Origin of the sequence: Kiloniella laminariae (assembly GCF_027214005.1) — a bacterium.
Lineage (GTDB): Bacteria > Pseudomonadota > Alphaproteobacteria > Kiloniellales > Kiloniellaceae > Kiloniella > Kiloniella laminariae_A.
The window spans coordinates 574,030-687,654 of sequence record NZ_JAPWGY010000003.1; the positions used below are offsets into that span (position 1 = coordinate 574,030).

At 51.9% G+C, this 113,625-nt stretch carries 108 protein-coding genes, 1 tRNA gene and 1 riboswitch (2 of these 110 cut by a window edge); of the genes, 61 read left to right on the forward strand and 48 right to left on the reverse strand.

The window, feature by feature from the left end; genetic code table 11:
• Together O4H49_RS11725 and O4H49_RS11730 are read left to right on the forward strand one after the other, a co-directional pair.
• A protein-coding gene (locus O4H49_RS11725; RefSeq protein ID WP_269423604.1) for a helicase-related protein crosses the window boundary here: on the forward strand, positions 1 to 313 show its end. It extends 2,456 nt beyond the left edge of the window; 313 of the gene's 2,769 nt are visible here — the last part of the coding sequence; its start codon lies off the left edge, out of view; it ends in the stop codon at positions 311 to 313.
• 11 nt (positions 314 to 324) lie between these two features.
• Positions 325 to 723: an RNA-binding S4 domain-containing protein gene (locus O4H49_RS11730; RefSeq protein WP_269423605.1), complete on the forward strand. Its 399-nt coding sequence runs from the start codon at positions 325 to 327 to the stop codon at positions 721 to 723.
• 23 nt (positions 724 to 746) lie between these two features.
• Here the strand turns inward: O4H49_RS11730 and O4H49_RS11735 are convergent, their stop codons facing one another.
• On the reverse strand, positions 747 to 1,589 hold the full coding sequence (locus O4H49_RS11735) for an EamA family transporter (RefSeq protein ID WP_269423606.1): 843 nt from the start codon (positions 1,587 to 1,589) through the stop codon (positions 747 to 749).
• Positions 1,590 to 1,702: 113 nt separating this feature from the next.
• Between O4H49_RS11735 and O4H49_RS11740 the strand changes: the two genes are divergently transcribed.
• Positions 1,703 to 2,641: a LysR substrate-binding domain-containing protein gene (locus O4H49_RS11740; protein WP_269423607.1), complete on the forward strand. Its 939-nt coding sequence runs from the start codon at positions 1,703 to 1,705 to the stop codon at positions 2,639 to 2,641.
• Here O4H49_RS11740 and O4H49_RS11745 read toward each other — a convergent pair.
• Positions 2,597 to 3,265, reverse strand: coding sequence for a DUF938 domain-containing protein (locus O4H49_RS11745; protein ID WP_269423608.1), 669 nt, complete (start codon positions 3,263 to 3,265; stop codon positions 2,597 to 2,599). The genes O4H49_RS11740 and O4H49_RS11745 overlap by 45 nt on opposite strands.
• A gap of 91 nt (positions 3,266 to 3,356) precedes the next feature.
• Here O4H49_RS11745 and O4H49_RS11750 point away from each other — a divergent pair, with 91 nt between their 5' ends.
• From O4H49_RS11750 to O4H49_RS11765, 4 genes are all read left to right on the forward strand, one after another.
• Positions 3,357 to 3,821, forward strand: a complete 465-nt coding sequence (locus O4H49_RS11750; RefSeq protein WP_269423609.1) for a TerB family tellurite resistance protein — start codon at positions 3,357 to 3,359, stop codon at positions 3,819 to 3,821.
• A 113-nt stretch (positions 3,822 to 3,934) separates the two neighbouring features.
• Entirely contained in the window at positions 3,935 to 4,276 is a 342-nt protein-coding gene (fdxA, locus tag O4H49_RS11755; RefSeq protein WP_269423610.1) for a ferredoxin FdxA, read from the forward strand.
• Between the two features lie 438 nt (positions 4,277 to 4,714).
• A complete protein-coding gene (locus tag O4H49_RS11760; RefSeq protein ID WP_020590721.1) occupies positions 4,715 to 5,212 on the forward strand; it encodes a CarD family transcriptional regulator in 498 nt (165 codons plus the stop codon).
• A gap of 298 nt (positions 5,213 to 5,510) precedes the next feature.
• Entirely contained in the window at positions 5,511 to 6,326 is an 816-nt protein-coding gene (locus tag O4H49_RS11765) for a hypothetical protein (RefSeq protein WP_269423611.1), read from the forward strand.
• A gap of 155 nt (positions 6,327 to 6,481) precedes the next feature.
• On the opposite strand, the gene O4H49_RS11770 is transcribed toward O4H49_RS11765, so the two are convergent.
• From O4H49_RS11770 to O4H49_RS11785, 4 genes are all read right to left on the reverse strand, one after another.
• Positions 6,482 to 8,422, reverse strand: coding sequence for an adenylate/guanylate cyclase domain-containing protein (locus O4H49_RS11770; RefSeq protein ID WP_269423612.1), 1,941 nt, complete (start codon positions 8,420 to 8,422; stop codon positions 6,482 to 6,484).
• Between the two features lie 17 nt (positions 8,423 to 8,439).
• Positions 8,440 to 9,924, reverse strand: a complete 1,485-nt coding sequence (locus O4H49_RS11775) for a M48 family metalloprotease (RefSeq protein ID WP_269423613.1) — start codon at positions 9,922 to 9,924, stop codon at positions 8,440 to 8,442.
• 75 nt (positions 9,925 to 9,999) lie between these two features.
• Positions 10,000 to 10,410, reverse strand: coding sequence for a rhodanese-like domain-containing protein (locus O4H49_RS11780; RefSeq protein ID WP_269423614.1), 411 nt, complete (start codon positions 10,408 to 10,410; stop codon positions 10,000 to 10,002).
• Between the two features lie 25 nt (positions 10,411 to 10,435).
• Positions 10,436 to 11,341, reverse strand: a complete 906-nt coding sequence (locus O4H49_RS11785) for a thermonuclease family protein (RefSeq protein ID WP_269423615.1) — start codon at positions 11,339 to 11,341, stop codon at positions 10,436 to 10,438.
• Between O4H49_RS11785 and pip the strand changes: the two genes are divergently transcribed.
• The 3 genes from pip to O4H49_RS11800 all read left to right on the forward strand — a co-directional run bounded on the left by pip (position 11,340) and on the right by O4H49_RS11800 (position 14,147).
• On the forward strand, positions 11,340 to 12,296 hold the full coding sequence (pip, locus tag O4H49_RS11790) for a prolyl aminopeptidase (protein WP_269423616.1): 957 nt from the start codon (positions 11,340 to 11,342) through the stop codon (positions 12,294 to 12,296). The genes O4H49_RS11785 and pip overlap by 2 nt on opposite strands.
• A gap of 116 nt (positions 12,297 to 12,412) precedes the next feature.
• Positions 12,413 to 12,489 (forward strand) — tRNA-Arg (locus O4H49_RS11795).
• A 329-nt stretch (positions 12,490 to 12,818) separates the two neighbouring features.
• Complete coding sequence (locus O4H49_RS11800; protein WP_269423617.1) at positions 12,819 to 14,147, forward strand: MBL fold metallo-hydrolase; 1,329 nt, start codon at positions 12,819 to 12,821, stop codon at positions 14,145 to 14,147.
• 60 nt (positions 14,148 to 14,207) lie between these two features.
• Here the strand turns inward: O4H49_RS11800 and O4H49_RS11805 are convergent, their stop codons facing one another.
• From O4H49_RS11805 to O4H49_RS11815, 3 genes are all read right to left on the reverse strand, one after another.
• Positions 14,208 to 14,903, reverse strand: coding sequence for a YczE/YyaS/YitT family protein (locus tag O4H49_RS11805; protein ID WP_269423618.1), 696 nt, complete (start codon positions 14,901 to 14,903; stop codon positions 14,208 to 14,210).
• 13 nt (positions 14,904 to 14,916) lie between these two features.
• Positions 14,917 to 15,780, reverse strand: a complete 864-nt coding sequence (locus O4H49_RS11810; protein ID WP_269423619.1) for a radical SAM protein — start codon at positions 15,778 to 15,780, stop codon at positions 14,917 to 14,919.
• Positions 15,781 to 15,941: 161 nt separating this feature from the next.
• Entirely contained in the window at positions 15,942 to 16,430 is a 489-nt protein-coding gene (locus O4H49_RS11815; RefSeq protein ID WP_269423620.1) for a PAS domain-containing protein, read from the reverse strand.
• A 184-nt stretch (positions 16,431 to 16,614) separates the two neighbouring features.
• Here O4H49_RS11815 and O4H49_RS11820 point away from each other — a divergent pair, with 184 nt between their 5' ends.
• Complete coding sequence (locus O4H49_RS11820) at positions 16,615 to 17,463, forward strand: mechanosensitive ion channel family protein (RefSeq protein WP_269423622.1); 849 nt, start codon at positions 16,615 to 16,617, stop codon at positions 17,461 to 17,463.
• A gap of 43 nt (positions 17,464 to 17,506) precedes the next feature.
• On the opposite strand, the gene O4H49_RS11825 is transcribed toward O4H49_RS11820, so the two are convergent.
• The 4 genes from O4H49_RS11825 to otnK form a co-directional block, all read right to left on the reverse strand.
• On the reverse strand, positions 17,507 to 18,361 hold the full coding sequence (locus tag O4H49_RS11825; protein WP_269423623.1) for an ion transporter: 855 nt from the start codon (positions 18,359 to 18,361) through the stop codon (positions 17,507 to 17,509).
• A 504-nt stretch (positions 18,362 to 18,865) separates the two neighbouring features.
• Positions 18,866 to 19,150, reverse strand: coding sequence for a putative quinol monooxygenase (locus O4H49_RS11830; RefSeq protein WP_269423624.1), 285 nt, complete (start codon positions 19,148 to 19,150; stop codon positions 18,866 to 18,868).
• 79 nt (positions 19,151 to 19,229) lie between these two features.
• A complete protein-coding gene (locus tag O4H49_RS11835; RefSeq protein ID WP_269423625.1) occupies positions 19,230 to 19,910 on the reverse strand; it encodes a class II aldolase/adducin family protein in 681 nt (226 codons plus the stop codon).
• A gap of 14 nt (positions 19,911 to 19,924) precedes the next feature.
• Positions 19,925 to 21,205 (reverse strand): 3-oxo-tetronate kinase, encoded by a 1,281-nt coding sequence (gene otnK / locus O4H49_RS11840; protein WP_269423626.1) that lies wholly within the window; start codon positions 21,203 to 21,205, stop codon positions 19,925 to 19,927.
• Positions 21,206 to 21,515: 310 nt separating this feature from the next.
• Between otnK and O4H49_RS11845 the strand changes: the two genes are divergently transcribed.
• From O4H49_RS11845 to O4H49_RS11855, 3 genes are all read left to right on the forward strand, one after another.
• Positions 21,516 to 22,541 carry an SMP-30/gluconolactonase/LRE family protein gene (locus tag O4H49_RS11845; RefSeq protein WP_269423627.1) on the forward strand — a complete coding sequence of 342 codons (1,026 nt, stop codon included), beginning with the start codon at positions 21,516 to 21,518 and terminating at the stop codon, positions 22,539 to 22,541.
• The gene (locus O4H49_RS11850; RefSeq protein ID WP_269423628.1) at positions 22,531 to 23,571 is read left to right on the forward strand and encodes a Gfo/Idh/MocA family protein; all 1,041 of its coding nucleotides are present in this window, start codon (positions 22,531 to 22,533) and stop codon (positions 23,569 to 23,571) included. The genes O4H49_RS11845 and O4H49_RS11850 overlap by 11 nt, the downstream gene beginning before the upstream one ends.
• 64 nt (positions 23,572 to 23,635) lie before the next feature.
• Positions 23,636 to 24,331, forward strand: coding sequence for a GntR family transcriptional regulator (locus O4H49_RS11855; protein ID WP_269423629.1), 696 nt, complete (start codon positions 23,636 to 23,638; stop codon positions 24,329 to 24,331).
• A 71-nt stretch (positions 24,332 to 24,402) separates the two neighbouring features.
• Here O4H49_RS11855 and O4H49_RS11860 read toward each other — a convergent pair whose 3' ends face one another.
• From O4H49_RS11860 to O4H49_RS11870, 3 genes are all read right to left on the reverse strand, one after another.
• Positions 24,403 to 25,686: a TRAP transporter large permease gene (locus O4H49_RS11860; RefSeq protein ID WP_269423630.1), complete on the reverse strand. Its 1,284-nt coding sequence runs from the start codon at positions 25,684 to 25,686 to the stop codon at positions 24,403 to 24,405.
• The gene (locus tag O4H49_RS11865) at positions 25,683 to 26,222 is read right to left on the reverse strand and encodes a TRAP transporter small permease (RefSeq protein ID WP_269423631.1); all 540 of its coding nucleotides are present in this window, start codon (positions 26,220 to 26,222) and stop codon (positions 25,683 to 25,685) included. The genes O4H49_RS11860 and O4H49_RS11865 overlap by 4 nt, the downstream gene beginning before the upstream one ends.
• A gap of 80 nt (positions 26,223 to 26,302) precedes the next feature.
• A complete protein-coding gene (locus tag O4H49_RS11870; RefSeq protein WP_269423632.1) occupies positions 26,303 to 27,325 on the reverse strand; it encodes a TRAP transporter substrate-binding protein in 1,023 nt (340 codons plus the stop codon).
• 389 nt (positions 27,326 to 27,714) lie between these two features.
• On the opposite strand from O4H49_RS11870, the gene O4H49_RS11875 reads away from it, so the two are divergent.
• Complete coding sequence (locus O4H49_RS11875; RefSeq protein ID WP_269423633.1) at positions 27,715 to 28,815, forward strand: isocitrate/isopropylmalate dehydrogenase family protein; 1,101 nt, start codon at positions 27,715 to 27,717, stop codon at positions 28,813 to 28,815.
• 121 nt (positions 28,816 to 28,936) lie between these two features.
• On the opposite strand, the gene O4H49_RS11880 is transcribed toward O4H49_RS11875, so the two are convergent.
• Together O4H49_RS11880 and O4H49_RS11885 are read right to left on the reverse strand one after the other, a co-directional pair.
• Positions 28,937 to 30,880 (reverse strand): methyl-accepting chemotaxis protein, encoded by a 1,944-nt coding sequence (locus tag O4H49_RS11880; RefSeq protein ID WP_269423634.1) that lies wholly within the window; start codon positions 30,878 to 30,880, stop codon positions 28,937 to 28,939.
• A 296-nt stretch (positions 30,881 to 31,176) separates the two neighbouring features.
• Positions 31,177 to 31,644: a PAS domain-containing protein gene (locus O4H49_RS11885; RefSeq protein ID WP_269423635.1), complete on the reverse strand. Its 468-nt coding sequence runs from the start codon at positions 31,642 to 31,644 to the stop codon at positions 31,177 to 31,179.
• A gap of 305 nt (positions 31,645 to 31,949) precedes the next feature.
• Between O4H49_RS11885 and O4H49_RS11890 the strand changes: the two genes are divergently transcribed.
• The gene (locus tag O4H49_RS11890; RefSeq protein ID WP_269423636.1) at positions 31,950 to 32,555 is read left to right on the forward strand and encodes a glutathione S-transferase family protein; all 606 of its coding nucleotides are present in this window, start codon (positions 31,950 to 31,952) and stop codon (positions 32,553 to 32,555) included.
• A gap of 17 nt (positions 32,556 to 32,572) precedes the next feature.
• Positions 32,573 to 33,301: a helix-turn-helix transcriptional regulator gene (locus O4H49_RS11895; protein ID WP_269423637.1), complete on the forward strand. Its 729-nt coding sequence runs from the start codon at positions 32,573 to 32,575 to the stop codon at positions 33,299 to 33,301.
• 27 nt (positions 33,302 to 33,328) lie between these two features.
• Here the strand turns inward: O4H49_RS11895 and O4H49_RS11900 are convergent, their stop codons facing one another.
• Positions 33,329 to 34,252 carry a LysR substrate-binding domain-containing protein gene (locus tag O4H49_RS11900; RefSeq protein ID WP_269423638.1) on the reverse strand — a complete coding sequence of 308 codons (924 nt, stop codon included), beginning with the start codon at positions 34,250 to 34,252 and terminating at the stop codon, positions 33,329 to 33,331.
• Positions 34,253 to 34,442: 190 nt separating this feature from the next.
• Here O4H49_RS11900 and O4H49_RS11905 point away from each other — a divergent pair, with 190 nt between their 5' ends.
• Complete coding sequence (locus tag O4H49_RS11905; protein ID WP_269423639.1) at positions 34,443 to 35,435, forward strand: MDR family oxidoreductase; 993 nt, start codon at positions 34,443 to 34,445, stop codon at positions 35,433 to 35,435.
• A 101-nt stretch (positions 35,436 to 35,536) separates the two neighbouring features.
• On the opposite strand, the gene O4H49_RS11910 is transcribed toward O4H49_RS11905, so the two are convergent.
• Positions 35,537 to 35,995, reverse strand: a complete 459-nt coding sequence (locus tag O4H49_RS11910) for a hypothetical protein (RefSeq protein WP_269423640.1) — start codon at positions 35,993 to 35,995, stop codon at positions 35,537 to 35,539.
• Between the two features lie 250 nt (positions 35,996 to 36,245).
• On the opposite strand from O4H49_RS11910, the gene O4H49_RS11915 reads away from it, so the two are divergent.
• The 5 genes from O4H49_RS11915 to O4H49_RS11935 all read left to right on the forward strand — a co-directional run bounded on the left by O4H49_RS11915 (position 36,246) and on the right by O4H49_RS11935 (position 40,760).
• The gene (locus tag O4H49_RS11915) at positions 36,246 to 37,184 is read left to right on the forward strand and encodes a carbohydrate kinase family protein (protein WP_269423641.1); all 939 of its coding nucleotides are present in this window, start codon (positions 36,246 to 36,248) and stop codon (positions 37,182 to 37,184) included.
• Positions 37,185 to 37,208: 24 nt separating this feature from the next.
• Positions 37,209 to 38,123: a pseudouridine-5'-phosphate glycosidase gene (locus tag O4H49_RS11920; RefSeq protein ID WP_419715223.1), complete on the forward strand. Its 915-nt coding sequence runs from the start codon at positions 37,209 to 37,211 to the stop codon at positions 38,121 to 38,123.
• Positions 38,124 to 38,283: 160 nt separating this feature from the next.
• Positions 38,284 to 38,904, forward strand: a complete 621-nt coding sequence (locus O4H49_RS11925; protein ID WP_269423643.1) for a TetR/AcrR family transcriptional regulator — start codon at positions 38,284 to 38,286, stop codon at positions 38,902 to 38,904.
• A 42-nt stretch (positions 38,905 to 38,946) separates the two neighbouring features.
• Positions 38,947 to 39,972, forward strand: a complete 1,026-nt coding sequence (locus O4H49_RS11930) for an esterase/lipase family protein (RefSeq protein ID WP_269423644.1) — start codon at positions 38,947 to 38,949, stop codon at positions 39,970 to 39,972.
• Positions 39,969 to 40,760, forward strand: coding sequence for a hypothetical protein (locus O4H49_RS11935; RefSeq protein ID WP_269423645.1), 792 nt, complete (start codon positions 39,969 to 39,971; stop codon positions 40,758 to 40,760). The genes O4H49_RS11930 and O4H49_RS11935 overlap by 4 nt, the downstream gene beginning before the upstream one ends.
• Positions 40,761 to 40,850: 90 nt before the next feature.
• On the opposite strand, the gene O4H49_RS11940 is transcribed toward O4H49_RS11935, so the two are convergent.
• Positions 40,851 to 42,302, reverse strand: coding sequence for an NAD-dependent succinate-semialdehyde dehydrogenase (locus O4H49_RS11940; RefSeq protein ID WP_269423646.1), 1,452 nt, complete (start codon positions 42,300 to 42,302; stop codon positions 40,851 to 40,853).
• A gap of 286 nt (positions 42,303 to 42,588) precedes the next feature.
• On the opposite strand from O4H49_RS11940, the gene queC reads away from it, so the two are divergent.
• From queC to queF, 4 genes are all read left to right on the forward strand, one after another.
• Complete coding sequence (gene queC, locus O4H49_RS11945; RefSeq protein ID WP_269423647.1) at positions 42,589 to 43,308, forward strand: 7-cyano-7-deazaguanine synthase QueC; 720 nt, start codon at positions 42,589 to 42,591, stop codon at positions 43,306 to 43,308.
• Positions 43,308 to 43,664, forward strand: a complete 357-nt coding sequence (locus tag O4H49_RS11950) for a 6-pyruvoyl trahydropterin synthase family protein (protein ID WP_269423648.1) — start codon at positions 43,308 to 43,310, stop codon at positions 43,662 to 43,664. Before queC ends, O4H49_RS11950 begins: the two co-directional genes overlap by 1 nt.
• Complete coding sequence (gene queE / locus O4H49_RS11955) at positions 43,661 to 44,449, forward strand: 7-carboxy-7-deazaguanine synthase QueE (RefSeq protein ID WP_269423649.1); 789 nt, start codon at positions 43,661 to 43,663, stop codon at positions 44,447 to 44,449. The genes O4H49_RS11950 and queE overlap by 4 nt, the downstream gene beginning before the upstream one ends.
• A 75-nt stretch (positions 44,450 to 44,524) precedes the next feature.
• A complete protein-coding gene (queF, locus tag O4H49_RS11960) occupies positions 44,525 to 44,992 on the forward strand; it encodes a preQ(1) synthase (protein WP_269423650.1) in 468 nt (155 codons plus the stop codon).
• Between the two features lie 116 nt (positions 44,993 to 45,108).
• Here the strand turns inward: queF and O4H49_RS11965 are convergent, their stop codons facing one another.
• Positions 45,109 to 45,771, reverse strand: a complete 663-nt coding sequence (locus O4H49_RS11965) for a DUF1028 domain-containing protein (protein WP_269423651.1) — start codon at positions 45,769 to 45,771, stop codon at positions 45,109 to 45,111.
• 88 nt (positions 45,772 to 45,859) lie between these two features.
• Between O4H49_RS11965 and O4H49_RS11970 the strand changes: the two genes are divergently transcribed.
• The 5 genes from O4H49_RS11970 to O4H49_RS11990 are packed head-to-tail and all read left to right on the forward strand — an operon-like array spanning position 45,860 to position 51,997.
• The gene (locus O4H49_RS11970) at positions 45,860 to 47,437 is read left to right on the forward strand and encodes an ABC transporter substrate-binding protein (protein WP_269423653.1); all 1,578 of its coding nucleotides are present in this window, start codon (positions 45,860 to 45,862) and stop codon (positions 47,435 to 47,437) included.
• 55 nt (positions 47,438 to 47,492) lie between these two features.
• Positions 47,493 to 48,440, forward strand: coding sequence for an ABC transporter permease (locus O4H49_RS11975; protein ID WP_269423654.1), 948 nt, complete (start codon positions 47,493 to 47,495; stop codon positions 48,438 to 48,440).
• Positions 48,437 to 50,320, forward strand: a complete 1,884-nt coding sequence (locus O4H49_RS11980; RefSeq protein WP_269423655.1) for a dipeptide/oligopeptide/nickel ABC transporter permease/ATP-binding protein — start codon at positions 48,437 to 48,439, stop codon at positions 50,318 to 50,320. Before O4H49_RS11975 ends, O4H49_RS11980 begins: the two co-directional genes overlap by 4 nt.
• A complete protein-coding gene (locus O4H49_RS11985; protein ID WP_269423656.1) occupies positions 50,317 to 51,270 on the forward strand; it encodes an ABC transporter ATP-binding protein in 954 nt (317 codons plus the stop codon). Before O4H49_RS11980 ends, O4H49_RS11985 begins: the two co-directional genes overlap by 4 nt.
• The gene (locus O4H49_RS11990; RefSeq protein WP_269423657.1) at positions 51,239 to 51,997 is read left to right on the forward strand and encodes a FadR/GntR family transcriptional regulator; all 759 of its coding nucleotides are present in this window, start codon (positions 51,239 to 51,241) and stop codon (positions 51,995 to 51,997) included. The genes O4H49_RS11985 and O4H49_RS11990 overlap by 32 nt, the downstream gene beginning before the upstream one ends.
• 67 nt (positions 51,998 to 52,064) lie before the next feature.
• Here O4H49_RS11990 and O4H49_RS11995 read toward each other — a convergent pair whose 3' ends face one another.
• From O4H49_RS11995 to O4H49_RS12010, 4 genes are all read right to left on the reverse strand, one after another.
• Positions 52,065 to 52,649, reverse strand: a complete 585-nt coding sequence (locus O4H49_RS11995; protein WP_269423658.1) for a PAS domain-containing protein — start codon at positions 52,647 to 52,649, stop codon at positions 52,065 to 52,067.
• Between the two features lie 216 nt (positions 52,650 to 52,865).
• Complete coding sequence (locus O4H49_RS12000; RefSeq protein ID WP_269423659.1) at positions 52,866 to 53,711, reverse strand: fumarylacetoacetate hydrolase family protein; 846 nt, start codon at positions 53,709 to 53,711, stop codon at positions 52,866 to 52,868.
• Positions 53,712 to 53,897: 186 nt separating this feature from the next.
• Complete coding sequence (locus O4H49_RS12005; RefSeq protein ID WP_269423660.1) at positions 53,898 to 54,986, reverse strand: hybrid-cluster NAD(P)-dependent oxidoreductase; 1,089 nt, start codon at positions 54,984 to 54,986, stop codon at positions 53,898 to 53,900.
• A 91-nt stretch (positions 54,987 to 55,077) separates the two neighbouring features.
• A complete protein-coding gene (locus O4H49_RS12010) occupies positions 55,078 to 56,337 on the reverse strand; it encodes an aromatic ring-hydroxylating oxygenase subunit alpha (protein WP_269423661.1) in 1,260 nt (419 codons plus the stop codon).
• Between the two features lie 108 nt (positions 56,338 to 56,445).
• A riboswitch (cobalamin riboswitch) is annotated at positions 56,446 to 56,678 on the reverse strand.
• A 156-nt stretch (positions 56,679 to 56,834) separates the two neighbouring features.
• Here O4H49_RS12010 and O4H49_RS12015 point away from each other — a divergent pair.
• Positions 56,835 to 57,491 (forward strand): O-methyltransferase, encoded by a 657-nt coding sequence (locus tag O4H49_RS12015; protein ID WP_269423662.1) that lies wholly within the window; start codon positions 56,835 to 56,837, stop codon positions 57,489 to 57,491.
• A gap of 27 nt (positions 57,492 to 57,518) precedes the next feature.
• Here O4H49_RS12015 and O4H49_RS12020 read toward each other — a convergent pair whose 3' ends face one another.
• Both O4H49_RS12020 and O4H49_RS12025 read right to left on the reverse strand, forming a co-directional pair.
• The gene (locus tag O4H49_RS12020; protein ID WP_269423663.1) at positions 57,519 to 58,487 is read right to left on the reverse strand and encodes an alpha/beta hydrolase; all 969 of its coding nucleotides are present in this window, start codon (positions 58,485 to 58,487) and stop codon (positions 57,519 to 57,521) included.
• Between the two features lie 19 nt (positions 58,488 to 58,506).
• Positions 58,507 to 58,671: a DUF3012 domain-containing protein gene (locus O4H49_RS12025; protein WP_269423664.1), complete on the reverse strand. Its 165-nt coding sequence runs from the start codon at positions 58,669 to 58,671 to the stop codon at positions 58,507 to 58,509.
• Positions 58,672 to 58,854: 183 nt separating this feature from the next.
• On the opposite strand from O4H49_RS12025, the gene O4H49_RS12030 reads away from it, so the two are divergent.
• From O4H49_RS12030 to O4H49_RS12060, 7 genes are all read left to right on the forward strand, one after another.
• Positions 58,855 to 61,914 carry an intermembrane phospholipid transport protein YdbH family protein gene (locus tag O4H49_RS12030; protein WP_269423665.1) on the forward strand — a complete coding sequence of 1,020 codons (3,060 nt, stop codon included), beginning with the start codon at positions 58,855 to 58,857 and terminating at the stop codon, positions 61,912 to 61,914.
• Positions 61,915 to 62,082: 168 nt separating this feature from the next.
• Positions 62,083 to 62,241 (forward strand): YnbE family lipoprotein, encoded by a 159-nt coding sequence (locus O4H49_RS12035; protein WP_269423666.1) that lies wholly within the window; start codon positions 62,083 to 62,085, stop codon positions 62,239 to 62,241.
• A gap of 23 nt (positions 62,242 to 62,264) precedes the next feature.
• Entirely contained in the window at positions 62,265 to 62,600 is a 336-nt protein-coding gene (locus O4H49_RS12040; protein ID WP_269423667.1) for a YdbL family protein, read from the forward strand.
• Between the two features lie 546 nt (positions 62,601 to 63,146).
• A complete protein-coding gene (locus O4H49_RS12045) occupies positions 63,147 to 64,331 on the forward strand; it encodes a malate--CoA ligase subunit beta (RefSeq protein ID WP_269423739.1) in 1,185 nt (394 codons plus the stop codon).
• A gap of 4 nt (positions 64,332 to 64,335) precedes the next feature.
• Positions 64,336 to 65,232, forward strand: coding sequence for a succinate--CoA ligase subunit alpha (gene sucD / locus O4H49_RS12050; protein WP_269423668.1), 897 nt, complete (start codon positions 64,336 to 64,338; stop codon positions 65,230 to 65,232).
• Between the two features lie 253 nt (positions 65,233 to 65,485).
• On the forward strand, positions 65,486 to 67,081 hold the full coding sequence (locus O4H49_RS12055) for a CYTH and CHAD domain-containing protein (RefSeq protein WP_269423669.1): 1,596 nt from the start codon (positions 65,486 to 65,488) through the stop codon (positions 67,079 to 67,081).
• Between the two features lie 209 nt (positions 67,082 to 67,290).
• Positions 67,291 to 69,492 carry an RNA degradosome polyphosphate kinase gene (locus tag O4H49_RS12060; RefSeq protein WP_269423670.1) on the forward strand — a complete coding sequence of 734 codons (2,202 nt, stop codon included), beginning with the start codon at positions 67,291 to 67,293 and terminating at the stop codon, positions 69,490 to 69,492.
• A 58-nt stretch (positions 69,493 to 69,550) separates the two neighbouring features.
• On the opposite strand, the gene glpK is transcribed toward O4H49_RS12060, so the two are convergent.
• Entirely contained in the window at positions 69,551 to 71,038 is a 1,488-nt protein-coding gene (glpK, locus tag O4H49_RS12065; protein ID WP_269423671.1) for a glycerol kinase GlpK, read from the reverse strand.
• Between the two features lie 189 nt (positions 71,039 to 71,227).
• On the opposite strand from glpK, the gene O4H49_RS12070 reads away from it, so the two are divergent.
• From O4H49_RS12070 to pyk, 4 genes are all read left to right on the forward strand, one after another.
• Positions 71,228 to 72,019 carry a DeoR/GlpR family DNA-binding transcription regulator gene (locus tag O4H49_RS12070; RefSeq protein WP_269423672.1) on the forward strand — a complete coding sequence of 264 codons (792 nt, stop codon included), beginning with the start codon at positions 71,228 to 71,230 and terminating at the stop codon, positions 72,017 to 72,019.
• Positions 72,020 to 72,419: 400 nt separating this feature from the next.
• Positions 72,420 to 73,427, forward strand: coding sequence for a type I glyceraldehyde-3-phosphate dehydrogenase (gene gap, locus O4H49_RS12075; RefSeq protein ID WP_269423673.1), 1,008 nt, complete (start codon positions 72,420 to 72,422; stop codon positions 73,425 to 73,427).
• 172 nt (positions 73,428 to 73,599) lie between these two features.
• Positions 73,600 to 75,144: a glycerol-3-phosphate dehydrogenase gene (gene glpD / locus O4H49_RS12080; protein ID WP_269423674.1), complete on the forward strand. Its 1,545-nt coding sequence runs from the start codon at positions 73,600 to 73,602 to the stop codon at positions 75,142 to 75,144.
• Between the two features lie 144 nt (positions 75,145 to 75,288).
• A complete protein-coding gene (gene pyk / locus O4H49_RS12085; RefSeq protein ID WP_269423675.1) occupies positions 75,289 to 76,734 on the forward strand; it encodes a pyruvate kinase in 1,446 nt (481 codons plus the stop codon).
• 65 nt (positions 76,735 to 76,799) lie between these two features.
• Here the strand turns inward: pyk and O4H49_RS12090 are convergent, their stop codons facing one another.
• Entirely contained in the window at positions 76,800 to 77,660 is an 861-nt protein-coding gene (locus tag O4H49_RS12090) for an MBL fold metallo-hydrolase (protein WP_269423676.1), read from the reverse strand.
• Positions 77,661 to 77,744: 84 nt separating this feature from the next.
• Here O4H49_RS12090 and O4H49_RS12095 point away from each other — a divergent pair, with 84 nt between their 5' ends.
• The 3 genes from O4H49_RS12095 to O4H49_RS12105 all read left to right on the forward strand — a co-directional run bounded on the left by O4H49_RS12095 (position 77,745) and on the right by O4H49_RS12105 (position 79,979).
• The gene (locus tag O4H49_RS12095; RefSeq protein ID WP_269423677.1) at positions 77,745 to 78,026 is read left to right on the forward strand and encodes an ArsR/SmtB family transcription factor; all 282 of its coding nucleotides are present in this window, start codon (positions 77,745 to 77,747) and stop codon (positions 78,024 to 78,026) included.
• Between the two features lie 41 nt (positions 78,027 to 78,067).
• Positions 78,068 to 78,601, forward strand: coding sequence for a rhodanese-like domain-containing protein (locus O4H49_RS12100; RefSeq protein WP_269423678.1), 534 nt, complete (start codon positions 78,068 to 78,070; stop codon positions 78,599 to 78,601).
• A gap of 145 nt (positions 78,602 to 78,746) precedes the next feature.
• Positions 78,747 to 79,979, forward strand: coding sequence for a sensor histidine kinase (locus O4H49_RS12105; RefSeq protein ID WP_269423679.1), 1,233 nt, complete (start codon positions 78,747 to 78,749; stop codon positions 79,977 to 79,979).
• A gap of 15 nt (positions 79,980 to 79,994) precedes the next feature.
• Here O4H49_RS12105 and O4H49_RS12110 read toward each other — a convergent pair whose 3' ends face one another.
• Positions 79,995 to 80,204: a hypothetical protein gene (locus O4H49_RS12110; protein ID WP_269423680.1), complete on the reverse strand. Its 210-nt coding sequence runs from the start codon at positions 80,202 to 80,204 to the stop codon at positions 79,995 to 79,997.
• Positions 80,205 to 80,497: 293 nt separating this feature from the next.
• Here O4H49_RS12110 and O4H49_RS12115 point away from each other — a divergent pair, with 293 nt between their 5' ends.
• Both O4H49_RS12115 and O4H49_RS12120 read left to right on the forward strand, forming a co-directional pair.
• Positions 80,498 to 80,944 (forward strand): Hsp20 family protein, encoded by a 447-nt coding sequence (locus O4H49_RS12115; RefSeq protein WP_269423681.1) that lies wholly within the window; start codon positions 80,498 to 80,500, stop codon positions 80,942 to 80,944.
• A 112-nt stretch (positions 80,945 to 81,056) separates the two neighbouring features.
• Positions 81,057 to 81,275, forward strand: coding sequence for a DUF1150 family protein (locus O4H49_RS12120; RefSeq protein ID WP_020590780.1), 219 nt, complete (start codon positions 81,057 to 81,059; stop codon positions 81,273 to 81,275).
• A 114-nt stretch (positions 81,276 to 81,389) separates the two neighbouring features.
• Here O4H49_RS12120 and ptsN read toward each other — a convergent pair whose 3' ends face one another.
• The 8 genes from ptsN to O4H49_RS12160 all read right to left on the reverse strand — a co-directional run bounded on the left by ptsN (position 81,390) and on the right by O4H49_RS12160 (position 88,396).
• Positions 81,390 to 81,854, reverse strand: a complete 465-nt coding sequence (gene ptsN / locus O4H49_RS12125; RefSeq protein ID WP_269423682.1) for a PTS IIA-like nitrogen regulatory protein PtsN — start codon at positions 81,852 to 81,854, stop codon at positions 81,390 to 81,392.
• Between the two features lie 22 nt (positions 81,855 to 81,876).
• Positions 81,877 to 82,470 carry a ribosome hibernation-promoting factor, HPF/YfiA family gene (gene hpf / locus O4H49_RS12130; RefSeq protein WP_269423683.1) on the reverse strand — a complete coding sequence of 198 codons (594 nt, stop codon included), beginning with the start codon at positions 82,468 to 82,470 and terminating at the stop codon, positions 81,877 to 81,879.
• 206 nt (positions 82,471 to 82,676) lie between these two features.
• On the reverse strand, positions 82,677 to 84,206 hold the full coding sequence (gene rpoN, locus O4H49_RS12135) for an RNA polymerase factor sigma-54 (RefSeq protein ID WP_269423684.1): 1,530 nt from the start codon (positions 84,204 to 84,206) through the stop codon (positions 82,677 to 82,679).
• A 10-nt stretch (positions 84,207 to 84,216) separates the two neighbouring features.
• On the reverse strand, positions 84,217 to 84,999 hold the full coding sequence (gene lptB / locus O4H49_RS12140; RefSeq protein ID WP_269423685.1) for an LPS export ABC transporter ATP-binding protein: 783 nt from the start codon (positions 84,997 to 84,999) through the stop codon (positions 84,217 to 84,219).
• A 49-nt stretch (positions 85,000 to 85,048) separates the two neighbouring features.
• On the reverse strand, positions 85,049 to 85,876 hold the full coding sequence (locus O4H49_RS12145) for an LptA/OstA family protein (protein ID WP_269423686.1): 828 nt from the start codon (positions 85,874 to 85,876) through the stop codon (positions 85,049 to 85,051).
• Complete coding sequence (gene lptC, locus O4H49_RS12150; RefSeq protein WP_269423687.1) at positions 85,873 to 86,586, reverse strand: LPS export ABC transporter periplasmic protein LptC; 714 nt, start codon at positions 86,584 to 86,586, stop codon at positions 85,873 to 85,875. The genes O4H49_RS12145 and lptC overlap by 4 nt, the downstream gene beginning before the upstream one ends.
• A gap of 6 nt (positions 86,587 to 86,592) precedes the next feature.
• On the reverse strand, positions 86,593 to 87,597 hold the full coding sequence (locus O4H49_RS12155) for a KpsF/GutQ family sugar-phosphate isomerase (RefSeq protein ID WP_269423688.1): 1,005 nt from the start codon (positions 87,595 to 87,597) through the stop codon (positions 86,593 to 86,595).
• Between the two features lie 175 nt (positions 87,598 to 87,772).
• Positions 87,773 to 88,396 carry a ribonuclease D gene (locus O4H49_RS12160; protein WP_269423689.1) on the reverse strand — a complete coding sequence of 208 codons (624 nt, stop codon included), beginning with the start codon at positions 88,394 to 88,396 and terminating at the stop codon, positions 87,773 to 87,775.
• 230 nt (positions 88,397 to 88,626) lie between these two features.
• Between O4H49_RS12160 and O4H49_RS12165 the strand changes: the two genes are divergently transcribed.
• The 3 genes from O4H49_RS12165 (at position 88,627) to gltB (ending at position 95,813) form a co-directional block, all read left to right on the forward strand.
• On the forward strand, positions 88,627 to 89,583 hold the full coding sequence (locus O4H49_RS12165) for a complex I NDUFA9 subunit family protein (protein WP_269423690.1): 957 nt from the start codon (positions 88,627 to 88,629) through the stop codon (positions 89,581 to 89,583).
• A 261-nt stretch (positions 89,584 to 89,844) separates the two neighbouring features.
• The gene (locus O4H49_RS12170) at positions 89,845 to 91,272 is read left to right on the forward strand and encodes an NAD(P)-dependent oxidoreductase (protein ID WP_269423691.1); all 1,428 of its coding nucleotides are present in this window, start codon (positions 89,845 to 89,847) and stop codon (positions 91,270 to 91,272) included.
• 11 nt (positions 91,273 to 91,283) lie between these two features.
• Entirely contained in the window at positions 91,284 to 95,813 is a 4,530-nt protein-coding gene (gene gltB, locus O4H49_RS12175) for a glutamate synthase large subunit (protein ID WP_269423692.1), read from the forward strand.
• A gap of 66 nt (positions 95,814 to 95,879) precedes the next feature.
• Here the strand turns inward: gltB and O4H49_RS12180 are convergent, their stop codons facing one another.
• A complete protein-coding gene (locus tag O4H49_RS12180) occupies positions 95,880 to 96,311 on the reverse strand; it encodes a hypothetical protein (protein ID WP_269423693.1) in 432 nt (143 codons plus the stop codon).
• 105 nt (positions 96,312 to 96,416) lie between these two features.
• Between O4H49_RS12180 and O4H49_RS12185 the strand changes: the two genes are divergently transcribed.
• Positions 96,417 to 97,088: a glutathione S-transferase family protein gene (locus O4H49_RS12185; RefSeq protein WP_269423694.1), complete on the forward strand. Its 672-nt coding sequence runs from the start codon at positions 96,417 to 96,419 to the stop codon at positions 97,086 to 97,088.
• Between the two features lie 65 nt (positions 97,089 to 97,153).
• Here O4H49_RS12185 and O4H49_RS12190 read toward each other — a convergent pair whose 3' ends face one another.
• Positions 97,154 to 97,936 (reverse strand): tetratricopeptide repeat protein, encoded by a 783-nt coding sequence (locus O4H49_RS12190; protein WP_269423695.1) that lies wholly within the window; start codon positions 97,934 to 97,936, stop codon positions 97,154 to 97,156.
• Between the two features lie 93 nt (positions 97,937 to 98,029).
• Between O4H49_RS12190 and O4H49_RS12195 the strand changes: the two genes are divergently transcribed.
• On the forward strand, positions 98,030 to 98,917 hold the full coding sequence (locus tag O4H49_RS12195; RefSeq protein WP_269423696.1) for an SDR family oxidoreductase: 888 nt from the start codon (positions 98,030 to 98,032) through the stop codon (positions 98,915 to 98,917).
• A 38-nt stretch (positions 98,918 to 98,955) separates the two neighbouring features.
• On the opposite strand, the gene O4H49_RS12200 is transcribed toward O4H49_RS12195, so the two are convergent.
• From O4H49_RS12200 to O4H49_RS12220, 5 genes are all read right to left on the reverse strand, one after another.
• Positions 98,956 to 99,327: a cupin domain-containing protein gene (locus O4H49_RS12200; protein ID WP_269423697.1), complete on the reverse strand. Its 372-nt coding sequence runs from the start codon at positions 99,325 to 99,327 to the stop codon at positions 98,956 to 98,958.
• A 41-nt stretch (positions 99,328 to 99,368) separates the two neighbouring features.
• Positions 99,369 to 99,686: an AzlD domain-containing protein gene (locus tag O4H49_RS12205; protein WP_269423698.1), complete on the reverse strand. Its 318-nt coding sequence runs from the start codon at positions 99,684 to 99,686 to the stop codon at positions 99,369 to 99,371.
• Positions 99,683 to 100,525 (reverse strand): AzlC family ABC transporter permease, encoded by an 843-nt coding sequence (locus tag O4H49_RS12210; RefSeq protein WP_269423699.1) that lies wholly within the window; start codon positions 100,523 to 100,525, stop codon positions 99,683 to 99,685. Before O4H49_RS12210 ends, O4H49_RS12205 begins: the two co-directional genes overlap by 4 nt.
• A 35-nt stretch (positions 100,526 to 100,560) precedes the next feature.
• On the reverse strand, positions 100,561 to 101,523 hold the full coding sequence (locus tag O4H49_RS12215; protein WP_269423700.1) for a bifunctional helix-turn-helix transcriptional regulator/GNAT family N-acetyltransferase: 963 nt from the start codon (positions 101,521 to 101,523) through the stop codon (positions 100,561 to 100,563).
• Positions 101,524 to 101,692: 169 nt separating this feature from the next.
• Positions 101,693 to 102,499: an alpha/beta hydrolase gene (locus tag O4H49_RS12220; protein WP_269423701.1), complete on the reverse strand. Its 807-nt coding sequence runs from the start codon at positions 102,497 to 102,499 to the stop codon at positions 101,693 to 101,695.
• Between the two features lie 30 nt (positions 102,500 to 102,529).
• On the opposite strand from O4H49_RS12220, the gene O4H49_RS12225 reads away from it, so the two are divergent.
• From O4H49_RS12225 to O4H49_RS12240, 4 genes are all read left to right on the forward strand, one after another.
• Positions 102,530 to 103,759: a glycosyltransferase family 4 protein gene (locus O4H49_RS12225; RefSeq protein WP_269423702.1), complete on the forward strand. Its 1,230-nt coding sequence runs from the start codon at positions 102,530 to 102,532 to the stop codon at positions 103,757 to 103,759.
• A 179-nt stretch (positions 103,760 to 103,938) separates the two neighbouring features.
• On the forward strand, positions 103,939 to 105,858 hold the full coding sequence (gene thrS, locus O4H49_RS12230; protein ID WP_269423703.1) for a threonine--tRNA ligase: 1,920 nt from the start codon (positions 103,939 to 103,941) through the stop codon (positions 105,856 to 105,858).
• Between the two features lie 172 nt (positions 105,859 to 106,030).
• The gene (gene infC / locus O4H49_RS12235; RefSeq protein ID WP_020590803.1) at positions 106,031 to 106,552 is read left to right on the forward strand and encodes a translation initiation factor IF-3; all 522 of its coding nucleotides are present in this window, start codon (positions 106,031 to 106,033) and stop codon (positions 106,550 to 106,552) included.
• 91 nt (positions 106,553 to 106,643) lie between these two features.
• Complete coding sequence (locus O4H49_RS12240) at positions 106,644 to 107,861, forward strand: NAD(P)/FAD-dependent oxidoreductase (protein ID WP_269423704.1); 1,218 nt, start codon at positions 106,644 to 106,646, stop codon at positions 107,859 to 107,861.
• Between the two features lie 46 nt (positions 107,862 to 107,907).
• Here O4H49_RS12240 and O4H49_RS12245 read toward each other — a convergent pair whose 3' ends face one another.
• Positions 107,908 to 111,036 carry an efflux RND transporter permease subunit gene (locus tag O4H49_RS12245; protein WP_269423705.1) on the reverse strand — a complete coding sequence of 1,043 codons (3,129 nt, stop codon included), beginning with the start codon at positions 111,034 to 111,036 and terminating at the stop codon, positions 107,908 to 107,910.
• Between the two features lie 2 nt (positions 111,037 to 111,038).
• Entirely contained in the window at positions 111,039 to 112,142 is a 1,104-nt protein-coding gene (locus O4H49_RS12250; RefSeq protein WP_269423706.1) for an efflux RND transporter periplasmic adaptor subunit, read from the reverse strand.
• 358 nt (positions 112,143 to 112,500) lie between these two features.
• On the opposite strand from O4H49_RS12250, the gene rpmI reads away from it, so the two are divergent.
• From rpmI to O4H49_RS12265, 3 genes are all read left to right on the forward strand, one after another.
• Positions 112,501 to 112,701, forward strand: coding sequence for a 50S ribosomal protein L35 (gene rpmI, locus O4H49_RS12255; protein ID WP_020590807.1), 201 nt, complete (start codon positions 112,501 to 112,503; stop codon positions 112,699 to 112,701).
• 18 nt (positions 112,702 to 112,719) lie between these two features.
• Positions 112,720 to 113,076, forward strand: coding sequence for a 50S ribosomal protein L20 (gene rplT / locus O4H49_RS12260; RefSeq protein WP_269423707.1), 357 nt, complete (start codon positions 112,720 to 112,722; stop codon positions 113,074 to 113,076).
• 194 nt (positions 113,077 to 113,270) lie between these two features.
• A protein-coding gene (locus O4H49_RS12265; RefSeq protein ID WP_269423708.1) for a hypothetical protein crosses the window boundary here: on the forward strand, positions 113,271 to 113,625 show its 5' portion. 35 nt of this gene lie beyond the right edge of the window; the window shows 355 of its 390 coding nt (coding positions 1–355); its start codon is at positions 113,271 to 113,273; its stop codon lies off the right edge, out of view.

Here is a 113,625-nt window from a genome sequence, read left to right on the forward strand (position 1 = left end):
CGATGAAGTTGTCTCTGTAAAAAAAGAAGGCAAGCCGGATAGTGCTCTGGAACTTCCTGCTGGCTCTTTTGTCATTAGCAGTGAAATGCGCAAGGTTTCAGGTCTTGAGGATCAAACAATTGCGTTCGTTCTGAAAACTCTGCGCTTTCAGCCAAACCGGTTGAAAGGTGGCGTGACAACCTTCAGTCTTCGAGGACCGAAGAAGCAGGATCCCAAGAAGAAAGAGGCCCGCAAGAAACAGGTTGAAGCAGAAAAGGCCCGTATGGCAGATTCTCCTTTTGCTGTTTTGCAGGATCTTTCCTTTAACCGCTAAGGTCTGTAATCGTGCCGGAGACGGGACAGAAAACGGGAGCCGAAACCCTACGGATTGATAAGTGGCTGTGGTACGCCCGCTTTTTCAAATCCCGTAGCCTGGCGAGTGAAGCCTGCAACAGCGGGCGGATTCGTGCGGGTGGGGCCGCGGTTCGCAAATCTAGTCACGCTGTTCGTATCGGCGAAGTTTTGACCTTTAGTCAAGGCCCCCATATCCGGGTGATCAAGATACTGGCGCTTGGCCAGCGCCGTGGGCCTGCCCCCGAGGCTCAGCTACTGTATGAAGACCTTGAGCCGCCGCAAAAGAAAACCACAAACACCTTTCCAGCCGAAGGTGGCGTGCGTGAAGCCGGGAGCGGGCGCCCTACCAAAAAAGATCGCCGAGAGACCGACCGTCTGCGCGGTGAGTGAAACTGTTCACGGCGGTTTGTTCTCTAGATCCGGGTCATGATGATGCCTGTTGCAATTGCACAGGCAGAGAGCCATCGCAGAGGCCCGGTCTTTTCTTTCAGGAAAATTACGGCAATTAACATAGCAAAGAGAACGCTGCTTTCTCTTAACCCTGAAACCAGAGCAATGGGGGCTTTTGTCATGGCCCATATGGCGATCCAGTAAGAGCCCAGTGACAAGCTCCCTGCAATCAACCCGGTTTTCCATTCCGGCAGGGTTTTTGTAATGGCTTGTTTGCCCCGGGTTGCTATAGCAAGGATCAGCATGCACATACCGTCCCCGGCAAATAGAACCAGAGTGAATCCTGAGGCGGTTAGTGCCTCACGTGCGCCGATACCGTCAACCAAAGTGTAGGCCGCGGTAAAAAAGGCAGTACCCAGAGCAAAGAGCAAGGCAATACCGGATAAACGGGTGCTGTTTTTCTGGGGGGCAAAAGCCATCACCATAATGCCAAGGCCAATTGCTACGATCCCGAGGCTTTTGGATAGCGTGAGGATCTCGCCAAGAAAGAGGGCGCTGACGATGGAAACAATCAGAGGTGCTGTGCCACGGGCAAGGGGATAGATCTGGCTGAGATCCCCGAGTTGATAGGCTCTGATCAGAAAGAGTTTGTAACCGACATGCAGAACGATAGAGGCAAGAAGCCAAGGGAGGGATTGAAGAGAAGGCAGGGGGAAAAAAGCCAGCAGCCCCAGTGAAATGACTCCCTGGACGAGGGATAGGAGTAGAATAGAGGAAAAGCGATCAAGGCCGACCTTGATGACGGCGTTCCAGCTGGCATGCATTACGGCTCCCAGCATGACAGCAATAAAGACATGACTTTCCATCAGTACATTTCCATCAGGATTTTTTCTCACATTTTTGAGGCTGTCTAGATTTAACGCCTTTGTGTTAAAAGAGGAAATCGATAATTATTCTTTCGTATAAGCGAAAAACTCACATGAATAGATCCGGATTACCTCCGCTCAATGCTTTGCGGGCATTCGAAGCTACTGCCCGTCGGGGGCGCATGATTGATGCCGCGAATGAATTGAATGTTACCTATGGCGCCATTAGCAAACAGGTTCGGCATCTGGAGAGTGTCTTGGCTGTTCCTTTGTTCGAGGGCCCCCGGAATTGTCTGAAATTGACGACAGCAGGGCAAAAGCTGTTGCCGCAGCTGACAATGGCATTCGATCTGCTTGAACAGGCCGTTGAGAGTGTGTCAGAGCAGAAACCGGAACCCCTTGATATCGCCTGTATCGGAACTTTTATGATGCGCTGGCTTTTGCCACGGCTTCACCGTTTTTCAGTACTGCATCCGGAAACTGAAGTTCGGATGCGAACCTTGAAAGAACCAGCATCTTTTGGTCCGGGCGGGTATGATCTGGCAATCGTCGTTGGGGCGATGGAAGATTCAGCCCGGTTTAACTCAACTCCCCTTTTTGAAGAGACCGTTGGGCCAGTCATGACCGCGGAATTTGCAGAAAGATATTTCGTGGATTGTGCGCGTGTTTTCCCTTCGGAACTTCCGTTGCTCCATACCCTAACCCGCAAATCAGCCTGGCAGGACTGGGCACTGTTTAGTGGTATCCGGGTGTTGCAGGCAGAGGAAGGGACCGAGTTCGAGCATTTTTACTTTATGCTCGAGGGGGTTCTGGGGGGCTTGGGCGCAGCTATCGCCCCCTGGGTATTGGTAAGTGAAGATGTTAAAGCCGGGCGGCTTGTCGCGCCATTTGGTTTTGTCTCAAGTGGGCAGACCTATCGGATATTATCCCGGGCGGGTTCCCGAAGCGAAGAGAAGCAACGGAAAAAACAGGCGTTTGTTTCATGGATAGCTGCAGAAGCAGAGGCCTCACCGCTCTGGAGGGGAGAAGGTGCGCTTAAAGATAACGGATAGATTATTGGCTGGCATCGCGACGACCCGTTCCAGATCAAATCCCTGTTCGTTCGCCACGCGCTGAACATCTTCCAGTGAGCGGATGCCCCATTCTTTATTCTGATTACGTAAACTTGCATCAAAATTGAGGTTGGATGGTGCCGTCGGAACGCCATCCTGAAAGAAGGGGCCATAAAGATAAAGCGGGGAGTCCGGCTTCAGAATGCGGGCCATCCCGGCAAATAGCCCACAGGTGGCGGCCCATGGCGCTATGTGAAGCATATTGATGCAGGCCGCAGCATCCGCCTGTTCAAGCGGCCAGTGGTTACTTGTTGTATCAATATGGACCGGAGGCAAAAGATTGTCAGCCCCAGCCTCCTGCAGGTAGGCTGTAATGTCCGGGAAATTGTCGCGACTGTATTCACTGGTTTGCCAGCGCAGGGGAGCAAGCTGTGGACCAAGCCATGCTGCATGTTCGCCAGTCCCGCTGGCGATTTCAAGCAAGAGACCTTCCTGTGGCAGGATATCACGGAGTACGGCCAGAATAGCCGCGCGGTTACGTGCGGTTGCCGGGGCATGCCGTCGGGGAATACTCTTTGACGGAAAGTTGTCGCTCGAGGTGTTGCTTCTGGGGGTGTCGGTCATTAAGTTTGACTTTAATGGGCTGGTTCGTTTGTGCAAACGAGAGAAGGTCGGGGCGAGAATTTCTGATAAATGATTTTATAAAGGTGACACATTGCTCAACCGTATCAAGGAACTTTTTACAGGCGCTTCAGAGGCCGCGGGAAAAAATGTCGGACGAACAGGAGATGTCAAAGTAGCGGCTGCAGCCCTGATGGTTGAGGCGGCACGAATGGATGAAGATTTTGGCGAAGATGAGCGGAAAAAAATATTCCAGTTGCTGGAAATGCATTTTGGCCTGAGCCGGGAGGAAAGCGAAGATCTTTTGAATCTTGCCGAGGAAAAAGCAGGTGAATCCAGCCAGCTTTTTGGTTTCACACGCTTGCTTAAGGAGAGCTATAGTCTGGAAGAACGGATCGGTGTGATGGAAATGTTGTGGGAGGTGGCCTATGCAGATGGTGAACTTCACCATTTCGAAGCCAGCTTGATGCGACGAATCGCCGGATTGCTCTATGTGCCTGATCACGATAACGGTAACGCCAGAAAAAAAGCACTTGCCCGATTGGGATTGACGGGGTAGGGGCTAACGGAATAATCGGGTGTACCCGGAACAGGTGTGATCCTGCAGTGTGATGTTTCGCAGGAAAAGCGGACCTGGAAGATCTGGTCAGGAGCCAAAGTGGAGATTAGAAGATGACCTATGTCGTCCTCGAAAATTGCATTAAATGCAAATATATGGACTGTGTGGAAGTTTGCCCGGTAGACTGTTTTTACGAGGGCGAAAACATGCTGGTCATTCATCCTGACGAATGCATTGACTGTGGTGTATGTGAACCTGAATGCCCGGCAGAGGCCATTTTGCCCGATACAGACCCTGCTTCTGAAGCCTGGATGGATCTGAACCAGAAGTATGCGGAAATCTGGCCAAACATTACCCGGATGGGTGAAAAACCAACCGATGCTGATGAATGGAATGGTGTTGCCGGCAAGTTTGACAAGAACTTCAGCGAGAAGCCGGGAAATACGGACGGCTAACCTGATGTTCGGGTCGAATCGGGTTTAAGCGAAGCTATCCGGAAGTATTCTGTTTCAATGCGGTGGGTCACTACAGTGGCTCTGGTCACGTCACCTCGCGGCGGGACGGGGCGGCGCATGTGCAAAATGCGCGGCAGGCATGCTCTATGCGAATGTTGAATTTCCCCCCAGAATCGTGTATAACAAAGCTGTAACGAACGGATAACAGCGGTAAAGTTGTGGGAAAATTTTATATTCCCCAATTCGAACGTTTCCAGGTTTTAGGGTAGTTACTCTCCTCGCCATCTCGAAAAAAGATGTCGGCGGGGTTTCTATGCGCGTTTGGCATATTGGTTGCGGTGCGATGCTCCGCAACGACGGGGTCTTGAAGCCGTAATGTGCTGATCTGAACATACACCTGAAAGAATTCAGGCGGTCAAAACGGAGAGAAGAGATCTAATGGGCAAGCAAACAGAATACAGTGCCGGTGATTACGTGGTTTATCCTACACATGGTGTTGGACGTGTTCAGGGCATCGAAACCCAGGAAATTTCTGGTGTTACTCTTGATTTGCTGATTGTAACTTTCGAGCAGGATCGTATGACCTTGCGGGTTCCGCTGATCCGTGCTGAAAGCTCTGGCCTTCGTAAACTTTCCAGCCGTAAGCTCATGGATGACGCCTTGACGACCCTGAAAGGACGTTCGCGCGCCAAACGTACCATGTGGAGCCGCCGGGCCCAGGAATATGAAGCCAAGATCAATTCAGGCGATCCTGTTTCTATCGCCGAAGTTGTTCGTGATCTTCACCGTGGTGCCGACCAGCCGGAGCAATCTTTCAGTGAGCGTCAGATGTATCAGGCTGCTCTTGAGCGTCTTGCACGGGAACTTGCAGCCGTCGAAGAGATCGATGAAGATTCAGCCGCTGTAAAACTTGAAGAATTGCTTGCAGCAGCCTGATTTTCCGGGGAACATAGAGGCGCGGTTTTCGTTTTGCGGAGCCGCGCTTGATTTTTCTTCGCTTTAACCGTCCGCAATGTCGGGCATAAAGCCGGAAAGTCAGTTGGTGGCAATCTTGCTGTTCTGAACAGATGTCCCTATTCCTTTTCGCGTTATGCGTGAAACAGCGCTGGCCGTGGAGTGGCGATAAATCTCAGGGGGATCAAAGCAAGATTGGCAGCTGTCTCTGGAAAGCCAGCCTTTCTGAACAGTTCTGCTTCTATCCAGCCGATTATTCCTGCTTTAGATCAGGACAGGGGTGACCTCCCAGCAAATGGGTGATCTGCAAAAATTCGCAGTTATGACCGCCACTCACCGGATGTGGGCTATCAGTGCCATTCATGGCGAAGTCGGGAAATTGCGGCATATCCATTCAGCCTTGGAAGGCCGTCTCAAACGCGGCGATAGAGTGGTCTATCTCGGAAATTTCATGGGGCGGGGTGCCCATATCAGTGAAACCTTGGATGAACTTGTTTCTTTCAGGCGGTTTTTCCTTGCCCGGTTTCAGAATTTTACCCGTGATATTGTCTATCTGCGCGGGGCGCAGGAAGAGATGTGGCAAAAGCTGCTCCAGCTGCAGTTTGCAACAGATCCCCGGGGGGTTTTGAGCTGGATGATTGATCAGGGGGTCGGAGCTTCGTTGTCTGCCTATGGCTTTGACCCAGACGAAGGTTTTCATGAAGCGGCTGCAGGCGCCATGCAGCTGACCCGCTGGACCAACAAGGTACGCAGGGCCATGCAGGAAAGGCCCGGGCACTATCAGATCATGGGTGAACTCAAACGCGCGGCCTATCCCGACAATGGGACAACACTTTATGTGAACAGCGGCATCAACCCGACGCGTCCACTGGAAACCCAGAAAGATAGCTTTTGGTGGGCCAGTAATGGCTTTCTGAAGCTGAACGAGAATTTTGGCCCCTTCACGCGAGTATTCAGGGGCTATGATCCTGCCCAGGCAGGGGTCACTTATAACAAGCATGCCGTAAGTCTGGATGGAGGGTGCGGTTTTGGCGGAAATCTTGTCGCAGCCTGTATCCATCTTGACGGAGAGGTTGTCGAAATACTAGAGAGCTGATGCCCCGCCTTGACCAAATCTGTTCTGGTCAACGATCAGATTTTCAGGCAACAGCTATCCTTTCAGGCCCGAGGGTTATCGACGCGTCTGGCGTCGGCTGAGTGGCGGGACGGACCCGACCGTCTAGGGGTGTGTTCTCTTGCTTTTTGAAGAAGCTAATCGTTGCGGGGAGAGGGGGGTGAGGTCAGCTCATAAACTTCTGTTGTGTTTTCCCGCCCGCGCAAGGCAAAGGTGCCTTTCAGTGTAGTGATCAGTGTTGTGGTGTTGGCAAGAAGATCCCGTGTTGCCGAGGAAATCAGTATTTTGGCCGAATGTGTGCTGTCCGAGAGAGTCTCTTTTGCCAGTGCTTCCAGGCGTTGGGCCGTATTGACGGTATCACCGATCAGGGTGTAGTTCACCCGCCCCTTTGCGCCGATATTCCCGGCAATAGCGGTTCCACTGTGAATGCCGATCCGGATCTGGATTGGCAAGAGGCCAGCTTTCTCACGCGCAGCATTATCCCTGGCCAGAGCGGACTCGATTTTAATCGCCGCACGACAGGCGAGAGCGGCGTGGTCTTCCTGATTGGAGGGGGCGCCCCAGAAGGCCATGATCGAATCACCAATGTATTTATCGATGGTGCCTGCCTCGCTTTCGATACACTCGCCCAGCAGGCTGAAATGATGATTGAGCAGCTCGGCCAGCTCGGCAGGTGGCATGGATTCACTCAGGCTGGTGAAGCTGACAATGTCGGTGAACATAACGGTGGTGTCCCGTTCCTGGGAAAGGATACCTTCGCCATCAAGTTCCATCAGCTGTTTGACCAGCGTTTTGGGAACATAGTTCTCGAACCACTTGAGGCCACCCAGCATGGAGTTATAGGCATTGGCTGCGATGTCGAGCTCGCGGAACATGCTGCCGGGCAAACGCTCGGCATGTATCAGATCAAGATTGCTGATCTGCTGTGATGCCCGGGACAGGCGCAACAGGGGCTGGGCAATAAAACGTCCGGAGAGAAATATCAGGGCAACGGAAATCAGGGCAATTGCCAATGCAGTGAAGCCGGTGAGGTAGAGGCGCTCATAATAGCCTTCAAGCTCTCCCTCCTTGAAATAGATGCCCAGCGTCAGGTCGTCAAAGCCGTAGTCGGAAAAACTGGTGTGGAGAAAGGTAATCTCGCCGGAGAAAGAGTCGACCAGGTGCCCTTTGATCGTTCCGTCCCCGAGGATCTCGTTAAACTCGACCAGGGGTTCATCCCAGATAAGGCGCAGGTTGCCGTCGATCACCTGGTCCAGGTTGGGCAGGGGATTGGCAGCCGTCAAACCGGAGCGGCTCATATCAATCAGCGATGGATGGGCTAGTACCATACGTTTGTTCAACAACAAATAGGTGTGGTTCCCCGTATCCTTGTCCAATTTGTCCAGATACTCCGAGAGCGAACTGATCGAGATAATGGCCGCAATAACCCCGATGTATTCTTTATTTTGATAAAGCGGATGATAGACAGCGATATGAGGTTCTGCTTTTTCTTCTATCCAGACGATCCCCCCCCACTGAACGCCTTTTGCGGTGCTCATTTCATAAAGTGTCTGGGTGAAAAGGTCGTCGTAGGCTTGCCGATTTTTGTCGTTCTGGCTGAGGAAGGCATTCTTGCTGAGCCACCCGGCCCTGATGGAGGTTCCATCCAGCTTCATGATTGCCATCCCGGTGACCTGGGGCGTTGCTGCCAAAGCCCCCTTGATGGTCTGGATCACGGCGCTGCTGTCATCCGGATCGAGCAACCCCTGTTCGACCAGATTGGCCATATAGGCAACCTGGTTGGCGGCTGTGTTCAGCTTGTTGTCAAGGTGCGAGCGGATAGAACCAAAACTGATTTCCGTAATCTCTTGCGTGAGGGAAAAGGTATTGTCTCTGGCGGTATGCAGTGAAAGCCAGATAACAATTGCCAGTGCCAGCATGGTGATACCACCAAAGCCGAAGGAAAGCGCAACTGCAATTGATGGACGCCATCCCTGACTGCCGATAGCACAGTCTATTTTTGGGGTCGGTTTGTCCTTGCCCGATTGGTCTCTATAGCGGGTGTTTTTATCGGGTGGTGTATCGATGACAGTTGCCAAGAGGATTTCCTGCGTTGTTATTCAGTGACCAGTTTGACTTTCTGACCGATCGTGAGGGGACTTTGTTCGTTCAGGCCGTTGAGAACCAGAAACCGCTCAAGTGGATAGTCGCTAAAGGGCATCTTTCTGGAGAGGCTGTGGACGGTATCACCGGATCGGACCGTGTGTATCCGGAGGCGATAGGGTTTGAGTTTGGCGGCTTCCGCTTTGGACAGGCGGTTGAAGCTGTATGTGGTGCGGCGGAAGTCCTCTGACAAGGCGGTGGTGCGGTCAGGGTTAGAGATAAAGGTCAGGCGGTAGACCTTGTCAGCATCAAAGCGGATCGCGACAAGCCGGATATCCCGGGGACCGCTTTTCCCCTGCACCCGGGCTTGCCCGGTGGCTGCGTCCATCCCGTTGATGGTGATGTTTTCTACGCCATTCAAGGAAATGTTCTTGGCCCAGACGCCGGTCATATAGTTCTTGAGGCTGCCACTGACCTTGCCTTTGGCGCCGTCAAAAATAATCACGGAATCATCCTGTGCCACAGCGGCAACCTGGGTCTTCCCGTTTATCAGACGAAAGCCATCCGGGGCGGTAAAGGTCAGCTCAAGATCGGGATGGGAAAAGCGCTGTCCGCGCACATAACCTTGTGCAGGGCTGTCGCCGTAGAGAATGCCATCAATTTTGCCAAGATAGACATCGCGACCGACAATCGGGTCCTTGACCGTGACGGTGCCGGCCTGTTTGATGGCGCGATCAATCCGGTCGGCGGTTCTGGGGTGTGTCTGCATGATGTTGAACTGGTCGGCCCGATCGGGATCGCCAGCAATTTTTGCATCCAGCCTGCTGCTGGCCTGAAGCTGGGTCAGGAAATCGCCCATGCCGTTGGGATCAAACTGTCCGCGCGAGAGATAACGCACGCCGAGCAAATCAGCCTCGAATTCCTGATCGCGGGAGAAACCCTGCACCGCCAGGGCCCCGGCAGAGCTTGCAGCCTGGGCAACCTCGCCGCTGCCCGTCAGGATACCCAGACCTGCTGCCAAAACGCTTGCTGCGACGGTCGAGCCATAGCGTTCGGCGGAGTGTTTGGCGGTGACATGACCGATCTCGTGAGCCAGAACACCGGCAACCTCTGCCTCATCGTTGGCTAGGGCCAGCAGGCCGCGGGTGGTGTAGACGTATCCACCGGGCAGGGCAAAAGCATTGACAATCGGGCTGTCGAGAACGGTAAAGGTGAATTGCTGATCAGGTGTTTCCGAGGTCTTGGCCAGAAAGTTTCCGATGCTGCTGATATAGCTGGTCAGTGCGGGGTCTTCGTCATAGGCACCGCCAAATTCCTCGAGGATCTTGCCGTGCTGTTCCCGGCCGACCTGCTGTTCCTGTTCGGCAGACATGCCGCCGTTAAAGAAGGTTCGTCCGGTGGCTTCCGAAGTGGAACAAGCGGAAAGCAGCGGTCCGGCTGCCAGTAGGGCAAGGGCGAGAAGGGGGCGTTTGAAACGAGAAAAGCTGTGCTGTGTCATGATCGGCTATATCTGTCAGGCTATGTTATTGTTATCTTTGGTGATATACAGGGTTTGATGCAGTTTATGCAGGGATTATGTCTTTTCTTCGACCTTGTTGCCACTTTCCTTCCAGGCGGTAAAGCCCCCGGCAAGATGGCTGACACGGGGGCAGCCCATATCCTGCAGGGTTTTGGCGGCAAGTGCCGAGCGCCAGCCAGAGGCGCAGTGCAAAATCAGGTGCTTGTCCGGTGAAAGCGCTGGTTTGTGATAGGGGCTGTCCGGGGCAATCCAGAATTCGAGCATGCCGCGCGGGCAATGAAAACTGCCGGGAATCACGCCTTCGCGGGTCAGTTCCCGGATGTCGCGGATATCAATGAGCAAAACATCGTCCTGTCCCAGCAATTGCTGCAGCTCTTGCGGTGTTTTTTCTGTGATTTCAGCGCGGGCGGTTTCAAGCAGCCTTGTCAGGCTGATCAAGCGGGGTTCTGTGGGATTGTTCTTCATCGGCTTCCCTGTTTTGTCCGCCAGCTTATTCCGGCTCGGTTGTTTTGATCTCGGGCGAAAAAAGTATCTCCAGCTGCAGAGGGCTGTAGAGTGATATCATAGGCCCGTTTTCCCAGAACAGCCAGCCTCGCACACGCAATCTGGTGCCGGAAAGTGTCAGCAGGCCAGCGCCCTTGTCAGGAAAACTGTTCCAGGCATCCCGGTTCAGTTTGATGGTGAAGTCCTGGCGCCAGTCATCCCCGAAATTCAGATAGAGGCTATCCCGGACTTTTGCGGTGCGGATCACCAGCCCTTCAACCAGTTGATAGTGATCCAGTCCCTGGCGGGCGTTTTCTGCGGTGAAAGGCTGGAAAGGACGATGGGCCCAGAGGCCACGGTTTTCCTGACGGGCAAGAGCTTCAAGCGACAAAAGATGCCGGATAATTGCCGGGTCGCCCTGCTGGGGCATGACCCGGGCGTAGCCTTTGCTGATCAAATCTTCCTGCAGCCAGAGCCCCCGGGATGTGGCGATCTGGGCCAGGTGGCGGCCATAGCGGTCGCGCTGCGCCCCTGTTTCACTGGTGATCAGTCCGTCGGGGATGAAATTTTCGAGCCTTTGCCTGCTGTCCTGTCGTAACGGGCAGATGTCGGGAACATCCTCGCAGTCGCGCGCGTTCAGCAGGCGGATATCGGCAAGGCCGAGCAAACTTTTGTTGGCCAGCAGATAGTATCCGGACTCTTCCAGCGCCGTTGCGGTTACAGGGGCCGTGAAATCAGGGCGCGGGAAAACGGCGTGGTGTTGCGGAACTTCCTGCGCCCGGACCTGCTGGAGGGAAATCCAGAGAAAATATGACAAAAAGAATATGGCTTTTAATGACTTCATGACAGCGGCATAGTGGGGGCGCGTTTTTGCGAGGTGGCAACCTTTGCGGGTGAAATGGGAAGATATCATGGAACAAACACAACTCTATCCTGAAATAGAACCTCATGAAACCGGGTTCCTGTCTGTCGGGGATGGGCACGAGATCTATTGGGAAGTATCCGGCAACCCGCAGGGCAAGCCGGTGCTGTTTGTCCATGGCGGGCCGGGGGGCGGCACCGGGCCCAACCAGCGCCGCTTTTTTGATCCGGCGCACTATCGCATTGTCCTGTTTGATCAGCGCGGCTGTGGCAAGTCCACCCCGCTGGGCGGGCTGTTCAACAACGACACGCCGCATCTGGTGGCCGATATGGAACAGCTGCGCGATGTCCTGGGCATCGAGCGCTGGATTGTATTCGGCGGCTCCTGGGGTTCGACCCTGTCGCTGGCCTATGCCCAGGCCCACCCCGAGCGGACAGTTGCCCTGGTCTTGCGCGGGATCTTTCTGTCCCGGCCCCAGGAAATCGACTGGTTCATGAGCAAGACGGGCATGGGCGCGATCTTCCCCGAAGCCTACGCCGCTTTCGAAGCCACCCTGCCGGAAGCAGAGCGCGACAATGTCTTTGATGCCTTCTATGCCCGTTTGACCGACCCTGATCCGGCAATCCACCTGCCCGTCGCCAAGGCCTGGAGCGGCTATGAAGGCAGCTGTGTCTCCCTGTTGCCCAACCCGCAGATCGTCGAAGATTCCCGCGAAGACGGCCGCGCGCTCAGCACCGCAAGGATTGAGGCGCATTATTTCAAACACGGCAGTTTCCTGCCCGCCGAAGGCCTGTTGGGCGGGATCGAGCGCATCCGCCATATCCCGGCGGTGATCGTACAGGGGCGCTATGACATCGTCTGCCCCATGACCTCGGCCTACGATTTACATCTGGCCTGGCCGGAAGCCGAATTCTGCGTGATTCCTGCCGCCGGGCATTCGGCATCAGAACCGGATATCGCTGCCGCGCTGGTCGAGGCGACGAATAGATTCAGGGCCCTTGCCTGATTTGTATCTGCCTGATCTGTATCGTGGCGTAAGGGCAGGCTGTCTGACCTGATCAATCAGGAAGGGCATCTGCCCCCTTGGCAGGTCGATAACTGTCAATTATACAGGGAACCAGTGGTCCCGTAGCTCAGCAGGATAGAGCGACAGATTCCTAATCTGTAGGTCACGTGTTCGAATCACGTCGGGATCACCATTTATTATAGGGCGTCAAAGAAGGCGTCGTCGAAATCGATGCTAAGTTATTGATTTTGTGTAAGTGGACGACTCATAAGTTGCCATTTCACTGAAAACGCCAGATTTTCCCTATCTGAATAACTAAGTCGTTTCTCAGGTGTTCTGATCCATTATTCAGCCAATCTGTTCAAGTTTACTTCGTTAGAATTTTTTCTGAGCTTTAGAAACATGAGCACCCCATGGTCAAATTCAATCAAGTAATATGTTTTGTACGCACGATATATTTATTCGCGTAATAGTAGATGGTAAGTTTTGATGCTACCTAATTACGAGCAGCGGGAGTGAAGATTGAAAGACAAATTAACGGCTTTGCCAGTTAGAGGTGATTCATTTGTTCTCCAAAGGGCTGGGCGGACAATAATGGTCGACAGCGGTTGGGAAGGGTTGGAGTTAGCTAAATCGCTGGATAGTTACCTTCCTGAAGTTGATAAAATCAATATTGCTGTCTGCACCCATAATGATATGGATCACGCAGGAGGATTTACTTCGCTACTTGATCATTGGAGCCCTTGTTTTACAGGTACTTCCGACGACCTTATCGAGGAGTTTTGGCTTCCGGGAAAATGGGTGGAAGTCGTTCCTGATTTACTCACAAAAGCTCATGAATTTGCGGATTGTTTGATTCAAGAACTGGATGATTTCATTGAGGATAATCCAAATTTAGCATTGGACATTAAAGGTTCTAATTCAGCAGATGATTTTTTTTATTCTCCTGAGAAGAGTTATCAGGGAAAATATCAGGCAGAAGTTAACTTACAAAAAGGTGCTGATTACTCCAAAAAAGAGGATGCAACTCAACAAGATCTACAAGAGTCTGAGTGGATGGAGGATTTAAGAGCTTTAGCCGAAGACATTATCGCCGAAGAGGCCGCATCTTTACGAGCTTTGGCAAATGCACGTGCTAGAGTTCGATACCGTAAAAGAAAAAATAAAATAAGCCCTGCTTTTTCTGAATTCTGGCTTTCGTTAATAGATGCAGCTGACCGTATCCGCAAAATTGCTCATACAGCTATCAAGTACTCTATAAAAATACGTTGGTTTGATTTTGATGAATTTTTAAATTTAGGAGATTCTTCAGGGGGGGTGCCCAATATTCTCATTCCTGTAAACGCTGTTGAGCAAACACCAATCCCTACAGGATTTTCATTGGGGCATATACTTTTTCTGTCCATGCACAACAGGAAATGTTTATCATTTTTCTCACCTCCAAATACTTCTCAAATTGCTCAATTCTGCCCAGGAGTTCTATTTTGTGGTGATTCGCCTATGGGATCAGGTAGGGATTACAAAAATTCATTTTTATCATCCCTTAAGTCACCACAGTGGCCTTGGTTACCAGTATATGTGACAGCTCCTCACCATGGGTCTGAATCAAATGCTGTAGCTTATGATCATATTTCAAACTGGCTAGGTAACAATGAAATCGTCTGGTTACGTAGTGGAGGAGGAGCAAAGCATCCAGGTACGACCTATCGCACCTTGTCTCAGGGAATTAGACTTTGTACTCACTGTCCCCGTAAAAATTTACCTAAAGCCTTAATTGATATAACATTTAAATACGGTATTACGTGGCCATTTTCCCCAATTTTACAGGTAGGGCACAAATGTAACTGCTAGAAGTTAGCTTGCGCAGAGATGGTAATTGACTAACAGTCGTTGTTTTTAGCGTGTTGTCATTTAGGCGACCTTTTCTGATTTTTCCTTCCCACCAAACACCTTGTTCAGCAGAAACAGACTGCCTGCGACCGAGGGGCCGATCAGCAGGGCGAAGAGCAGGGTGCCGAGGCCGACGACACCGCCGAGGGTCCATCCGGCGATAACCGCGGTCAGCTCTATACCGCTTCTGATCCAGGCAATCGGAAAGTTTGTTTGTTGCTGGAGCCCGGTCATCAGGCCGTCTCTGGGGCCAGGGCCCAGATTGGCGATCAGATAAATACCGCTGCCCAATCCGGTGACAAGAATGCCCGACAGGGTGAGCAGGACCTTAAAAATATAGGCGTCAGGTGTTGGAATCCAGGGCAGGAGGAATTCCAGGACCAGGGCGATAATGATGGCGTTCAGGATTGTCCCGATACCCGGTACCTGTTTAAGCGGCCACCACAGTATCAGCACGGTGATGCTGATCATAAAGGTCGAGAGGCCGATGCTCCAGCCCGCCTGTTGGCTCACCCCCTGCGCCAGGACAGTCCAGGGGCTTACCCCTGTTCCGGCCGCGATAAGCAGCGCTTCACCCAGACCGAATATTGTCAGGCCAAGCACTAGCAGAATCACAGTGATCAGATCAGGCCGCAAATTCAGGGGTTTTGGCGAGCTCCAGGACAGGGAGGGGACGCCCTTGACCGAGAGAAAGGAGAGACTGGATAATATTTTCATCACAGATCTCGTATCAGAGGCCGCGCATGAAAGGGGAGCGGCGCAGGTGGGTCTGGTCTTTTGCCGCCGCAATAACGTCCAATAAACTGTTGCGGTCTTTTGGCAGATTGCCCGCCAGCGGCAAACAGTTCGAGGCGTGGTTGGAGCGGAAAATCACCGGCTTGGGCGGGTCGAGAAGTTTGATCAGCTGTTCCTGTTCCAGCAGGATCGCATCGTCATCCTGAAACTCGAAACCTTCTTCCTGCTCGGCCATGAATTCCTCAAGGGTTGTCTCATCCAGCGTGAGCTGCAGGGTGGAAAGATAGGTCGGCGGATGTTCATTGATCAGCCTGGCTGTGCTGGCAATATGGTCTTGCCAGCCTACTTTTCCAGCCAGCCCGAGGATCACCGTCGCGGATACCTTCAGCCCCGCCGCATTGGCATTGTCCAGTGCCATGCCATGGGTCTTGTGCGAGGCACCTTTGATCACGCGTTTGAGGACCTGGGTCGAGCCTGATTCGATGCCCATATAGACGAGACTGAGTTTCATAGCTTTCAGCTCGCGCAATTCATCAACAGACTTGTCGATCAGGTTCTTGGGTGTGGCATAGGCCGATACACGTGTCAGGGCGGGAAAGGTTTCGTGGAGTTTGTTTAAAATCGCCCGCAGATTGTCCATCGACAGGGTCAGCGCATCGCCATCTGCGAGGAAAACACGGCTTGCTGTGGGCCACTCCTGCGCGGCGCGGTCGATATCGGCGAAGACTTGATCAAGCGGTCTGGCCCGGTAGCTTTTGGTCTTGTACATCGAACAAAAGGTGCAGTAATTCGCCGAGCAGCCAAGCGTTGCCTGTATGATCAGGTTGTTGCCTTCACTGGGAGGGCGATAGAGCGGCATATCGTAATAAATGGTGCTTCCTCCGAAGGGGACGTTTGGCTTCGTGTGTTGAGTGTTGGTTATTGTATCGGCTATAGCCTGGTCAGGGTTCTGCTTCCTTTTCAAGCCAAATTATTATCAGAGGCCGCATGAAATACCCGCGGGATATAAACCTGAAAACCTTATCCGGCTGCCTTCCGCTGAATACTATAGAGCATGACCATATTCACAAATTCTCCGTCCTGGGAGAGCGGAACAAATATTGTCTCGTCGCCGACCATGACACCGTTTGAATTCGGCATGTCAGAATCATCAAAGGCGACGCCTTTGTTTTTGATCACATGACTGTAATTACCCCAGACGTCTTCCCAGTTATTGGCGAGGAAAGTGTCTTTTACCTTTTTCCCTGTTGGGTCATTTCCCCTGACCGCAACTTCGTTTGTACCGACCAGCCTGTAAGTAAGCTCTAGTGTGTCTCTTTCAACATCGACCAGGGTTATGCCCGGCAAAAATTTAACCATATCAAGCGGATCAAAATCGCTACGGGCGGGAATGCGACCTTCTTTGCACTTTGCTTTCCACATCAGATAAAAGGCGGAGATGCGTTCATCGCATTGATCCAGGAAGCTTTCGTCAAAAATCCGGGCATTAAATCGCATGGGGTTGGTCATTGATTAACGCGCTTTCATTGGGGAAGCCGGATTGATGGAACGGATGTCATATGACTGATAATATGCGAGCACTGTAAGCCTAACAACTTTTACGTAGCGTAATTAACAGTTGATGCGGATGGCACTTCCGGTTTTGATGGACAAGGAATTTTTTCTCGTTAACCAGCAACAGTGACCGCCCCCCATGGATGAAGAATTGAGAACTGTACAGGCGCTTGTAGAGAAGCTGATCGAATTTTCTGTGGCCTATGGCTTTCAGATTCTTGGCGGAATTATTGTTCTGCTGATCGGTCTGAAGGTTGCCAGCTGGATGGGACGCAAGGTCAGCGGGCTGTGCCTGAAAAAAGATCTGGACCAGACGCTGGCGTTATTTATCGGCAATATCGTCAAGCTTGTCATCGTCGCCTTTGTCATCATCATCACCCTGGGTAATTTCGGCATCAGCACCGCGCCGCTGATCGCGCTGGCCGGGGCCAGCGCCTTTGGCGCGACGCTGGCGTTGCAGGGGCCGCTGTCCAACTATGGCGCGGGGCTGTCGATCATTCTGGCCCGGCCCTTTACCATCGGCGATACCATCGAGGTAAAAGGCGGCAGCGGTGTGGTGCAGGAGATCAAGCTGGCCCATACCCAGCTGATCGGCGAAGACGGCGAACTGATCACCATTCCGAACAAACGCATTGTCGGCGAGGTCATTGTCAACTCGCACAGCAACCGCATTGTCGAGGCGCGCATCCCGCTGGCCCAGGCAGATGATGCAGACCGCGCGATTGCCCTGTTGCGTGAGGTGCTGGAGGCCGACGAGACTGTGCCGGGCGAGCCGCGTCCGCAGGTCGGGGTGCATGACTTTACCTATGGCGGCGTGATCATCGGCCTGCGCTATTGGGTGCCGAGCCAGCGCTATTTCCAGGAACGCTATCGCCTGAATACCGCGTTGTTGTCGGCACTGAAAAAAGGCGGCGTGGCCTTGCTGGAAGCCAGAGGCGCTGGTCTCCCCGTTGCGCCGACCAGCGCCGATCCCGAAGAAAGGGCCTAGCGTCCCGAGGGGATGAACGCTGTCTCCGTCTCCTCTGCCGGGCCTAGTTCTTTTTTATGGAGCCGGAAAGGGCGTCAATCTTGGTTTCCAGCCGGTCAAAGCGGTGAAGCAGGGCGCGCAGATCGTCATGGGTGACGTTTGCCATCTCGGCAATCTTTTCATCCGTATCGCTTTCGTGCGAGCTCTGCATGGCATCGACAATAATACCGATGAACAGGTTGAGCACGGCAAAGCTGGTGATGATGATAAAGGGGATGAAAAAGATCCATGCGTTGGGAAAAATCTCCATGGTCGGACGCACAATGCCCATGGACCAGCTTTCCAGCGTCATGACCTGGAACAGGGTATAGGCAGAGGCTGAAACCGACCCGAACCATTCCTGCATATCAGGGTTGGGATGTTGTCCAAAAAGTGTGGTGGTAAGAACCGCGGCGACATAAAAGACGATGCTGAGCACACCGATCACAGAGAGCATGCCGGGAATGGAGGTCATGATCGCCCCGATAACCCGACGCATCTGCGGAATAACCGAGATCAGACGCAGGACACGGAGAATTCGCAAGGCCCGGAGAACGGCAAAGGCACCGCTGGCGGGAACCCAGGCGATGGTGACAATCAGCAGATCAAAGATTTTCCAGCCGGATTTGAAGAAATCCAGTCGATAGGCGTAAAACTTTATCGCCAATTCCAGCGAAAAGATAATCAGAACCGTTTTATCGATCCAGAAGAGCAGTCGGGCATTTTCAGGACTCAGGTCCGGATTGGTTTCCATGCCCAGGGTGATGGCATTTATGACGATCAGGGCCGCGATCCCGAAAGTGAATCTGTCACTTTCCAGAAAATTCCTGAGCTTCTCTGTAAAGGGAAGTTGTACATCCAGAGTATGCGTGCTGTTCATCGTGACGACCAAAGCCTGTTCATGGGGTTTAACGCTTTTAACCAAGAACTATATTTGGTCAAGAGCCGTGAATTCAATGGGCAGCGGATTTTAAACCTGCACACGACGAAATCCCCTGAAAAAAGGGCTCTCTGGTTGATGCAAAGAGCCCTGTTTCCGGATTGTGCCGGAACTGATTTTACCTTCCGGAATTTCTTCTGGCAGTTCCGGATTTTACTGAGCAGCAGATTAACTGGCCCGGACTGTCGCAAGGAAACTTTTGACTTCTGAACGCAGGTTTTCAGCCAGAGCCTGCATCTCGCTGGATGAATCCAGTAGATGCTTTGCTTCGGTACTGACCTGGGGCAGGATATCACCCGTTGCAGTGCGGCAGTCCGTGGGGCGGCAAGTTGGACTGGTGTCTGCTTATCTGCCCCCTTGATGCGTCCGGGAGTTTCGTCACCCAGCTTGCCCGGTGTTATATTCTGCGCAGATGATGGTTTGTTGCGCTTTGAGAGAGGGGCGCTAGATCCGCTCTAAAAAACGGACCTTCTTGTCGCTGATCCAGTCGCTGACTAACTGATTAAAAGCAGCAAAGTGATCTGATTTGAGATGAAGGTTAAAGTCCTGGGCTGTGCTGTAGAGTTCATAGAGAAAGAACCTCAGTTTGTCTTGGGGGTCGACACAAACATCAAAGACCTTGCAGTTGTTTTCCTTGTGCAGGGAGGCCTGGGCCTGGATCAGAACTGCGGCGCGAAACTTTTCCTCACAGCCGGGTTTGATCGTGAAGTCGACAAGAACTGTGTACATGATTGTTTTCCCGAGTTGGTTTGGTTTTGGGATATTGCTTCTGATGTTGTGAGAACTGTGAGTTTTTTCTTTGCGGGCTTTAGTCCGGGGAGGAATTGGCAAAGGCCTTTCCACTGCCATAGCCTTTGTTGAATTTTTCCAGGGCTTCATCCATTTCGTTCTTGCCGAGAATAACCGCCCCACCTGCAACCAGGGTGCGCCAGTAAACATCACATAGTGTTTCGACTTCCATAGCCATGGAGAGGGCCTGTTTTAATGTTCCACCCAGGGCGATGAGCCCGTGATTGGCAAGCAGGCAGGCCTTGCGGTCCTGCAGAGCTGTAACGGCAAGATCGGACAGTTCTTTGGTCGCGAAGGTCGCATAGGGTGCACAGCGAATGGTATCTCCGCCGGTAATGCCGATCATGTAGTGAAAGGACGGAACATCCTTTCGCAGGCAGGCGATGGTCATGGCGGCTTTGCCATGGGTATGGACGATGGCATTTATTTCGGGGCGGGCGGTGAAAATATCCTGGTGAAAGCGCCATTCACTGGAGGGCTTTCGCAACCTGTTTGGGCTTTCATGGCTGCCATCAGGGTGTTTGAGAACGATGTCTTCGGGGGTGATGTCCTCATAGGCGATGCCTGAAGGAGTGATGAGAAAACCGTCTTGGACCCGTATACTGGCGTTGCCAGAGGTTCCCTGGTTGATGCCGATCCGGTTCATCTCAAGAACTGTATTGATCAGTTCCTGGCGTTGTTCGTTCGATTGACTGTTCATCTTGTCAGACCTGTTCATTTCACTGAATTGGCAATGGCAAAGGCCTTGAGGAAAAAATTTTCACCACCAAAATTACCGGATTTCAGGGCAAGAGCGAGAGGATCGGGGCCCGTGCTTCTGGTCCAGGGAACACCGGGATCTATTTCTGGTCCGATTTCCATGGATGATATACCCAGAGCATTTATGACGGCCCCGGAAGTCTCCCCTCCGGCAACAACAAAACGTTTGACGCCGCTGTTTCTCAAGCATTTTGCAATCTGCCCTAGGGTTTGTTCAATCATGTCTCCACTTTCCATCCTGCCATGGGTATGTTGGGTTTCGGCCACCTGTGCTGCAGGGGCCGAAGAGTAAATCATGACCGGTGTTCCTGGTTCTATTACTGCCTGTGCCCAGTGCAGGGCTTGCTCCACGACTGGCGCGCCATCAAGAATGGCCCGGGGATCAAGCTGAAAATGGGGCAGGTGGGCTTTGGCAAATTCAATCTGTGCCAAAGTGGCTTCTGAACAACTGCCGGAGAGGATTGCTTCTGTACCTGCTGGGAAAACAAATCGGGGCGCCCTTTGTTGGTGAGGCATCAACCCTGCGGCGCGGTAATTGTCGGGCAGGCCCTGTGCAAGAGCTGAGCCGCCAGTCACCAGAATCATATCCTTGCAGGCCTGTCCGATAGATCTGAGATGATGATCGTCCAGGGCGTCAATAATTGCGATTGTCCGGCCTGTTCCCTGATTTTGTGTGAGAGCATCGACAATCGCGCCGGGACCTCTGCTAACATCTTCAAAGGTAATATTGTTGATGTAAGAGGTTGATTGACTGGAAAGGACCCGGTTGAGGTTTGGATCGGTCATGGGAGTCAGGGGGTGATTGCGCAGAGATGATTCTGATAAGAGGCCTTCATTAACGAAGAGATATCCCTTGTAAACGCTGCGACCGTTTTCCGGAAAAGCAGGACAGGCGATGGTGCTATTGCAGGACAGTTTCTCCATGAGTGCATCGGTTACAGGGCCGATGTTTCCTTCGGAAGTGGAATCAAAGGTCGAGCAATACTTGAAGAAGATCTGCCCTGCCCCTGCTGCGCGGAGCCAAGCGCAGGTTTTGACTGACATCTCGATAGCTTTGGCAGCGGGGATCGTACGTGATTTTAACGCAACAACAACGGCTTCAGCACTAGGAAGTGGTGTGTTTTCATCGGGAACGCCAACAATCTGTACTGTTTTCATGCCTTCACGGACCAGAATCATGGCCAGATCGGTCGCCCCGGTCAGGTCATCAGCAATACAGCCGAGTATAATGCTCATTTTTCACCTTTTGTCGTCATTTTGTGCGTCGGGTTGTGCGTCGGGTTTCTTTTTTCTTTTCTTGCTGCCTTCTGTGGGCATCGCCCTATAGTGTGCCTAAAGAGCTGTATCAAAAGATTGGCAAGGGTAAGGCGTAGCACAGTGTATTGAACGGTAATTATTCACTGTAAATTAATGTATACGTTAATAAATATGTTTTGCAATTTATTTTTGCCGGGTTTAGGCTGCTGTCAAGAAAGAGAATAGAGAAAGTCAGGTGTGCTCTGTTACCTGGAGCCCGCTATAACAGAGGTAGAGAAAGCAGCTGAAAATGATTCCACTTGATTCCATCACTCGAGTTGGCAACGGGTTAAACCGCCCGGAATGTGTCTTGGCAACGGCAAACGGGCGACTGTATACGGCAAGTTGGAAGGGGGGGGTGAATATTATTGAGGCCGATGGCAGTCAATGGGATCTTCTGCCTCGGGACAGGAACCTGGATCTGAAGCCGAACGGTATTTGTCTCATGCCTGACGGAGCAGTCCTGATTGCTCACCTTGGGTCGACAGATGGGGGAGTGTACCGGATTGATGATGCAGGAGAAGTTACGCCCTTTTGTCTGGAGGTTGATGGAGAGCCACTGCCGCCGACGAATTATGTTCATCTTGACGATAAGGGACGGGTGTGGATCACCGTCAGCACACGCCAAATTCCGCGGGCGCTGGGATATCGGCCAGATGTCAGAGACGGTTTTGTGGTGCTGGTGGATAAGGGTATCGCCCGCATTGTGGCAGATGGTCTGGGCTATACCAATGAATGTTTGGTGCATCCGGATGGCAAGCGTCTGCTGGTGAACGAGACTTTTGCCCGCAAGCTGGTCAGTTTTGATATTGATGAGCAGGGTAATTTGTCCGACAAGACTACCCTTGCTGAATTTTCGGCCGGGACCTATCCCGACGGAATGACTTTTGATACCGACGGCGGGATCTGGATTACCTCTATTGTCAGTAACAGGGTGATCCGTATTGCGATAGATGGCACCCAGACAATTGTTATAGAAGATAATGATCCGGAAAAGATCTTGTGGATCGAAGAAGCTTTCCAGAAGGGCGAGATGGGACGCCCCCATCTGGACAATGTCTTCAGCCGGAAACTAAAAAATGTTTCGAGCCTGGCGTTTGGTGGTCAGGACCTTAAAACGGGATACCTCGGGTGCTTGCTGGATAATTGCATCTATAGCTTTGTTTCTGATCACAGCGGCCATACCCCAACGCACTGGAACTTTGTCGGACCAGAACATAAAGGCAATGCCGACATCGACGCCAGCATCAAAGAGGGGGTGAAGCTTGAGGGTTAAGTCGGAAAAGCTTCGTGTTGCAACCGTCGGCACCGGTTATTTCAGTCGCTTCCAGTATGCGGCCTGGGACAGACTTCCGGAAGTAGAACTGGTCGCGATCTGTAACCGCAGTCCTGAAGCCGCCCGGGAACTGGCGGAGAGATACAGTATCGGCAAAACCTATCAGGATTTTGAATTGATGCTGGATGAAGTCTGGCCGGATCTGGTGGATATCATTACACCGCCAACAACCCATACAGCCTATGTTCGTGCTGCCGTTCAGCGGGGGATTCCCGTGATCTGCCAGAAGCCTTTCACACCATCGATTTCCGAAGCGCGCGTGTTGACAGAATTCATTGAAAGCAAACAGGCAAAAGTTATTATTCACGAGAATTTTCGTTTCCAGCCTTGGTATCTCAAGCTGAAAGAGCTATTGAATCGGGATGTTCTGGGGGAACTCTATCAGATCAGCTATTGCCTGAGGCCAGGCGATGGGCAGGGACCTGAGGCTTATCTGGACCGACAGCCATATTTCCAGCAGATGGAACGGTTACTGGTGCATGAAACAGCCGTGCACCTGATTGATGTATTCCGTTTTCTTTTCGGGGAAATCAGCTCGATCTATGCTGATTTGCGTCGAATTAATCCTGTCATCAGGGGGGAGGATGCCGGTATTCTTTTGTTTGAGTTTCAGAACACAACTCGTGGTGTGTTCGATGGAAACCGTTTGAGTGATCATGCGGCGCAGAACCACCGCCTGACCATGGGGGAGATGTGTATTGAGGGGGCGGCAGGCACTCTGTCACTTGATGGCAGCGGCGACCTCTTTTTGCGTAAACATGGTGCAAGGGGGCGTGTTCGTGTTGATTATGACTGGCAGGATCGGGATTTCGGTGGTGATTGTGTTTTTAATCTACAGCGTCACGTGGTCGATCATCTGTTACGGGGCACCGAGGTTATGAACGTGGCCCGTGATTACCTTGTTAATGTGGAAATAGCTGAAGCAGCCTATCTCTCACACGCGCAAGGGAAGAGAATCTCTTTGCCATGATCGGTTGAGGCTCTTGATTTTAGGTATTTACTTGTTAAAACAAAGAAACAGGGAGAGGAAGTGAATGCCAGGAAAAGCTGTCAGAAAAAAAGTCAAGGCACCCAAAGTATCCCTTACAGACAAGGCCTATGCCGATCTCAAGCGACGGATTTTGGATAACGAGATCATGGCTGGCGAACAGCTGCTTGAATCTGAACTGGCTGACCTTTTGAAAATGAGCCGGACACCAACCCGCGAGGCGATGATGCGTCTGGAGGCGGAAGGATTCGTCGAGGTGCGCCCGCGCCATGGTATGAAGGTCAAGCCGATCTCGATCCTGGATATGAAAGAGATCTATGCACTGCTGACCGGGCTTGAATCTACCGCGGCCTGGCAGGCGGCAGAACGTGATCAGACGGATGCAGATATCAAGGCGTTGCGTGATAGTGTTGCAGAGATGGATCTGGCGCTGAAGAACCATGATCTTCGGGCTTGGGCTGTGGCTGATGAAACCTTTCACAAGTTACTGGTCAATATGAGTGGCAACCGGAGACTGATCGAGTTGGTCAGCCGATTCATTGATCAATCACACCGAGTCAGGATGTTAACGCTTAAATTGCGTCCTTTGCCGTCCCAATCGAATGAGGACCATGGGGCTGTTGTCTCGGCAATCGAGAACAAGGATTCTGAGTTGGCCCGTCGGATCCACCGCATTCACCGTGAAAAAGCGGGGCGACTCATGGTAGAACTGCTTGAAAGCCACGGTCTGACCCAACTGTGAAATTGATTTTATTGTAAAAAGGCCCTGCAAGCTTCATCTTGCAGGGCCTTTTTACGTGGCTTTTTTACGGGTTATCTAAAAAAGTGGACTAATGTCATCGAGACTGCAGGAACATATGTCACCAGCAGCAATGCAGAGATGGCAACAAGATAAAGTGGTGCCATTGCGCGGGCAATGGAGAGCACACCGACACCTGAAATCCGGGAGGCAACATAGAGGGTTGCGCCAACGGGTGGTGTAAAGAGGCCAACAGCGACATTACAGGTCATGATGACGCCGAGATGAACCGGATCAACCCCGAACGTTAGTGCCGTGGGGATGAATAGCGGTGCTGTCAAAAGGATGGCAGGTACGGGATCCAACACCAGCCCGAGAACCAGTAAAACGAGGTTTACAAGGAGAAGAAAGGTAAAGGGACTGGACGAGACAGCTTGAACAAATTCCACAAGGATCTGCGGCAGTTGTTCGAGTGTGATCAACCAGCCCAGAACACTTGTTGCGCCGATCACTACCATGACAATGGCACTGGTGACAAAGGAATCAATCATTAGCTTGGGAAGGTCACGCAGACTAAAATCCCGATAGATAACGACTGTCACGATGAAACCATAGACCACGGCAACGGCTGCGGCTTCAGTCGGGGTGACGAGACCACCGAAAATGCCGCCAAGGATAAGAACCGGCATAAAAAGCGCGGGCGCCGAGCCAGTGAAGGCGTGCCAAAGTTCTTTCTGGCTTGTTTTTAATCCGCCGGGGTCGCAGCCGGTTTTCTTACCCACATGATAACAAACGCCCATAAAAAACAGGCCAAAAATTAAACCCGGGATAATACCGGCAATAAAAAGATCTGCGACCGAGACATTACCGACAAAACCATAAATCAGCATGGGGATTGAAGGTGGAATAATGATTCCGATCGTGCCGGCTGCGGCAACCAGTCCGCCCGCGAAAGCCTTTGAATAGCCCTGCTTTGCCATGTTGGGGATCATTACCGAGCCGATAGCTGCAGAATCGGCGATTGCAGAGCCTGAAATTCCGCCAAAAAGCATGGAAGCGCCAACAACAACAAAACCAAGGCCACCGGGGAGGAAACCAAAGGCGGCTTTGGCGAAGTCGATAATTCTTTGTCCGACCCCGCCACGTCCCATGAGTTCCCCGGCGACAATGAATAGGGGAATGGCGATAAAGTGGTTTGGTTCAACGCCGCCGATGAGGTTTAGAAATACTGCCTGCAAGGGATATCCCAGATCAAAGACAAAAATGGGCAAGATGGCTGTGACGATGATGGCCCAAACCAGAGGTACGCCTAAAAAGATCGTGCCAAGGAAAACCAGGCAAATAAATAGTAAGATCACTCGTAATCCTCCCAATCCCGGGTGCCGGTGTTTTTTACACAGACCGGGCCTGCGCCATGACGTATATCGAGGTAAAAATTGTAGAGGTGAAAAATCAGGGTGAACAAAATACCGACAGGCAAGGCTGCATACAGAAAGCCGACAGGCCAGTAGAGAACCGTGGTTTTTTGCGCCCAGGTATGCAGCGAGATATTGTACCCGTGATAAATGAGGCTGATCAGCAACAAGGTGATGAACAGATTGATTGCAATTTCCAGCAAATGCTTAAATTTTGGAGAGAAGAGGTTGTCAACAATTTCGGTGACACGCATATGCGCACCGCGTGCCGTTGCCGCTGCGCATCCCATGAAGGTCAGCCACAGTAGTAGAAAAGCAGTAATTTCCAGCGACCAGGCCAGGTCGAAACCTGCCGCACCACGCAAGACCACATTTGTGAAAATGAGGATGAGGACAGCCAACCCGCCGATGGCGAGAAACAGGTCAATAAATGTACTGAGATTTTTCAGTACCAATGGGTATCTGTCTCGATAGTCCACAGTGATAGCTCCCGACGACTTTTCTGGGTGAAAAAATGCGCGCCCGTTTTCCGAATAACAGGCGCGCATTGTTCATTGTGCTATTGAGTAGGGAATTTGGTGCGAATGGCTTCTGCATCGGCAAGAATCTTGGCAACATCATCGCCGTAGATGTCTTTGGCTTTTGCGTAGACGGACTTGACGGCTTCACGGAAAGGGCCAATTTCTGGGGCGACGACAGTAGCGCCTGCAGCTTTCATTTCCTCTATCTGGCTATCGACAGAATCACGTACCAGCTTACGGCTGAACTCAGAAGATTCTTTCGCGGCTTTTTTGATGGCTTTCCGGTCTTCTTCGGAAAGTTTCTGCCAGGTCTGTTCGGAAATCGTTAACGGGAGCGGACTGTATACATGGCGAGTTAGCGTGATGTATGGAGCTACTTCATAAAATCTCAGGGATTTGATGGTGTCTACCGGGTTTTCCTGTCCATTTACTACACCTTGTTGGATCGAGAGATAGACGTCAGTGATTGGCATGACAACAGTTTGGAAGCCGATTGCTTCCATGGTCCAGCGGATCATGTCGTTTGGATAGACACGCATCTTCTGACCTTCTGCATCTTTGGGTGAATTCAGAGGTGATGTAGTGGTGAAGCTTCTGAAGCCAGCTTCCCAAGTTGAAAGTACGCGAAAACCTTTTTCCGGCAGCTTGTCAAACTCGCCTTTTAACCAGGCCGAATTATCATAAAGCTCCCAACCTTGCTCGTAACTATCAACGAGAAATGGCATAGCTGTCAGATTGAGCGTTGGCATGTGAGTTGCGTAACTGCCTGTTGCGGAAACTGTAAAATCGACACCGCCGAGTTGAAGTTGTTCGATTGCTTTGGGATCATTTGCCAATTGACCTGCAGGATAGATCCGAACTTTATACCGTCCTTCGGTATACTCGCTGACCTTTGCAGCAAAGACCTCTGCTGCGGCCTGTCTGGACCCTCCGGGGTTGTCAGTATGGCTGAAGCGCAGGATTGTTTCTGCAGATGCAGTCCCCGACATCAGCAAGGCAGATCCGAGGATCGTTGCGGCAGTAACTGTCCCGATCGTGATTTTCTTCCAGTCTTTAAACATGTGTTTCCTCCCTTGGTAACGGCTTTTTGCCGCCTGTTTTGAATCGTGAATTGGGGTGTTGAATTGAGCCCGGCGTCTTTATGACTTCATAATTACAGTATATTTGATAAAAAATATGTCAATGAATATGTTGACGTATACATTAATTGTTTTATTAATAGTATACAGACAGAGCAACAGCGGAAATCAGGTTTGAAACAGCCGCGTTGTGTTTTTGTGGAAATCTTGGCCGGAGCCGGGGGAATACAGTTATAGAACAGGCTTTATTATCGCCATTAATCAAAAAGGCCGTACAAGAAACCAGATGGCCTGTTCTGTAAGGTTTCAAAGTCAGAATTGTATTACGTGGATTTCCATTCTTTATTTATACAACAAGCAGGATACCGACTATGAGCTCATCTGTTTTTCAAGTAGCTGTCATTAAAGGCGATGGAATAGGAATAGATGTTACAGATGCTGCACTTCACATCGTGGAAGTTGCCCTTGAAAAAGCAGGAAACACTGCTCTGGAGTTTCTTCCGATTCAAGCGGGGGCAGGATATTTCAAAGAAACGGGACAAGATATAGAGCCAGGAGGGGAAGAGGCTGCGGGGCGAGCAGATGCGATTTTCCTAGGTGCGATAGGTCTTCCTTCTGTTCGTCAGAAAGATGGAACAGAGATATCACCACATCTGAGATTACGTGAAAAATTCAATCTGTATGCTGGTGTCCGCCCGGCAAGAGCTTATCCCAATGCGCCACAACGGCTTGCAGATCCGCGTGCTGCAGAAATAGACATGGTGATCTTAAGGGAGTCTACGGAAGGATTGTTCTATTCTGCAGCTGTTCATAACCGTTGTCCGGTAGATACAGGCGATGAGGTTCAGGAGCTTCTGCGTATTACGCGTACAACGACGGAAAAGTTGCATGATTTTGCCTTCAAACTGGCGCAAAAACGTCAGGAGCGCAGAGGTAAGAGTAAAGTTACCTGTGTGGATAAGGCTAATGTTTTCAGGTCGATGGCATTTTTTAGGAAAATTTTTGACGAACGAAGTGTCCGATTCCCAGAGATAGAAAAGGGATATAACTATGTCGATGCACAAGCTCTGGATTTTATCCGCAAACCCTGGGAGTTCGATGTGCTGGTCATGGAAAACATGTTCGGGGATATTCTATCAGATCTGGCTGGGGGATTGGTGGGTGGCATGGGGATGGCGGCCTGTGGAGAGATAGGTGATAATCACGGACTGTTCCAACCCGCGCATGGCTCTGCCCCGGACATTATGGGACAGGACAAAGCCAATCCGCTTGCCGCGATCCTTAGCGGTGCCTTGATGCTGGATTATCTTGCTGATAAGGCTTCAAACGATACTCTGGCGCTGGCAGCAAAGATAATTGACGATGCGATTTATCATGGCTTTGCCACAAAGCGTATCCGTCCGCAGGAATTTGGCGGGGATATGGGAACCAAGGCAATCACACGAGAAGTGATCAATCTTATTCGAGGATAAGTTCGGGTTGAGAGACCTGTTTAATCAATCTCTGAGCACACTGTAATCAGAAGGCCTGTGAAAATGTTTCCACAGGCCTTCTGATTACTTGAATAGTGTAAACGGCTTGAATCCTTGCGTTTTAACTGGCTCGAACCGTCGCAAGGAAGTCTTTGACTTCGCTCCGCAGGTTTTCAGCCAGAGCCTGCATCTCGCTGGATGAATCCAGCAGATGTTTAGCTTCGGTACTGACCTGGGTCGAGGTATCGGTAACCGCTGCGACGTTGCTGGAAACCTCCTGGGTACCGGCAGCAGCTTTCTGGACACTGCTGGCGATTTCCTGGGTGGCGGCGCTCTGTTCCTCAATCGCAGCAGCGATGGCATTGGCAAACTCGTTAATCCGGCCAATGGTCTTGCTGATCTGGGTGATTTCCTGAACCGAGAGGCTGCTTGAACTCTGGATCCCTTCAACCTGGGTCTGGATGTCACCTGTTGCCTTGTCGGTCTGGTTGGCCAGAGCCTTGACCTCCGAGGCAACAACAGCAAAGCCCTTGCCCGCATCTCCGGCCCGTGCGGCCTCGATGGTGGCGTTCAGGGCCAGGAGATTGGTTTGTCCAGCGACATCCTGAATCATATTGACCACTTCGCCAATGCGTTGCGCGGCCTCTGCCAGATTGGTCACGGTGGTATTGGTTCGTCCGACACCCTCCACGGCTTCACTGGCAACCTGAATTGACTGGGTCACCTGCATGCCGATTTCACGGATGGCCGCGGAAAGTTCTTCGGTTGCGGCTGCAACCGTCTGGACGTTGGCTGTTGTTTCAGTCGCGGCGTTGGAAACGGCAATGGCGCGGGCGTTTGATTCCTCGGCACTGGCAGAGAGTTTCTTGGCGACGGTCTGGGTCTGTTGCGATGCCTGGGCCACTGTTTCGACAATGGACAGCACAGTCTGCTCAAAAGAAGAAGCCATCTGGTGCAAGGCATTGCGCCTTTCTGTCGCCATGCGTTCGGCGGTCTGTTCGTTCTCGCGGGCGAGGCGTTCAATTTCGACAGCGTTATTCTTAAAAACCAGAACTGCCGCGGCCATCTGGCCGATCTCGTCAGTCTTGTCGCTGCCAGGTATCGGGACATCAAGATTGCCGTCTGCCAGACTGGTCATGGCGCCGGTCATGGTCAGGACAGGCTGGGAAACCCAGAGGCGAACCAGCACACCCAGAAGCCCCATAATTGCAAGGACGGAGATCAGGGCGGTTATGGAGGCGGTCAGACGGAATTTTGTCAGATTTGCGAAAGCCGCATCCCGGTCGATGGCAAAGCCCAGATACCATTTCACGCTGGGGAGGCCTTCAATCGGGAAAAAGGCAAACATCTGATCCCCGGAACCTGCATCAATGTTTGCCAGATCCGTGTTGATGGTCGGCGTTGACTCAGGAAAGACCTCACTCATGGGGCGGAGAGTAAACTCCTTGTCGCGGTGGATCAGAACGGTGCCCTGGTCGTTGACCAGAAATCCATAGCCAATGCCACCAAGATCAACACTGCGGACAATATCGCCCAGCACAGTAATTTCAATATCGCCACCGGCGGTACCGACAATCTGGCTGCCGTTGAGGACAGGTGTGGCAAGGGTAACAATCAGGTTTCCGGTAGAAGCGTCTTCATAAGGTTCTGTCAGCGTGCTGGCTTTTGCCGCGATGGCGTCTATATACCAGGGACGTTTCCGGGGATCGTACCCGTCAGGGAGTTCGTCGGGGGGGGACATGATCATTTCCCCGGTGGCACTGCCGAAATAGGTGAACATGAAGTTTTTTTGCAGCACAGAGCGATCAACAATGCTTTTGACTGACTCGGTCTCGCTGTTTATGGCAATGTTCTGCCCGACATTCTCAATCAGAATCTGACGACCGACGACCCAGTTGGAGATAGAAGCCGTCGCAAGATTGCCAGTCTCCGATAGTTTTGACTTTAGCGAGGCTTGAATGGAATCGCTCTGATTGAAGTCGAAGTAAATAATAAAAGCGGAAAAGGTCACAACCACAATCAATGCTGCGGCAGCCAGAATGCGGCTTCCGATGTTTAGTGTCATCGCTCAAGCTCCTTAGGTCGCCCTGTCCCAGCCACAGATGCCAGATCAGGGGCCAGATCGGGATAAAAACCGGAGAGGTGACCGCAATACGCTCTCCTTAGTGAAGAACCAGAGCCCATTATTCTATTAATTAATAAACAAAATTATAATAATTCTGTCATTTTGCTGATTAGATTACTTGGGCTGCCGCGAATTAAACAAAACAACGATGTTCTGATCTTGATCTTGTGCGAAGATCAGGAGATTTCCGCCCTGTTGTTCTGAAATCATTTATCTGTGCCTTGCAGAGACAGGGTTTAACTGTAGACCGAAATTCCCAACAGGATCTGACAACGGTTCTCTGCATCGACCAGTGGCATCAAAAGGCGTTCGATCTTTTTATGTTCAGGGACAAAGTATTGTGGTTTGCCGAGGCGATAGAGAACCTTGTTGGTTTCCGCGACGTAGCTGTAGTCTTCATAGACACCGCTTGAGACCAGGTCAGGGAAAGCTTCGTCGAGCCACTGTCCTCCGGCATCTTTTCCGACAATGGTTGCGATTTCTGTTCCCATCAGACGGAACTTAAAGCGGGTTGGGTTGTGATGGACGTCAAACATCCAGACGATTGGCAACAGTCGTGGGATATCCATGGGGTCAAAGTGCTGACGGGAGGGCAACTGACCTTTTGCAGGATGAATCGACAGCCAGTAGTTATACATCTGCTGGATTTTCCTGTCCCAGTTGTCTGGGCGAAGCGGGAGGTTGAAATCGGTTCTTCCTGTCATGGGCGATTAATCTTCTGTATTCTGTCTTGTGACAACCAGTCCTCTGGTTATCTTGTGGGAGCGGCCAGCGGTATAGCATAACATGAGCTTCTTAACAGCGCATGAAATCAGGCAAAGTAGCGAATAGCGGTCTACTTCATCCTGAGAATGGGGCAAGCAATTCTGACGGGATGGAAAGACTGCTGACAAAACGCTGTCAGTAACCCTCTGGTATCAAGACTGACAGAATTTTTCTGTGGCGGAATTTTAGCGCTTCTTGTGTCTGCTCCGGCCTTCTTTATTGCGACGAACCGAGGAACACCAATATGTACATTCTTTATCACTACCCCTATTCCCAGCATGCCCGCCGCGTGGTTTCTCTTTTGGAAGCAGCGGAACTTCCTTATGAAATACGCCACATAGACATGGAAAAGCAGGAATATCTCTCCCCGGAATATCTGGCGATTAATCCCAATCACCAGCTGCCAACACTGCTGGATGGCGACATCAAGATCCATGAATCCAATGCAATTCTCCGGTATCTTTGTTTTAAACATGAACTGAACGACTGGTATCCTGCTGATCTGGCGGCGCGCGCAGGCGTAGAGCAGTGGCTGGACTGGAACCAGTGCCGTTTGGGCCCTGCCATCGTCGATGTTGTGCTGAACAAGGTTTTTATGGGCGAGCATGGAGATAAGGCAGCAGTTGCCCGGGGCGAAGCCAAGCTGAAAGAACTGTTGCCAATCTTGGCCAGTGGCTTGAAGGGGAAAGCTTTCCTGGCCAGTGACAAGCCTAGTATCGCTGATCTGTCTGTGGCCTCAAACATATTCCATCTCGGTTTTGCCGAGGCCTCGCCACAGGAGCCCGAGATCGTCAGCTGGTTTGGCAGAGTATCTGCGTTAAAAGGCTTTGTCGCGTCCTTGCCGCAATAGCTGAAGCAGGATCCGCTATGCGCAGAACCGACCGCCTGTTCCAGATTATCCAGATCCTGCGGGGAGCACGCCAGCCAGTGACCGGAGCCTGGCTGGCTGAGGAACTGGAGGTCTCGCCCCGGACAGTTTACCGGGATATTGCCGAGCTGATGGCCCAGAACGTCCCGATCCGGGGAGAGGCCGGAATCGGGTATGTTCTGGATCAGGGCTATGACATGCCGCCTTTGATGCTGACATCTTCCGAGATCGAGGCGGCGGTATTGGGCGCCCAGTGGGTCGCGACCAGAGGGGATCCCGAACTGGCACGTAGCGCCCGGGATCTGATTTCGAAAATCAATGCTGTGATGCCCGAAGAACTTCGTCCGACCGTCCTGGAATCCTCTGTCATGGCACCAGATCTGCTGACGTTATCGCAGCATATCATCAACATGGAAGCTGTCCGGGACTGGGTCCGTCAGGGTCGGAAGCTGAAACTGGGTTATCGTGATCCGCAAGGCCGGGACAGCTCACGTGTGATCTGGCCAGTCGCCGTGGCCTATTTTGAGGCAGTGCGGGTTATTGCCAGCTGGTGCGAACTGCGCCAGGGTTTTCGGCATTTCCGGGTTGATCGTATCCAGTCACTGGACTTCTTGCCGGAAAAGTTTCCTGGTGATCGACGGCAGCTTTTTGTCACCTGGAAGAAGGGGGAAGAAGCAAAGACAGCCCCTTGCAAAGACCTGTCGGCCTCACCGGTTCGACCCGATTGAAACGGGATGAAGTCGCACAGGACAGGATCAGGTCTCTTGTGAGCCAATATCCGGCTCTGACGCAGAGAATGCCTTCACCAGAGCAATGCCAATGTCGCTTTGTAAAAAATCTGGAGGGGTAACGAGCCAGTATCCTCTGTCGGACAGGAGTGGCTTGTGGTGCAGGGGCACCAGAGCCTGACTTTCCAGCAGATCCTGAACAACGCCAAGCCATCCGAGGGTCACACCCTGTCCCATTATAGCCTGATGAATGGCCAGTCCGTGATTTGTAACCCGGATACCCTCAGCTTCAGCTGACAAGGTGGAATCCCTGTCCGGGATGAAGTATTGCGCCCAGTCTGACCAGTCAAACCAGCGATGCTCCGGATCTTCCTGATGTATAAGGGGGGCTTTTTTCAAAAGCTGAGCCGGGGTCAGGCCTTTTAGTTTGCCGGCAAGTCCGGGGGCAGCAAGGGGGACAACTTCTTCGGAAATAAGTTTGATGCAATCCCGCCCGGGCCAGTTGCCACGGCCAAAGAGGATGGCGCAGTCAGTCTGGTTCAGTTCGATATCCGCATCCCGTTCGGCCGTTATCACCCGGACCGGGAGTTTTTTACCCTTGTGTATGAGGTTCCCCAATCGGGGCAGAGCCCAGTAAGCGGCAATGCCGGGATAGGTCGCGAGAGTGAGCAGGGGAGCGGTGGATTTCTGACGCAGGTTTCTGCTGGCATCAGCTATAATCCCGAGAGCGGGGGCAATTTTCTCATAATAGAGGTCAGCCGTGACCGTCGGAAATATCAAGGAACCTTTTTTGGTGAAAAAGCTGAAACCGAGATCCCGTTCCAACTGGCGTATCTGGTGGCTGATTGCCGGTTGTCCGACATTCAGCTGTGCTGCTGCGCGGGTGAAGCTGCGCAATCGGTAACAGGCTTCGAAAGCCCGGAGAGCTTTCAGGGGTGGGAGGTCACGCATTGTTATCAATTTATTTGATGATGATATGAGTTTTATAGACCTTTCTGGCGCTTATGGCATCTGCTTTATTTTTCGGGTCGGCCAAGAGTTTTCTGGGCTGGATCTATTTGTCCTGCCTTGCCACAATACTGGTAGAAGCGATCTCAGACTTAAAAAACAGCCATATCAAAATCATTAATTGGGAGCAGCCATGTTTAAGGCCTTAATTGTCGAAAAATCAGAAGATGGAGCCATTTCATCCGGCGTGCAGCAACTGGATGACAGCCAGCTTCCCAAAGAGGGCGATGTCACTGTTGCGGTCGACTATTCTACGGTAAATTACAAGGATGGTCTGTGTCTGACCGGGGGCGGTGGTCTTGTTCGCGCCTATCCTCATGTGCCGGGAATTGATTTTGCAGGGACAGTCGAACAATCGGATGATGCCCGTTATAAAGCAGGTGACAAGGTTGTTCTGACCGGTTGGCGTGTCGGCGAGGCCTGGTGGGGCGGCTACGCTCAAAAGGCCAGAGTCAAAGGGGACTGGCTGGTGCCGCTTCCTGCCGGAATGACGACCCGTCAGGCGATGGCGGTCGGAACGGCAGGCTTTACAGCAATGTTGGCCGTAATGGCCCTGGAAGATCACGGTCTGACGCCAAAACAGGGGGAGATCCTGGTGACCGGTGCGGCAGGAGGTGTTGGGTCGGTTGCGACAGCTATACTGGCAAAGCGAGGTTATTCTGTTGCCGCTGTCACAGGGCGCCCGGAAACAGCTGATTATCTCCGGAGCCTCGGGGCGAGCCGGATTGTCGCGCGCGAGGAGCTGAATGAAACTGTGAAGCGACCGCTTGAGAGTGAAAACTGGGCCGGCTGTGTCGATGCTGTTGGCGGCGCAATGCTGGCACGGGTTCTCGGGCAGATGAAATACGGAGCATCAGTTGCAGCTGTTGGGCTGGCAGGGGGGGCAGCTCTGCCAGCGACGGTCATTCCTTTTCTGCTGCGCGGTGTGAATTTGCTGGGTATTGATTCCGTGATGCAGCCCTTTGCCAACCGGGAGCGTGCCTGGAAAAGGATACTTTCCGATTTGCCGATGGATAAACTCGAAGCTATAAGCAAGACAGTCGCTCTTGGCGATTTACCGGATCTTGGATCTGCGATCCTAAAGGGAGCGGTTCAGGGGCGGATTGTCGTTGATGTTAATAAGTAAACAGAAAACGAGTGCCTGATCACGCAAGAATTTTTCCACAGCCATAAAATGGCAATAAAAAATCAGGAGCAACGGGATTGTGGTCCTGTGCCCCTGATCTGTCAGGATATATGAACGGGAGAGGGGAAGTTTGGCGGGCCTCTGACCGGAGGTAAAGGCGCAAGGACAGTGAAAGCCGGGGTCGAGTGATCAGGTGCAGAAATACAGCGGACAATAATTTGCCGACATGGTAGGGGATCACTGACTGGTTGAGGAGCCTGTGTTACCGAAGTCAGAGAACAGGCCGGACAAGAAAGGTCCGTGATGTTTTCGTACGGTTGACCATCATCGCCTGTTACCAGAGAGATGATTTTTAATCCGGAAGCTGTACAGATGACATAACGGTCTTTGAAATCTGTTTCAAATTCCTGGATGGACAAGGCCCAGCTTTGTCCAAGCGGCAAAAGCGCCTGAAGCAACAGGGAAAGAACTGCGAGATACGAGAGAACCGGACGCAGCAGTCTAAAGCGGGGTGAGAGGCCGCCTTTGCTGTCTTGTCTCGGTGTTGTCGTTACCAGCACCCACTATTCCTGTTTAAGAGTGTTAAAGGCCAGAGCATGTTTTGCGTCAACCCGACCCATCAAGCAATGAGACAGGGCAGGATTGAAACGCGGACGCAATGATGCGTCTGAGGACGCTAAGTCAGGGAGGTTCCGGTTTCATTGATTTCGATCAATCCCGAGGATATTAAAAGCTGTTTCTTCAAGGCATATAAATCGCTATTGCTGTGTGTCGTTATAAATATTCCTTTCCAGATCAGAGACAAATTCCTTGCAAGACCATAATCATTCTCCTGTCTTATGTATTGGTGCAGCCCATTGGGATGTCCGCTCGCAGTGCAGCGCCCCGGTGCGCAGAGGGACCTCCAATCCTGTGAGTGTGTCCCGGTTTCCGGGAGGGGTGGCACATAATGTGGCTATGAACCTCTGCCGTTTAGGGGGGAAGGTTGGGCTGGCCAGTCGTTGGGGGGATGATCCTGCGGGCGATGCCATAGCCAGACATCTTTCTGCCAGTGGGCTCAACCTACTGGCTTTACCCCGATCAGCGAACGCCCCGACAGCGACCTATACCGCTGTATTGGAGCCGGACGGAGAGTTGGCTGTCGGGTTGGCCGATATGGCAATATATGACGAATTAACGCCCGATCTTCTGGAGCCCTTGCACAGAGACCTGTCCTCTTTCCCAATCTGGTTTGTCGATACAAATATTCCGGCAAAAACACTAGAATCCCTTGCGGACTGGCAGCAGGGGCACGGATTGTTGACGGCAGATGCGGTATCCGTTGCCAAGTCAACCCGGCTGCTCAATCTGCTGGATCGTCTCGGGCTGCTTTTCTGTAACTGCGACGAAGCTGCCGAATTGAGCGGTGTAACCATCCGTGACGTTGGCGATATCCAGAACGCAGGTGCAGCCCTGGTTGCCAGGGGTGTTGGAGCGGTGATGATTTCGGCTGGCAAGGAAGGGGCATTTCTGTTCCAGAAAGGAATACAGGAGCATTTCCCCGCCCGAAAAGTCGAGGTTGTGGATGTGACCGGGGCAGGAGACGCCCTGATTGCAGGAACACTACACGGGATTGCCAGAGGATTTGACTTTGCCAAAGCCGTTCAGCGTGGTGTGGCGGCAGCGGCTTTGACCCTGGAAAAACACGGTGCGACATTTGAGGGCTTGCATGAAAAGGACCTTGATGCTTTTGTCGCGGGCTTGAAATAAGTTGGTGAGATAATGAATTCTGATTTGAAAAAATATATTGATATCGCTCCTGAAGTTGCCAAGGCACTTGCTACGGGAGAGGCTGTTGTGGCACTTGAATCGACAATCATTGCACATGGTATGCCTTATCCGCAGAACGTTGAAACCGCACGGGAAGTTGAAAATATTATCCGGGCTGAAGGCGCGGTGCCTGCAACCATTGCTGTTCTTGATGGACGCATCTGTATCGGACTGGATGACGCAGCTCTCGAACGTCTGGGGCAAGCCAGGGATGTGGCAAAGCTAAGTCGTCGGGATCTGCCGATGATTGTGGCACGCAAGGGCGATGGGGCAACGACTGTTGCCGCAACGATGATTTGTGCAGCTATGGCAGGGATTGCCGTTTTTGCCACAGGTGGCATCGGTGGTGTACATCGCGGTGCGGAAGATGATTTTGATATTTCTGCTGACCTGGACGAACTGGCAAAAACCCCGGTTTCTGTCATCTGTGCCGGTGCGAAGTCGATTCTCGATCTTCCCAAAACCCTCGAATATCTTGAAACGCGTGGCGTGCCTGTTGTTGGTTATCAAACCGACCAGTTTCCGGCATTCTATTGTCGGGAAAGTGGTCTTGCTGCACCGTTGCGGGCTGATGACCCCCAGACAATAGCTGCAATGATTCGTGTCCAGCGTGAACTTGGTTATGCAAGCGGATCGGTCATTGCCAATCCGATTCCGGCCGAATTTGCCATGGAAGCAGCAGAGATGGACCGGGTTATCGCGTCCGCCCTTTCTGCTGCTGGTCAACAGGGTATCAAGGGCAAGGCTGTCACGCCGTTTCTACTTTCGAAAATCGTTGAGATGACAGAGGGGCGCAGTCTGGAGGCAAATATTGCATTGGTGAAGAACAATGCTGTTCTTGCTGCCCGGATTGCCAAGGGGTTAAGTGCAGGAGCTTGATAACAAGCTGTTAATCTCGACCAAACAGGCATGAGCCCGATACAATCTTGAAAGATCCCCCCGGCGAGTATTTTTTAAATCTTGTCCGGGGGGATTTTTTTCTTGAATTTTGAACAGTGTTCATTATTTTATACCTGGTTCTTATCAGATTGGAGTTTTCATGGCCCGGCGGGTTGATCACAGTCATGAAGAGTTGTTCAAGATGACGATAGATGCTGCAAAAAGTCTTGTTGTCGAACAGGGGTATCGAGCGATTTCCATTCGCAAAATTGCCGATGTGATCGGTTATGCGCCGGGGACGATCTATAACGTCTTCAAGAATTTTGATGACTTGATGCTGAGGGTGAACGGGCAAACACTGGACGCCTTGCATGGAGAGCTTCCCAAGAGATCTGCAACGCGCACGGTTGAGGAAAATATTGATGCCCTGGTGGAGAGCTATCTGGGATTTGTCAGCAACAACAGCACACTCTGGCAGGCTTTGTTCGAACATAGTCTGCCCCGGGAACAGGAACTTCCGGGGTGGTATCAGGATAAAATTGAGAGACTTCTTTTGTGTATTGACGAGTGTCTCGAACCGCTTTTTAGCGAAACACCCAAGCGTGAACAGCGATTGGTGTCTGCAACACTTTGGGCCAGTCTGCATGGGATCAGCTCTCTGGCGTATGCAGGGAAACTAGGCATCGTTTCCCGGGTATCCATGGAAGAAATGTCCCGTCTTCTGGTGAAGAATTTTATCCGAGGGCTGGAGCACCCGCATCAGCCCAACCGACATTCGTAATATTCGCAGCGTATTTATGGTCTTAGGGAAAGGGCCCTCTAGATGGAGAAACTGGAAAACAGGTTGCGACAGGGGATGAGTCTGGCTGCAAAGCTCTTGCGGGCCGAAAAGGGTCTGCCGCTGAATATCCAGATGCCGACTCTGGGGGGGAAGCAGTTCTGGCTGGATGAATTCGTTTTTGCAGGATGGCGTATACAATCCAATCTCTACAGCGGGCACTGCCGCTTGCTGAATCCGGATGACGAGCGTCTGGCCTGGGGCAGCTATGAGAACTGCGAACAGGCTTTTGGAGCAATTCGTAAAGAGCAAAAAATTCTTCAACCTCACCTTTCGGGGACAGGAGAAAAACATCTCATCGTCATGGTGCACGGTATCACCCGTTCTGGTGATACCTTTGACCATATGCGGAAACCTTTCGAGGCTCTCGGTTATGAAGTGGCGGCAATTACCTATCCCTCTACCCGGGCATTTATCGTCGAACATGCGCAGCAGCTGGCAAGATTGCTGGGACGCCGCCCTGATATAGAACGGGTATCATTCGTAACCCATAGCATGGGCGGGCTTGTGGTGCGGTATCTGCTGGCGCGTGCCAAAGAATGGGGTCTGGATTTAAAGCTGGGAAGGGTCGTAATGATTGCCCCGCCGAATCAGGGATCGGCAATCGCACAATGGATGCGGGATCATTCCTATTATCGACTGATCTATGGCAAGTCAGGTCAGGAACTGGTGCCGCAGGTGGTCAGTCAAATTCCCATTCCTGACTGTGATGTCGCCGTGATCGCCGGTGGCCTCTCGGACGGTAAGGGGTACAATCCCCTATTGCCAGGAGATGACGACGGCATCGTATCTGTCGAGGAAGCCCGCTTGACCAACTGTGTTGATTTTATCGTCATGCCGGGATTGCATTCCATCATCTGCAGGCAGCAGGCGATTATTTCCGCCACGTTTAATTATATCCGCCAGGGACAGTTCGAGCAGGGACAACTCGAACCGGGACAGTTCGAAAGCACTCCGGAATATTCAGGGCAGTTACCGGGTTACAGGGATGAAAGTGATCGCCTGAGATGAACGGCGGACTGAAAAACTATCGGGCCGGGTTATTGGTTCTCAGTCTTCTGGGGGCTTCTGTCGGAATGCTCATGATCCCGCCGATCCCTCAGGATCCCCTCTATCACCTTTTTGCTGATACACGCAGCTGCCTGGGACTTCTCAATTTTGGAGATGTCACATCCAACCTGGGGTTTGTTGTTGCTGGTTTCTGGGGGCTATTCAAAACTTCCAGAGCAGGAAAAAGCGGACTGGCTTTAGCCCCTGATTTGCGCAACGCATTTATGTGCTTTTTTCTTGCGATTATCCTGATTGCTCCGGGGTCAGCCTATTACCATTCTGCCCCGGATAACACGCGGTTGTTTTGGGACCGTTTGCCCATGATACTGGCTTTTATGTCGCTGTTTGCTGTGATCCTTGGTGACAGAATTAATCCGGCCTTTGTCCGAAAGAACGCTCTCGCAGGTTTTTTGCTGCTGGGGATTGCGGCACTTGGGTACTGGTATGTGACCGAACTGACCGGGGGTGGAGATCTCAGGCCATATTTTCTGGTGCAGTTCTATCCAATGTTGGCGATTCCCCTGATCTGTTGGCTTTATCCGGCAGGCAGGCACACAAAAGGAAAATATCTTGTCTGGATGTATTTCTGGTATGTCCTGGCGAAAATCCTGGAATATTTTGATGCAGAAATCTTTGCATCTTTTGGCTCGCTGATCAGCGGGCACAGCCTGAAACATCTGGCTGCGGCGCTGGCTGTTCTTATGGTGGCGGGTATGTTGGGCAATTGCCCGAAAAAGCAGGCAAGCTAAGCCAGTGTTATAGCCTTGATTGTTGCGGCAGAGATTGTCGCAGAAAAAAGGGAGCCCGTTTGAGGCTCCCTTTGTCTTCAGGTCTGGGGGCTAAATCCCGCCCATGCAGAGGTATTTGATTTCGAGGAAATCTTCCATGCCGTATTTGGAGCCTTCACGGCCGACGCCACTTTCCTTGACGCCGCCAAAGGGGGCGACTTCGTTGGAAATGATCCCTTCGTTAATTCCAACGATACCATATTCAAGTGCGCGCGATACACGCCACACACGTCCAATGTCCCGGCTGTAGAAATAGGAAGCCAGGCCAAAGGGGGTGTCGTTGGCCATCCTGACGGCTTCCTCTTCGGTCTTGAATTTGTAGAGCGGCGCAACAGGGCCGAAAATTTCTTCGCTGAAGATGCGCATGTCATCGGTGACACCGGTGATAACTGTCGGTGCAAAGAAGTTTCCACCGAGGTCATGTGGTTTGCCGCCGATAACTGTTTTGGCGCCTTTGCCCACGGCGTCATTGATCAATTCGCTGACCTTGGTTGCTGCAGCGGTGTTGATCAAGGGGCCCTGCTGGGAGCCTTCGGTGGTGCCGGGTGCCACTTTCAGTTCGGAAACGCGTTTGGTCAGTTTCTCGGCAAAAGCGTCGTAGACACCTTCTTGAACCAGGATACGGTTGGCACAGACACAGGTCTGACCAGCATTCCGGAACTTGCTGAGCATGGCGCCTTCGACGGCGGCGTCGAGATCAGCATCATCAAAGACGATAAAGGGTGCATTGCCCCCCAGTTCCATCGAGGTCTTCTTGACGGTATCTGCGCACTGTTTCATGAGCAGCTTGCCGATCGGGGTTGAGCCGGTGAAGGTCAGCTTCCGGACCAGCGTGCTTTCAGTCATGGCTTTGCCAATCTGCTTGGCAACACCGGTGACGATATTCAGAACCCCTTTGGGGATTCCGGCGCGGTGCGCCAGTTCAGCCAGCGCGAAGGCGCAAAGTGGAGTGTCTTCCGCTGGCTTGACGACCACAGTGCAACCAGCGGCAATCGCGGGGGCACATTTGCGGGTGATCATGGCAATGGGGAAGTTCCAGGGCGTAATTGCCGCGACAACGCCAATGGGTTCCTTGGTCACAACCAGACGTCGGCCGGGGAGATGTTCGGGGATGGTATCGCCGTAGACCCGTTTACATTCTTCGGCAAACCACTCGACAAAGGACGCGCCATACGCCACTTCGCCTTTGGCTTCGGCGAGAGGCTTTCCCTGCTCCATGGTCATCAGAAGAGCCAGATCATCCTGATTGGCCATGATCAGTTCATACCACTTCCGCACGATATTGGCGCGTTCTTTTGCTGTGCGGTCTTTCCAGCTGGAGAAAGCAGCCTGGGCTGCCTCAATGGCGCGATGTGTTTCTGCTTCACCCATGCGGGGAACCGACGCAATGGTTTCGCCGTTTGCCGGATTGGTAACGGGAAAGATTTCACCGCTGTCAGCCGAAATCCAGCTGCCATCAATGTAGCATTTGTCTCGCAGTAATGACGGGTCTTTCAGTTTCATAGCGGCCTCGCGAACAGGATTTAGTAAAAATGAGGAGCATCATAGACACAGCATTATGCGTTGGACAACGGCTATTCCCCTGTTTTCTGACAGCCCGGAGGGGAATATCCGCCCCCTTGCAACAGCCGCAGGGGTGGGTTTCCCCTCTGTCAGGGCTTGAAGCCTTTGCTTTTTTGCGCTCTTGCGGTATACCAGTGCCGCGCTTTTACGAAAAACTGGAGCCATCAGCGCACTGTCAGGTTCCCCGGTCGCAGCCTACCCGGTAGAAAAACAAGGATTGGAATGTATGAAAACACTCGTCATCTGTTCAGGTGGCTTGGACTCGGTCACGCTTGCGCACAAGGTTGCTGCGGAGGCTGAGTTGACGCGCCTGATTTCTTTCGATTATGGCCAACGCCACAAGAAAGAACTCGATTATGCCCGCCGCTGCGCTGAGCGCCTGGGTGTTCCACATAACATCATTGATATTGCCAATGTTGGCGCCCTGTTGTCAGGTTCTGCCCTGACCGATGATCTGGATGTCCCGGACGGGCACTATGCCGAAGAAAACATGCGTGTGACGGTGGTGCCGAACCGCAATGCCATTATGTTGGCCATTGCTTTTGGGGCCGCTGCTGCCGAAGGGGCTGATGCTGTTGCAGCTGCGGTTCATGGTGGTGACCATTTTATCTATCCCGATTGCCGCCCGACCTTTATCGATTCTTTCGAAGAGATGCAACGGCATGCCCTTGAGGGCTATGCTTCGGTGAAGCTCTATACCCCGTTTGTTCATATTCCGAAAAGCGACATCGCTGCGGAAGGCGCCCGGTTGGGGGTTCCCTTTGCCGACACCTGGTCCTGTTATAAAGGCTATGAACAGCACTGTGGGCGCTGTGGTACCTGTGTTGAGCGACGCGAGGCCTTTCATCTGGCCGGGGTTAAGGATCCAACGGTGTATCAGGACCCGGACTATTGGCAGGAAGCTGTTGCCCGCGAAGCGACCTCACGTGCGGGGGAGTCTGATTAATGTACCGGATTTCCAAACAATTTGCCTTTTCTGCATCACATCAGCTTTTTGGCGTGCCCGCAGGACATCCCTGTTCGCGGCTGCACGGGCATAACTATATCGTCGAGATCGAGCTTTCAGGAGCCACGTTGAATCAGGCCGGTTTTGTCCGGGATTATCTGGAACTGGGAATCCTGAAGCAATATATCGATGATGAGCTGGACCATCGGCATCTCAACGAGGTGCTTGGAGATGATCTGGTTACGGCAGAGCGGCTGGCAAAACATCTGTTTGACTGGGCGCGGGCGCATTGGCCGGAAGTGACGGCCATGAGGGTCAGTGAAACCCCGAAGACCTGGGCCGAGTACCGGCCATGATCAGCCGTTGTTCCAACGATAACTCATCCGAGATGAGACTTTCTGCTTCGGAACGCCCGAACGCAGGAACGATCCGGGTCAGTGAAATATTTGGCCCGACGATTCAGGGCGAGGGTGCCGTTATCGGTCAGCCAACGGTTTTTGTTCGTACGGGGGGATGCGACTATCGCTGCAGCTGGTGCGATACGCTTTATGCTGTTGATTCGAGCTTCCGTGATCTGTGGAAGCCGCTTTCGCCAGAAGCGATCATGGCGGAAGTGATCAAGTTGTCGGGTAACAAGCCGTTACTGGTTTCCCTTTCAGGTGGAAATCCGGCGATCCAGCCGCTGGGCGGGCTGATTGATATGGGCCATGAGCAGGGATATCGATTTGCTCTGGAGACCCAGGGCAGTGTGGCCAAAGACTGGTTTGCAAAACTTGATAATCTGACGCTGAGCCCAAAACCGCCGTCTTCGGAGATGGAAACGGACTGGGATATTCTGGGGAGTTGCGTCGCTGCGGCTGGCCCTGATACAGACACTGCGCTCAAGATTGTTGTCTTCGATGACCTTGACTATGCCTATGCAAAGGAGGTCAGCAGACGCTATCCGCAGCTGCCTGTTTTCCTGCAGCCAGGGAACCACACGCCGGGAACAGTTGATGAAGAAGCTCCGGGTGTTGACATGAAAGGCATTCTTGAGCGGATGCGCTGGCTGGTTGACAAAGTGGTCGAAGATCAGTGGTTCGAAGCAACCGTACTGCCTCAGTTACATGTGCTGATCTGGGGCAACGAACGCGGCGTTTAAGGCTTCCGCGCGTTCCTGTTTCGTTAAAGAAGAGTTCTCGACAGGTAAACGCCTGCTTTTGGAGTTGAGATTAAAATGAACGAAGAAAATATCTATGCCAACCTCACCCAACTGGGTGGTGAGAGCAAACTGCCAACCTCGCCTGAAGAAGCTGTGCTTGAGCGGGTGCGCAATCCCCAACAGGGCACGGGGTATCTGGTTCGCTTTACCGCGCCGGAATTTACATCCCTTTGCCCGATTACCGGGCAGCCGGATTTTGCTCATCTGATGATTGATTACGTACCGGGGGACTGGCTGGTTGAAAGTAAATCCCTGAAACTTTTCCTGGGATCTTTCCGTAACCATGGGGCGTTCCATGAGGATTGCACGGTTTCCATTGGCAAGAAGCTCGAAGAGTTTTTGAAACCACAATGGCTGCGGATCGGGGGGTATTGGTATCCTCGCGGAGGTATTCCGATTGATGTCTTTTATCAAAGCGGGCCTGCCCCAGCGGGTGTATGGATCCCAGAACAGGGTGTCCCGCCGTATCGGGGACGTGGTTAGGATTTCCTGGATGGATAAATAAGGGCTCTGCATTGGCAGGGCCCTTTGTCATGCGCCTTATGAATTATTCTGTTAAGAGAATAGTGAGGAAGGTTCGCTCCCCCAATTGTTCCCGCTCACTCAAGGCCGGCTTCCCTGTTGTTCAGCGTGGGGACGGTCAGATGCCAATCCCGATATTCGCCAGACATTGCGCGGTGGTAAAGGGAAGCCAGGTCCAACAAAGGGCTCTGGCTGTAATCAATACGTAAGTTGGTGGGCGCTTCATCTGCCGACAGGACCAGCATAGCAGCGGATAAAAGTCCACGTTTGTCGCCCCCGGATTCTTGTGCAGCATTGAGCGCGGCCAACAGGCGTTCGCCCATCGGCCCTACGCATTTTTGGTAGGCGTTTATTGCAACCGAAAGAACGGCTTTGCTCGCCAGAAGATTACCGGAGATGATGCCATTCTCGAATAGTACGGCAGAGGCAATCGGGGTGTTTTTCCTGCCGGTAAAGGCCGCAGCATTCCCCTGCGAATCAAGGGCCGCCAGCTGTCGGGAATCGCGCCCCTTATCGGCATCTGTGAGTGTTTTGACGGCGGCCTCGACAGCTGTGCCGCCTTGCAAGAGATTCAATGTCTCTTCCCCCCAAAAAGTGCTGGGGGCAGCACCCTGACTGGCAGAAAGGCCCACATTGACGCGCCCGCGCAAGACCCATCCACCCACACAGAGTGAACCGGTTGCTGCCGCAGCGCCAAGTTGTCTGGTCTCGGGATCGAACACTAGAATTGAATATGTCATTATTGCTCCTTGCGATCTATTTATCATGATAAATTGACGATTGCAATTTATCATGATAAATACAGCTTGATCCTAAAGGGAGGTCAGCATGCAAATCATAAAAACAACGTGCCGCGCATTTGTCGCGGTTTCCATGACAGTGTTGGGGCTGTTTTCCACACTCTCGAGCACCCATGCACAAACGCCAGCAGATGTGCTGGTGGTTGGTCAAATTGCAGAACCAAAATCACTGGATCCGGCGGCGGTCACCGCGGTGAATGATTTCCGAATTCTGGTGAATATCTATGAAGGCCTGGTGCGCTATAAGCCCGGTACATTGGAAGTGGCCCCGGCATTGGCTGAAAGCTGGGAAATCAGCGAAGATGGTACCGAATACACTTTTAGACTGCGCGAAGGTATCAGTTTCCATGATGGCGCACCATTTAACGCAGAAGCGGTGAAGTTTAACTTTGACCGGATGTTGAATGAGGATCATCCCTATCACAAGACGGGCCCGTTCCCGCTGGCGTTTTTCTTTTCTGCCGTGCAAAAAACCACTGCCGTTGATGCGCTGACTGTAAAGTTCAGCTTGAACGAGCCTTATGCGCCGTTCCTGTCAAATCTGGCGTATCCGACAGGTTTGCTGGTGTCTCCAGAAGCGGTGAAAGAACATGGCGAAGATGTTGGGCGTCACCCAACAGGCACAGGGCCGTTCAAATTTGTTGAATGGATATCTAACGAGCGTGTGGTTGTGGACCGTAACGATGAGTATTGGGGGGAAGCCGCAGGGGTGAACGCCGTGGTGTTTCGTCCGATCACTGATGCCAACACCCGTGTAGCGGAAATGCTGGCCGGGGGAATCGATATGATGGTGGAAGTGCCGCCAACGGCTTTGTCCCAGTTTCAGAGTGATGAATTCACAATTAAAGAACAGGCGGGACCCCACGTCTGGTTTTTGATTTTGAACGCCAAGGAAGGCCCCTTTGCCGACAAGCGTGTACGTCAGGCAGCGAACTATGCGATCAATAAAGAAGCACTGGTGAATGATGTGCTGGAAGGCACTGCGGCTGTGGCTGCCGGGCCGACGCCCCCCGCATTTGCCTGGGCATACAATAAAGAACTGGCGCCCTATCCCTATGATCCGGAGAAAGCCAAAGCGCTTTTGGCTGAAGCGGGTGTGGAAGGTGCCGAGCTGACATTCTTTGTCACAGAAGGCGGATCAGGGATGCTTGATCCGGTATCCATGGGAACAGCTATTCAGGCAGATCTCGCCGCCGTGGGTCTTGATGTGAAAATTGAAACCTATGAGTGGAACACCTTCTTGGGTGAAGTGAACCCCGGACTTGAAGGCAAAGCCGATCTGGCCGAAATGGCCTGGATGACAAATGATCCGGATACGCTCCCCTATCTGGCACTACGCACAGATGCCTGGCCTGAAAAGGGCGGGTTTAACTCCGGGTATTATTCCAATGTAAAAGTTGATGAACTGCTTGAGCAGGCGCGTACATCAACCAGCCAGGATGAACGGGCAAAGCTCTATCGCGAGATGCAGAGCATTGTTCAAGAAGATGCACCCTGGGTTTTTGTGGCCAACTGGAAGCAAAATGCAGTGACCAATGACCGGGTGAAAAGCTTTGATCTTGAACCCTCCTTCTTGCTTCACTTGCAGAATGTGACCAAGAATTAAATGATCGAACTGGCGGGTGGGGTGCCCGCCAGTTCGTTTTCTCGGGGAGGAAAGAATGGCTGCCTATATTCTGAAAAGACTGATTTCGGCCATTCCAGTTTTGTTCGGTATTACGCTGATTGTTTTTTTGATCATGGCAATGATACCGGGTGACCCGGCAACCGCGATCCTGGGGGCCTATGCAACGCCGGAAAACGTGGCAAAAATCAACCGTGATCTTGGATTGGATGCACCGTTATTTCAGCGTTATTTTATTTGGCTGGGAAATCTGTTTACGGGTGATCTGGGCAGATCCTATTCGCTCAACCGGCCTGTTCTCCACGAAATTATAGAGCGGTTTCATGCCACGCTTGTTCTGGCGGGGAGCAGTTTTGTCTTGTGCGCGGTCTTTGGCATTCTGGCCGGGGTTGTTTCTGCTGCACGCCAGTATGGCTGGGCGGACAAAGCCATCACCTTCACGGTTTTGATCGGTATTTCCATTCCATCATTCTTTTTGGGGATGGTGATGATTCTGGTATTTGCCGTGCGCCTGCGCTGGTTTCCGGTGTCGGGTATGTATGCCATTTATGGCGGCGGGGATATTCTTGACTTGCTCAGGCATTTGATTATGCCGGCGCTGGCGCTGGCAGCCGTCGCCACAGGTGTTGTCGCGCGGATGTCGCGCTCTGCCATGTTGGAGGTGCTGCGGCAAGATTATATCCGGACCGCGCGGGCCAAAGGCGTAAAAGAACGCAAGGTGATTTTGGGCCATGCGCTGAGTTCAGCTATGGTGAACATCATTCCGGTCCTTGGCATCCAGGCCGGGTTCGTTTTGTCCGGTGCCGTCTATATCGAAATGGTCTTCCAGTGGCCTGGCATTGGCCGGATGCTGGTGGATGCGATTTTAAAACGCGACATCCTGCTGGTGCAAGGGGGGGTGGTGTTTGTCGCGGCCTGCTATGTCCTGTTCAATATTGTGGTTGATGTGGTGCAATCTCTGCTCGATCCAAGGATCAAATCATGATCCAGTTCCTGAATCTGTTATTCCGGAATCGCCTGGCAGGACTTGGCGCGGGAATGCTTGTCCTGATCCTGCTGATCGCCCTGATAACACCGGTCTTGCCGCTGCCAGACCCCAATATTACCGCCACGGCTGACCGCTTTATGTCCCCGTTTTCAGAAGGACATCTTCTGGGGACCGACCATTTGGGACGCGATCTGCTGTCGCGGTTATTGTCGGGAACCCGCCTGTCGTTGGCAGTGGGGGTTGCAGCTGCACTGATCGCAACTGTGATTGGCTCCAGTATCGGCATTGTTGCGGGTTTTTTGGGCGGGCGCACGGACAACATCATCATGCGCCTGGTCGATATGCTGATGGCATTTCCCTATATTTTGCTGGCACTGGCGATCGTGGCTGCGCTTGGGCCGGGGCTGAACAATGCACTCATTGCCGTCGCCGCTGTCAATGTACCGTTTTTTGCCCGCAATATACGGGGTGTAACGGTGGGTTTGGCCAATAAAGAATTTGTCGATGCTGCAAGGTTGAACGGCATGAGCAATGGGCAAATTATCTTTTCCGAGATTTTGCCGAATGTTCTGCCAGTGATCGTGATTGCCATGTCGACCACGATCGGCTGGATGATTCTGGAAACGGCCGGGCTTTCGTTCCTTGGGCTTGGCTCGCAACCACCACAGGCGGACCTGGGGTCTATGCTTGGTGAAGCACGGGCCGCCTTGATCACCTTTCCGCATACTTCTGTGGTGCCAGGTATCATGATTTTTTTAATCGTCATGTCGATCAATCTTCTGGGAGATGGGGTACGCGATGCTATTGATCCCAGATTGAAATCCGGTGCTTTGTCCCGGCCATTGCCTGCCACGATTGTGGAACGCAAAGAGGTACCGCCGACCCCAGACAAGGATTTGTTGTCTTTGCAGGAACTGCGCACGGAATTTCATGTGGGGGAGCGTGTTTATAAAGCGGTTGGCGGGGTCTCTCTAAAAGTAAACAAGGGTGAGTGCCTTGGTATTATTGGAGAATCCGGATCAGGAAAATCTGTCACCGCCCTCTCGGTGATGGGTCTTGTAGCCTCGCCGCCGGGTAAAATTGTCGGTGGCACGGTCAGCTTTCAGGGCAAGGATCTGGTGGGGGCGTCCTATAATGAATTGCGATCTTTGCGCGGTGATCGTGTCGCCTATATTTTTCAGGATCCCTTATCGACCTTACACCCGCTTTATACGGTGGGTGATCAATTGATTGAGGCAATGCAGGCGCACCGCAGTGTGCCGCAGAAAGATGCGCAGGCACGGGCGGTTGAACTGTTGGAAGCTGTTCGTATCCCCAATGCAGCGCAACGGGTGAAGAACTATCCCCACGAAATGTCCGGGGGGATGCGTCAACGTGTATCCATAGCGATGGCATTGGCGAATGAGCCGGATGTCATTATTGCTGATGAGCCGACAACAGCACTGGATGTAACGGTACAGGCACAAATTTTATCACTGCTGAATGATCTCCGCCGGGAGCGTGATCTGGCAATTGTCTTTATCACCCATGATTTTGGCGTGGTCGCGCAATTATGTGACCGCGTTGCGGTGATGTATGCAGGCCAGATTGTGGAAGAGGGCCCGACAGCAGCGATATTGGATGATCCGCAGCATCCGTACACCAAAAGGCTGATGGCCTGTGTACCAGAACTGGGCGGTGGTAAACGCGAATTGCACGCCATTGCCGGTTTGCCGCCAGCGGTGGATCAATTGCCTCAGGGGTGCGCCTTTGCCGCCCGTTGTGAATTTGCCCAGGAGGTGTGCAGACAAGGCGGGATTATGCTGGAACCTAAGGGGGAGCGTGCTGTGCGTTGCCTGTTTCCCGTCAATGCAGATCAAATCGAGGTGACATTATGAATGCGCTCGAAGTCAAAGATCTCACCAAAACCTTTGAAGTTGGTAAGACCTTGTTCAGTCGTGGATTGGGAGTGAAGGCGGTACGCCGTATGAGTTTTGAGGTTCGCGATGGCGAAACATTGGGCATAGTGGGCGAAAGCGGTTGCGGTAAATCGACTTTGGCACGGATGCTGGTGGGATTGTTGCCGTCCACTGAAGGTGAAATCAAGATTGAGGGAAAAGTACAGGACAAAGCCTCTCCACGTGAATTTGGCCAAATGATCCAGTATGTCTTTCAGGACCCGATTTCGAGCCTTAACCCGCGTAAAACCATCCGCCAGATCATGGAAACACCGCTGAAGCGGTTACACGGTATGGGCAAGGCAGAGAGGGACAAGCGGATCAGCGAAATATTTGCTTCGGTGAATTTGCGCGAAGAGTTCCTGTCGCGCTATCCGCATGAATTTTCTGGTGGCCAAGCACAACGGATCGGTATTGCACGCGCCTTGGCAGCAGCGGCACGTATTTTGATTCTGGATGAACCTGTTTCAGCTCTTGATGTTTCAGTACAGGCACAGGTACTCAACCTGCTGGCTGATCTGAAGCTGAAATTTGGATTGACCTATTTGTTTATCAGTCATGATCTGGCAGTTGTAGAGGCGGTGAGTGACCGGGTGATGGTGCTTTATTTCGGGACCATTGTCGAAGTAGGCCCGGCCGATGCGATTTTTAAACAGGCCAAACATCCTTATACCAAGTTGCTGGCAAATAGCGCTCCCGTTGTCGGGCGGCCATTGGAAGCACCAAAACAAAAGGGGGATGAACTACCGGACCCGCTTAACCCTCCGTCGGGTTGTCCGTTTGCCAAGCGGTGTATATATGCTACTGAGATTTGTGAAACGATTGATCCGGCGCTAATGGAAATGGGAGAAGGCCACTTTGCCGCTTGTCACAACCCGATCCGAGGATGAGCCACGGTTGAGCCGCCCGGTGCGTGTTGCAGAAGCCATTAAGAACTGGGTGGTGGATAAAGGGCTGAAGGCGGGTGATCGCCTGCCCAGTGAGCCGGAAATGATCGAGCAATTTGGTATGGCCAAAAGCACTATTCGCGAAGCCATGCGGATACTGGAGGCTCAAGGGCTTGTCCGTACCCGCACAGGGCCGGGGGGAGGCAGCTTTGTTCATGAAGTGTCGACCCAACGGGCCCGGGCGTTGCTTGGAAATTATTTCTACTTCAAAGACCTGACAATCGCCGACATTTATGAGCTGCGATGTACGCTGGAACCGCAATTGGCGGCTTCGCTTGCGGGAAAATTACCTGACGAAGTTCTGATCAAGCTGGAAAGTATTGTTGCGCGTTATCCAAAGCCTGCTTCATCCGCCGATGAAGAGCGAGAACAACATATTGCGTCTTTGCAGTTCCACGCCTTGCTTGCCAAACAATCCAAGAACAAATTGCTTGGTTTCCTGATTGATTTCATGACGAATATGTTGGCTGACCTGACCGTCTATCGAAAGCTTTATAATCCGCCAAACGTGGAATTATGGCAAAGAGGGCGTGATTATCAGGTCCAGCTGATCAAGGCCCTTCGCGAAGGCTTGTCGGGCGAAGCCTACCAGATTATGGCTGATCACATGACAACGGCGCAGACGCTGATGTCATTACAAGAGGCGGAAATACAAAAGCGGTTTATCTGATGCGATCCCGGGCCAACGTTGAGCGGCTGTGGAACGAACTGTGTTGACCCTTTTCCGGATCTGTTGACTAGCAGGCTGGTCTGTCTGTTGTCAGATCACCCTGGTTTTCCTCGAGGGAGAGTTGCGGGGAATGCAGCGCGCTTAGAAGCGGGTGCCCGGCCCAGTCCTGGTAAGGCCATATCCGGAATTGCCCGGCGTCTTTGGTGTTGATGTGTTCGATCTCGTCGTCCCAAATCCGTTCCCGGCAACAGAGCAGCATGTCGATGTCGATGCCATTGCTGGAAAGTGGCCAGATACAGCAGATAAACGGTAGCTGTTGCTGACTGTCGAGGAAAAACGAGGGATAGGCTACGGGCTCGCAGCTGTTCAGGACCTGCCGATAGGCCAAAAGCATTTTGTTAAGTGAGCCGGTTTCGGGGAATTCCTGTAAATACTTCCGGGTCAGTGATTGCCCGATCCGTGCCTGAATGTTCGAGCCAAGCAGTCTTATCCTGAATTGCTCCGTTTTTCCGGCTTCAGTCTCGACATCAATCAGGGAAACATCTCCCAGTGCATACCAGAAATCCAGTGGATCAATGTCCTTGCGGGAAGGAAACAGTTTTCCTGACTTTTGCGTGTGCCAGTATTGATGCAGTTTCTGCAGCTTTAACATGCCGACCAAATTGTTGTTTTGATTTTGCGGTCCTGAATTATGGGCAGTAAAATCTTTTGTTGTCGGCATCAGAACCGAGATATGTGAACAGTTAGTAAAAATCGGACCATATCAGTCCGATTTTTCTTTGAAACACTGCTGTTTACTTCCCTTGATTGCATAAGGCAAGAGCTCTGCGGAGTATAACCTGTTTTATATTTCTGGCCTGCAAGAAGATCAGGCGGAGACGGTGATCTGGCTCTGTTGCCCCAGGCCTTCGATTCCCAGCTCCATTGTCATCCCTGGCTTGAGGAAAAGCGGATCGGGTTTTAATCCCATGCCCACACCTGCCGGGGTGCCTGTCAGAATAATGTCCCCAGGTAACAGGGTCATGAAATGGCTGAGGTGGCTGACGATAACTGGCACGGAGTGGACCAGGTTACGGGTGTTACTGTTCTGCCGCCGGACACCATCTACCGCGAGCCAGATGTCAAGATTGTGGGGATCCGGTACTTCATCCCGGGTGACAAGCCAGGGACCAAGGGGGCAGAAGGTGTCATGGCTCTTGCCTTTGACCCACTGGCCAGAACGCCGTATCTGGAAGTCGCGCTCGGAGACATCATTGGCCAGACAGTAGCCTGCGATATGGTCTATGGCGTCGGCCTCGGTGATATATTTGGCTTTTTTCCCGACTACAATTGTCAACTCGACTTCCCAATCGGTCTGGCTTGAGCCCCGGGGAATTTCTACATTGTCGTTTGGTCCACAGATGGCAGAGGAAGCCTTCATGAATATACGGGGCTCAGGGGTCGGCTGCGCACCGACTTCAGCCGCATGGTCATGGTAGTTCAGGCCGATACAGATCACTTTGCTGACATTGTTGACGCAGGCACCGATCCTGGGAGCACCATCAACCAGGGGCAGGTTTTTGGGATCTTTGGTTCGAAGCATGTCGAGCGTCTGGTCATCAAGATTTGCCCCGGAGATGTCAGAGATCAATCCTGACAGGTCCCGTATTTCTCCATCCGGGCCGACAAGCCCGGGTTTTTCCTGCCCCATGGGGCCGTAGCGCAGAAGTTTCATTTTCCCCTCCCTGTGAAGTGGTGCTTCCAGACCAAATGGCCTGCTGCCATTATTTCAGGCAGCTTTGATGGTTATGGCGTGAGCTTGCCATGACATTACAGGATTGCCACGACAAATCACTTGTGACCGAAGGGATAAGCTGCCCTGCCCCGCCAACAGAACGTCAGCGGGGCAGGAATATTCGAATCAGAAATCGATGACTACTTCGCCCAGTGGATTGGAACAACAGGCAAGGATATAACCGTCGTCAATCTGGTCCTGGGTAATCCCCCCGTTGTGAACCATGTGGATGTCACCAGAGACCTTCTTGACTTTACAGGTGCCACACACCCCGAACTGGCAGGCGCTGGGGATATGCAAGCCGGTTTTTTTGGCAGCTGTCAGAATAGTGTCGGACTCCTGGCAGGGAGTTTCTTTCTTTGAACGGGTGAAACTGACGCGGGAGGCAGCTTCAGCATCAATGATCACATCATCATGATCGGGACGGTCTGATTCTTCTTTAATCGGCGAATCAAAACTTTCTTCATGATAGCGATCCATATCAAAGCCGGCAGCATTGAGAATATCCCTGACAGCCTGCATGAAGGGGGCAGGGCCACAGCAAAAGATTTCCCGTTCCTGATAGTCGGGAGAGATCAGCTCGAGCATCAGCTGGTTTACCCGTCCGGTATAGCCGGTCCAGGCCCCGTAGGGATCTGGTTTCTCGCAGGCAAAGGCAACCTTGATGTCGTTGAGACGGGCACTCATGCTTTCCAGTTCCCGGCGGGCAATAATATCCGAGGGCGTACGGGCGCAATGAATGAAATGAACATCCGTGTGCAGTCCATAATCAAACAGCCAGCGGGTCATGGAAAGGGTTGGCGTGATACCAGCACCGCCGGAGATGAAAAGATACTTCTCGGCCATGTGATCGTGCAGGGTAAAAATCCCGGCAGGACCGTAAGCCTTGATCTGATCACCTTCTTTGAGGTTCTGGTGCAGCCAGTTAGAGACAAAGCCACCTTCGGTCGCTTTTACCGTGATGGAGATCGAGAGCGGCCGGGAGGGGCTGGAGGATAGTGTATAGGTTCGCAGAACCGGCTTGCCTTCAATTTCCAGTTCAATGGTGATGAACTGACCGGGAAGATAGCGGAACCAGCTGTTGTCCGTTGTCTGAAAACAGAAGGTTTTAACATCGTGTGTGTCCTGGAGGATCATCACACATTCCAGCCTCTGGGAATGGCTATCCCAGGGCGTGGTTGTGTTTAAATCTCTGATTACCTGTTTGACAGCCATTATCTCAATTCCCAAATCGTCGTGGCCCTTATGGGCTTATTGTCAGTTGAAAGAGCGCAACTCGTGTTGCGCTCTTTTGTGTTGTTAGCGGTTATTGGCTGGCGGCTAGCTGAAACCTTGCAGGATCAAAAAGCTGTTTCAGCATTTCCGAGCTGTACCAGTTGATGAAGTTGATCACGCCAAACTCGGCTTCCTGGGCATAGGGGCCGGGCTGGTAAGCACGGGAGTTGATACCAAGCTGGTTGTTTTCTGCCAGTTCCCGGTCCTGATGGTTTGTGGCATTCCAGACGGCGACCATCTTCTCGATGTCGTAGTCTTTGCCTTCAACCGCATCTTCGTGAACGATCCACTTGGTTGTGACCAGAGTTTCCTGTGGCCCGACCGGCATGACGCGGAAGACAATAGAATGGTCACCCATGAAGTGGTTCCAGGTATTGGGCAGATGCAAAAGGCGCATGGAACCCATATCCGGATCTTTCAGATCCCCCATCAGCTTCTGACAGGCAGGTGTGCCGTCCATGGTCATGGAGGTGGTACCGTTTGCCAGCGGCATGCGTACAGCGCGGTACTGGAGGTTATGCGGGGTCGACTCATGGGCAATGCCGAGCTGATCCCATTCCCGGGCCTTGCGGTCCACCAGCTGTTTGAATTCCGGGGTGGCTCTGGGGTCATCTGTGTTGTCGAACTCCAGCAGGCTGTTCAGGAGTTCCGGATGAGACCCGTTGCAGTGGTAACATTCCCGGTTGTTTTCGATCACCAGCTTCCAGTTGGCTTTTTCACGAATGGTGATTTCATGAGCGATCTTGGCGCGATCCAGAGCGTGGGGCCGCAGGAAAGGTTCAACGGCCAGCTTGAAGCTGTCAAAAGCAGGCGGGTTTTCTGCAAGGCAGACGAATATCATGCCACCGGCAATGCCGATATTAGCTTTTTTCAGCGGGTAGTCGGCAGGCTTGAAGCCTTCCCCCATATTGCCGGCAAATAACAGATTGCCATCAAGGTTATAGGTCCACTGATGATAGGGACAAACCAGTTTGGCTGTGCTGCCTTTTTCCGTCAGGCAGATTTTTGAACCACGATGGCGGCAGGTGTTGTAAATGGCATGGATCTCGTGATTGTCATCACGGACGATAACCAGCGGGTCGTCCCCAATAGAGAGTGTGAAGAAGTTGCCCGGCTTGGGGATGTCACAGACCAGGCCAGCAAAGATCCAGGATTTTCCAAACACGTGAGTCATATCGAGCTGGAAGAATTCCGGGTCATTGTAAAATTCACGGGGCAGGCTGTAATTTTGTTTTTTGCTGCGAAGCAGATCAAACATCGTATCGTGGGCGGACATGCGCACATCTCTCATTCGTGCACCTTGATGGTGCGGTTGGGACTTGCAGCAGGAGACGGGACACGTTGACAGCAGAATGCTTTGGCGCAGACCAGTGTCAAATCGTTCCAATCGCCCACCGCGATTACCGACTTTTCTTCAGGCTGGTTTCCGGACTCGAGAGGAGGGTCTTGCGCCCTGATCCGCTTCCTTCCCAGAGATGATTCATCTCCAGTGGCTCTTGCGGATCTTGTCCTCTCCTACCGTTGCGGGGGCAGTGTCGGCATCGTGCGGGGAACGTTGCACACCGACTTCCCAATTATCCAGATGATCTCAACCGCTTGAAATGATCTGGCACCTGAAGGAGTTATCGTTTTGTTGTTACCTGCTAGAATTTATGAGATTCCCTTGAGGGTTCATCTTGAAAAACGACGGGCTGCCCAGCGTTTGCGACAAGGTCTGTTATTGCTGTCTTCAAAGGTCGTAAGCGTGGTAAAACAGGTCGCGGTTATCCATTGTTCAGGAATTTTTTTATGAAATCTCGACACCTGCCGATCTCGGCACAGCTGCAGGATTATCTGATTGAGCAGGGTGTCCGTGAAGATGATCTCTTGCGGCGCTTGCGGGCGGAAACACTGGCAATGAGATTCGGCCATATGCAGGTCAGCCCGGAACAGGGACAGTTTCTTGCTTTTCTGATCAAGATTCTGAGAGTCAGGACTGTCCTGGAAATCGGCGTTTTTACCGGCTACAGCAGCCTTTGCATGGCTCGGGCTCTGGATGATGACGGGTCGTTACTTGGTCTGGATAACCAGAAGCGCTTTACCGACATCGCCCAGCAATACTGGGCAGAAGCCGGGCAGGAGGAGAAAATTGAACTCAGGCTTTGCGACGCCCTTGCCGAGTTGGACCGATTACAGAAAAAAGGCGCGACATTCGACATGATTTTTCTGGATGCGGACAAGGAAAGGTATCCATCCTATTACGATGCCTGTCTGGAAGTTCTCAATCCGGGGGGATTGTTGGTCATTGATAATGTGCTCTGGTATGGGCATGTTGCCAATGCAACAACGACAGAACCGATCACCTGTGCCATCCAGCAACTTAATCAGACAATTGTGTCAGACAGCCGTGTTGAAATGGTGATGTTACCCTTTGCCGATGGTATGACACTGGTGCGCAAGCCCTGAAATCTGCAGCTGTATTACTGAACTGTTCTAGGTCTCGGCAAGTTTCTTCAAAGCTTCGACAATCCGGGCAAAGGCAGCCGCCGCTCTTGGGCTGCTGTGTCTTGCCCGGAGCCAGCCATGCATTAACCCCGGTTCGACCAGGTAATCGGCTTTTGTACCTGCAGAGACCAGCTTGTTGGCATAGTCAGGTACATCATCTGCGAGAGGATCCAGCTCGGCAGCAGTCAAAAACGCTGGAGGCAGGTTTGAAAAATCCTGAGCCTGTGCCGGGAAAAGGCGAAGGTCCTTCTTGTCCTCTTCCGTCACAGCCCGACCCAGATAATACTGAAGATAGATATCCATCTCTTCTGTTGTAAAAAGAGGGGCTTTTGCCTGTGTCTTTCGTGATTCCAGGTTTTCACTAGATAACGCTGGATAGATCAACAGCTGACCTTTCAGGTAAGCTGTTGAATCGGATGATTTGTTTGCTGCGTTTTGTGTGCGCAACAACAATGTGATCGCCGCAGCGAGGTTGGCCCCGGCGGAATCTCCGCCAACCAAAAGCCGCTTGGCATCAATAGAGAATAACTCGGGCGCGTGAAGCAGGCTTTGTAAAACAGTCCAGCTGTCGTCACAGGCTGCGGGAAAAAGGTGTTCGGGGGCCAGTCGATAATCGACAGCAATGACCTGAATATTTGCTTCCTTGGCAAGTTCTGCCGTGATGGAATCGTGGCTGTCCAGATTGCCGACAACCCAGCCGCCTCCGTGGAAATAGAGGAGGGTCGGACAGGGAGATGCCAGAGCAGCAGGACGATACACCCGGACAGGAATATCGCCCTCCAGGCCTTCAATGGCACCATTTTCGATCTGCAGTCCTTCAGGGTGCGGAGCCTGAAAATAACGTGTCATCCGGTTATATCCTTCCCGGATGACAGAGAAGTCATTCGTCTCCGGCCCGGAAAAGCTTTCAGACTCTGAAACAAAAGTTTCCAGTTCAGGATCCAGAATAGTTGCCATTTATATTCAGATCACCCGATTAGAGAAGGCAATGTTTGGTGAAGTCAGCAGCTTCATTGGCTGACCAGTCGCCTTTGGGCTTTTCTTTCAGGGCATCGCACCATTCCTGGCTGCCAACCTCGGGAGAGCAGGCAGAAAGGGCAGTGATAAAAAGAGCTGCGAGAGCAAGCTTAAGATAGGTCATGGAATTTTCCCCGAAGAAATGATTTCTGATTAAGGAGGGTGGTGGTGAGAATACTACGATAGTCCGCCGGGGGGCTCAATACCACTTCGGGGTAATACCTATTTGATGCGACTGCTTCAGGTTGTTTTGCTCTTGGCTGTAAAGGAATCTTTTCTCAGTCGGGGCTTGTGATAATCTGACCGGATGGGAACAGCAAAAGCACGGACACATAAAGCGGTACTCTTCTGTAAACGCGCCTTTATCTGGGGCGTTTTGGGGGTGATTCTCTGTGGGGGAGCGCTGGTTGTCTTTCGTGTGCCTCTGGTGCAATGGGGGCTGGAGCAGGTGGCTCTGCAGGCGAAAGTTCCCGCTTTTTCAGTTCGTGTTACAGATATAGATTTTGATCGTGTGGCAGTGGAAAATATCTCTGTGGGGAAGGCGGAAGAGTTTTCGCTCAAAAGCCTTGTGATGGAGTTTGATCTGCTGGACTTGTGGCGCGGAGGAACTCTGCGGCTGGTGACGGAGGGGTTACGCCTTAACCTTGACCTGACGGGAAAACAGCCTCTTTTGGGGTCGCTGGCCTCCTTGTTTGTGACAGCGGAAAATCCGGAAGCTGCAACGCGTATTTCTCTGCCCTTTCAGCCAGAAGTGCACCTGAGTGACGGAGCACTGCAAATCCTTTCACAGCAGGGTCTGGTAACCATGCCTTTTGCCGCAGAGTTTGTTGGAACCACGGCACAAGACCTTCAGGGCTGGCTGAATTTTCTGGGGGGGGATTTTGCCGGACATCAACCGGAACGGTTGGATCTGGGTATGATCTTTTCTTCCTCGGATCTTCAGGTGGATTGGGATGTTTCCTGGCGAGAACTGGGGCTTCAGGGCGAGGGAGCTGCTGCTCTCTTTCTTGATGTGCCCGGGCATAATACAGCGGGTGCCAGCTGGAATATCAGTGGAAATCTGATGGGGGAAATACCGCTTGCTCTGTTCGCAGAGGCAATTCCGGAAAGTGGCAAGATCCGCTCTGCATCTGCAACGGTTGAAATGGATGGTGAGGGCGTTATTCCGATCAGCGGTGAGCAGCCGCAACAGTGGCAGGAAGCGATAGTCCCGCTTCTGGAGGGAATAGAGCGGGCGCGTGCTTCTTTGGCTGCACGGGTTCAAACCAGGGTTCAGTTGAAAGAAGGCGGGCTTTTGCTCGGGGATATGCCGCTTGTGTTTACAGCTGACCGGAAGCACTTCCAGATCGGGCTGTCGCAAAGGGCCTCGTTTGATTTTTCTGATTTTGCAAAGATGCCTTTATCTCCTGAGGTCAGGGATATTTTAGGCGCCAAGGCCAGAGTGGAAATCAGAAAAGAAGATACGCTCTTGCTGGTGCCGCTTCGGGGTGAGGGGCAAAGTATAGGGCATTTTTCCGGAAGATTTATCGGGCGGGATGGTTTTTCTCTCGGTTTTCAGGCGGACGGGGCCGGGAGATATAGCCTTGCAGAACGTGAGCTGGTTGACCCCTCCGCTGAAATCGAGATTACGGGGGATGCGTTTTCAATAGCAAGAGCTGGTGGTGGAAAGATAAACGGGCGAGGGTTAAAGGTGAAGCTTTCTGCTGCCCCGACAGATGCAATCGAAGGGGATAGCAATAATGAATGGCAGGGAAAATGGCAGATAGCGCTTGCGGGAGGCGAATTCCGGGAGCCAAAGGCGCGAGCCAGCCTGTCCAGACTGGCGCTTGAGGGCGATTATGTTTTTGGACCTGAACTGTCCTTTTCAGAAACCCGCGGGAGTTTGCTGTTTGATACTTTCGTTCTGTCTGATCTGGTCGAGTTACAAAAGCCTGCGCGTGTGGATCTGCAGGACCTTTCGCTTTCTCTCGATCTTCAGGCGAGGCCAGATGCCTCCTTGCGGTTCCCCAGTGTCTTGGTATCTGCTGCGATAAAGGATCTTGGCTTGAAGGTACTTGCCGATCCGCAGGAAGTCGTACTGTCAGGAATTGGACTGAAGCTTCAGGGGGATGTAACTGGACAGTGGGTCGCAATGTTTTCCAGTAAAGAAGTCACTGCGCCTGTACTGCAGGCGCAGATCAGAAATCTGCAGGGGCAGATGTCGACAGATCTGTCCTCTGGTGATCCCAGCCGAGAGACTGGATCGCAGAATCTTGAGGAATTGCCATTTTCGGCAGAGGTGTCCGGGGGGCTTGAGAGTCTGGACCCGGATAGATATTTCCCATCCCTGGTATTCAGGGGCGGAAGCAGAGGCAATCTGAAAAATCTGAACATTTCGGGCTCCGTGGCGTTGAACGAAGGGGCGACACTGTTAAATGCTACCGGCGCGTTCTCGCCAGATACCGGAGACGGAGAATTCGACCTGACAGTGCCCAAATTACTTCTGCTTGAAGGAGGTCTGCAGCCTGAAACCTTTTCTCCCTTGCTCTCGGGTATCCGCGTTAATGATGGCAGTGTTAACGGGCAGGCCAATATCCGGATTTCCGGGGGTGTCCCCGACGGTGAGGGCTATCTGAACCTCGATCTGGCAGATAGCCTGGTGAACGGGTTTCCCATGAAAGGTTTTGAAGGGCGGTTTTTCTTTCATGGAATTTATACGCCGAGTTTGCCGCCCGGTCAGAGCATCCGGGTTGCCGAAATCGATGCCGGGGTGCCTGTGACCAACGTTGAGATGTTGTGGGGGGCCTTTCTCGAGGAAGGGGAGCCGATTGTTGAGTTGAGAAAAACCGGACTTGAGATTTCGGGGGGAGTACTGGCCCTGTCTCCTGGAAAAATTCCTGTAACAGGAGAACGCCAGAACCTTGAGTTACTGATTGAATCTCTTGATGTGAAGGAGCTGTTTGAACTGATCGGTCAGGACAACCTTGGGGGGACTGGACGCTTGTCAGGAAGTATTCCAATGATCATTGAGGGTGAAGATATCGCTGTCGGCCCGGGGCATCTTGCAACAGATGGTCCCGGTGTCCTGAATATCAGATCAGAGATAATTGCCGATGCCCTGTCTTCTGGGGGGGAGCAGGTTGAACTGCTGGTCGAAGCCCTGAAAGATTTCCACTATAGCGAACTCACTCTTGATATCGAGAAACCTTTCAATGGGGCCAGTGAGGTAAGACTTGGGATCAGTGGGGCCAATGAGAACGTGCTTGATGGCCATCCCTTCCGGATAAATGTTAATCTGGAAACCAGGATCGAGCCTTTGCTTGCGGCGCTGTTACAAGGGCAGAAAATTTCCCAGGGACTGGTTTCCGGCTTTTTCAAACGTCCCTGATCTAGTTGATGTTTTGCCAGAAGATTTGCGCAAACATACAAATGCCTTTCCCTTGCCATATTTGAACGCCTATTCTTCTGTCAGAACGTTTTAGTCTGAACAGAGGATACAGCCTTGGTCTGCCTTCAGAGAGATATTTTTCACAAGCGTTATCTGCTTTTGTGCGCGATGGTAGTAGCCATACAGGCCTGTACCCCGACGGTTCAGGTGGCGGCACCAAAAGAGCCGATCACCATAAACCTCAACATCAAGCTTGATGCAGATGTCAGGGTTCGTCTGGAAGAAAAGGCGAAAGAAGATATCAACAACAATCCGAATCTGTTCTAGGTTGTGGCGCAGGAGATATAGATATGGTTCTACACGGCATGAAAATGTTGAGAGTTTTACTCGTTGCTTTGGCCTTCACATCAATCAGCGCAGCTTCCTGGGCACAGGATCTTGATGCCTTGCGCAGCAGCGGCGCGGTGGGCGAACGCTATGATGGTCTGGCTGTTGCCCGGGATGCTTCAGCGGCAAGCTTTGTCGCTTCGGTAAATGCCCAGCGGTCCAAGATCTATCAGGAACGGGCTGCGAAAGAAGGTGTCCCTGCCGAGCAGGTCGGGATGGTTTATGGCAAGGAGATCAGAGGTAAAGCCCCTGCTGGAACCTGGTTCCTGTTGCAGGATGGTTCCTGGGCTCAAAAATAGTCAGGCCAAGAGGTTGCTGGCATAACCATATGCCCGGAACTGTCCGCTGTGAATAAATTCAAAAGGCCCCGTTGATTGACGGGGCCTTTTTTATGATTTGCAGATCCGACTGTGTAATGCTGCGGTGCAGTATTAATTTGTGCCGTTTTTTCATATATATTTCTACATTAAAGAACTGGTGGAACTTATACTTTATTGCTGTCAGCCAGTATTTTGATTCTGTCTAATATTTAAAAAAACCTGTCGTTCATGGCGCATAGCTTTCCATTTTTTTCGGCCTAAATGAATTAGAAGAGGTCATTTTAACTGAACTTTGAAGACATAATGGAACAGGTAATTGGTAAAATGCCTGTATTTACCATCATTAATTCTAAGGTTAAGTATAAGTAGCCTCTTTAATAGAAATAAATACACCTTCCCGGGTTTTATTTGTCCCTCCTGCTTTTGCAGGAAAGTTCGGGAGAACAGAAGAGTTAAGCGCAGACGACGGACATGTCCAACTGCACTCTCTGTCTGGGTGTGATAACGGCAGTGAGGATTAACGCAGTGGATATTCATGAGTATCAGGCAAAGGCTCTGCTTTCCGACTTTGGGGTAAATATTCCCCAGGGTGGATTGGCGTATAGCCCGGAACAGGCCGCCTATCGTGCCCGCGAAATCGGTGGTGACAAGTGGGTGGTCAAGGCACAAATTCATTCCGGCGCACGCGGTAAAGCCGGGGGTGTGGTTTTCTGTGACAAGGAACAAGCGGTCTGGGATGCGGCAGACGAGCTGTTAGGCAAGCGTCTGGTAACCCATCAAACAGGGCCGAAAGGCAAGGGTGTCTATCGGCTCTATGTCGAAGAGGCGACCCACATCCGCAACGAAATCTATCTGGGTTTTGTCCTTGATCGCAGCAGCGACAGGATCCTGGTGGTTGCCTCGGCAGAAGGCGGGATGGAGATCGAGGAAATCTCGGCGAACAGACCGGGCTCGATTGTCCGGATGTCGGTTGAGCCTGCGGTTGGTATGCAGGCATTCCAGGCCCGGGAGATCGCTTTCTCTCTTGGCCTGCCGGGAAATCTGATCAACCAGATGGTCAAAACCATTATGGGCTGCTATCGCGCGTTCCGTGAACTGGATGCCACGATGGTCGAGATCAACCCGCTGGTGGTGACCGAGAGCGACGATATCATCGCGCTTGATGCGAAGATGACTTTTGACGACAACGCTTTGTTCCGTCGCCCGAATATTTCAGAACTGCGGGACAAGTCCCAAGAAGACCCGCGGGAGACCCGGGCGGCTGACCGGGGGCTTAGCTACGTTGGCCTTGAGGGCAATATCGGCTGCATGATCAACGGCGCGGGGCTGGCGATGGCAACCATGGACATGATCAGCCATGCTGGTGGTGAGCCGGCCAACTTCCTGGATATTGGCGGTGGTGCTTCCCCGGAACGGGTGGCCAAGGCATTCAATCTTGTTCTGGCGGATGAAAACGTCCAGGCAATCCTTGTGAACATCTTTGCCGGGATCAACCGGTGTGACTGGGTCGCTCAAGGGGTGGTTCAGGCGATCGAGAAGATTGATCTGAAGATCCCCCTCGTTGTGCGTCTTTCCGGCACCAATGTCGAGGAAGGTCGACGTATTCTGGAGCAGTGTCGTCAGAAGGTGATTACGGCTGACACTCTGGCAGAAGCAGCGGAAGCTGTGGTCGGGGCCTGGAAAAAAGCACAAGCAGGGCAGAGGGGATAGAACAATGGCTATTCTGATCAACGAAAAAACCCCTGTGATCGTGCAGGGGCTGACAGGAAATATCGGCTCCTTTCATGCAAAGGAAATGATTGAATACGGCACGAACGTTGTCGGCGGGGTAACGCCTGGCAAGGGTGGCCAGATGCATCTTGGTGTGCCGGTATTTAACTCGGTCCGCGAGGCGGTGCGCGAAACCGGGGCTGAAGCCAGTATCGTATTTGTTCCGCCGCCCTTTGCCGCGGATTCAATAATGGAAGCAGCAGATGCCGGGATCCGGACCTGTGTTTCCATTACCGATGGTATTCCGGTCCAGGACATGATTACGGTCAAACGCTATATGATGCGCTACAAGCGCGAGAACCGGATGTGTCTGACAGGGCCGAACTGTGCGGGCACGATCAGCCCGGGCAAGGCCATGCTGGGCATTATGCCCGGTCACATTTACAAGCCAGGCAAGGTCGGGATCATCGGGCGCTCAGGTACCCTTGGGTATGAGGCTGCATCACAGATGAAAGCCTTGGGTATCGGTATTTCAACGTCTGTTGGAATTGGAGGAGACCCGATTAACGGCAGTTCCTTTAAAGATATTCTGGAAAAATTCGAGGAAGACGACGAGACCGTCGCCGTCCTCATGATCGGTGAGATCGGCGGACCACAGGAGGCAGAGGCGGCGCAGTTTGCGAAAGAGAACATGCGTAAGCCTGTTGCAGCCTATATCGCCGGTTTGACGGCGCCCAAGGGGCGTCAGATGGGGCATGCGGGTGCGATTGTTACGGCATTTGGCGAAAGCGCGGGTGAAAAAGTAGAGATCCTGCGTCAGGCTGGTGTTCTGGTTGCACCCAACCCATCCGAAATGGGCTCGACAGTTGCCGAGCTCCTGACATCAGTCGGAGCATTCTAGCTTTAATTGATGTTCTTTTAGTCTGGGGAAATAACTTGAGGGCGTGTGACTGGTTCACACGCCCTTTTTTCTGTTCCGGCTCTGGTTTCCAGAAATAGATCGACCTCAAAGAGATAGGCGCGAAACAGATGGGGCGATTTTCTGAAAATCTGTCCACATGTTCTGCCCAACGCCGCCGTTGAAATAAACGTGTAATGCTTTTGTGCTCTTTGTCTGGGTAGTTATTATTTAAAAATCCAAAAGGGGTGCCGTGATGAAGGCAATAGAGGTAGAGATCAAGTTATTACTTCAGCCAGAGGAGCTGGCTGTCTTCCGACGTTCACCTTTCCTGAAAGATCTGACGCTTGGAAAAGCAACGTTACACCGTCTGTTAACCCGGTATTTCGATACAGCGGATCATGCACTTAAAGACAAGAAAATGACCTTCAGATTGCGTCGTGAAAGTGGCCAATGGGTGCAGACTGTCAAGAGCAAGGAGGCCGATGCCGGGATCGTAAAACAGCGTGCCGAGTTTACCGCCCCCTCTGTTACCGGCGAGCCGGATCTGGAATTGATCGAGGATAGAAAACTGCGAGCCAAGCTGGAAGGCCTGCTTCAGGAGCAGCCATTGGAAGAAATCTGTCTTTCTGATGTCCACCGGGTAATTCGACTGATTCAATACCGGGACAGCAAAATAGAAATGGCGATAGATACGGGGAGTATCCGGGCAAAAGATCAGAGCGAACAGATTTCTGAAATAGAACTGGAACTTCTGGAAGGGTGCTCGGAAGACATGCTTGATTTTGTTTCTCTGCTTCAGGAGCATTGTACCTTTGCCATTGGCACCAGCTCAAAGGCCAGTCGTGGATTCCATTTGGCGTGTCACGGATATGGTCTTGAGGAAAGCACAGCGGATTTGTTGCGTGATGTCAGCTTTAAAAAGAGCACTTCTGGCTGGGTAGTAGTACAGCAAGGGATTCTGGTCGGGATCAAACAGCTGCTGGAAAGCGTGTCGAGACTTCAGGGGGCAGAGAGCCAACAGGCGATGAACGGTGTTTCAGATGCTTTATCCCGGCTGTTGGTCAGTGTCATAGTTCTAAAGGAAATGTTCCCGAAGCAAATCAAGAAAAAGGCATTGAAGCGCGACTTGCTTTGGCTGCACCAGCTGTCTTGCTCGGTAGGGGACCTGGATTATCTGATCAATAAACGCGTACTGCCTCTGGTCGAGGAGAATGCAGAGTGCCTGGGGCTTTCTCAGTTGATCTCCCAGACCCAGGAACGCCGGGATCAGGCTTTGCGTGAACTCTGTGTTGCCGTGACCTCCAGCCGTTTCATCGAAATGGTAGTCTCACTTGAAAGACTGATCGGCATTAGCGAAGGGTCCAGAGAAGGGGAGCAGAAAATCAGCAAAAGCTATGGCGGGATTCTGGCCGATCGTCGCGCTGAAATTCTCTATGCCGTTCCTGGTGATGTTGCTTTGCTCTCCAGTGATATGCTGGATGCGATGAGGCGGGATGTTCAGTACCTGCGATACAGTACAGAATTCTTCCAGAGCCTGTGGCAGAAGAAAGACAAGAATGACTTCCGGCATCGGTGCCTCAAGCTGGAAAAAAACCTCGATCTATTCCATTCCCGTGAAACTCTGACTCAGTTGAAGGGAAGCCTGAAAAGCTTGGTCGAGGGCACTGAGCCCGAAGTCGGGCAATCAGATATTATGGAGACAGAGACTCTGAACAGAGGTGATGCTGCTTTGTCTGAGGCTGTTTCGCTTGTCGAAAAAAGCTATAAAGAGACGAGAAAAAAAGATATGGCGGCTCTGGATAAGGCATGGAGGAAATTTTCTACCTGTGAGCCATTCTGGAAAGAGTAAGGGCTGTTTAATGTCCAGAGTTGATGCTGTGCGTTTCGTCGCAATGCCTGGGTCAGTTTTTGTGACTTGAGAGTTACATAAAACCGCAACGTCATGCTGTTAAGGCTTTTAGGGCCAGGGTTTCTCTGTTTGCTCCATTTCGATGAGGTAAGAGAGAAACCATGGCCCTAATCAATTAATAAAGTGCCTGGCTGAAAATGACTGATCAAATGACAGTAAACCTCCTTGAAGTTCCTGTACTCCCCCAGACTGAAGGACTGGCCCGCTGTGAGCCGACGCCAGAGCATTCCAATGCAGCCCAGTGGTTGGAAAACAAGGACCCCAGGCGTTTTGTTAACCGGGAACTGTCATGGCTTGCCTTTAATTCACGTGTTCTGGAAGAGGCCAGTAATCGGCAGCATCCCTTGCTGGAGCGGTTACGTTTTGTTTCGATCTCGGCCAATAATCTTGACGAGTTTTACATGGTTCGGGCTGCTGGTCTGAAGGGGCAGGTGGCTGCTGGTGTGACCAAGCTTAGTCTTGACGGCCTGACGCCAGAAGAGCAGCTGACGGCGATTTCAAGGGGTGCACGTTCTTTGATGGAGCAGCAGCAAAGGACTCTGCTGGAAATTTTGGCGAACCTGCGGGAAGAACAGGTTTTTCTACTTGATCAGGACGAATTGACCGATCAGGAGATTATCTGGCTCAGAGAATGGTTCAAAACCCAGGTTTATCCGGCATTGACGCCGCTGGCTGTTGATCCGGCGCATCCGTTTCCCTTCATCCCGAACAAGGGGCTTGTGCTGGCGCTGGAGCTTTTGCGCACCAAGGACAGTCATATTCATAATGGCCTGATTCCGATCCCCCACAACATCAAGCGCTTTGTAAGACTACCGGGGGATGACACCCGCTTTATTGCGCTTGAAACAGTGATCAGGCTGTTTCTTGACAAGATTTTTCCCGGCTTTGAGCTGTTGGGGGATGGTCTCTTCCGGATTATCCGGGATTCGGATGTAGAGGTGGATGAAGAAGCGGAAGATCTTGTTCGTACCTTTGAAACAATGTTACGCCGCCGCCGCCGTGGTTCGGTTATCCGCCTTCAGCTACATTCACGAATGTCGGAAGGCCTGCGGAGTTTTGTCACAAAACAGCTGCATGTAGAGGAAAGCGACGTTTTTGTTCTGGATGGTATGCTGGGGCTTTCGGATGTTTCACAGATGATCGTTTCGACACGGCACGATCTGTTGTTTGAAAGCTATACTCCGCGGTTTCCCGAGCGGATCAAGGATTTTGGTGGTGATTGTTTTGCTGCAATCCGGGCCAAGGATTTCATTGTTCACCATCCCTATGAAAGTTTTGACGTTGTTGTCCAGTTTCTCAAACAGGCAGCACATGATCCGGCTGTGATTGCGATCAAGCAGACACTCTATCGCACATCAAGCCAGTCTCCGATTGTCCGTGCCCTGATTGATGCCGCTGAGGCAGGGAAATCTGTTACGGCGCTGGTCGAGCTGAAGGCGCGTTTTGATGAGGCGGCGAATATACGCTGGGCCCGTGATCTGGAGCGCGCTGGCGTACAGGTGGTTTATGGATTTGTTGACCTGAAGACGCATTCAAAAATATCGATGGTTGTTCGTGATGAAGAAGAAGGTTTGAGTACCTATGTTCATTTTGGAACAGGCAACTATCACCCGATTACGGCAAAGATTTATACGGATTTGAGTTTCTTTACCTGCGATCCTGCGCTGGCCAGAGATGCGAGTTGCCTCTTTAACTATACGACCGGTTATGCCGCACCCGTGGGAATGGAAAAGCTGGAGTTCGCACCTGATACCTTGCGCCCGAGGATTATGACGGAAATTGCGGCAGAAATTGCGAATGCCAAAGCCGGAAAACCTGCAGCTATCTGGATCAAGGTGAACAGTCTGGTTGATCCGGCCATTATCGATGGTCTGTATGAGGCGGGAAATGCCGGGGTTGAAGTCCAGATTGTGGCGCGGGGGATCTGTTGCCTGAGAGCGGGAGTGCCCGGGCTTTCTGAAAACATTCATGTTCGCAGCGTAGTCGGGCGGTTTCTTGAACACAGTCGGATCTTCTGTTTTGGTAATGGAGATGATTTGCCATCGGCCAAGGCGAAGGTTTACATCTCTTCGGCTGATTTGATGCCGCGTAACCTGGATCGACGTGTTGAAGCTATGGTTCCGATTGAAAATGAAACCGTAAAGCGCCAGATTCTGGATCAGGTTATGTATGCCAACCTGCATGACGAAGCGCAAAGCTGGATCATGCAGCCGGATGGCTCTTTCAACCGTGTTGAACCGGTTGGACAGGGGTTTAGTGCCCATCGTTTTTTCATGACAAACCCCAGTTTGTCTGGTCGCGGGAAAGCCCTGAGAAAAGCCATGACCAAGCGCCACTGCAAAAAGTCATAAACTGTTCTCAGGCTTTTAGCCCAGTTCAAAAAATATTACCGGTAGTTCTCTTTGGTGATTATTTCTGGCGGGTACGTTGAATGGCCAGATCCCACCCCGCCAGATTGTGGTCTCGCACGGCAGCAGGCATGTCGGGGGTGAAGCGTTTTTGCAGATGCCAGTTCTGCCTGATGTCTTCCAGGGATTTGTAAATTCCGTGTTGTAACCCGGCGAGATATGCGGCACCGAGCGCTGTTGTTTCGCTGACTTCCGGGCGGTCGACGGACAGATCCAGCGTATCAGCGAGGAATTGCAGCAGCCAGTCATTGGTAACCATGCCGCCATCGACGCGAAGCTCTTTTGGCGTCAGGCCATCATCTGCCATTGCCTGGAACAGGTCCCGGGTCTGGTAACAGACAGCTTCAAGTGTTGCTCTGACGATCTCGGCAGGGCCGCTGTCCCGCGTCAGGCCAAAAATTGCACCGCGGGCATGGGGATCCCAGTACGGCGCGCCAAGTCCGGTAAAGGCAGGCACGAGGTATACGCCTTTGTTGTCGCTTAATGAGCTGGCAAGGGCTTCGGTTTCCGAGGCTGACTGGATGATTTTCAGGCCATCCCGGAGCCACTGTACCGCGGCTCCCGAAACAAAGATGGCGCCTTCGAGGGCATAGGAGGTCTGTCCTTTTACCCGATAGCCGATTGTTGTGAGCAAACGGTTTTTTGAGGCAAGGGGTTTGTCGCCTGTATTGAGCAGGACAAAGCAGCCGGTTCCATAGGTACTTTTGATCGCGCCTGGCTCAAAACAGGTTTGTCCAAAGCTGGCAGCCTGCTGATCTCCTGCGATCCCTTCAACAGGGATCGGATAGCCAAAAACTTCCGGGGCGGTTTGGCCAAAGCTTGCGGCAGAGTCTTTGACTTCCGGTAAAACTGAAGCAGGAATATTAAAAAGGGCCAGAAGTTCCTTGTCCCAGGTCAATTTGTGGATATCAAAAATCATGGTGCGCGAGGCGTTGGTCACATCCGTTGCATGAACTTTCCCTCCGGTCAGGTGCCACAAGAGAAAGGAATCAACCGTGCCAAAAGCCAGTTCTCCCTTTTCGGCCCGGGTCCGGGCTCCTTCGACATTGTCGAGGATCCAGGCGACCTTGGTCGCGGAAAAATAAGGATCGAGCAACAGGCCGGTGCGGGCCGTGACCAGCTCTTCGTGCCCGGCAGCTTTCAGCTCCGAGCAAAAGTCAGCCGTTCTGCGATCTTGCCAGACAATAGCGTTATAAACGGGTTTCCCGGTGACGCGATCCCAGACAATGGTGGTCTCGCGCTGGTTGGTGATGCCGATGGTGACAACCTCGGCGCCTTTTGCGTTGGCTTCCCTGAGAGCTTCGCGGCTGACGGCCAGCGTCGATGACCAGATGGTTTCCGGATCATGCTCAACCCAACCATCATTCGGATAAATCTGGGGGAATTCCTGTTGGGCCTTGGTCAGGCTTATACCGTTTGTGTCAAAGACGATCGCGCGGCTACTGGTCGTGCCTTGGTCGATGGAAAGGATGTATTTTTTGTCACTCATTAACTCTACCCCTTGGATTTTCAGCTTTACTTTCGTATGTTCGTTTACGAAAGTAAAGTGAACATCGGTTTCTTTTTGATGAGAAATTGGTAAAAAGAGAAATCATGAAGCTCCACTGTTGTCATGAACAGATGCAATCAAGCACAATCAGGCAGGGGGAGATCAGGATCAATCTGAAGAGGATGGCAGATGAATCTCAATAGTCTCAGTCGGCGGCAGCGCCAGATCCTGAAGCTGGCAAAGGATCAGGGGTTTGTGTCGATCGACGCCATGGCTCAGGATTTTGCTGTCACCACCCAGACCATTCGCCGTGATATCAACGAGCTTTGCGAAGCGAAATTTCTCAACCGTTTCCATGGTGGCGCAAGCTTCAGTTCATCTGTCCTCAATCTTGATTACAATCAGCGCAAAACCATCAATGCGGAAGAGAAAGAGGGTATAGCCCAGCTTGTGGCACAGGAAATTCCTGATAATGCCTCGCTCTTCATCAACATGGGAACAACTAATGAGTCGGTTGCCCAGGCCTTGATGCGTCATTCGGGGCTGCGTGTGATTACCAACAGTCTCAGCGTTGCTCATATCATGAGTTCGAATCCGAGTTTTGAAGTCATTGTTGCTGGCGGTGTGGTCCGCAGTCTTGACCGCAGCATTATTGGTGAAGCTACAATTGATTTTTTCCGCCAGTTCCGTGCTGATTACGGTGTGATTGCCGTCGGGGGAATTGACGAAGACGGAAGCCTGCTCGATTACAACTATGGTGGAGTTCGGGTTTCCCAGGCGATTATCGAAAATGCCCGCCATACCCTGTTGGTTGCCGATAGCAGCAAATTCGGCCGTAATGCTCTGGTTCGACTTGGGCATCTGTCACAAATCGATACACTGGTTACGGATTGCCTGCCTAAAGGGCCCCTTGCGGCTGTTGTGAAGTCGCTGGAGATCGAGGTTCTGACCAAGCCAAAACTGGTTCAGCCAAAAGACTGATCGAGTTTCCAGCGTAGAGATAAACTGACAGCCATTTTTTGTCGGGGCTTCTGCCAGAGTGATTTCTGGTTACGATTTTGGATTCTGTTTGATCCTTCCTGTTTTGCTATCTGTTGAAATTCAGTTTCGAAAAAACTGAACGCAGTTCCTGATTCGTAATGCAAAAATCGATTTTTTGTCCGGTGGCATGGCATAATTTGTTTATATCTAGGGATTTATTGTTGTTTTCCCTCTTGCTGAGTGCTGGAGTTTCCCGGCAAGGACCTTGCCTGTGGGGGTGAAAAATTTCTGTGTTTTTCATTAAATTTTCATTTATTAAAAAATATACTTGCGTTTAAGTTCAAAAGTGAACATTTATGAGGGCAAGAAGTTGTCTTATCAAACACGTAAGGAACAGAAAATGGCAGTTCGCGTCGCTATTAATGGTTTTGGCCGGATTGGTCGCCTGGTGCTTCGGGCCGTAATTGAATCCGGACGTGATGATATTGAAGTCGTTGCAATCAACGATCTGGCTTCGGCACAGGCAAATGCCCATCTGCTGAAATATGACTCGGTCCATGGAACCCTGCGCAAAGATATCAAAGCCGAAGATGGCGCGCTGATTATTGAAGGCAAGCGCATTGCTGTTCTCTCCGAACGCAATCCGGCTGATCTGCCCTGGGGCAAGCTGGGTGTTGATGTCGCCCTGGAATGTACCGGATTGTTTACCGATCGGGCCAAGGCTGCCGCCCATCTTGAGGCCGGTGCCAAGAAAGTGCTGATCTCTGCCCCTGGCAAGGATGCTGACCTGACGGTGGTTTATGGTGTGAACCACGACAAGATCAAACCTGAACACACAATCGTTTCAAATGCGTCCTGCACCACCAACTGTCTTGTGCCTGTTGCGCACGTGCTCAACCAGCTTGTCGGGCTGGAAGAAGGTTTTGTAACCACTGTTCATGCCTATACCGGTGACCAGAACACCGTCGATACAATGCATAGCGATCTGCGTCGTGCCCGTGCTGCGGCCCTTTCAATGATCCCGACATCTACCGGTGCAGCCAAAGCTGTTGGTCTGGTGCTGCCAGAGCTTTCCGGCAAACTGGATGGTACGTCGGTACGGGTGCCAGCGGCAAACGTATCCCTGATCGATCTGGTTTTTACGGCTGGCCGCGAAACAACTGCTGAAGAAATTAACCAGGCAATGCGCGTTGCTGCTGAAGGGCCCTTGAAAGGGGTGCTGGACGTTAATGACGAGCCACTGGTTTCCTGTGATTTTAACCACTCGCCTGCGAGTTCGACCTTTGATCTGACCCAAACCCAGCTTGTGGGCAAGCGGACAGTAAGGGTCTTGAGCTGGTACGACAACGAGTGGGGGTTCTCCAACCGTATGGTTGACACTGCTGTCGCCCTGGGGCTTAGCCTCTAGGTCTACTTGATCAGGAGGAGGTAGAGGGCCTCCTCCTGATCATTTTTTTTACAGCAGTATACGGGGAAACCACGAAAAGAATTTTATCAACTGGCACGCCGCAAGCGCGTGCCAGTCTGCGTATGTCAGGATGGCTTAGGCGGCTGGCAATGCTGTATGCAAGCGAGAGACAATGAGGACTGAAGACCTGTTCGACATCTTGGTTATTGGCGGCGGCATCAATGGTGTCGGTATTGCGCGGGATGCAGCCGGGCGAGGTTTAAAGACCCTGCTTTGCGAGAAAGATGATCTGGCAAGCTGGACTTCTTCTGCCAGTACCAAACTTATTCACGGCGGGTTACGGTATCTCGAACATTATGAATTTCGTCTGGTTCGAGAAGCTCTGAAAGAGCGTGAGGTCCTCCTGGCTTCTGCGCCCCATATCTCTTGGCCCCTTCGTTTTGTTCTTCCGCATAATAAAGATCTCCGTCCGGCCTGGCTCATTCGTCTGGGGCTGTTTCTTTATGATCATCTTGGCAAGAGGGAGCGGTTGCCCGGCTCCTGCGCGGTTGATCTGACCAGACATTGTGTTGGAACACCCCTGGTCGACAGCTTTACCAAGGGGTTTATCTATTCGGATGCCTGGGTACAGGATGCGCGCATGGTGGTATTGAATGCCATGGATGCTCGTAACCGTGGGGCGGAAATCCGGACACGCACGCGCTGTATCGGTGCAACACGCCTAAAAGATCATTGGGACGTCAGGCTGGTTGATGGTTTGACAGGCGAGACCTCGGTGGTTAGGGCAAAGCTGTTGGTCAATGCGGCCGGGCCTTGGATGCAAGCGCTGCTGACTGGCGAAATGGGTCTGAAGAGCGACAAAAGGCTTCGGCTGGTCAAGGGTAGTCATATTGTTGTGCCACGCCTGTTTGATCATGATCATGCCTATATTTTCCAGAACCACGATAAACGTATTGTCTTTGCTATTCCGTATGAAAATGACTTCACACTGATCGGAACGACAGATGTGGATCACGAAGGTGATCCCGCCGATGTTCAGATATCGCAAGAAGAGATTTCCTATCTTTGCCAGTCTGTAAGCAGCTACTTCAAGCGCCCGGTAAAGACCAAAGATGTTGTCTGGAGCTACGCCGGAGTTCGGCCTCTGTTCGACAACGGGGAATCCAATGCTTCCCAGACGACACGGGATTATGCGGTTGAACTGGTCGCCGAGCCGGGGAGTGCTCCGGCGCTTAATGTGCTTGGAGGCAAGCTGACGACATATCGTAAACTGGCTCAAGCATCGCTCAGCTTGATTTGCGGGGCTTTGGGCATCGCGGATAAAAGCTGGACGGCAGGTTCGGTCTTGCCTGGTGGGGATATCCCGGACGAGGATGTGAACCTCTATATCGGGCAGTTGATGACCAGGTTCCCTTGGTTGCCGGTTAAGCAGCTTGAACGGTACGTGAAAACCTATGGCACCAGAGTTGAACAGATCCTTGATGGGGCAACATGCCTTGAAGACCTGGGGGCTTGTCTTGAGGGAGATCTCTACACGGCCGAAGTCCGGTACCTCGTTGATGAGGAGTGGGCATTGACGGGTGAGGATATTCTCTGGCGGCGAACCAAGCTGGGTTTGCATCTTTCAGGGGGGGGTGCGGCTCGTCTGGATGATTTTCTGGTGGGCTACACCAAAAAGAAGTTGCAGCCAGTTGCGGGATTTTCACTTGCCTCATGAATGCGTTACGGAGTCTGCTTTGAAGTTGGCTGTTTTCATAAAAAGACTTCGCGAAAGATCAAGTTTTTGTAATCGAAAGCTGATATTGAACAGATTGCAGGATATACTCCTGCCTAGAAATAATAATAGAAAAGGTTGTTCGGGATGAAGCGCAAGCACCTCTGTAAGATTGTTGCCACACTCGGCCCGGCAAGTTCAGATAAAGAGACGATTGCTGCGCTCTTTAAATCGGGCGTGGATACTTTCCGTCTGAACTTTAGTCACGGGACACACGAAGATCACAAAAAGCGCTATGACCTGATCCGTGAAGTGGAGCAGGAAACCGGGCGACCAATTGCTGTCTTGATGGATTTGCAGGGACCGAAGCTGCGTGTTGGACGTTTTGCTGAAGGTTCGGCCGAGCTGAAAACCGGGGCAACTTTCCGTCTGGATATGAAGGACGAACTTGGTGATGCCACGCGAGCGACCTTGCCGCACAAGGAAATTTTTGACGCTATCGAAGCCGGAACCGATCTTCTGCTTGATGATGGTCGCATTCGGTTGCGGGTGCGTTCAGTCAAGGGCACGGAAGCAGAAACCGAGGTTGTTGTTGGTGGGGTTCTGTCAAACAACAAAGGCGTCAACGTACCTGGCGTTGTGTTGCCGCTGTCCGCGCTGACGGAAAAAGACCTCAAGGACATGGAATTCGGTCTTGAGCTTGGTTGTGACTGGTGTGCGCTTTCTTTCGTGCAACGCCCTGAGGATGTGATGGAAGCGCGCAAGCTGGTGAATGGCCGGGCGGGTGTCATGGCCAAGCTGGAAAAACCGTCGGCGATTGAACAGCTTGAGGCCATTGTGGCCCTGACCGATGCGGTTATGGTGGCCCGTGGCGACCTCGGGGTCGAGTTGCCTCCTGAAAACGTCCCGGTTTTGCAAAAACGGATTATCCGGATGTGCCGTGAACACGGCAAGCCCGTGATTGTTGCAACCCAGATGCTGGAAACCATGGTGACATCACCAACCCCGACGAGGGCGGAAGCTTCTGACGTGGCAACGGCGGTTTATGATGGTGCAGATGCCGTGATGTTGTCTGCTGAATCGGCCAGTGGTGCCTATCCGCTTGAAGCGGTTAGCATGATGAACCGGATTATTGAGACAATTGAACAGGACCCTCTGTATCTGAAGCTTATTCATGCCGATGAGCTGGAGCCAAACCCGACCGAAGCGGATGCAATCAGTGATGCAGCCAGCCAGGTTGCGGATCTGCTGGGCGCCAAGGCAATCGTAACCTTCACCACAACGGGTAGCACGGCCTTCCGGGCCGCGCGTTGTCGGCCCAAGACGCCGTTGCTTGGCCTGACGCCTGACCTGCGGGTTGCACGGCGGATGTCCCTGATTTGGGGCGTGCATTCCGTCAATACGCGGGATGTCAGCAGCTTTGCAGAAATGGTTGGGAAATCTACCAGGATTGCACGTCGAGAAGGCTTTTGTGAAAATGGCGACAAGGTCGTTGTAACGGCAGGCATTCCTTTTGGCACGCCGGGATCGACCAACAACCTTCGCATCGCCACAGTCGGTCAACATGAAAAGACTGATCGTAATGAGGCCTGATATATTTGGTCGATTAGGTGCAACAAGATGAAAAAAAACGGCTTCTTTTTGAGGCCGTTTTTTTGTTACAGGCGATTGAGAGGAACCTTGAGGTAATGATTGCCGTCGGCTTCGGCGGGGGGGAGATCTCCGGCGCGCATGTTTACCTGAATAGAGGGGATCAGGAGAGCTGGCATGGCGAGCTGTTTATCCCTTTCCGTGCGCATCTTGATGAAGTCATCGCGGGTGATGCCGCTGCGAATATGGAGGTTGTGCTGTTTTTGTTCAGAGACTGTTGTCTCCCAGGCAATCTTGCGACCATTGGGAGCATAGTCATGACAGGTGAAAAGCCGGGTGTTGTCAGGCAGTTTAAAAATTTTATGAATTGAATCGTACAGGGCACCGGCATCTCCCCCCGGAAAATCTGCCCTGGCGGTTCCAAAGTCTGGCATAAAAAGGGTATCCCCGACAAAAGCACAGTCGCCGATTATATAGGTTATGCAAGCTGGTGTGTGTCCGGGGGTGTGCAAGACCTGGCAGGGAATGGACCCCAGTTCAAAATTTTCGTGATCCGCGAAGAGATGATCAAACTGCTCACCGTTGGTCTGAAAGGCCGGTTCTGTGTTGTAGATAGTTTTGAAGGTTCGTTGAACAGCAGAAATCTGGTTGCCGACAGCCGTCGTTCCGCCAATCGTCTTTTTTAAAAAGGGTGCAGCAGAGATGTGATCGGCATGGACATGGGTTTCGAGAATCCATTGGCAAGACAGTTTTTTCTGCCGGATTTTCTGAACGATCGCCTCGGCACTTTCTGTCGAGGTTCTGCCTGCACTGGGGGCGTAATCAAGCGCGGAGTCAATAATGGCGCATTTCAAGCTTGTTGGATCCCAGACCAGATAGGAAAGGGTGTTACTGGCTTCGTGAAAAAAAGCTTCAATCTGGGGTGTCATTCCTGCCTCCGTCTTTCCCGGCATTATATCAATTGACAAAAATATAGCAAATTTGATATGTATTGATTTATGAATTTATCAGATATGCAAAAATCTGTAGGAAAAGCCAGTGCATTGCTGCGGGCTTTGGCCAATGAGCGACGACTGATGATCCTGTGCCAGCTGGTTGAAGGCGAAAAATCCGTAGGTGCGTTGGCTGAAAGTCTTGATATCGCCCAGGCAATGATTTCACAGCAACTCTCCATCTTGAGGAGGGAAGAACTGGTTTGTTTCCGACGTGAAGGGCAGTGCATTTATTACAGGCTCGACCACCCGGCAGCAGCAGGGATATTACAGGTCCTTTATGATAGCTACTGCCCGAAATAACTGTCAGGCCTGTGAGACACATTTTTATCAGGAGCGGAACTATGGAAAAGAAGATTGTATCTATCTCGCCACAGGATCTGAAGAAACGGCTGCAGGCTGAAGGGGTGGAGCTGATTGATGTTCGTGGCGAGCTAGAATTTGCGCAAGAACATATCAAGGGAGCCAGGCTGGTCCCGCTTGATAAAGTGGCCTCTTATGATTTTTCCGAAATTTCGGACAAAGCGGTTGTCTTCCTCTGCCGAAGCGGACAGCGAACCTCGATGGCCTCCGAGCTATTGAGCCTGACGCCTTTTAAAGAAATTATGCTTCTCGAAGGCGGTCTGATGGCGTGGATCTCGGCAGGTCTGCCGACAAGAAAATTAACAAAAGCCCCGATTGATATCATGCGGCAGGTGCAGGTTATTGCTGGCAGTCTTGTTTTGCTGGGGGTATTGTTGGGGCTTACTGTCCATTCCGGGTTTTTATTCATTGCCGCCTTTGTGGGGGCTGGCCTTGCGTTGGCAGGTTTGACCGGTTTTTGCGGAATGGCGCGAATTCTGGCAGTGATGCCCTGGAACAGGGTCACATCAGGTTAAAGAAAGCCCTTCCTGTAAAGTGTAATTTTTAATCTTTTCATAACCTACTGAGAGATAAAGTGGTTCGTTGATTAAAGCGCCTGTAGACAGGAAGGTGCATGGTGCCTTGCTTCGGGAGATTCGGGCATCATGCTTAAGATGAAGCTTGAAGAATGATCAAGAATATAGGCTGACGCCTGTTGTCCTTTTGAGTGATGATGAGAATTTCTCCTCTGATTTTCTTGGAGTGCTACGGGATACGGGCTTTCAGAATGTTTCCAGCTGCACGGGATCTCACGCTGATGAGAAGGCTGCTCCCGGCCTGCTGTTTTTTGACTCCCGAACCAAGCCTGGTCCGGCACGTGAACTGCTCAAACAGATTTTGGCCTTGTCATCTGCGCATCGTTGTCCGGTAATCTATCTGGATCGGGATTTTCAGCAGACAAACGTTGACGGATTTAATCCGGGCTGTGATGACGTCCTTCATTATCCCCAGTCTTTATATCGACTTGAAACCTGCTGTCAGACTCTTTTGCGGATGGCACGCGAGCGTCAAAAGTGGGATGAGAAAAAGCGGCAGCTTGAATCCGAACTGGAGAAAAAATCTGAAAAAGCTGATCAGGCTTTGATTTTGCTGCAGCAGGCAGAAAAGCGTTTGCTACAACAAAATCCCGGTCTGACGAGCCAGAACCAGGAGAGGAACAATATTGTTGCAGATATGAGCCATGAGCTGCGAACGCCGCTCAACGCCATCCTGGGTTTCTCGGAGATTATGAAAGAGCAGGCCTTTGGGGCTCTCGGGCATGAAAAATATCTTGGTTATGCCGGTGATATCCATAAAGCCAGCCAGCATTTGCTGGGTATTGTTAATGATGTACTCGATATCGCCAAGGCTGATTCCGAAGCCCCCGTCCTCGAACTTTCTGACGTGTCTGTGAAGGATGCGGTTTCTGATACCTTTCGGATGATGGCTGTTCTGGCCGAAGAGGCTGGAGTGGAACTTTCACTAAACATACCGGCTGATTTCCCGGACTTGAAGACTGACGAACGTCGCTTCAGGCAGGTTCTTACGAATCTTGTTTCTAATGCCGTAAAATTTACACGTCCAGGAGGGCGGGTATCGGTTGAGGGCATGTACAGCGATGAAGACGGGGCCATTTTGATGATTATACGGGATAATGGTATTGGAATGTCGCCAGCGGAACTCGCCATTGCTCTCACTCCCTATGGGCAAATAGAAAAAGCACAATCCAATACCCACGTCAGAGGAACCGGGCTTGGGCTGCCCGTATCCAAAAAAGCGGTAGAAGCCCTGGGCGGAGATTTTCACATTACCAGTGAACCGGGATTGGGAACGGCGGTTACCCTGAGATTTCCTTCTTACCTCGTGGTAGGTTGAGGTTTCCGGAGGATCTTAATTTTGAAGTTTTTTCTTGGGCTGCAAGCTCTGGATGTCTTTTTTTAAGTTCTCTTTTTCAGACACGGGATCAGCTTCCGTGCTGGAATCCAGATGCAGGGGACTGTTTTTGTTTTGCTCGGCTTGTGCTTGTTCAAGAGTCCGTAATGGCCTTGCAAGATAAGGGCTGGAAGTGACGGAATGAAAAGTTTTCATCATCTTATCCACAGATTTGTCCACAAGATGTGGTGTTGTGCCTGAATAGGTATACACAATTGAAGGTGAAATACCAAGAAATAAACGCAAAGATGGTGTGAAATTTATTTTTCAACCCTATGGGTGTGCTTCCGGAAGCTTTCATGGAAGGGGAGCAAATTTTAACGCCTGTAGACTTGACCGAAGGCGGTTCTCCCACCAAATATAACAAGAGTTGTGGGGCTGAATGATTCAGGCCATTGAAACAAGAACCGCCCTTTGGGGTTCTTTAAAGAGTTGAGCCTTGCTCTACCGAGGAGGTAACGATGTCGCGTTTGTCACTTTTTAACAGCCCTCTGATGCTCGGGTTTGAGCAATTTGAGCAGGCAGTTGATATGATTACGAAAACTGCTGCTGATGGTTATCCCCCGTACAATGTAGAAAAGATTGGTGAAAATCGAATTCGCATCACACTGGCTGTTGCGGGATTTGCACCTGAAGACATGCAGGTGCAAATCGAGAGTAACCAGCTTGTCATCCGCGGCAAGGCAAAATCAGATGATGACCGGATTTACCTCCATCGCGGAATCGCGGCGCGCCAGTTTCGCAGGGCCTTTGTTCTGGCAGATGGCATAGAGGTTCAGGATGCGACTTTGGACAATGGCCTGTTGCATATTGATCTGGAAAAGCCGCTTGTTGATGTCCCAATCAGGAGCATTGCAATTCAGACCGTGCAAAAGGCGCCTAAAAAAACGATAATTGAAGAAAATTGATACGCATTCCTTAAAAAAGCAAACGAGTTGATGCTTCCTTAATATTAGCGAAGTATGGTGACCTTTATAACAGTTGCCTTTGAGCTACACCCTGTAGCAGGCAGAAAGAAGTATGATGGTAAAGCAAGTGATTTCAGAAATTATGACTGAACAGGACATGACAGCCCTGGGGCTGGAAGCCGTGGCTTATGTCAAGGCTGTTGATGTGGATGGAGAGGCTTGCTTTGGTATTTTTGCCGCTGATGGCACAGAAATAACAGTCGTTACCAATCGGGACGTCGCCTTTGCTGCCGTACGTCAGCAGGACCTGGAGCCTTTGAGTGTTCATTAGACCTTGATCTTTCAGGCAAGAGCATTGTTTTGCTCGTGCAGATACGAAGTTTTGATCTGGTGATAGAAATAAAAAAGGCCCCCTTTCGGGAGCCTTTTTCAGTTTGTACCCTTATCAGGCAGCGTGACTTGTTGCAGTAGCACTCAAGAGCGCATAGATGCCATCATCGCTTTCTGTACCCCGAAGTTTTTCGCAAGTTGCAGAATCTCTCAAGAGTCGTGATACCCTGGCCAAGGCCTTGAGATGGTCTGCTCCGGCGGTTTCTGGTGCGAGGAGAAGACAAATGAGATCCACAGGCTGTTCGTCTATGGAATCAAAGTCTACTGGACGCTCCAGCTTGACAAAGAAACCATAAAGTCGGTCAAGATTTGGCAGCTTCCCATGGGGAATTGCGATTCCTTGCCCGATACCTGTCGTGCCAAGTTTCTCCCTTTCAATCAGAACATCAAAAATATCACGTTCTTCCTGTCCGGTAATTTCCGAGGCACGTTTTGCCATTTCCTGAAGCACTTGCTTCTTGCTGTTGGCACGCAAGCCGGCGGCCACAGCATTAGGGCCGATAAGGTCGGTTATTTCCATAGTACAATCAGGTCTTTAACTGTTAATTTCCCTGACTTTTTGTTGGATCTACCCAGCCAATGTTTCCGTCAGAGCGACGGTAGATCATGTTCAGACCCCCGTGTTTGCTGTTGCGGAACATCATCGCGGGCAGATCTTCCAGGTCCATCCGCATCACGGCGAGACCTGCTGTCAAAGTCGGGATTTCTGTTGGCATCTCTGCCACAATCAAGGGGCTGTTGTCGTCGTTGTTCACGGCATCAACAGCGTCGTCTTGGTCTTCATCATGCTCGCCAGAAAGAATATAGTGCTGGGCATGGGTTGCTTCCTTACCGCCTTCTGCGTGATCATCACGGAGCTTCCGCTTATGACGACGCAGGCGTTTTGACAGGCGTTCTGCAGCCAGATCAAATGCTGGATAAGGTTCGCCAGCCTCTCCATTGGCTTCGAGGCGAATATTTTTGCCAACATGGGCAACAATTGTTGCCCGGTAGAGATAGGCATTTTTGGATAGGGTGACATTCACATCTATCGCGTCACCAAAATATTTATCCAGTGTTGAGGAAAGGTTTTCTTCGATATGTGTGCGCAGCGCGTCGCCGACGTCGAGCTGCTTGCCTTTAACGGAAAGCTGCATGTGAACATATTCTCTGAATTGTTAAGGGGTTTTGTGTAATGACAATCCGTGCCATTCATGCCCCGCTATCTGGGGCGGCACCATAGTGTCGTCGTCTATTGGAGTCAAGGACAGTAGGTAGAACCATATTTTCCCTCCCGTTTTCGTAAACGACCAATGTAGTATATCACAGTCTTTGGCGCTGGGGAGACTTTGTTACATCTAAATTATAAAGAGAGTGATTTTTCTCGACGTCTTTGTACGGATGATGAAATCCCGAGGGCTTCACGATATTTGGCCACAGTCCTCCGGGCAATGTCGATCCCTTCCTGTTTCAGCCTGGTCACGAGAGCATCGTCAGACAGGATTTTCTTGCTGTCTTCCTGATCAATCAGGTTCTTGATTCTGTCGCGGACGGCTTCGGAAGAATGATTATTCCCGTCATCCCCCCCGATGGAGGAGGTGAAAAAGTACTTCATTTCATAAGTGCCGCGCGGGGTGACCATATACTTGTTCGACGTCACCCGGCTCACAGTTGATTCATGCATCTCGATAACTTCTGCAATATCCTTGAGGGTCAAGGGTCTGAGAGACTGGACACCCTTTTGCAGAAATTTCTCCTGTTGCCGGACAATTTCCGATGCAACCTTCATCACCGTGGTGGCGCGCTGGTGCAGAGCCTTTACCAGCCAGTTTGCGGACTGGATCTGTTCGGAAATATAGGTTTTTTCCTCTTTGGTCCGGGCGAGCTGAGATACATTGTTATAATAGTGATTGTTGATCAGGACCTTTGGCAGGGCGTCGGTATTAAGTTCTACATGCCAGCCCCCGGCCCGATCGGGCCTGACGATGACTTCGGGGATGACTGACTCCACATCACCGGTGTCAAAGGAAGCGGCTGGTCGCGGGTTTAAGGCCCGGATTTCGGCGATCATATCGGTTATGTCTTCGTCGTCGACATGACAGACCTTGCGCAAGCCGGCGAGGTCCCTTTTTGCCAGAAGATCCAGATTGTCGAGCAAGGCCTGGATGACTGGATCAAGCCGGTTTTTTTCCCGGAGCTGGATCGCAAGACATTCTGCGAGATCCCGGGCACAGATTCCTGAGGGGTCAAAAGTCTGTAGTGTTTGCAAAACACTTTCGATCAACTCGATTTGGCACCCGAGCTGTTCGGCGAGCTCGCCAAGATCCGCTTTCATATAGCCGGATTCATCAAGGTGATCAATCAGGTGCAACCCGATGATCCGTTTTGTCGGGTCATCAATTTCCATCACCAGCTGCTCGCGAAGATGGGCGCTTAGTGTGACGGTTTCTTCCAGGCGATTTTCAAGCGAAAAGGACTCGTCATCAAATCGGGTATTGCCGCCTGGGCCCCAGCTGGAGAAAGCGGTGCTGTCTTCATTCCATTGGTTGTCAGGGCTGCTGTCGTAGTAGCTGTCAAAATCGGTGTCGAGGGGAGTCTGGTTACTATCCGGCAGGGTTTCCGCGTTTCCGAGCTCAAGCGAGTCGGGGGAGTTGCTGTCGTTGCCGGAAGAGGCTTCTGCGGCAGCATGAAGGTCGCCGGTTTCGCGTTCCTGCCTCTCGGCGTTACCCGTGCCGTCATCCCTGTCTAAAAGCGGGTTCTGTTCCAGTTCCCGCTGAACATATTCAGCCAACTCTATATTCGACAGCTGCAGTAATTTGATGGCCTGCTGCAGTTGCGGGGTCATGACGAGGCTTTGACTTTGCCTCAGTTCAAGTCTTTGAGATACCGCCATAGGTTAACCTTTAGAGGCTAAACCTTTCACCTAAGTAAACGCGACGTACATCGTCGTTATTGACGATCTCGCCAGGAGTGCCTTCCATCAGCACCATACCATCGTGAATGATATAGGCCCGATCTACAATATCCAATGTTTCCCGTACATTATGATCTGTAATGAGGACCCCGATTCCCCGATCCTTGAGGTGCATGACCAGATCGCGAATGTCGCCAACCGCAATGGGATCAATCCCGGCCAAAGGTTCATCAAGCAGAATAAAGCTGGGGTCAGATGCCAGCGCACGGGCAATCTCAACGCGACGTCGTTCGCCGCCCGAGAGGGCAATGGCAGGTGTTTTGCGCAGGTGGGTGATGGAAAATTCGGCCATCAGGCTTTCGAGTTTGGCTTCACGTTTACTGCGAACCGGCTCGACAACTTCCAGTACACCACGGATGTTCTGTTCAACGGTCAATCCCCTGAAGATCGAGGCTTCCTGGGGAAGGTAGCCGATACCCATCCGGGCCCGCCGATACATGGGCAGGTCTGTAATGTCCTGGTTGTCCAGGGTGACCCAGCCGGAATCCGGGGCCAGTAGCCCGGTGATGATATAAAAGCTGGTGGTTTTCCCAGCCCCGTTGGGGCCGAGAAGGCCAACGATCTCGCCGCGCTGGACCCGCATGGTCACAGCTCTGAGGACCGGGCGTTTCTTGAAGCTTTTCCCAAGGTTTGTTGCCATGAGCCCCTGATTGTCAGCAATCAAGGTTGGTTTGCTTTCCTGGTTCGCGGTATCGGGGTGCTTCTCAGTCATTAATTTTTTTTGCCGTTAAAAGTGGTGCCGCGTAAATATCTTTAAGCTATCAGGGTTTCTTCTTTTTACTGGAGGGAAGGATGAGACCTGTCACGGGTTTCCCGCCTGCGCTGGTCAGTTTGCTGACACCTGTTGCAAGATTGAATTCGGCCTGGTCCCCGTTCATCTGGTTTTCCCCCTGGGTTATCTTGACATTCCCGATAAGGTTCGCCAACTCCTTCTTGACATAATAGATGCCTTTGTCGCCGGTCGCGTACTCTGACTTGGTTGCAACCCGTACATCCCCAAAGGCGTCAATGCGCTCGATTTCCAGTTTTTCCTGGGCATTTTTAACAAAGTGGGCTGTCAGAATGTTGCCGTGAACTCTTTTGTCTTCTCGGATGGCTACGGCATTGCCGCGGGCAACGGCGAGCTGCTTGGCTTCCCAGTATTCCAAGCTGTCCCTGGCCGTAATGGTGTCGGCCCCACTGATCATGCGCAGGTCTTTACCTGTGAGGACCATGACCTGCTGGTCTATGTCATAAACGCCATTGTCACCATAAGCAGTTTCGCCAGGAGAGATGATCTGAACGTTACCAACCGCATCGACCCGGTAAATTTCGGTTCCACCTTCTGCGCCTTCACGGTAATGAGCAATCAGTTGGTCGCCACGAACCTCCAGCTCGCCCTGAGCTGCCCGGGCGTTGCCACTGGCAACGTACTGTTTCTTGTCACGTCGCCATTCAATACCTTCGTCGGCATTGATTTCAAGAGGCTCTTTGCCTTGCCCCAGGCCTTCGGTCAATCCCTGGCCCAGGGATGGTGTGTGCGACGCAAGTGTCAGGAAGAACGCGATTGCGGCTGTGACCGGAAGAATGGCCGATGTTAAGCGCCTCATTTTTTTAACGTCTCCTGTGCGTCGGGAAGAATGACCAGTTGGCTCTTTCCGGTGAAAGTAATACGTTGTCCACGGTCTGTGATGACAAAACCCTCGGATACGACTGTGCCAGCTGGTCCGTGTCCATTGACTTCACTTTGCCCGTAGGCTGAGCCTGCATTCACATCGATCATGGCTTCTTGTGTCATGATTTCAAAGCCCTGATCCTGAAAAATATTCACGTTTCCATCAAGGGTGAGGTATTTTGCGTCTTTGTCGTAGATCCCGGAACGGGCAGAAAGCGCGATCCAGCTGCCGTCATGTAACGAAATGTCGGCCTTGGGTAACGTGAGGAGAATTTCATTTTCCCGCTCCCGTGACTGTTCCGCCAGATCAGCGATAATTGTGTAGGGTTGTTCCTGGTCATCAAGGCCAAGGTATTTAGGGTTGAGTGCGCTGAGCGTATCGGGCGTATCGCCAAGAATACTTTTGCCAATCGCTGTGCCTTCTGCAATCACCTGTTCCTCAAGCTGTGGCCAGACGATAACCAGCAGAATCAGGATGACGGCGAAAAAAGGGAGTGCGACTTTGGCGATGCTGACAAAGACACTGTACCCGTTCTTCCCGGAAAAACTGGGCGGCTTCACGGCTTCGAGGGGCGTCGCGACTACGGGGGCAGTCGCGGTCGACACCTGTTTTTTTGTGGGCGTTTTTGCGGGCATCTTTTCCATTTTGCCTCAAGCAATTCCGGCGCGAAGACAGTCGTGGATGTGAATGATTCCAACTGGCCGCTGATTATCAGTGACAAAAAGGCTGGTGATGGAGCTTTCGTTCATCTGGCCCAATGCCTCTGCGGCGAGTGCGCTGGGGCGGGTGGTCTTGGGAGACGCTGTCATCACGTCTTCGGCTGTCATTGCAAGAATGTCAGCGTCCATATGCCGACGCAGATCCCCATCGGTTACGATCCCTTTCAGATGGCCCGTGGCATCGGTAACACCAATACAGCCGAAAGCCTTTTGAGTCATGATCAGGATGGTCTCTGACATGGGGGTGTGGCCGGGACAGAGCGGCAGGTCCTCGCCATGCATCAGATCGGATACCTTGAGCAGCTTTGTCCCGAGGGCTCCGCCGGGATGAAAGACCTTGAAGTCCTGTGCCTTGAAATCTTTTTGTTCCAGCAGGGCTACCGCAAGGGCATCCCCCAGCGCGAGAGACATGGTTGTCGAGGTGGTAGGGGCAAGCCCATGGGGGCAGGCCTCGGGCAGGTTCGGCAAGATCAGGGCGACATCCGCAGCTTCTGCGAGGGCAGAAACTTTGCGGCCAGTCATGGCAATCAACGGAATTCCATATCGGCGTGTATAAGTGATCAGATCACCCAGTTCAGCAGTGTTGCCGGAATTGGACATCGCTAGTACGGCATCACTGCGGGTGATCATGCCGAGATCCCCGTGGCTGGCCTCGCCGGGATGAACAAAGGAAGCGGGTGTGCCTGTCGAAGCCAGCGTGGCTGCAATTTTCCGGGCGATGTGTCCGCTTTTCCCCATGCCGGTAATGATTACACGACCCGTCACAGCCATCAGGATTTCGATTGCTTTCGTGAAGCTGTCATCCAGTCCCTGGCTTAAAGTGTGCAAGGCTGTGGCCTCCAGTTCAAGAACGCGCCTGGCCGAGACCAGGGCTTGTGAACTGCCAGGCTTTTGTCGTGGCATCTCTGGCTCGATATCGCGAACTCTATTGACCATTTTCTATACTTGCTACTCAGGCGTTCCATAGGAAGCGGTGGTTGGGTCCATGTCTGGACCATTGGTAACACGGAAAACATCAGCAAGTAAAACTGCCTCGCCGAGAAAATGCCGTTAAATGATGACCATATAAAGGCACCAACCTGCGTGAAATTGTCCCAGCAAGAAATGGGCTTTACGCGTGAGCAAAGATATCGCTCTCGGGCCATCCGGCAAGATCGAGTTTGGCGCGCCAGGGGAGAAATTCAAAACAGGCTCGGGCCATTTCCAGTCGTCCCTCGCGCGCCAGTCTCTGATCGAGGATCTCGACCATTTTGTGGAGATACAAGACGTCAGAAGCAGCGTAGTTGAGCTGATCCTGAGAGAGGTCAGGTGAGCCCCAATCTGATGATTGTTGCTGTTTGGAGATATCGACACCAAGAAGCTCGCGGCAGAGTTCCTTGAGGCCGTGGCGGTCCGTATAGGTTCGAATGAGCTTTGAGGCGATTTTGGTGCAATAGACCGGATTACAGGTTACGCCCAGATAGCGTTCGATTGCGGCAAGATCAAAGCGGGCAAAATGAAAGATCTTGGTGACGTCCCTGTTCGTAAAAAGTGCGCGGAGATTGGGGGCGTCATAATTACCGTCTTTGAACTGGACGAGATGGCAAACACCGTCTCCGGCGGAGAGTTGAACCAGGCACAGGCGATCCCGTGATAAATTGAGACCCATCGTCTCTGAGTCAACAGCAACGGAGCCTCCAAAGTCTACGCCGTCTGGCAGGTCTGTCTGATGCAGATGGATAGTTACTTCGCTCACGTGTCTCTCCCGGGTTGCCGTGTGGCACAGGACTGTTGATGCCTGTTTCGCGTCGGTCTCGATTACAAATATGGGCTGCATTCTCTCTGGCGGGATGATTCTGTCAAGTGAACATCCGTCTTGTTGCCATGTTACTGCGGCTTGTTAGGAAAAAGCCAGCCCAATGCTGTATAGTATGCCTGTCGGGAGGGGCAGCCGCCTAGAACAGTCAGCACAACGGCAGGGTGAAGATGCAAAAACTGAAGCGAAGAGAAGAGCAGGTTGTAACGGTATTTGGCGGATCGGGTTTTGTTGGGCGTTACGTCGTCGCCCTGCTGGCACGGGATGGATGGCGGATCAGGGTTGCTGTTCGGGACCCGCAGAAAGCGGCTTTTCTGAAAGCCTGTGGAGATGTCGGGCAGGTTGTGCCGCTTGCTGTCGATGTGTCTGACCCGGCATCGGTTGCACGGATTGTTCAGGACAGTTCCGTGGTGATCAATCTGATTGGAATTCTTCTGGAGCAAGGGAAGCAACGTTTTGATCTGCTCCAGGCCAGGGTGCCCGGCACGGTTGCGGCGGCGGCGCAGAAGGCCGGAGCCAGGACCTTGATCCAGATGTCCGCTATTGGGGCTGATTTGAATTCCCCTTCCAGATACGGGCGGAGCAAGGCAGAGGGGGAGGTGGCGGCACGGGCGGCCTTTCCGTCTGCTGTGATTATCCGGCCCAGTATTGTTTTTGGTCCCGAAGATGATTTTTTCAACCGCTTTGCCAGGATGGCGCAAGTCAGTCCGTTTTTGCCTCTCGTCGGAGGTGGGAATACCTGGTTTCAGCCAGTTTATGTTGGCGATGTGGCAGAGGCTATCCGAAAGATTGTTCTGCATCCTGATAAATATTCAGGAGAGATCTATGAGTTGGGCGGTCCGAGGGTCATGACATTCCGGGAGTGCCTTGAGCTGTTACTTCGGGAAGTCAGATTAAACCGGCTTCTGGTTGGTTTGCCTTTCTGGCTGGCAAGAGTGATGTCGGTTTTTATGACGGTTTTGCCTAACCCGCCTCTGACGCTGGATCAGTTGAAGATGCTTGAGAAAGATAATGTCGTATCTGATCAGGCAAAACATCTTGAGGATCTGGGTGTAAAGCCGGTGGATCCGCATTTGATCTTGTCTGACTATCTTTCCCGTTATCGCGATGGTGGTAGGAAAAATTAGTATCGACATAATTTAATGTTAAATAACTCTATGAAATAAAATATAAATAAAAGTCTCAAATCGGAACTAAAATAATTTTTAAACGCCATGTTTAATGGTGGTTTCCCGAGAAATTCTGGATGTGATTGACATATAGGTCAAATGTGGTTACCTATATTGACTATCGGTCAAAGCTATTCATTTAAAGAATCGGGTATCAAGAGGCGTAAAGCCCTTTGCAAGCTACGGTATGGAGACTTGCGCCCGCTGCGGGAGAGATACATGTCTGACAAAATGCTGCAATTCGTCCGGCAGGGGCGGGAAATGCCTGAAAAGCGCGCTGTAAAGCAGCGGCGTGAGGATTTTCGTGAAATCTATGATGCCTTTACCCCGGCTGCAGCACAGACTCAGGCCAGTCGCTGTTCACAATGTGGCGTGCCTTTTTGTCAAATTCACTGCCCCCTTTCAAATAACATTCCCGACTGGTTGATGCTGACAGCCAATGATCGTCTGGAAGAGGCTTATGAGTTGTCACAGGCGACCAATAATTTCCCGGAAATCTGTGGTCGTATCTGTCCGCAGGATCGCCTGTGTGAAGGGAAGTGTGTCATTCAGCAATCTGGCCATGGCACAGTGACGATTGGCTCGGTCGAGAAATATATAACAGACACAGCATGGGAAAAAGGTTGGGTCAAACCGGCCAGGCCGCAACATGAGCTTGCCGAGTCTGTCGCAATCATAGGGGCGGGGCCTGGTGGGCTGGCCGCAGCAGAACAGCTGCGCCGCAAAGGATACCAGGTGCACGTTTATGACCGTTATGATCGTGCAGGTGGTCTGCTGGTCTATGGGATTCCCGGGTTCAAACTGGAAAAGAGCGTGGTCGAGCGCAGGGTAGATCTGTTGGAGCAGTCGGGCATACACTTTCATCTGGGCCAGGATATTGGCGGTAAAGTCTCTTTTGCCGATATCAGAAACAAGCATGATGCCGTACTGATCGCAACAGGTGTCTATCAGGCACGGGATCTGAGTTTGCCAGGCAGTGAACTGCGCAATATTTTGCCCGCGCTCTATTACCTTACCGAGGCTAACCGGAAGGATCTGGGCATAGCTTCTGATCACATGAGTGATGAGCTGAACGCCAAAGGCAAAAATGTCGTGGTGATCGGCGGGGGTGACACTGCAATGGATTGTGTGCGTACGGCTGTTCGTCAGGGGGCAAAGTCGGTAAAATGTCTTTACCGTCGCGATAAGAACAACATGCCCGGGTCTGAACGTGAAGTGCAGAATGCAGAAGAAGAGGGCGTGGAATTTGTCTGGCTCTCTGCCCCGGAAGCTTTTGTCGGCGATGAAGTTGTACGTGAAGTACTGGCCTCTAAAGTTCATCTGGGTATCGCTGATGCCTCAGGCCGTCAGGTGCCACAGATTGTTCCTGACTCCCGGGAAGCCATTCCAGCCGATCTTGTGATCAAGGCTCTTGGTTTTGAGCCAGAAAATCTGCCAAAGCTCTTTGATGAAAAGGATCTGGAAGTGAGCCGCTACGGGACGCTACAGGTTGATGATGCAACCATGATGACAGCGCTCGACGGGGTTTTTGCCGCCGGTGATATCGTACGGGGAGCTTCGCTGGTTGTCTGGGCAATCAAGGATGCCCGTGATGCAGCTGAACAGATGCATGCTTTTATAAAAAACAAAAATACAGCTGCTGCTTAAGGAGAGAGCCCATGGAAAAGAATGATCCGATTGCCCAGTGGGAACAACTGGCAGCACATTACGAGAAAAACGGCCTTTATAACCCGGAAGATGAACATTCTTCCTGTGGTGTTGGTCTTGTGGCCGCCATTGATGGCACGCCCCGACGTTCTGTGGTTGAAGCGGGTATCGATGCCCTGAAGGCGGTTTGGCATCGCGGTGCAGTTGATGCAGACGGCAAGACCGGCGACGGTTGTGGAATCCATGTAGAGATTCCCCAGGACTTCTTTCGCGAACATATTGAACGTATTGGCCACAAAGCAAAGCAAGGGCAGCTGGCGATCGGGATGGTGTTCCTGCCGCGTACTGACTTTGCCTCTCAGGAACGCTGTCGCGTTATCGTCGAGCGTGAAATTCTGAATTTTGGTTACTCGATCTATGGTTGGCGACAGGTTCCGGTCAATACCTCAATTTGCGGGGAAAAAGCAGGTTTGAACCGGCCCGAGATCGAGCAGATCATGATTGCCAATTCTGCCGGGGTTGATGACGAGCGCTTTGAAACCGATCTCTATATTATCCGTCGTCGGATCGAAGCTGCAGCCGAGCGTGATTCGATCAAAGATTTTTACATCTGTTCGCTGAGCTGTCGGTCAATTATCTATAAAGGCATGGTTCTGGCCGAGAATCTCTCGGATTTTTACCCAGACCTGCTGGACGAGCGGTTTGTGTCCAGCTTTGCGATCTTTCACCAGCGTTTTTCGACCAACACCTTCCCGACCTGGCATCTGGCCCAGCCTTTCCGGGTGATTGCGCACAACGGGGAAATCAACACCCTGCGGGGCAACGTGAACTGGATGAAATCGCATGAGTGCCGGATCGATCATCCGAAGTTTGGTTCTCACGTCGAGGATCTGAAGCCGGTTATCCGTCCCGGTAGTTCTGATTCAGCTGCACTGGATGCTGTGTTTGAACTGATGATCCGCTCTGACCGTAGCCTGCCGATGGCCAAAACCCTTTTGGTGCCGGAAGCCTGGAGCAAGAATGATGCGGTGCCGCAACACCACAAGGAACTCTATGCCTATTGCAACGCAGTGATGGAGCCCTGGGATGGGCCTGCGGCGATCTGTGCCTTCTCGGGCCCCTGGGCACTGGCGGGAACTGACAGAAATGGTCTGCGGCCCCTGCGCTATGCCATTACCAATGATGGTCTGCTCTTCGCCGGATCTGAAACAGGTATGGTGCACATTGATATCAGCCGGATCATCGAAAAAGGCCGCCTTGGCCCGGGACAGATGATTGCGGTGAATTTCAAGGAAGGTCGTCTCTACAAGGATCACGAGATCAAGGACCGTTTGGCGGCTCAACAGCCTTTTGGCGACTGGCTGAAAAACATCATGGTAATCGAGGATCTGGTCAAGATTCATAAATACAGCCAGAAGCCGCTCAATCGGGAAGAGCTGCGCCGTCGCCAGCTGGCGTTCGGTTTGACGATTGAGGATATGGAGTTGATCCTGCACCCCATGGTCGAGCTGGCCAAGGAAGCTGTTGGATCTATGGGCGATGATACGCCGCTGGCGGTTCTTTCTGACAACGTTCGTCCGATGCACCACTTCTTCCGCCAGAACTTCAGCCAGGTGACCAACCCGCCAATTGACAGTTTGCGGGAAAAACAGGTGATGTCCCTGATTACCCGCCTTGGCAATCTGGGGAACGTGCTGGACGAAGAAGAGGGGCAGGTGACAATCCTGCAGCTTGATTCCCCGGTTCTGACCAATTCCGAATTTGTTGCCCTTTCGAAACATATGGGGCGTAGCGTTGGCGTGGTCGACTGTACTTTCGATGCCAACGGCAAGCCGGGCAACCTGCGCAATGCCTTGCGCCGTATCCGCCGGGAGGCTGAAGAGTTTGTCCGTGAAGGGTTTGAGCATGTAATTCTCACCGACGAAACCCAGAGTTCCGAACGGATTGCGATCCCGATGATCCTGGCAACAGGAGCCGTGCACACGCATTTGGTCGCTCAGAAACTGCGCTCTTTCTGTTCAATCAATGTTCGAAGTGCAGAATGTCTTGATGTCCACTATTTTGCCGTTTTGATCGGCGTCGGGGCGACAACGGTTAATGCCTATCTGGCGGAAGAAGCCATCGCGGACCGGCATCGCCGTGGCCTGTTTGGCGACCTGAGCTTTGATGACTGTATGAAGCGCTATACCATCGCCGTGGATGAAGGCCTGCTCAAGATTATGGGTAAAATGGGGATTTCGGTTATCTCGTCTTATCGTGGCGGGTATAACTTTGAGGCCCTTGGGCTTTCCCGCACGCTGGTCGATGAGTTCTTCCCCGGTATGCCAAGCCGGATTTCCGGGATCGGAATGAGCGGTCTGGAAGAGAAGGCGCTAGAGCTGCACAACAAGGCCTGGGGCGCCGATGCGTCCGCCTTGCCTGTCGGTGGATTTTATCGCTACCGTGCCGGTCAGGAACTCCACGCCTGGGAAGGTCAGTTGATCCATACCATGCAAACAGCCGTGACAAACGGTTCCTATTCCCTGTTTAAAAAATATACCAAGGGATTGCAGGAACGCCCGCCAATCAATTTGCGCGACCTGCTTGATTTCAAGCGCGATGCCAAGGGCGGTCTGGATGTGGAAGATACTGAATCCATTACGTCGATCCGCAAACGCTTTATCACACCGGCAATGTCGCTGGGGGCGTTGAGCCCCGAAGCACACGGGACCCTGAACATTGCGATGAACCGGATCGGAGCGAAGTCTGATTCCGGGGAAGGGGGCGAGGTGCCCGAGCGTTATGTTCCCAAAGCCAATGGTGATAACGAGAACTCTGCAATCAAACAGGTGGCCTCGGGCCGTTTTGGTGTGACAGCCGAATACCTCAACAAGTGTCGGGAAATCGAGATCAAGGTGGCTCAGGGTGCCAAACCGGGTGAAGGCGGGCAGCTGCCCGGTTTCAAGGTAACCGAGCTTATCGCCCGTTTGCGCCATGCCACACCGGGGGTCACTCTGATTTCCCCGCCGCCGCATCATGATATCTATTCGATCGAGGATCTGGCGCAGCTGATCTATGATCTGAAACAGATCAATCCGGATGCCAAGGTTTGCGTCAAGCTTGTTGCCCGCTCCGGTATCGGGACCATTGCAGCCGGTGTGGCCAAGGCCAAGGCCGATGTCATCCTTATTTCCGGCAATGTGGGGGGGACAGGGGCTTCTCCGCAAACATCCGTCAAGTTTGCCGGGATTCCCTGGGAGATCGGACTGAGTGAGGTGCATCAGGTCCTGACTTTGAACGGGTTGCGGAACAAAATTACGCTGCGGACTGACGGAGGTCTGAAAACCGGCAGGGATATTGTGATTGCTGCCCTGCTCGGAGCTGAGGAATATGGTGTTGGTACGGCATCCCTGGTTGCCATGGGCTGCATCATGGTGCGCCAGTGCCATTCCAATACCTGCCCGGTTGGCGTTTGTACCCAGGATGACGATCTGCGGGCCCGTTTTGCCGGGACACCGGAAAAGGTGGTCAATCTGTTCAGCTTCATTGCCGAAGAGGTTCGTGAGATTCTGGCGTCACTTGGCTTCAAGACCCTGAACGAGATTATCGGTCGCACTGACTTGCTTAAACAGGTGAGCCGTGGCGCGCCGCATCTTGATGATCTGGATCTCAACCCGCTTCTTGCTCTTGCAGATGCTGGTGATTCCGAACGGTACTGTACTGCTGTTGAACGTAACTCCGTGCCGGATTCTCTCGATGCCCAGATCATTGAAGATGCCAAGCCATTTTTTGATGTCGGCGAGAAAATGCAGCTGCTCTATAATGTCCGCAATACGCACCGGGCGGTCGGCACAAGACTGGCGTCCATGATTACCCGACGTTTTGGTATGAAAGGGCTGCAGCCCGATCATATTACAGTACGGATGCGTGGTTCTGCCGGGCAGTCGCTTGGCGCCTTTGCGGTTCAGGGGATGAAGCTGGAAGTTTTTGGCGACGCCAATGACTATGTTGGCAAGGGACTTTCCGGAGGCACGATTGTGGTGCGCCCTCTGGCCTCGAGCAAGTTGCAGACCCAGCACAACACGATTATCGGCAACACCGTTCTCTATGGGGCGACTGCAGGCAAGTTGCTTGCTGCCGGGCAGGCGGGCGAACGCTTCGCGGTCCGGAATTCTGGTGCCGATGTAGTGGTCGAGGGCTGTGGTTCTAACGGGTGTGAGTACATGACTGGCGGAACCGCGGTTATTCTCGGTGATGTCGGCCTGAACTTTGCGGCGGGCATGTCCGGCGGAATGGCCTTCGTCTATGATCCCAACCGGTTACTGCCAAAGCGGATCAACAGCGATACGGTGATCTATCAACAGGTCGAGACCGAACACTGGGAGGGTGTTCTTTTAGGCCTGATGCGAGAACATCAGCATGAGACAGGGTCGATTTATACGGAACAGCTGTTGAACGACTGGCAGAGAATAAAGGGAGATTTCTGGCAGGTTATCCCAAAGGAAATGCTGGCACGACTGGCGCATCCTGCCTCTGTCGAAACCGAGCTGAAGACGGCCTGATATAAGCGATTATGGAAATAAGGTATGGAAAAGGGGCCGGTTATCTGGCCCTTTTTCTTTGGCGGATCAGGCCTGGATTCCGGAAAGATAGTTTTTAATCCGCTGTCCGAGTTTTGCGGAAGGTTTTTCAAGCTGGTGAACGGCCAGTTCTTCAGCGCCTGTTCGCCTGCCGCAGCCCGGGACAGGAGTAAAACGCCCTTTGCTGTCGGTAAACTCAAGCAGCCCTTCGCGAAAGCATCGGTTTTGTCTGTCGCCTGTGACGGACATGGAGACAAAAGACAGGCGCTGAAAATGTTTGTCCGAGAGTAATAGCCAGTGAAACAGTTCGGATTTCTCTTCCGTGTCGGGGAGGTCCAGACGTTTTATTTCTACGATATCTATGGTCTCATTCGAAAGGTGGAAGAGTACTTTAAAGCTTGGTTTGTTCACGGCATGGCTCTGCTTGTTACGCGGGTTGTTTCTCAGGGTATTGCAGTGGGTTTTAGCTGTGTTATTCATTCGCAACAAGAAGAACGAATCGCTCGCCCAGAGTAGCTGTGTTCTTTTTGCTATCCGTATTTTCCGAGGTTTTCTCCTCGGGTTCGCAGGGTTATAGTCGCGGCAATGAGAACACTTTATCATCTTCCACTCGATCCGGGCTGTCGCAAGGTTCGCATGCTCTTGCGCGAAAAACAGCTGGAATGTGAGTTACACGCAGAAAAGATCTGGGAACGCCGGGACGAGTTTTTGAAACTAAATCCTGCGGGTGAGGTTCCCGTGCTTGTCGAAGAAGACGGGACCACCATTACCGGCGGAGCCCAGGTCGTTGCCGAGTATCTTGAAGAAGCCTATCCGGAAAATCCCCTGCTGGGTGACGGGCCGCTATGCCGGGCGGAAGTCCGACGGCTGATTGCCTGGTTTGATCTGAAGTTCTGGCGTGAAGTTACCGCGAATCTGGTCGAGGAGAAGATGCTCAAGCGTTTTCTGGGATTGGGGCAGCCGAACTCCTCTGCTATCCGGGCAGGTCATGCAAATATACACTATCATCTGGAATATATCGGCTGGCTGAGTGACAGAAGAAACTGGCTTGCCGGAGAAGATTTTTCCCTCGCCGATATTACCGCGGCATCCCATATTTCAGCGCTGGATTACATTGGCGATGTCCCCTGGCAGATGCACCCTGGTGCCAAAGACTGGTATGCCCGGGTCAAGTCCCGTCCCTGCATGCGCGGGGTGCTCGGTGATACAATCGCCGGGGCACCTCCGGTCAAACACTATGCTGATCTGGATTTCTAGGTATACCCGGAAAAACAGATCAATGGTGTTGAAGAGGGGATCTGAAACCAGGCTCAGCCTGCGGATCAGTTTACCGTAACATCCAGTTTTTCGAGATTAAGCTGGGCAGCGTCGGCTGCTGGAGTGCCAAGGGCTTTGTTGACGATTCGGAGCCAGTCTTCCCGGGCTCCGGCATCATCCCCCTTGAGACGGCGCAGAATCCCGCGTTCAAGCAAGGCTTCCATATTATCGGGATTCAGGGACAAGGCTTTCTCTGCATCGGTCATCGCGTCTGCATCATTGCCGAGAAACCTTTTGGCAGAAGCACGGAGAACAAGCACGTCATCACGCTCTGGTTCAAGGCCATGGGCAACCTCAAGATCAATCAGTGCCTCATCAAAACGACCTTGTTCAGCAAGGATTTCGGCGCGGTCAATGTAATAGTCTGTACCATCGGGATAGATCGTGATTGCTGTGCTCTGGACAGCAAAGGCCCGGTCAAGATCACCATGGCTGTACCAGGCCCGTCCTGCTTGATGCAGCAGTTGTGACTTGAGCAGGAGATCATTGCTTTTCATGTCCTGCGCGAGCTTTTCCAGTCGGGTTGCTGCAGCATCATAAATCTTGAGTGCATAAAGGGCCTGGGTCGCGCAGTGTTCCGCTGCATAGCCTCCGCCCTGTGAAGCCCAGCTCAGAGCAGCCTCGAAGGCAGAATCAGGTCGGCTCTCAACCAGTCTGAGGCAGGCTTCGTATTGCTCTTCGTGGTTGATCGGTGCTTTGTTTTCTGCCACGGCAGCAGAGCTCATGCCGATGGTCGTCAGAAGCAGAAGCAGGCTTGTGGATATCCGGGTTTTTGTCATCATGCGCATATTTGGCTCATCGAACGGGATTTTGGCAAGGGGTGCTTTTTTATTTCTGTGCGGAGCCTATAGTGTGATTCAGGCAATTTCGAGATCGACTTTATGACGGATACAACCAAACATCTTTTTTGTTTCGGACTGGGCTATTCCGCCCTGGTTTTTGCCCGCAGGCTTTTGGCCAAGGGGTGGCGGGTGTCAGGCACAGTACGGCCCGGTGCGGATAAGGACCGAGGCAAAATGGATGCCTTGCGGGCTGAAGGGATTATGGTCTGGCCTTTCGATCGGGATGCGGTGCTGCCAAATGCGGATGAAGCATTGCTGGGAGTTACCCATATCCTTACCTCCGTGCCGCCGGATGCTGAAGGGGATGCCGTATTTGATCACCACGTAACAGATATTCTGGCTTGTAAAAGTTTGAAATGGTTCGGATATCTTTCAACAACGGGTGTTTATGGGAACAGGGATGGTGGTCTTGTCCATGAAGAGGATGTCCTGCATCCCAGTAGCACCCGCAGCCAACGCCGGGCAAAGGCAGAGCTGCAGTGGCAGCAGCTGTTTCATGAAGAAAACCTGCCGCTGCAGATCTTCAGATTGGCCGGGATTTACGGCCCCGGACGCAGTCCGATTGACAGTATCCGAAGGGGCAGGGTAAAGCAGCGTATCAACAAGCCGGGGCATATTTTCAGCCGGATTCATGTGGAAGACATCGCAAACGTTCTTGAGGCCTCGCTGGAGAGGCCAGACCCCGGACGCATTTATAATGTTTGTGATAATGCCCCGGAAGAACCCTGGCGGGTCACGACCCGTGCTTGCGAGCTGATAGGGATTGCTCCGCCGCCACTGGTTTCTTTTGAAGCCGCTGATATGACGCCGATGGCCCGCTCGTTCTGGCTGGATAACAAGCGGGTTGATAACAGCCGTATGCTTCACGAACTGGGTGTTGTTCTCCAGTATCCTGATTATGAAACAGGTCTGCAGAGTCTTTTGTGACCAGGTTCATTTGACGATGTGAACCAGCTTGCCATACCTCAGGCGAGCTGGTCTTCAATACTGCGGGTGCGATCGGAAACCACGTCTCCCGTGTGGGCGGTGCTGACAGGCTCAATCAGCATGATCCAGCACTCTTCTGCGGCGACAGGATTGTGAAGAACGCCTTTGGGGACCACGTGCATGTCGCCTTCTTTAAGCGATACGGTCCTGTTTTCATACTGCATCGTCAGACTTCCCTTCATGATATAAAAGAGCTCGTCTTCGTTATCATGCTTGTGCCAGACGAACTCTCCTTTGAGTTTGGCAATCTTGACGTACTGATCATTGACCTGGGCGAGAACTCTTGGCGACCAATGCTGGGTAATCTGATCAAATTCTTGTTGAGGTGTAGCGACATCTGGAAACGACATAGATTGTTCCTTTAAGCTGGCAGCAAGTTTGTTTTTTCTGGTTAAAGCAGCCATTTGAACAGACCGAAAGCGAACATCCCGACAATAATTGTTGTCAGCAGGTCCTTGCGGACCAGGCCCGTGATCACAGCAACGATGGCGGCAAGAAGCGCGGGGTTCTCAATATTGAATTCGATGCCATTGTTATTGGGAATCAATATAGCCGGGAAAATAATGGCCGTGAGGACGGCGGGCGGAACAAAGTTCAAACCGGCCTTGGCCCAGCCCGGAAAAGAGAAATGTCCAGCAGAGGCAAGCAGTATATAGCGGATAGCAAATGTTACGGCTGCCATTCCGGTTATCATCAGAATTTCAGTCATTTGTTTTCCTCATTTGTCTTTATGTCCTCTGTACTCATTCCTTCGGGTACTGCGGTTTTCTCTTTTCTCCGGCAGGCAAGATGAAAGGAAAGCCCGACGGCAATTGCTGAAATGGCAGAAACCATCAGGCCGAGTTGGTGCGGCAGATCTGCTGTTCCCAAAGACATCGCCCCGGCAACCAGGACACAGGCCAACATGGGTCGTGTGGTGAGGTAGGGCAACACCATGCCAATGAAGGTTGCAGACATGGCAAAGTCCAACCCCCAGCTGTTCATCTGGGGAAAGAGTTCGCCCAGGGTAATGCCGATAACGGTACAGAGAATCCAGTTACAGTACATGGCCAGGAAAGAGCCAAGATAAAACCATTGCAGAGACCCGAGACGCCAATTTTCATCTGATTTACGGATCTTGTCGGCGAGAATGGCGAAGCTTTCATCGGTCAGGCCAAAAGCGATCAGGGCCCGCCAAAACCCGGGAAGGTGTTTGACGTCATCAACAATCGCTGCGGAATAGAGCAGGTGGCGCAGATTGACGATAAAGGTCGTTGCAATAATGATCAGAGGGCCTGTGCCGGCACTCAGTAAACCAAGAGCAATAAACTGGGAGGAGCCGGCAAAGACAAAAACTGACATGGCAATGGCCCCAAGAGGCGAAAGGCCGCTTTGTTCCGCCAGTGTACCAAAGATGATGCCAAAAGGAATTGCACCAACAATCATAGGAATTGTTGCACGGCTGCCTGCAAAGACTTCTTTAAGACGGTTTGGGCAGCTTTGACTTGTCCCGGTGTTGGCAAGGATTTCCGGGGAGGAGCAGGTGCCCGGGTCATGCAGGTTTGTCATGTCGTCTTCTCGCTGGGTCTTGAAGCGTGTCAGGGTTAAAGGGTTAAGATCATGTAGATGTCAGAGCGTTCATATTCAGACTTTCCGAGGGGGTGTGCCGTTTCGCAGAAGCCCAGTTTTCGGTAGAGTTTCTGAGCATGGAGCAGCTTCCTGTTACTCTCGAGAAAGACCTGCTTTGCGCCAAGACGTCTCGCTTCGGCAAGTGTTTCCAGCATCAGTCTGCGCCCAATCCCTTTTGACTGGGCGGAGGGCGTGACCCCGGTTTTCGAAATTTCAAATAGGTCGTCACTGACCCGGGCCAATGCACAGGTACCAACAGGGGCGCCATTGATCAGGGCAAAGAATATGGAGCCCCCACGCGAAAGATAATAGCCGCCAGGGTTGCCGAGGGACTCTTTGTCTCTTTGGGCCTGTTGGTCGGGGAAATAGTGGTCAAGCCATTCCTGATTTAACTGCCTGAAGGCTTCGGCATATTTTGGGTCCCAGCCGACGATCGTTATCGCGCCATTAAGCCGGGGGTCGTTGAGCCTTTCAAGAACCTGTTGGCTTAGAGATGTTTCTTGCAGGCGCTGTTCGATAGCGAGGATATGTTCGGTCAAGGTTGCCGCTTTTATGCCCTCTTGCAGCTCATCAACTGCCTTGCTCAATTCTTTCCAGATAGGCTTGAGTTTAGGCAAGAGGTTTTTTGACTGTTCGGTAAAGGAGAGCTTCTGGGTTCGTTCATCTTCAGGATCGGGCGTCTTTATGATCCAGCCTTCCCGGATCATTTTCTGCGCCATCTTGCTGACCGCAGGGTGACTGACGCACAAGGCCTCCGATGCATCGGTGACAGAAATTGTTCCTTGTCTGAAAAGGAGATAGAACAGGGGAAAATAACTTGGCTGCAAAGAAACCCCCGCCTGACCATAGATCGAGGTAACTTCCTGAAAGAGCTGATCACTCAATCTTTTCAAGCGGCTACCAAGTGAGATGCTGCCAAAGGACGCCATAATGTCCATGTAGATTATTTATCTCGAATCTAAAACCAATTACGTAACTGATTACATAATTGGTTTTGCGAGGTGAAATGGCAAGAGTGAAAATGAAAAAAGGATATCAGGCTGCCTTGATAAATGGGGCAGGACGTTATTATGGCCCGGCAATCGCGATTGCCGGGCTTGTCGCTGGTTAAAGTTTCTTGTGGCTGAGTTCTTTGACAATTTTGAACAGACGGTGGAGGTCATGTGGCGTGGAAAGCCGATGATCGCCGTTTTTCACAAGAATGATCTCGACATCATCACTTTGCAGGGACTCTGATATTCGTGTCGCGGTTATCCAGGGAACATCAAGGTCCTCAATTCCCTGTATAAGTCTGACGGGACAGGAAATTTTCTGCGTCTGTCGTAAGAGCAGGTGGTTGCGTCCTTCTTCGATCAGATTGAGTGTAAGGGGATAGGGGGCATCGCCATAGTCACTGGGCTGGTGGTAGACGCCATCCTGCAATAGCGTTTGTTTTATTTCAGGTGAAAACTGTTGCCACATGAGATCTTCGGTGAAATCCGGGGCTGCAGCAATTCCAACCAACCCCTGGATCCTGCCCGGTCTCTGCAAGGCGACGTTCAACATGATCCAGCCCCCCATGGAGGAGCCAACGAGTATCTGTGGCCCCTCGGTGAGGTGGTCGAGAGCAGCCAAGGCATCCTGACTCCATTGACCAATGGTGCCATCTTTAAAAAGACCGGAAGATTGCCCGTGTCCGGCATAGTCAAACCGCAGGAAACTCTGCCCGCTGTCGCGGGCAAAATTTTCCAATGCAACGGCTTTTGTCCCGGTCATGTCAGACATGAAACCGCCAAGAAACACAAGTCCGGGTAAATCCTTATCGCCTTCTGTCTTTATATAGGCTATACGCTGCCCATCAGGGCGTTCGAGAAATGCTGGTGACTGGGTGCTGGACACTGTATTTTGAGCGGGTGCTATGATTTTGTCGGACATAAATAAAACAGGACTCCTGAAGTAACCGTTATGACGGATGGTTCTTACATTAACACTTTGTTATCGCAAGCTGCTACCCCCGAGCTTCCGTCTCTGATCAAGGCGGATGGAACAGCCATGACCATTCTCCAGGTCGTCCCTGCCATGGATTCTGGCGGGGTTGAACGGGGAACGCTGGATATGGCCAAGGCCATTGTCGAAGCGGGTGGCAAAGCGATTGTCGCTTCGCGCGGCGGGCAGCTTGTCACGCGGTTGAATATGGCGGGTGTCGAGCACGTTGAATTGCCGGTTCATTCGAAAAATCCCTGGACCATGTGGCGTAATACCAGCCGCCTGTTGAAGGTGATCCGCAAGCACGGTGTTGATCTTGTCCATGTGCGCTCGCGTGCACCGGGAAGACCTGCCCAAAGAGCCGCGCGCAAGGCCGGGATCCCCTTTGTTACAACTGTGCATGCCCCTTACAATATCCAAAACCGGTTCAAGCGCTACTACAATTCTGTGATGACCCGGGGCGATATTGTCATTTCGATCTCTGAATTTGTTTCGGACTATATCCGTAACAATTATGAGGTTGATGAGAGCAAAATTCGTGTGGTTCATCGTGGTATGGATACCGACAGTTTCAGTCCACATACTGTTAGTGCCGAACGGGTCATTCAGCTTTCGACCAAATGGCGTCTGCCTGATGGGGTGCCTCTGATTATGTTGCCAGGACGTTTGACCCGCTGGAAGGGGCAGGCGATCCTGCTGCAGGCTCTGACCCATTTACAAGATCTTGATCTTTGTTGTGCCCTGGTCGGATCTGATCAGGGGCGTACAGCCTATCGTGAAGAGCTGGAAAAGATGATTGCAGATCTGGGGCTGAGTGAACGGGCTTTCATCATGGATAACTGTGACGATATGCCTTCCGCCTATATGCTTTCCGATGTCGTGGTTTCTGCTTCTACAGACCCGGAAGGATTTGGGCGAGTGGTGAGTGAGGGCCAGGCAATGGGGCGCCCGGTGGTCGCAAGTAATCATGGTGGAGCCAAGGAGCAGTTGCTGCCAAACGAAACAGGTTTCCTGTTCGAAAACGGTGATGCTGAAAGCTGTGCCAGGGCTATTCGTAAAGCTCTTAGTCTCAATGCCCGGGAGCGGGAAATCCTTTCGCGTAAGGGACAGGAGCGGGTTCAGCAGTTTTTCACCAAGAAACTGATGTGTGCCAAGACGCTGTCAATCTATAGTGAACTTATCAACGCCAAGACCAGCAAGGCGGTTTAGATCGCAGGTTCGCCGTATGATTCTATAATGATTTCCCTGCGGGGAAATTAAAAGAATCGGTCTGTTTACCCGGATTCCCCTGTGCTGTGCTTGACAGTACAGGGAAACATTCTACAGTGCCGAAACCTTGTAAAAATTCAATTTCCTCTACGTAAAACAGTAACTGAGAACGGTTTCCTATGGTCACGATTACATTGCCTGATGAAAGTCAGCGCAAATTTGACGGTCCCGTCACAGGGCATGAGGTGGCTGCATCCATTGGTCCACGTTTGGCCAGTGATGCTTTGGCTGTGGTTGTTAATGGCGAATTACGCGATACGTCCTATACCATCACCACCGATGCGACCCTGGAAATTGTGACCCGGAAACATGCAGAAGCCCAGCCTCTGTTGCGCCATGACTGTGCGCATGTAATGGCTGAGGCTGTACAGGAGCTTTACCCGGATACACAGGTTACTTTTGGTCCCTCTACGGATACAGGGTTCTACTACGACTTTGCCCGGGCAGAACCTTTTTCTTCCGATGATCTGGAGAAGATCGAGGCGAAGATGCACGAAATCATCGCGCGGGATCTGCCCTTCGTACGGGAAGTCTGGGATCGGGCCAGGGCTAAGGAGTTCTTCCTTGCCAAAGGCGAGAAGTACAAGGCCGAGCACGTTGACAATATTCCCGGGGATGAAGATCTGACAATTTATCGTCAGGGGGACTGGCTGGATCTGTGTCGCGGACCTCATGCGCCCTCCACGGGCAAGATCGGCAAGGGCTTCAAGCTGATGAAGGTCTCCGGTGCCTATTGGCGCGGTGACAAGGATAATGATCAGCTTCAGCGTATCTATGGCACCTGCTGGTCAGACGAGAAGGAGCTGAAGAAGCACCTGCTCATGCTTGAAGAAGCAGAAAAGCGTGATCACCGTCGTCTGGGCAAGGAACTGGGCCTGTTCCATCTGCAGGAAGAAGCTGCGGGTTCTGTGTTCTGGCATCCAAAAGGCTGGGCGCTCTATCGCTCGCTGGAAGACTATATGCGCAAGCGCCTCAGTGTGGCTGGCTATCAGGAAGTCAAGACACCACAGCTGATTGATCGTTCCCTGTGGGAGGCGTCTGGTCACTGGGAGAAATTCCGCGAGGGCATGTTTATCGCCAGTTCCGAGGATGACCGTACTTTGGCGGTCAAGCCAATGAACTGTCCCGGACATGTGCAGATTTTCAAACAGGGTCAAACCAGCTATCGCGACCTGCCGCTGCGGATGGCAGAATTTGGCGCCTGTCACCGGAATGAGCCTTCTGGTGCTTTACACGGGCTGATGCGCGTGCGGGCCTTCACTCAGGATGATGCGCATATTTTCTGTACCGAAGACCAGATCAACAGCGAGACAGTGATTTTCTGCGACCTGCTCAAGATGGTCTATAAAGATCTCGGTTTTGAAGACATCGTTGTCAAATTTTCCGACCGTCCCGAGAAGCGTGCGGGTACCGACGAAAGTTGGGACAAGTCGGAAGCTGCACTTCGTGAAGCAGTCGAAGAAGCTGGCCTTAGCTATACAATGAACCCGGGTGAAGGAGCATTCTATGGTCCAAAGCTCGAATTTGTGCTCAAGGATGCGATCGGTCGAGACTGGCAGTGCGGAACTTTGCAGGTTGATGTGATCCTGCCAGAGCGTCTTGATGCCTCCTATATTGGTGAAGATGACAAACGTCATCGCCCGGTTATGTTGCATCGGGCGATCCTCGGGTCTTTCGAACGCTTCATTGCCATCCTGATTGAACAATATGCAGGCAAATTTCCGCTCTGGCTGGCACCGCAACAGGTCGTGGTTGCCTCGATCACGACGGATGCAAACGACTATGCACTTGAGGTCCGAGACAAGCTGAAAGCCGCTGGTCTTCGGGTTCAAGCGGATCTGCGTAATGAGAAAATCAATTACAAGATTCGCGAGCACAGCCTGAGCAAAACACCGGTCATTGCTGTTGTCGGGCGTCGGGAAGCAGAGGAAGGGAAAGTTGCTCTGCGTCGCCTTGGTGGCAAGGACCAACAAATTATGACTTTGGAAGAGGCACTTAGCTCTCTCGCTGAGGAAGCGAAGTCGCCTGCTGAAGGATAAGGGATAAAAAATAACTTTCTGGTTGCCGACCACTGGGGGTTATTGGCATTATGCCGGGCGTAATGGTAGAATATGGTCGGCATTTTTAGGGTAATGACCTGCTGCTGACGCCAGCTGTCAGCAATTTTGGAATAACAGGAATAACGGGAGCACGACAATAGCACGCCCTCCAATGACAACACCCCCGCGCATCGATGGTCCGCGGGTAAATGAACGAATCACAGTCAATTCTGTCCGCCTTGTCGATGAAGAAGGCGAACAGGTTGGTGTGGTATCAACAAGAGACGCGATGAAACGCGCGCTCGATGCCGGACTGGATCTTGTAGAGGTTTCTCCAAATGCGGAGCCACCGGTATGCAAGATCATGGACTATGGCCGTTTTCGTTTTGAGACGCAGAAAAAGAAAAACGAAGCTCGCAAGAAACAGAAAATTGTTGAGCTCAAGGAACTCAAGGTTCGCCCCAACATCGATACACATGACTATGATGTGAAGATGCGGGCCGCGAACAAGTTCATTTCTGCGGGTGACAAGGTCAAGGTGACGATGCGTTTTCGTGGCCGTGAAATTACGCACCAGGACATTGGACTTGATGTTCTCAAGCGTATCGAGACTGATCTTGATGAAATCGCAAAAGTCGAGTTGCGCCCCAAGATGGAAGGTCGCCAAATGATTATGATCTTGGCTCCGAGGTAGGGGTTGAAATCTGGATTGAAAAAGCCGCTCGGTTCCGAGCGGCTTTTTTATTGTCTGTAATACATCGGTTTTAGTTATGGAAGGTATAGCTATGGCAAAGGCCTCGCTTGTCGTAATCGGAGGAGGAATACTGGGCTGTTCCATTGCCTATCACCTTGCAAAGCGGGGTGTGGACGATGTTCTGTTGCTGGAACGTCGAGACCTTGCAACGGCTTCCTCTTCGCAAGCTGCCGGGCTAATGTTCAAAATATCTTCCAAGCCTGCTGTTGATCACTTGAGCCGTCGGACATTCGAGCTCTTTTCCGAACTGGAAGAGATTACAGGGGAGGCGCTTGATTTTAAGGCTGTTGGCAGCTTGAGAGTTGCAGAGAGTGAAGCAAACAAAGCCAGTCTGCTGAAAACGCTGAACAGAGCGCGGGAAGAAGGCACCTCTGCCGAGATGGTGGACCGGAATTGGCGGTCCGAAAAGCTGCCCTGGTTTACGGCTGGGGATGATGCCCTGACAGTGTACTTCAAAGAGGAAGGTTATATTGATCCTTATCGTTTAACCCGGGCCTATGCAAAGGCGGCAAGATTATCCGGGGCGACGGTTAAAGCGGGTATCGCTGTTCTGGGTATCAGGATGGCAAATGGTGTTGTCACTGGTGTCGAAACCGACCAGGGAGTTGTTCCCTGTGACAGAGTAGTTGTTGCTGGCGGGTCCTGGTCAAATAATCTGACTCTTCCTCTTGGTATCGCATTGCCGATGGTTCCAACCCGAAGCCACTTCTGGATTGCCGCACCAGAACCCGACTTTGGGGATCACCAGCCCATGATGATACATGCAGACGCCGGGGCCTATACCCGACCCGAGGTGGGTGGCCTGTTGCTCGGGGTTCAAGAGGCCCGTTCGCGTACTTTTGATTACCGGATCCTGCCAGAAGATATATCGTCTTTTGCTGTAACGGACGAGGGAGATGAATGGGACGCCCTGATTGAGGCAGAGCAAAGGGTTTCGGGTTTTTTTCCTGGTTTGGGGGCTGCTCGTTTTGAGCACTATATGGCAGGCCTCTCAGCGTACACACCGGATGGGCATTTTCTTTTAGGAGCTGCAAAAGCCGTAGAAGGTCTGTTCGTCGCGGCAGGTTGCTGTGGGTCGGGGGTGATGGCTTCGGGAGGTATTGGTGACGCTCTTGCCGAACTGATCACAGAGGGGAAAAGCGGGTATGATCTGATGCCTTTTGATCTGCAGCGATTTGGTGCTGTCGAGCCGGCTTCGGAGGCATTTCAGCTCCTTTGCGCAAATGCTCGGGCGAGAAAGGCAAAGTAAGTCTGAAAGGGCCAAAATGACTATTCCGGCCCTTTCAGGATTTGTATTACTTTTCTTTGGGCTTCCAAAGTTTGTTGTTGGCAGCTTCTCGCAGGGATTGGAAGGCTACATAGAGCGTCGGGATGAAAAGGATGCCGATTGATGTGGCGGCAACCATGCCCCCGAATACAACGAAGCCAACGGCAACCCGGCTGGCCGCGCCAGCACCAGAAGCAAAGATCAAGGGTAAAACACCGAGGATGAACGAAAGCGCTGTCATCATGACAGCCCTGAAGCGCAATGAAGCAGCTTCAAGTGCAGCTTCATGGATTGTCAGACCTTCTTCACGACGTACCTTGGCAAATTCAACAATCAGAATGGCGCTTTTGCTCGCAAGGCCGATCAGCATGACCATCCCGATCTGGGCGTAGAGGTTGTTGTCGAGAAAGGGGAGCAGTGTCATGGGCAGCAAAGCGCCAAATCCGGCGATTACTACGGATGTGATGACAGACAGAGGTATGGTCCAGCTTTCATACTGGGCCACAAGGAAGAGATAGGCAAAGATCAAAGCCAGAGAGAAGATAATGACAATGTAACCCCCTGCCTCCTGCTCCTGTTTGGATGTCCCGGTCCATTCAATTCCATACCCATCAGGCAGGGCGTTTGCAGCAGCGCGTTCCAGTGCCGCAATGGCATCGCCACTACTATAGCCGGTCGCAGGAGAACCCGTTATGGATGCTGATTTGAATTGATTGTAGCGGGCAACCGACAGAGGGCCGAGGATTGGTTCTATTTCAATAAGCGTCCGTAAAGGGATCATATCGCCGTTATCATTTCGAACATGCAGATTATCGATGTCTTCCAACCCGTCACGGAACTGAGCTTCGGCTTGAATTTGAACCCGATAAACTTTTCCGTAGAGGTTAAAGTCATTGATGTAGGATGAGCCAAGGTTTGCCTGCAAGGTTGAGAAAATGTCCGAAACCTTGACGCCAAGAACGAGAGCTTTTTCTCGGTCAACTTCCAGGAATAGCTGGGGAATATTGGCGGAGTAAGTGCTGAATACAGAACTTAATTCAGGTTGCTGGTTGGCTGCAAAAGCCAAGCTGCGCACAGCTGAAGCAAGTTCTTGTGGTGTTCGTCCTAGATAATCTTGAACTTGGGCCTCTACGCCGCCGCTTGTACCCAGCCCCATGATTGGGGGGAGAGGGAAAGCAAAAGATTCTGCTGCTGCAAGACCTGCTAACTGACCATTAATTCGGCCGAGAATATTGAACCATTTTAGTTCAAAGGAGCTGCGTTCTGACCAGTCACTTAATATCGGTATCAGAAGGGATGAGTTTGAAGCTGCTCCCGATATTATACTGAAGCCGGAAACGGAAATAACATCTGTGACGCCTTCTTCTTCCAGAAGCATTTCGGTGACTTTCGCTGTAACTTCATTTGTTCGTTCCAGTGATGCACCATCGGGGAGTTGAACGTTCACGAAGAACACCCCTTTGTCTTCCATGGGAATAAATCCTGTGGGGACCGTCTGGAACATATAGACGGTCACACCAGCGAAAATACCAAGAACGGCCAAGGAGATAGCAAGCCTTCTGATCATAAGGGCAACAACTCTGCTGTAGCCATTACGGGTACGATCAACGAGGTTTGCGAACAGTTTCAAAGGGCCACGGGGTTCGCCGCTGTCTGGTTTTAAAAGAAGTGCGCAAAGTGCAGGCGAAAGCGTTAAAGCGTTAATGGATGAGAGTGAAACTGCCACGCAAATGGTGAGTGAGAACTGTTTATAGAGTTCGCCGGTAATGCCTGGCATGAAGGATACAGGTACAAAGACTGCCAAAAGCACCAAAGTTGTTGCTACGACAGGGCCGGTGACCTCTTTCATTGCCTGCTTGGTTGAATCAGCTGCCGATTTGCCGGTTTCTTTCATGATCCTTTGGACATTTTCAACAACGACAATGCTGTCATCTACGACAATCCCGATTGCAAGGATAATGGCAAAGAGCGTGATCATATTGGCACTGAAGCCGACAGCATATAGAACGGCAAAAGTACCGATAAGAGATACCGGGATTGCAAGACTCGGGATCAGGGTTGAACGCCAATCACTCAAAAATAGGAAAGTTACGCTGACAACAAGAGCAAAGGTGATGAGCAGCGTTTCGATGACTTCTTTGACCGAGGCACGAACGGCGTTGGTTGTATCATAGAGTATTTTGTACTCGACGCCTTGTGGGAAACTTTTCGATAGACGGTCAAGTTCTGCATAGATGGCATCGGCAACCTCAAGGGCATTGGCGCCAGGTGACTGATAAACCGCAATCGCTGCAGAAGGGGCGTTGTTGAGTTTTGAGGCGGAAGAATAGCTTTGTGAGCCAAGTTCTACCCGCGCAATGTCTTTTAGCCGGACAAAAGAACCGTCTTGATTGGCCCGGATAACAATATTTTCAAACTCTTCAACAGTTGTCAGACGACCTTTGGCTTGAAGGGTGTATTGAAACTGGGGCGTTCCTTCAAACGGTGGTGCACCCAGTTGCCCCGCTGTGGCTTGAATGTTTTGATTCTCTATAGCCTCGGTCACATCTTTGGTTGTGAGCTCAACGGCAGTAAGACGGTCCGGGTTAAGCCAAACACGCATTCCATAATCCAGAGCGCCGAACTGCGAGACGCTGCCGACGCCGTTAATACGCGCCAATGAATCCTGAATATAAATAGAAGCGTAGTTACTCAGGAACAGTGAATCTTGCGAGTTATCGGGCGAGACCATATTGATCACAAGAAGCATTGACGTTGACTGTTTTTGCGTGATGACGCCTTGTCGTGTGACTTCTTGCGGTAAGGAGGAATTGGCCGTTGCTACACGGTTTTGAACATTAACCGCGGCAATATCCGGATCTGTTCCCACAGCAAAGGTGACCGTTAGCTCATAGCTGCCATCGTTACTACTCGTAGAGGACATATAAAGCATACCGTCAACGCCGTTGACTTTTGCTTCAATCGGGGCGGCGACAGATTGTTCGACAACAGTGGCATTTGCTCCGGGATAGGAGGTCGTAACTTTAACCTGCGGGGGGGTGATCTCGGGATATTCGGCTACAGGCAGGCCCTTAAGGGCGATGATACCAGCCAGAACTATAACGATGGATATAACCAGGGCGAACTTCGGGCGATTGATGAAAAAAGCTGAAAACACAATCAGGCTCCCTCTTCAACCGGATTGACCTGCATGTCGGGCCTAACCTTTTGTATCCCCTGAACAATGATGCGTTCACCTTTAAGCAATCCGTTTGTGACCACCCAGTCGGTTTCAATCTGTTCGCCAACATCGATTCGTCTAATCTCGACCTTGTTGTCCCGATTGACAGCCAGAACAAAGTAACCTGTTTGGTCTTTCTGGACCGAAGATTGGGGAATGACGAGAGCAGGGTGGGTTTCCTTTGCCCGGACGGCAACGTTTACAAATTGCCCCGGTACCAAGAGGTGGTTCGGGTTGGGGAAAACAGCCCGGGTGGTGATCGAGTTGGTGTTTTGGTTGACTTCGGTGTTGATGAAATCAAACTGGCCTGCGAATTCATACGGTTTTCCATCGGAAAGCGTAAGCGTCGGAGTAACTGTTGGTTCTGTGATCGGTCCCTCGCGTCGTACTTCGAGGATGATCTTGTCACTGACCGGAACGTTGACATAAATCGGGTCCATACTGGTGATCGTGGCCAGGGGTTCGCTGCTGGCATTGACCAGGTTCCCGACACTGTAGCGGGAACTGCTGATCTGGCCGTCAATCGGACTGTGAATTTCGGTGTAACTGAGGTTCAGTTCGGCTTTTCGCAAGGATGCTTTGGCCTGCATGACGCTTGCCAGAGCAGAGGATTCGTTTGCAAGGGAGGTGTCCAGTGAAGCTTCGGAGACGACCTTCTTTTTTCGGAGTTCTTCTTTGCGGCTGAGATCGGAGCGGGCGTTCTTCAGGGTTGCTTCCGCGCCAGCCAGGTCTGCCTGACTTTGGGCAACGGCAATTTCATAGGGTGCTTTTTCCAGAATGTAGAGCAGGTCTCCCTTCTTGACGATCGAGCCTTCTGTAAACAGGCGCTGTTCAAGAAAACCTTCTACTCTTGCCTGAATGTAAACTTTTTCCTTGGCTTCAACACGGCCAATGAAGCTGAGCTCTGGGGCAATATCCCGTTCGGTAACAGTTGTGACGACTACGCTGGGGAGGGGGGAAGCGCTTTCTTGGGTGTGGGCGGGAAGGCTGAAGGAGGTTGTGACAATCAGAGCTGCTAGACTCCAGGGGGTGGATTTACGCATCGGTTTCTCTCGCTGTTGTCTGTCTCGGAATCTGATCGTGGGACGAAGGTGTCCGGGATAAGTATTGTCTGGAAATTATATTTCAATACCCCTGGGTATGTTTTGCAAAGTTATACTGTCCCTCAGATAGTAAGACTATACATGGTCAGGCACCAAAAATTATTCTTAAATTACAAGAGGTGCCTTGAGCGGGTTTTGTCTGGCCTGGCCGAGCTTGCTGGTAATGTTCGCGCTCCTGAGTTTAAGTCCCTTGCCTTTGTGGGGAAAGGGTACTATAAACCCCGCCATTGTCGGGTGGCATGAGCCAAAGGGTATGCCTAGTCACTCTGAAAAGAACCTGTTATTTAAAGGAAAGAAAATGCCCAAACTTAAGACGAAATCTGGCGCGAAGAAACGCTTCCGCCTGACCGGAACTGGTAAAGTCGTTGCTGCCCAGGCAGGAAAACGGCACGGGATGCGCAAGCGTTCACAGACAATGATTCGTAACGCTCGCGGGACGACAACTCTCTGTGAATCCGATGCTCGCATCATCAAACGTAATTTTCTCGTTAACAGTTAAGGTTAGGGAAGTAGCAATATGGCTCGTGTAAAACGGGGCGTGACTGCGCGCGCACGCCACAAAAAAATCACTAAACTTGCTCGCGGCTTCCGTAGCCGTGGTAAAAACGTCTTCCGGGTTGCCGTACAGCGCCTGGAAAAAAGCTGGCAGTATGCTTATCGCGATCGTCGCGTTAAAAAGCGTACCTTCCGCGGTCTGTGGATTCAGCGTATCAATGCTGGTGTTCGTCAGCACGGGATCACTTATTCCCAGTTCATGAATGGTGCCAAGAAAGCCGAAATCGGTCTCGACCGTAAAATTCTGGCAGATCTTGCTGTTCGTGAACCAGCAGCTTTCGCAGCTGTCGTGGAAAGAGCAAAAGCAGCTCTGGCGTAATTTATAAGACGCCAAGCTCTGCGATAGGTGACTATCCGAAGGCAGCATCCGGTATCCGGGTGCTGCCTTTTGTCTTGATTATATCGTCAGGATGAGCCGACCGGACTAGCTACTGGTTTGTTATTGAGTATGTTTTTCCCCGTTTTTCTTCTGCCACATCTGATCACTGTGGCTCCTGGTACTGTTAAGATATAATGTTCTCTCTCAAAAATTTTGCGTCCCTGCTTTTATGTTTGTTTGTTCTGGCAAGTTGTAATGAGGGAGATTATTCCCCCGATACCTTTGCCGTACGCCAAAGAACGCTGGACGGAAAGACGATCGGTGAACTGGTTGATGAGCTTGCCGGACGAAGCGGGAAAGTCACTTGGCTCTCAGAGCCTTGGGATGCTAAACAGTCTGAAGAGGTAATCCGGGTGACGGCTACGATCCGGAAAGAACTGGATGGTATCGAGCGAGAACTGATCTTGCTCTACCGATTTGACAAAATTTCCCGGGATGTTGTCCTGGATCAGGTCCTGTTTGATGGCCAGGTGCAGAGTGTTACCGGTG

Excerpts from the sequence above, each read along its gene's own strand:
- glpD (WP_269423674.1), top strand. The coding sequence starts at position 73,600 with ATGAGGACTGAAGACCTGTTCGACATCTTGGTTATTGGCGGCGGCATC.
- O4H49_RS12035 (WP_269423666.1), top strand. The coding sequence starts at position 62,083 with ATGGTAGTAGCCATACAGGCCTGTACCCCGACGGTTCAGGTGGCGGCA.
- O4H49_RS12060 (WP_269423670.1), top strand. The coding sequence starts at position 67,291 with ATGACAGTAAACCTCCTTGAAGTTCCTGTACTCCCCCAGACTGAAGGA.
- O4H49_RS11935 (WP_269423645.1), top strand. The coding sequence starts at position 39,969 with ATGAACGGCGGACTGAAAAACTATCGGGCCGGGTTATTGGTTCTCAGT.
- O4H49_RS12115 (WP_269423681.1), top strand. The coding sequence starts at position 80,498 with ATGTCGCGTTTGTCACTTTTTAACAGCCCTCTGATGCTCGGGTTTGAG.
- O4H49_RS12040 (WP_269423667.1), top strand. The coding sequence starts at position 62,265 with ATGGTTCTACACGGCATGAAAATGTTGAGAGTTTTACTCGTTGCTTTG.
- O4H49_RS12095 (WP_269423677.1), top strand. The coding sequence starts at position 77,745 with ATGCAAAAATCTGTAGGAAAAGCCAGTGCATTGCTGCGGGCTTTGGCC.
- O4H49_RS11940 (WP_269423646.1), bottom strand. The coding sequence starts at position 42,302 with ATGAAACTGAAAGACCCGTCATTACTGCGAGACAAATGCTACATTGAT.
- O4H49_RS11875 (WP_269423633.1), top strand. The coding sequence starts at position 27,715 with ATGAGCTCATCTGTTTTTCAAGTAGCTGTCATTAAAGGCGATGGAATA.
- O4H49_RS12215 (WP_269423700.1), bottom strand. The coding sequence starts at position 101,523 with ATGGACATTATGGCGTCCTTTGGCAGCATCTCACTTGGTAGCCGCTTG.
- O4H49_RS11895 (WP_269423637.1), top strand. The coding sequence starts at position 32,573 with ATGCGCAGAACCGACCGCCTGTTCCAGATTATCCAGATCCTGCGGGGA.
- O4H49_RS12070 (WP_269423672.1), top strand. The coding sequence starts at position 71,228 with ATGAATCTCAATAGTCTCAGTCGGCGGCAGCGCCAGATCCTGAAGCTG.
- O4H49_RS12170 (WP_269423691.1), top strand. The coding sequence starts at position 89,845 with ATGTCTGACAAAATGCTGCAATTCGTCCGGCAGGGGCGGGAAATGCCT.
- sucD (WP_269423668.1), top strand. The coding sequence starts at position 64,336 with ATGGCTATTCTGATCAACGAAAAAACCCCTGTGATCGTGCAGGGGCTG.
- hpf (WP_269423683.1), bottom strand. The coding sequence starts at position 82,470 with ATGCAGCTTTCCGTTAAAGGCAAGCAGCTCGACGTCGGCGACGCGCTG.
- O4H49_RS11815 (WP_269423620.1), bottom strand. The coding sequence starts at position 16,430 with ATGACCAACCCCATGCGATTTAATGCCCGGATTTTTGACGAAAGCTTC.
- lptB (WP_269423685.1), bottom strand. The coding sequence starts at position 84,999 with ATGACTGAGAAGCACCCCGATACCGCGAACCAGGAAAGCAAACCAACC.
- O4H49_RS11970 (WP_269423653.1), top strand. The coding sequence starts at position 45,860 with ATGCAAATCATAAAAACAACGTGCCGCGCATTTGTCGCGGTTTCCATG.
- O4H49_RS11810 (WP_269423619.1), bottom strand. The coding sequence starts at position 15,780 with ATGCCGCTCTATCGCCCTCCCAGTGAAGGCAACAACCTGATCATACAG.
- fdxA (WP_269423610.1), top strand. The coding sequence starts at position 3,935 with ATGACCTATGTCGTCCTCGAAAATTGCATTAAATGCAAATATATGGAC.
- O4H49_RS11985 (WP_269423656.1), top strand. The coding sequence starts at position 50,317 with ATGAATGCGCTCGAAGTCAAAGATCTCACCAAAACCTTTGAAGTTGGT.
- O4H49_RS12025 (WP_269423664.1), bottom strand. The coding sequence starts at position 58,671 with ATGACCTATCTTAAGCTTGCTCTCGCAGCTCTTTTTATCACTGCCCTT.
- O4H49_RS11965 (WP_269423651.1), bottom strand. The coding sequence starts at position 45,771 with ATGACATATTCAATTCTAGTGTTCGATCCCGAGACCAGACAACTTGGC.
- O4H49_RS12145 (WP_269423686.1), bottom strand. The coding sequence starts at position 85,876 with ATGAGGCGCTTAACATCGGCCATTCTTCCGGTCACAGCCGCAATCGCG.
- O4H49_RS12180 (WP_269423693.1), bottom strand. The coding sequence starts at position 96,311 with ATGAATAACACAGCTAAAACCCACTGCAATACCCTGAGAAACAACCCG.
- O4H49_RS11845 (WP_269423627.1), top strand. The coding sequence starts at position 21,516 with ATGATTCCACTTGATTCCATCACTCGAGTTGGCAACGGGTTAAACCGC.
- O4H49_RS11975 (WP_269423654.1), top strand. The coding sequence starts at position 47,493 with ATGGCTGCCTATATTCTGAAAAGACTGATTTCGGCCATTCCAGTTTTG.
- queE (WP_269423649.1), top strand. The coding sequence starts at position 43,661 with ATGATCAGCCGTTGTTCCAACGATAACTCATCCGAGATGAGACTTTCT.
- O4H49_RS12200 (WP_269423697.1), bottom strand. The coding sequence starts at position 99,327 with ATGTCGTTTCCAGATGTCGCTACACCTCAACAAGAATTTGATCAGATT.
- O4H49_RS12155 (WP_269423688.1), bottom strand. The coding sequence starts at position 87,597 with ATGGTCAATAGAGTTCGCGATATCGAGCCAGAGATGCCACGACAAAAG.
- O4H49_RS11785 (WP_269423615.1), bottom strand. The coding sequence starts at position 11,341 with ATGATATCTTCCCATTTCACCCGCAAAGGTTGCCACCTCGCAAAAACG.
- O4H49_RS11950 (WP_269423648.1), top strand. The coding sequence starts at position 43,308 with ATGTACCGGATTTCCAAACAATTTGCCTTTTCTGCATCACATCAGCTT.
- O4H49_RS12005 (WP_269423660.1), bottom strand. The coding sequence starts at position 54,986 with ATGGCTGTCAAACAGGTAATCAGAGATTTAAACACAACCACGCCCTGG.
- O4H49_RS12120 (WP_020590780.1), top strand. The coding sequence starts at position 81,057 with ATGATGGTAAAGCAAGTGATTTCAGAAATTATGACTGAACAGGACATG.
- O4H49_RS12090 (WP_269423676.1), bottom strand. The coding sequence starts at position 77,660 with ATGACACCCCAGATTGAAGCTTTTTTTCACGAAGCCAGTAACACCCTT.
- O4H49_RS11995 (WP_269423658.1), bottom strand. The coding sequence starts at position 52,649 with ATGTTAAAGCTGCAGAAACTGCATCAATACTGGCACACGCAAAAGTCA.
- O4H49_RS11775 (WP_269423613.1), bottom strand. The coding sequence starts at position 9,924 with ATGACACAGCACAGCTTTTCTCGTTTCAAACGCCCCCTTCTCGCCCTT.
- O4H49_RS11925 (WP_269423643.1), top strand. The coding sequence starts at position 38,284 with ATGGCCCGGCGGGTTGATCACAGTCATGAAGAGTTGTTCAAGATGACG.
- rplT (WP_269423707.1), top strand. The coding sequence starts at position 112,720 with ATGGCTCGTGTAAAACGGGGCGTGACTGCGCGCGCACGCCACAAAAAA.
- O4H49_RS12225 (WP_269423702.1), top strand. The coding sequence starts at position 102,530 with ATGACGGATGGTTCTTACATTAACACTTTGTTATCGCAAGCTGCTACC.
- O4H49_RS11880 (WP_269423634.1), bottom strand. The coding sequence starts at position 30,880 with ATGACACTAAACATCGGAAGCCGCATTCTGGCTGCCGCAGCATTGATT.
- pip (WP_269423616.1), top strand. The coding sequence starts at position 11,340 with ATGGAACAAACACAACTCTATCCTGAAATAGAACCTCATGAAACCGGG.
- O4H49_RS11885 (WP_269423635.1), bottom strand. The coding sequence starts at position 31,644 with ATGACAGGAAGAACCGATTTCAACCTCCCGCTTCGCCCAGACAACTGG.
- pyk (WP_269423675.1), top strand. The coding sequence starts at position 75,289 with ATGAAGCGCAAGCACCTCTGTAAGATTGTTGCCACACTCGGCCCGGCA.
- O4H49_RS11870 (WP_269423632.1), bottom strand. The coding sequence starts at position 27,325 with ATGTTTAAAGACTGGAAGAAAATCACGATCGGGACAGTTACTGCCGCA.
- rpmI (WP_020590807.1), top strand. The coding sequence starts at position 112,501 with ATGCCCAAACTTAAGACGAAATCTGGCGCGAAGAAACGCTTCCGCCTG.
- O4H49_RS12030 (WP_269423665.1), top strand. The coding sequence starts at position 58,855 with ATGGGAACAGCAAAAGCACGGACACATAAAGCGGTACTCTTCTGTAAA.
- O4H49_RS11820 (WP_269423622.1), top strand. The coding sequence starts at position 16,615 with ATGGATGAAGAATTGAGAACTGTACAGGCGCTTGTAGAGAAGCTGATC.
- O4H49_RS11735 (WP_269423606.1), bottom strand. The coding sequence starts at position 1,589 with ATGGAAAGTCATGTCTTTATTGCTGTCATGCTGGGAGCCGTAATGCAT.
- queC (WP_269423647.1), top strand. The coding sequence starts at position 42,589 with ATGAAAACACTCGTCATCTGTTCAGGTGGCTTGGACTCGGTCACGCTT.
- glpK (WP_269423671.1), bottom strand. The coding sequence starts at position 71,038 with ATGAGTGACAAAAAATACATCCTTTCCATCGACCAAGGCACGACCAGT.
- O4H49_RS11740 (WP_269423607.1), top strand. The coding sequence starts at position 1,703 with ATGAATAGATCCGGATTACCTCCGCTCAATGCTTTGCGGGCATTCGAA.
- gap (WP_269423673.1), top strand. The coding sequence starts at position 72,420 with ATGGCAGTTCGCGTCGCTATTAATGGTTTTGGCCGGATTGGTCGCCTG.
- O4H49_RS12185 (WP_269423694.1), top strand. The coding sequence starts at position 96,417 with ATGAGAACACTTTATCATCTTCCACTCGATCCGGGCTGTCGCAAGGTT.
- O4H49_RS12210 (WP_269423699.1), bottom strand. The coding sequence starts at position 100,525 with ATGACAAACCTGCATGACCCGGGCACCTGCTCCTCCCCGGAAATCCTT.
- O4H49_RS11805 (WP_269423618.1), bottom strand. The coding sequence starts at position 14,903 with ATGAAAATATTATCCAGTCTCTCCTTTCTCTCGGTCAAGGGCGTCCCC.
- O4H49_RS11825 (WP_269423623.1), bottom strand. The coding sequence starts at position 18,361 with ATGAACAGCACGCATACTCTGGATGTACAACTTCCCTTTACAGAGAAG.
- O4H49_RS11905 (WP_269423639.1), top strand. The coding sequence starts at position 34,443 with ATGTTTAAGGCCTTAATTGTCGAAAAATCAGAAGATGGAGCCATTTCA.
- O4H49_RS11980 (WP_269423655.1), top strand. The coding sequence starts at position 48,437 with ATGATCCAGTTCCTGAATCTGTTATTCCGGAATCGCCTGGCAGGACTT.
- O4H49_RS11855 (WP_269423629.1), top strand. The coding sequence starts at position 23,636 with ATGCCAGGAAAAGCTGTCAGAAAAAAAGTCAAGGCACCCAAAGTATCC.
- infC (WP_020590803.1), top strand. The coding sequence starts at position 106,031 with ATGACAACACCCCCGCGCATCGATGGTCCGCGGGTAAATGAACGAATC.
- O4H49_RS12020 (WP_269423663.1), bottom strand. The coding sequence starts at position 58,487 with ATGGCAACTATTCTGGATCCTGAACTGGAAACTTTTGTTTCAGAGTCT.
- O4H49_RS11780 (WP_269423614.1), bottom strand. The coding sequence starts at position 10,410 with ATGAAGAACAATCCCACAGAACCCCGCTTGATCAGCCTGACAAGGCTG.
- O4H49_RS12015 (WP_269423662.1), top strand. The coding sequence starts at position 56,835 with ATGAAATCTCGACACCTGCCGATCTCGGCACAGCTGCAGGATTATCTG.
- O4H49_RS12055 (WP_269423669.1), top strand. The coding sequence starts at position 65,486 with ATGAAGGCAATAGAGGTAGAGATCAAGTTATTACTTCAGCCAGAGGAG.
- ptsN (WP_269423682.1), bottom strand. The coding sequence starts at position 81,854 with ATGGAAATAACCGACCTTATCGGCCCTAATGCTGTGGCCGCCGGCTTG.
- O4H49_RS12190 (WP_269423695.1), bottom strand. The coding sequence starts at position 97,936 with ATGCGCATGATGACAAAAACCCGGATATCCACAAGCCTGCTTCTGCTT.
- O4H49_RS12165 (WP_269423690.1), top strand. The coding sequence starts at position 88,627 with ATGCAAAAACTGAAGCGAAGAGAAGAGCAGGTTGTAACGGTATTTGGC.
- O4H49_RS12205 (WP_269423698.1), bottom strand. The coding sequence starts at position 99,686 with ATGACTGAAATTCTGATGATAACCGGAATGGCAGCCGTAACATTTGCT.
- O4H49_RS12195 (WP_269423696.1), top strand. The coding sequence starts at position 98,030 with ATGACGGATACAACCAAACATCTTTTTTGTTTCGGACTGGGCTATTCC.
- O4H49_RS11930 (WP_269423644.1), top strand. The coding sequence starts at position 38,947 with ATGGAGAAACTGGAAAACAGGTTGCGACAGGGGATGAGTCTGGCTGCA.
- O4H49_RS11890 (WP_269423636.1), top strand. The coding sequence starts at position 31,950 with ATGTACATTCTTTATCACTACCCCTATTCCCAGCATGCCCGCCGCGTG.
- thrS (WP_269423703.1), top strand. The coding sequence starts at position 103,939 with ATGGTCACGATTACATTGCCTGATGAAAGTCAGCGCAAATTTGACGGT.
- rpoN (WP_269423684.1), bottom strand. The coding sequence starts at position 84,206 with ATGGCGGTATCTCAAAGACTTGAACTGAGGCAAAGTCAAAGCCTCGTC.
- O4H49_RS12220 (WP_269423701.1), bottom strand. The coding sequence starts at position 102,499 with ATGTCCGACAAAATCATAGCACCCGCTCAAAATACAGTGTCCAGCACC.
- O4H49_RS12010 (WP_269423661.1), bottom strand. The coding sequence starts at position 56,337 with ATGAGAGATGTGCGCATGTCCGCCCACGATACGATGTTTGATCTGCTT.
- O4H49_RS11900 (WP_269423638.1), bottom strand. The coding sequence starts at position 34,252 with ATGCGTGACCTCCCACCCCTGAAAGCTCTCCGGGCTTTCGAAGCCTGT.
- lptC (WP_269423687.1), bottom strand. The coding sequence starts at position 86,586 with ATGGAAAAGATGCCCGCAAAAACGCCCACAAAAAAACAGGTGTCGACC.
- queF (WP_269423650.1), top strand. The coding sequence starts at position 44,525 with ATGAACGAAGAAAATATCTATGCCAACCTCACCCAACTGGGTGGTGAG.
- O4H49_RS12240 (WP_269423704.1), top strand. The coding sequence starts at position 106,644 with ATGGCAAAGGCCTCGCTTGTCGTAATCGGAGGAGGAATACTGGGCTGT.
- O4H49_RS11745 (WP_269423608.1), bottom strand. The coding sequence starts at position 3,265 with ATGACCGACACCCCCAGAAGCAACACCTCGAGCGACAACTTTCCGTCA.
- O4H49_RS11760 (WP_020590721.1), top strand. The coding sequence starts at position 4,715 with ATGGGCAAGCAAACAGAATACAGTGCCGGTGATTACGTGGTTTATCCT.
- O4H49_RS11835 (WP_269423625.1), bottom strand. The coding sequence starts at position 19,910 with ATGAACAGTCAATCGAACGAACAACGCCAGGAACTGATCAATACAGTT.
- O4H49_RS12000 (WP_269423659.1), bottom strand. The coding sequence starts at position 53,711 with ATGAAACTTCTGCGCTACGGCCCCATGGGGCAGGAAAAACCCGGGCTT.
- otnK (WP_269423626.1), bottom strand. The coding sequence starts at position 21,205 with ATGAGCATTATACTCGGCTGTATTGCTGATGACCTGACCGGGGCGACC.
- gltB (WP_269423692.1), top strand. The coding sequence starts at position 91,284 with ATGGAAAAGAATGATCCGATTGCCCAGTGGGAACAACTGGCAGCACAT.
- O4H49_RS12250 (WP_269423706.1), bottom strand. The coding sequence starts at position 112,142 with ATGCGTAAATCCACCCCCTGGAGTCTAGCAGCTCTGATTGTCACAACC.
- O4H49_RS12100 (WP_269423678.1), top strand. The coding sequence starts at position 78,068 with ATGGAAAAGAAGATTGTATCTATCTCGCCACAGGATCTGAAGAAACGG.
- O4H49_RS11830 (WP_269423624.1), bottom strand. The coding sequence starts at position 19,150 with ATGTACACAGTTCTTGTCGACTTCACGATCAAACCCGGCTGTGAGGAA.